Origin of the sequence: Ureibacillus thermophilus (genome assembly GCF_004331915.1) — a bacterium.
Lineage (GTDB): Bacteria > Bacillota > Bacilli > Bacillales_A > Planococcaceae > Ureibacillus > Ureibacillus thermophilus.
On record NZ_CP036528.1, the window covers coordinates 2,276,273 to 2,391,615 of the forward strand.

122 protein-coding genes, 1 tRNA gene, 2 pseudogenes and 4 other annotated features (1 of these 129 cut by a window edge) are annotated in these 115,343 nt (G+C 38.2%); of the genes and pseudogenes, 23 read left to right on the top strand and 102 right to left on the bottom strand.

Annotated elements, in window-relative coordinates:
- Positions 1-494: ATP-binding protein (locus DKZ56_RS11265; protein WP_208650078.1), on the top strand; the 494-nt coding region annotated here is incomplete at its 5' end.
- Between the two features lie 89 nt (positions 495-583).
- On the opposite strand, the gene DKZ56_RS11270 is transcribed toward DKZ56_RS11265, so the two are convergent.
- The 17 genes from DKZ56_RS11270 to DKZ56_RS11350 all read right to left on the bottom strand — a co-directional run bounded on the left by DKZ56_RS11270 (position 584) and on the right by DKZ56_RS11350 (position 15,461).
- On the bottom strand, positions 584-751 hold the full coding sequence (locus DKZ56_RS11270) for a hypothetical protein (RefSeq protein WP_245989433.1): 168 nt from the start codon (positions 749-751) through the stop codon (positions 584-586).
- Positions 752-1,161: 410 nt separating this feature from the next.
- Entirely contained in the window at positions 1,162-1,452 is a 291-nt protein-coding gene (rpmA, locus tag DKZ56_RS11275) for a 50S ribosomal protein L27 (RefSeq protein ID WP_208652241.1), read from the bottom strand.
- Positions 1,453-1,457: 5 nt separating this feature from the next.
- Complete coding sequence (locus DKZ56_RS11280; protein ID WP_208650079.1) at positions 1,458-1,814, bottom strand: ribosomal-processing cysteine protease Prp; 357 nt, start codon at positions 1,812-1,814, stop codon at positions 1,458-1,460.
- A gap of 11 nt (positions 1,815-1,825) precedes the next feature.
- Complete coding sequence (gene rplU / locus DKZ56_RS11285) at positions 1,826-2,134, bottom strand: 50S ribosomal protein L21 (RefSeq protein ID WP_208650080.1); 309 nt, start codon at positions 2,132-2,134, stop codon at positions 1,826-1,828.
- A gap of 11 nt (positions 2,135-2,145) precedes the next feature.
- Positions 2,146-2,222: a sequence feature (ribosomal protein L21 leader region), on the bottom strand.
- A gap of 38 nt (positions 2,223-2,260) precedes the next feature.
- Positions 2,261-2,899 carry a site-2 protease family protein gene (locus DKZ56_RS15585; protein WP_245989439.1) on the bottom strand — a complete coding sequence of 213 codons (639 nt, stop codon included), beginning with the start codon at positions 2,897-2,899 and terminating at the stop codon, positions 2,261-2,263.
- Entirely contained in the window at positions 2,872-3,435 is a 564-nt protein-coding gene (locus tag DKZ56_RS11295) for a M23 family metallopeptidase (RefSeq protein WP_208650081.1), read from the bottom strand. Before DKZ56_RS11295 ends, DKZ56_RS15585 begins: the two co-directional genes overlap by 28 nt.
- 185 nt (positions 3,436-3,620) lie before the next feature.
- Entirely contained in the window at positions 3,621-4,418 is a 798-nt protein-coding gene (minD, locus tag DKZ56_RS11300; protein ID WP_208650082.1) for a septum site-determining protein MinD, read from the bottom strand.
- Position 4,419: 1 nt separating this feature from the next.
- On the bottom strand, positions 4,420-5,085 hold the full coding sequence (locus DKZ56_RS11305) for a septum site-determining protein MinC (protein ID WP_208650083.1): 666 nt from the start codon (positions 5,083-5,085) through the stop codon (positions 4,420-4,422).
- Positions 5,086-5,112: 27 nt separating this feature from the next.
- Positions 5,113-5,640: a rod shape-determining protein MreD gene (mreD, locus tag DKZ56_RS11310; RefSeq protein WP_208650084.1), complete on the bottom strand. Its 528-nt coding sequence runs from the start codon at positions 5,638-5,640 to the stop codon at positions 5,113-5,115.
- Positions 5,640-6,557 (bottom strand): rod shape-determining protein MreC, encoded by a 918-nt coding sequence (gene mreC / locus DKZ56_RS11315; protein ID WP_208650085.1) that lies wholly within the window; start codon positions 6,555-6,557, stop codon positions 5,640-5,642. The genes mreD and mreC overlap by 1 nt, the downstream gene beginning before the upstream one ends.
- A gap of 12 nt (positions 6,558-6,569) precedes the next feature.
- Positions 6,570-7,589 (bottom strand): rod shape-determining protein, encoded by a 1,020-nt coding sequence (locus DKZ56_RS11320; protein WP_208650086.1) that lies wholly within the window; start codon positions 7,587-7,589, stop codon positions 6,570-6,572.
- 353 nt (positions 7,590-7,942) lie between these two features.
- Positions 7,943-8,641 (bottom strand): RadC family protein, encoded by a 699-nt coding sequence (gene radC, locus DKZ56_RS11325; protein WP_281275656.1) that lies wholly within the window; start codon positions 8,639-8,641, stop codon positions 7,943-7,945.
- Between the two features lie 12 nt (positions 8,642-8,653).
- Positions 8,654-9,241, bottom strand: a complete 588-nt coding sequence (locus DKZ56_RS11330) for a Maf family protein (RefSeq protein WP_208650087.1) — start codon at positions 9,239-9,241, stop codon at positions 8,654-8,656.
- Positions 9,242-9,334: 93 nt separating this feature from the next.
- Positions 9,335-9,931, bottom strand: coding sequence for a hypothetical protein (locus DKZ56_RS11335; RefSeq protein WP_208650088.1), 597 nt, complete (start codon positions 9,929-9,931; stop codon positions 9,335-9,337).
- A gap of 164 nt (positions 9,932-10,095) precedes the next feature.
- Complete coding sequence (locus tag DKZ56_RS11340) at positions 10,096-11,358, bottom strand: bifunctional folylpolyglutamate synthase/dihydrofolate synthase (protein WP_208650089.1); 1,263 nt, start codon at positions 11,356-11,358, stop codon at positions 10,096-10,098.
- The gene (locus tag DKZ56_RS11345; RefSeq protein ID WP_208650090.1) at positions 11,342-12,646 is read right to left on the bottom strand and encodes a bifunctional folylpolyglutamate synthase/dihydrofolate synthase; all 1,305 of its coding nucleotides are present in this window, start codon (positions 12,644-12,646) and stop codon (positions 11,342-11,344) included. Before DKZ56_RS11345 ends, DKZ56_RS11340 begins: the two co-directional genes overlap by 17 nt.
- Before the next feature lie 169 nt (positions 12,647-12,815).
- Complete coding sequence (locus tag DKZ56_RS11350) at positions 12,816-15,461, bottom strand: valine--tRNA ligase (RefSeq protein WP_208650091.1); 2,646 nt, start codon at positions 15,459-15,461, stop codon at positions 12,816-12,818.
- A 57-nt stretch (positions 15,462-15,518) separates the two neighbouring features.
- Positions 15,519-15,745: a binding site (T-box leader), on the bottom strand.
- 79 nt (positions 15,746-15,824) lie between these two features.
- Between DKZ56_RS11350 and DKZ56_RS11355 the strand changes: the two genes are divergently transcribed.
- Entirely contained in the window at positions 15,825-16,034 is a 210-nt protein-coding gene (locus tag DKZ56_RS11355) for a hypothetical protein (RefSeq protein WP_208650092.1), read from the top strand.
- Here the strand turns inward: DKZ56_RS11355 and DKZ56_RS11360 are convergent.
- The 18 genes from DKZ56_RS11360 to DKZ56_RS11445 form a co-directional block, all read right to left on the bottom strand.
- Positions 16,027-16,887: a hypothetical protein gene (locus DKZ56_RS11360; protein WP_208650093.1), complete on the bottom strand. Its 861-nt coding sequence runs from the start codon at positions 16,885-16,887 to the stop codon at positions 16,027-16,029. The genes DKZ56_RS11355 and DKZ56_RS11360 overlap by 8 nt on opposite strands.
- A gap of 269 nt (positions 16,888-17,156) precedes the next feature.
- Positions 17,157-18,446, bottom strand: a complete 1,290-nt coding sequence (hemL, locus tag DKZ56_RS11365) for a glutamate-1-semialdehyde 2,1-aminomutase (protein WP_208650094.1) — start codon at positions 18,444-18,446, stop codon at positions 17,157-17,159.
- 1 nt (position 18,447) lies between these two features.
- On the bottom strand, positions 18,448-19,428 hold the full coding sequence (gene hemB, locus DKZ56_RS11370) for a porphobilinogen synthase (RefSeq protein WP_208650095.1): 981 nt from the start codon (positions 19,426-19,428) through the stop codon (positions 18,448-18,450).
- Complete coding sequence (locus DKZ56_RS11375) at positions 19,428-20,180, bottom strand: uroporphyrinogen-III synthase (protein ID WP_208650096.1); 753 nt, start codon at positions 20,178-20,180, stop codon at positions 19,428-19,430. The genes hemB and DKZ56_RS11375 overlap by 1 nt, the downstream gene beginning before the upstream one ends.
- Positions 20,173-21,099 (bottom strand): hydroxymethylbilane synthase, encoded by a 927-nt coding sequence (hemC, locus tag DKZ56_RS11380; RefSeq protein WP_208650097.1) that lies wholly within the window; start codon positions 21,097-21,099, stop codon positions 20,173-20,175. The genes DKZ56_RS11375 and hemC overlap by 8 nt, the downstream gene beginning before the upstream one ends.
- Before the next feature lie 18 nt (positions 21,100-21,117).
- On the bottom strand, positions 21,118-21,939 hold the full coding sequence (ccsA, locus tag DKZ56_RS11385) for a cytochrome c biogenesis protein CcsA (protein ID WP_208650098.1): 822 nt from the start codon (positions 21,937-21,939) through the stop codon (positions 21,118-21,120).
- A 102-nt stretch (positions 21,940-22,041) separates the two neighbouring features.
- On the bottom strand, positions 22,042-23,397 hold the full coding sequence (hemA, locus tag DKZ56_RS11390) for a glutamyl-tRNA reductase (RefSeq protein WP_208650099.1): 1,356 nt from the start codon (positions 23,395-23,397) through the stop codon (positions 22,042-22,044).
- A 556-nt stretch (positions 23,398-23,953) separates the two neighbouring features.
- Positions 23,954-25,414: an S-layer homology domain-containing protein gene (locus DKZ56_RS11395; RefSeq protein ID WP_208650100.1), complete on the bottom strand. Its 1,461-nt coding sequence runs from the start codon at positions 25,412-25,414 to the stop codon at positions 23,954-23,956.
- Between the two features lie 60 nt (positions 25,415-25,474).
- Positions 25,475-26,587 carry a hypothetical protein gene (locus tag DKZ56_RS11400; protein WP_208650101.1) on the bottom strand — a complete coding sequence of 371 codons (1,113 nt, stop codon included), beginning with the start codon at positions 26,585-26,587 and terminating at the stop codon, positions 25,475-25,477.
- Between the two features lie 204 nt (positions 26,588-26,791).
- Positions 26,792-27,373: a ribosome biogenesis GTP-binding protein YihA/YsxC gene (yihA, locus tag DKZ56_RS11405; protein WP_208650102.1), complete on the bottom strand. Its 582-nt coding sequence runs from the start codon at positions 27,371-27,373 to the stop codon at positions 26,792-26,794.
- Positions 27,374-29,692 carry an endopeptidase La gene (lon, locus tag DKZ56_RS11410; protein ID WP_208650103.1) on the bottom strand — a complete coding sequence of 773 codons (2,319 nt, stop codon included), beginning with the start codon at positions 29,690-29,692 and terminating at the stop codon, positions 27,374-27,376.
- A gap of 297 nt (positions 29,693-29,989) precedes the next feature.
- A complete protein-coding gene (gene clpX, locus DKZ56_RS11415; protein ID WP_208650104.1) occupies positions 29,990-31,264 on the bottom strand; it encodes an ATP-dependent protease ATP-binding subunit ClpX in 1,275 nt (424 codons plus the stop codon).
- A 207-nt stretch (positions 31,265-31,471) separates the two neighbouring features.
- On the bottom strand, positions 31,472-32,764 hold the full coding sequence (gene tig, locus DKZ56_RS11420; RefSeq protein ID WP_208650105.1) for a trigger factor: 1,293 nt from the start codon (positions 32,762-32,764) through the stop codon (positions 31,472-31,474).
- 113 nt (positions 32,765-32,877) lie between these two features.
- Positions 32,878-33,870, bottom strand: a complete 993-nt coding sequence (locus tag DKZ56_RS11425; protein ID WP_208650106.1) for a tetratricopeptide repeat protein — start codon at positions 33,868-33,870, stop codon at positions 32,878-32,880.
- Between the two features lie 231 nt (positions 33,871-34,101).
- The gene (locus DKZ56_RS11430) at positions 34,102-34,515 is read right to left on the bottom strand and encodes a DnaA N-terminal domain-containing protein (RefSeq protein ID WP_208650107.1); all 414 of its coding nucleotides are present in this window, start codon (positions 34,513-34,515) and stop codon (positions 34,102-34,104) included.
- A 143-nt stretch (positions 34,516-34,658) separates the two neighbouring features.
- A complete protein-coding gene (locus DKZ56_RS11435; RefSeq protein WP_208650108.1) occupies positions 34,659-35,096 on the bottom strand; it encodes a MaoC/PaaZ C-terminal domain-containing protein in 438 nt (145 codons plus the stop codon).
- Positions 35,097-35,172: 76 nt separating this feature from the next.
- Positions 35,173-35,589: a universal stress protein gene (locus tag DKZ56_RS11440; protein ID WP_208650109.1), complete on the bottom strand. Its 417-nt coding sequence runs from the start codon at positions 35,587-35,589 to the stop codon at positions 35,173-35,175.
- Between the two features lie 157 nt (positions 35,590-35,746).
- Complete coding sequence (locus DKZ56_RS11445; protein WP_208650110.1) at positions 35,747-36,160, bottom strand: hypothetical protein; 414 nt, start codon at positions 36,158-36,160, stop codon at positions 35,747-35,749.
- A gap of 216 nt (positions 36,161-36,376) precedes the next feature.
- On the opposite strand from DKZ56_RS11445, the gene DKZ56_RS11450 reads away from it, so the two are divergent.
- Positions 36,377-36,499 carry a YjcZ family sporulation protein gene (locus tag DKZ56_RS11450; RefSeq protein ID WP_208650111.1) on the top strand — a complete coding sequence of 41 codons (123 nt, stop codon included), beginning with the start codon at positions 36,377-36,379 and terminating at the stop codon, positions 36,497-36,499.
- 151 nt (positions 36,500-36,650) lie between these two features.
- Here the strand turns inward: DKZ56_RS11450 and DKZ56_RS11455 are convergent, their stop codons facing one another.
- On the bottom strand, positions 36,651-36,839 hold the full coding sequence (locus tag DKZ56_RS11455; RefSeq protein ID WP_208650112.1) for a hypothetical protein: 189 nt from the start codon (positions 36,837-36,839) through the stop codon (positions 36,651-36,653).
- A 174-nt stretch (positions 36,840-37,013) separates the two neighbouring features.
- Positions 37,014-38,018 carry an NADPH:quinone oxidoreductase family protein gene (locus tag DKZ56_RS11460; protein WP_208650113.1) on the bottom strand — a complete coding sequence of 335 codons (1,005 nt, stop codon included), beginning with the start codon at positions 38,016-38,018 and terminating at the stop codon, positions 37,014-37,016.
- A 180-nt stretch (positions 38,019-38,198) separates the two neighbouring features.
- On the opposite strand from DKZ56_RS11460, the gene DKZ56_RS11465 reads away from it, so the two are divergent.
- Positions 38,199-38,579, top strand: a complete 381-nt coding sequence (locus DKZ56_RS11465) for a protoporphyrinogen oxidase (protein ID WP_208650114.1) — start codon at positions 38,199-38,201, stop codon at positions 38,577-38,579.
- A gap of 375 nt (positions 38,580-38,954) precedes the next feature.
- Here the strand turns inward: DKZ56_RS11465 and DKZ56_RS11470 are convergent, their stop codons facing one another.
- The 4 genes and pseudogenes from DKZ56_RS11470 to DKZ56_RS11485 form a co-directional block, all read right to left on the bottom strand.
- The gene (locus tag DKZ56_RS11470) at positions 38,955-39,119 is read right to left on the bottom strand and encodes a FeoB-associated Cys-rich membrane protein (protein ID WP_208650115.1); all 165 of its coding nucleotides are present in this window, start codon (positions 39,117-39,119) and stop codon (positions 38,955-38,957) included.
- 15 nt (positions 39,120-39,134) lie between these two features.
- Positions 39,135-41,138 (bottom strand): ferrous iron transport protein B, encoded by a 2,004-nt coding sequence (gene feoB, locus DKZ56_RS11475; RefSeq protein WP_208650116.1) that lies wholly within the window; start codon positions 41,136-41,138, stop codon positions 39,135-39,137.
- Position 41,139: 1 nt separating this feature from the next.
- Positions 41,140-41,367 (bottom strand): FeoA family protein, encoded by a 228-nt coding sequence (locus tag DKZ56_RS11480; protein ID WP_245989447.1) that lies wholly within the window; start codon positions 41,365-41,367, stop codon positions 41,140-41,142.
- 207 nt (positions 41,368-41,574) lie between these two features.
- Positions 41,575-42,338: pseudogene (locus tag DKZ56_RS11485) on the bottom strand (SDR family oxidoreductase).
- A gap of 212 nt (positions 42,339-42,550) precedes the next feature.
- On the opposite strand from DKZ56_RS11485, the gene DKZ56_RS11490 reads away from it, so the two are divergent.
- On the top strand, positions 42,551-42,682 hold the full coding sequence (locus DKZ56_RS11490) for a YjcZ family sporulation protein (protein ID WP_208650118.1): 132 nt from the start codon (positions 42,551-42,553) through the stop codon (positions 42,680-42,682).
- Between the two features lie 230 nt (positions 42,683-42,912).
- Here the strand turns inward: DKZ56_RS11490 and DKZ56_RS11495 are convergent, their stop codons facing one another.
- On the bottom strand, positions 42,913-43,638 hold the full coding sequence (locus tag DKZ56_RS11495) for a YqjF family protein (protein WP_208650119.1): 726 nt from the start codon (positions 43,636-43,638) through the stop codon (positions 42,913-42,915).
- Between the two features lie 134 nt (positions 43,639-43,772).
- Here DKZ56_RS11495 and DKZ56_RS11500 point away from each other — a divergent pair, with 134 nt between their 5' ends.
- Positions 43,773-43,952 (top strand): small acid-soluble spore protein H, encoded by a 180-nt coding sequence (locus DKZ56_RS11500; protein WP_208650120.1) that lies wholly within the window; start codon positions 43,773-43,775, stop codon positions 43,950-43,952.
- A gap of 173 nt (positions 43,953-44,125) precedes the next feature.
- Complete coding sequence (locus tag DKZ56_RS11505) at positions 44,126-45,076, top strand: TRM11 family SAM-dependent methyltransferase (protein ID WP_245989448.1); 951 nt, start codon at positions 44,126-44,128, stop codon at positions 45,074-45,076.
- 341 nt (positions 45,077-45,417) lie between these two features.
- Here the strand turns inward: DKZ56_RS11505 and tnpC are convergent, their stop codons facing one another.
- The 3 genes from tnpC to DKZ56_RS11520 all read right to left on the bottom strand — a co-directional run bounded on the left by tnpC (position 45,418) and on the right by DKZ56_RS11520 (position 49,229).
- On the bottom strand, positions 45,418-46,995 hold the full coding sequence (gene tnpC / locus DKZ56_RS11510) for an IS66 family transposase (RefSeq protein ID WP_208650121.1): 1,578 nt from the start codon (positions 46,993-46,995) through the stop codon (positions 45,418-45,420).
- Between the two features lie 61 nt (positions 46,996-47,056).
- Positions 47,057-47,413 carry an IS66 family insertion sequence element accessory protein TnpB gene (tnpB, locus tag DKZ56_RS11515; RefSeq protein ID WP_145986160.1) on the bottom strand — a complete coding sequence of 119 codons (357 nt, stop codon included), beginning with the start codon at positions 47,411-47,413 and terminating at the stop codon, positions 47,057-47,059.
- 316 nt (positions 47,414-47,729) lie between these two features.
- On the bottom strand, positions 47,730-49,229 hold the full coding sequence (locus DKZ56_RS11520) for a methyl-accepting chemotaxis protein (protein WP_208650122.1): 1,500 nt from the start codon (positions 49,227-49,229) through the stop codon (positions 47,730-47,732).
- A gap of 431 nt (positions 49,230-49,660) precedes the next feature.
- Between DKZ56_RS11520 and DKZ56_RS11525 the strand changes: the two genes are divergently transcribed.
- Entirely contained in the window at positions 49,661-50,197 is a 537-nt protein-coding gene (locus DKZ56_RS11525) for an ECF transporter S component (protein ID WP_208650123.1), read from the top strand.
- 503 nt (positions 50,198-50,700) lie between these two features.
- On the opposite strand, the gene tnpA is transcribed toward DKZ56_RS11525, so the two are convergent.
- Both tnpA and DKZ56_RS11535 read right to left on the bottom strand, forming a co-directional pair.
- Positions 50,701-51,000: an IS66 family insertion sequence element accessory protein TnpA gene (tnpA, locus tag DKZ56_RS11530; RefSeq protein ID WP_208650124.1), complete on the bottom strand. Its 300-nt coding sequence runs from the start codon at positions 50,998-51,000 to the stop codon at positions 50,701-50,703.
- Positions 51,001-51,082: 82 nt separating this feature from the next.
- A pseudogene (locus DKZ56_RS11535) lies at positions 51,083-51,535 on the bottom strand (transposase); the annotation flags it as partial.
- A gap of 71 nt (positions 51,536-51,606) precedes the next feature.
- On the opposite strand from DKZ56_RS11535, the gene DKZ56_RS16000 reads away from it, so the two are divergent.
- Positions 51,607-51,921 carry a M48 family metalloprotease gene (locus DKZ56_RS16000; protein WP_208650125.1) on the top strand — a complete coding sequence of 105 codons (315 nt, stop codon included), beginning with the start codon at positions 51,607-51,609 and terminating at the stop codon, positions 51,919-51,921.
- A 363-nt stretch (positions 51,922-52,284) separates the two neighbouring features.
- On the opposite strand, the gene DKZ56_RS11545 is transcribed toward DKZ56_RS16000, so the two are convergent.
- Entirely contained in the window at positions 52,285-52,473 is a 189-nt protein-coding gene (locus tag DKZ56_RS11545) for a hypothetical protein (RefSeq protein ID WP_080706529.1), read from the bottom strand.
- A gap of 389 nt (positions 52,474-52,862) precedes the next feature.
- Between DKZ56_RS11545 and DKZ56_RS11550 the strand changes: the two genes are divergently transcribed.
- Positions 52,863-53,999 carry a site-specific integrase gene (locus DKZ56_RS11550; protein ID WP_208650126.1) on the top strand — a complete coding sequence of 379 codons (1,137 nt, stop codon included), beginning with the start codon at positions 52,863-52,865 and terminating at the stop codon, positions 53,997-53,999.
- Between the two features lie 312 nt (positions 54,000-54,311).
- Here the strand turns inward: DKZ56_RS11550 and DKZ56_RS11555 are convergent, their stop codons facing one another.
- The 3 genes from DKZ56_RS11555 to DKZ56_RS11565 form a co-directional block, all read right to left on the bottom strand.
- Positions 54,312-55,115 carry an MBL fold metallo-hydrolase gene (locus DKZ56_RS11555; protein ID WP_208650127.1) on the bottom strand — a complete coding sequence of 268 codons (804 nt, stop codon included), beginning with the start codon at positions 55,113-55,115 and terminating at the stop codon, positions 54,312-54,314.
- A 34-nt stretch (positions 55,116-55,149) separates the two neighbouring features.
- Positions 55,150-55,398: a hypothetical protein gene (locus tag DKZ56_RS11560; RefSeq protein WP_208650128.1), complete on the bottom strand. Its 249-nt coding sequence runs from the start codon at positions 55,396-55,398 to the stop codon at positions 55,150-55,152.
- Between the two features lie 138 nt (positions 55,399-55,536).
- A complete protein-coding gene (locus DKZ56_RS11565) occupies positions 55,537-55,983 on the bottom strand; it encodes a GNAT family N-acetyltransferase (protein ID WP_208652245.1) in 447 nt (148 codons plus the stop codon).
- 302 nt (positions 55,984-56,285) lie between these two features.
- On the opposite strand from DKZ56_RS11565, the gene DKZ56_RS11570 reads away from it, so the two are divergent.
- The 3 genes from DKZ56_RS11570 (at position 56,286) to DKZ56_RS11580 (ending at position 58,584) form a co-directional block, all read left to right on the top strand.
- The gene (locus DKZ56_RS11570; protein ID WP_208650129.1) at positions 56,286-57,086 is read left to right on the top strand and encodes an amino acid ABC transporter substrate-binding protein; all 801 of its coding nucleotides are present in this window, start codon (positions 56,286-56,288) and stop codon (positions 57,084-57,086) included.
- Positions 57,087-57,169: 83 nt separating this feature from the next.
- Positions 57,170-57,826: an amino acid ABC transporter permease gene (locus DKZ56_RS11575; RefSeq protein WP_208650130.1), complete on the top strand. Its 657-nt coding sequence runs from the start codon at positions 57,170-57,172 to the stop codon at positions 57,824-57,826.
- A gap of 11 nt (positions 57,827-57,837) precedes the next feature.
- On the top strand, positions 57,838-58,584 hold the full coding sequence (locus DKZ56_RS11580; protein ID WP_281275657.1) for an amino acid ABC transporter ATP-binding protein: 747 nt from the start codon (positions 57,838-57,840) through the stop codon (positions 58,582-58,584).
- Between the two features lie 31 nt (positions 58,585-58,615).
- On the opposite strand, the gene DKZ56_RS11585 is transcribed toward DKZ56_RS11580, so the two are convergent.
- The 4 genes from DKZ56_RS11585 to DKZ56_RS11600 all read right to left on the bottom strand — a co-directional run bounded on the left by DKZ56_RS11585 (position 58,616) and on the right by DKZ56_RS11600 (position 61,875).
- On the bottom strand, positions 58,616-59,056 hold the full coding sequence (locus DKZ56_RS11585) for a hypothetical protein (RefSeq protein WP_208650131.1): 441 nt from the start codon (positions 59,054-59,056) through the stop codon (positions 58,616-58,618).
- A gap of 121 nt (positions 59,057-59,177) precedes the next feature.
- Entirely contained in the window at positions 59,178-59,675 is a 498-nt protein-coding gene (locus tag DKZ56_RS11590; RefSeq protein WP_208650132.1) for a hypothetical protein, read from the bottom strand.
- Between the two features lie 975 nt (positions 59,676-60,650).
- On the bottom strand, positions 60,651-60,788 hold the full coding sequence (locus DKZ56_RS11595; RefSeq protein WP_208650133.1) for a hypothetical protein: 138 nt from the start codon (positions 60,786-60,788) through the stop codon (positions 60,651-60,653).
- Positions 60,789-61,284: 496 nt separating this feature from the next.
- Positions 61,285-61,875, bottom strand: a complete 591-nt coding sequence (locus DKZ56_RS11600) for a PepSY domain-containing protein (protein ID WP_208650134.1) — start codon at positions 61,873-61,875, stop codon at positions 61,285-61,287.
- A gap of 342 nt (positions 61,876-62,217) precedes the next feature.
- On the opposite strand from DKZ56_RS11600, the gene DKZ56_RS11605 reads away from it, so the two are divergent.
- Positions 62,218-62,772 (top strand): DJ-1/PfpI family protein, encoded by a 555-nt coding sequence (locus DKZ56_RS11605; protein WP_208650135.1) that lies wholly within the window; start codon positions 62,218-62,220, stop codon positions 62,770-62,772.
- A 586-nt stretch (positions 62,773-63,358) separates the two neighbouring features.
- Here DKZ56_RS11605 and DKZ56_RS11610 read toward each other — a convergent pair.
- The 12 genes from DKZ56_RS11610 to DKZ56_RS11665 all read right to left on the bottom strand — a co-directional run bounded on the left by DKZ56_RS11610 (position 63,359) and on the right by DKZ56_RS11665 (position 71,716).
- Complete coding sequence (locus DKZ56_RS11610; protein WP_208650136.1) at positions 63,359-63,523, bottom strand: hypothetical protein; 165 nt, start codon at positions 63,521-63,523, stop codon at positions 63,359-63,361.
- Positions 63,524-63,647: 124 nt separating this feature from the next.
- Positions 63,648-63,721: transfer RNA gene (locus DKZ56_RS11615), tRNA-Arg, on the bottom strand.
- A 107-nt stretch (positions 63,722-63,828) separates the two neighbouring features.
- Positions 63,829-64,332, bottom strand: coding sequence for a metallophosphoesterase (locus DKZ56_RS11620; protein ID WP_208650137.1), 504 nt, complete (start codon positions 64,330-64,332; stop codon positions 63,829-63,831).
- Positions 64,333-64,491: 159 nt separating this feature from the next.
- Positions 64,492-64,821: a zinc ribbon domain-containing protein YjdM gene (locus DKZ56_RS11625; protein WP_208650138.1), complete on the bottom strand. Its 330-nt coding sequence runs from the start codon at positions 64,819-64,821 to the stop codon at positions 64,492-64,494.
- A gap of 95 nt (positions 64,822-64,916) precedes the next feature.
- Entirely contained in the window at positions 64,917-65,510 is a 594-nt protein-coding gene (locus DKZ56_RS11630) for an XTP/dITP diphosphatase (RefSeq protein ID WP_208650139.1), read from the bottom strand.
- A gap of 13 nt (positions 65,511-65,523) precedes the next feature.
- Positions 65,524-66,264, bottom strand: a complete 741-nt coding sequence (gene rph / locus DKZ56_RS11635; RefSeq protein ID WP_208650140.1) for a ribonuclease PH — start codon at positions 66,262-66,264, stop codon at positions 65,524-65,526.
- A 242-nt stretch (positions 66,265-66,506) separates the two neighbouring features.
- Positions 66,507-67,304 (bottom strand): glutamate racemase, encoded by a 798-nt coding sequence (racE, locus tag DKZ56_RS11640; protein WP_208650141.1) that lies wholly within the window; start codon positions 67,302-67,304, stop codon positions 66,507-66,509.
- 252 nt (positions 67,305-67,556) lie between these two features.
- Positions 67,557-67,778, bottom strand: coding sequence for a helix-turn-helix domain-containing protein (locus DKZ56_RS11645; protein ID WP_016837203.1), 222 nt, complete (start codon positions 67,776-67,778; stop codon positions 67,557-67,559).
- Between the two features lie 68 nt (positions 67,779-67,846).
- Entirely contained in the window at positions 67,847-68,296 is a 450-nt protein-coding gene (locus tag DKZ56_RS11650; RefSeq protein WP_208650142.1) for an acyl-CoA thioesterase, read from the bottom strand.
- A gap of 224 nt (positions 68,297-68,520) precedes the next feature.
- A complete protein-coding gene (gene sdhB / locus DKZ56_RS11655) occupies positions 68,521-69,303 on the bottom strand; it encodes a succinate dehydrogenase iron-sulfur subunit (protein WP_208650143.1) in 783 nt (260 codons plus the stop codon).
- A 2-nt stretch (positions 69,304-69,305) separates the two neighbouring features.
- Positions 69,306-71,066: a succinate dehydrogenase flavoprotein subunit gene (sdhA, locus tag DKZ56_RS11660; protein WP_208650144.1), complete on the bottom strand. Its 1,761-nt coding sequence runs from the start codon at positions 71,064-71,066 to the stop codon at positions 69,306-69,308.
- 44 nt (positions 71,067-71,110) lie between these two features.
- Positions 71,111-71,716, bottom strand: coding sequence for a succinate dehydrogenase cytochrome b558 subunit (locus DKZ56_RS11665; RefSeq protein ID WP_208650145.1), 606 nt, complete (start codon positions 71,714-71,716; stop codon positions 71,111-71,113).
- 291 nt (positions 71,717-72,007) lie between these two features.
- On the opposite strand from DKZ56_RS11665, the gene DKZ56_RS11670 reads away from it, so the two are divergent.
- Positions 72,008-72,424, top strand: a complete 417-nt coding sequence (locus tag DKZ56_RS11670; RefSeq protein ID WP_208650146.1) for a YslB family protein — start codon at positions 72,008-72,010, stop codon at positions 72,422-72,424.
- 22 nt (positions 72,425-72,446) lie between these two features.
- On the opposite strand, the gene DKZ56_RS11675 is transcribed toward DKZ56_RS11670, so the two are convergent.
- From DKZ56_RS11675 to zapA, 13 genes are all read right to left on the bottom strand, one after another.
- Complete coding sequence (locus tag DKZ56_RS11675) at positions 72,447-73,673, bottom strand: aspartate kinase (protein WP_208650147.1); 1,227 nt, start codon at positions 73,671-73,673, stop codon at positions 72,447-72,449.
- A gap of 288 nt (positions 73,674-73,961) precedes the next feature.
- On the bottom strand, positions 73,962-75,749 hold the full coding sequence (gene uvrC / locus DKZ56_RS11680) for an excinuclease ABC subunit UvrC (RefSeq protein ID WP_208650148.1): 1,788 nt from the start codon (positions 75,747-75,749) through the stop codon (positions 73,962-73,964).
- Positions 75,750-76,174: 425 nt separating this feature from the next.
- Positions 76,175-76,489, bottom strand: a complete 315-nt coding sequence (gene trxA / locus DKZ56_RS11685) for a thioredoxin (protein ID WP_208650149.1) — start codon at positions 76,487-76,489, stop codon at positions 76,175-76,177.
- Between the two features lie 206 nt (positions 76,490-76,695).
- Positions 76,696-77,673 (bottom strand): electron transfer flavoprotein subunit alpha/FixB family protein, encoded by a 978-nt coding sequence (locus tag DKZ56_RS11690; RefSeq protein WP_208650150.1) that lies wholly within the window; start codon positions 77,671-77,673, stop codon positions 76,696-76,698.
- A 74-nt stretch (positions 77,674-77,747) separates the two neighbouring features.
- Positions 77,748-78,521 carry an electron transfer flavoprotein subunit beta/FixA family protein gene (locus tag DKZ56_RS11695; protein ID WP_208650151.1) on the bottom strand — a complete coding sequence of 258 codons (774 nt, stop codon included), beginning with the start codon at positions 78,519-78,521 and terminating at the stop codon, positions 77,748-77,750.
- A 22-nt stretch (positions 78,522-78,543) separates the two neighbouring features.
- Positions 78,544-79,314: an enoyl-CoA hydratase gene (locus tag DKZ56_RS11700; RefSeq protein WP_208650152.1), complete on the bottom strand. Its 771-nt coding sequence runs from the start codon at positions 79,312-79,314 to the stop codon at positions 78,544-78,546.
- 12 nt (positions 79,315-79,326) lie between these two features.
- The gene (locus DKZ56_RS11705) at positions 79,327-79,911 is read right to left on the bottom strand and encodes a fatty acid metabolism transcriptional regulator FadR (RefSeq protein ID WP_208650153.1); all 585 of its coding nucleotides are present in this window, start codon (positions 79,909-79,911) and stop codon (positions 79,327-79,329) included.
- Positions 79,912-80,007: 96 nt separating this feature from the next.
- Complete coding sequence (locus DKZ56_RS11710; RefSeq protein WP_208650154.1) at positions 80,008-81,702, bottom strand: long-chain-fatty-acid--CoA ligase; 1,695 nt, start codon at positions 81,700-81,702, stop codon at positions 80,008-80,010.
- A gap of 382 nt (positions 81,703-82,084) precedes the next feature.
- The gene (locus DKZ56_RS11715) at positions 82,085-82,504 is read right to left on the bottom strand and encodes a DUF350 domain-containing protein (protein WP_208650155.1); all 420 of its coding nucleotides are present in this window, start codon (positions 82,502-82,504) and stop codon (positions 82,085-82,087) included.
- Positions 82,505-82,508: 4 nt separating this feature from the next.
- On the bottom strand, positions 82,509-84,875 hold the full coding sequence (locus tag DKZ56_RS11720) for an endonuclease MutS2 (RefSeq protein ID WP_208650156.1): 2,367 nt from the start codon (positions 84,873-84,875) through the stop codon (positions 82,509-82,511).
- A gap of 28 nt (positions 84,876-84,903) precedes the next feature.
- Complete coding sequence (gene polX, locus DKZ56_RS11725; RefSeq protein WP_208650157.1) at positions 84,904-86,613, bottom strand: DNA polymerase/3'-5' exonuclease PolX; 1,710 nt, start codon at positions 86,611-86,613, stop codon at positions 84,904-84,906.
- An 86-nt stretch (positions 86,614-86,699) separates the two neighbouring features.
- Positions 86,700-87,245 carry a CvpA family protein gene (locus DKZ56_RS11730; protein ID WP_208650158.1) on the bottom strand — a complete coding sequence of 182 codons (546 nt, stop codon included), beginning with the start codon at positions 87,243-87,245 and terminating at the stop codon, positions 86,700-86,702.
- A gap of 5 nt (positions 87,246-87,250) precedes the next feature.
- Entirely contained in the window at positions 87,251-87,511 is a 261-nt protein-coding gene (gene zapA / locus DKZ56_RS11735; RefSeq protein ID WP_208650159.1) for a cell division protein ZapA, read from the bottom strand.
- 201 nt (positions 87,512-87,712) lie between these two features.
- Between zapA and rnhC the strand changes: the two genes are divergently transcribed.
- Positions 87,713-88,651: a ribonuclease HIII gene (gene rnhC, locus DKZ56_RS11740; RefSeq protein WP_208650160.1), complete on the top strand. Its 939-nt coding sequence runs from the start codon at positions 87,713-87,715 to the stop codon at positions 88,649-88,651.
- Between the two features lie 62 nt (positions 88,652-88,713).
- Here rnhC and DKZ56_RS11745 read toward each other — a convergent pair whose 3' ends face one another.
- From DKZ56_RS11745 to DKZ56_RS11755, 3 genes are all read right to left on the bottom strand, one after another.
- On the bottom strand, positions 88,714-90,210 hold the full coding sequence (locus DKZ56_RS11745) for an ATP-binding protein (RefSeq protein ID WP_208650161.1): 1,497 nt from the start codon (positions 90,208-90,210) through the stop codon (positions 88,714-88,716).
- A 434-nt stretch (positions 90,211-90,644) separates the two neighbouring features.
- Positions 90,645-91,253 carry a SafA/ExsA family spore coat assembly protein gene (gene safA / locus DKZ56_RS11750; RefSeq protein WP_208650162.1) on the bottom strand — a complete coding sequence of 203 codons (609 nt, stop codon included), beginning with the start codon at positions 91,251-91,253 and terminating at the stop codon, positions 90,645-90,647.
- A gap of 205 nt (positions 91,254-91,458) precedes the next feature.
- On the bottom strand, positions 91,459-91,677 hold the full coding sequence (locus tag DKZ56_RS11755) for a hypothetical protein (RefSeq protein WP_208650163.1): 219 nt from the start codon (positions 91,675-91,677) through the stop codon (positions 91,459-91,461).
- A gap of 224 nt (positions 91,678-91,901) precedes the next feature.
- On the opposite strand from DKZ56_RS11755, the gene DKZ56_RS11760 reads away from it, so the two are divergent.
- Positions 91,902-92,087, top strand: coding sequence for a hypothetical protein (locus DKZ56_RS11760; protein ID WP_208650164.1), 186 nt, complete (start codon positions 91,902-91,904; stop codon positions 92,085-92,087).
- Positions 92,088-92,259: 172 nt separating this feature from the next.
- Here DKZ56_RS11760 and DKZ56_RS11765 read toward each other — a convergent pair whose 3' ends face one another.
- The gene (locus DKZ56_RS11765; protein WP_208650165.1) at positions 92,260-92,799 is read right to left on the bottom strand and encodes a hydrolase; all 540 of its coding nucleotides are present in this window, start codon (positions 92,797-92,799) and stop codon (positions 92,260-92,262) included.
- Positions 92,800-92,954: 155 nt separating this feature from the next.
- Here DKZ56_RS11765 and DKZ56_RS11770 point away from each other — a divergent pair, with 155 nt between their 5' ends.
- A complete protein-coding gene (locus tag DKZ56_RS11770; protein WP_208650166.1) occupies positions 92,955-93,395 on the top strand; it encodes a hypothetical protein in 441 nt (146 codons plus the stop codon).
- 110 nt (positions 93,396-93,505) lie between these two features.
- Here DKZ56_RS11770 and pheT read toward each other — a convergent pair whose 3' ends face one another.
- The 6 genes from pheT to DKZ56_RS11800 all read right to left on the bottom strand — a co-directional run bounded on the left by pheT (position 93,506) and on the right by DKZ56_RS11800 (position 100,828).
- Positions 93,506-95,911 (bottom strand): phenylalanine--tRNA ligase subunit beta, encoded by a 2,406-nt coding sequence (pheT, locus tag DKZ56_RS11775; protein WP_208650167.1) that lies wholly within the window; start codon positions 95,909-95,911, stop codon positions 93,506-93,508.
- A 12-nt stretch (positions 95,912-95,923) separates the two neighbouring features.
- A complete protein-coding gene (pheS, locus tag DKZ56_RS11780; RefSeq protein WP_208650168.1) occupies positions 95,924-96,961 on the bottom strand; it encodes a phenylalanine--tRNA ligase subunit alpha in 1,038 nt (345 codons plus the stop codon).
- Positions 96,962-97,116: 155 nt separating this feature from the next.
- Positions 97,117-97,349: a binding site (T-box leader), on the bottom strand.
- A gap of 27 nt (positions 97,350-97,376) precedes the next feature.
- Entirely contained in the window at positions 97,377-97,841 is a 465-nt protein-coding gene (locus DKZ56_RS11785) for a lipocalin-like domain-containing protein (protein ID WP_208650169.1), read from the bottom strand.
- A gap of 133 nt (positions 97,842-97,974) precedes the next feature.
- Positions 97,975-98,682 (bottom strand): IS110 family transposase, encoded by a 708-nt coding sequence (locus DKZ56_RS15590; RefSeq protein ID WP_245989452.1) that lies wholly within the window; start codon positions 98,680-98,682, stop codon positions 97,975-97,977.
- A 249-nt stretch (positions 98,683-98,931) separates the two neighbouring features.
- Entirely contained in the window at positions 98,932-99,693 is a 762-nt protein-coding gene (locus tag DKZ56_RS11795; RefSeq protein ID WP_208650170.1) for a TrmH family RNA methyltransferase, read from the bottom strand.
- 16 nt (positions 99,694-99,709) lie between these two features.
- Complete coding sequence (locus DKZ56_RS11800) at positions 99,710-100,828, bottom strand: cysteine desulfurase family protein (protein WP_208650171.1); 1,119 nt, start codon at positions 100,826-100,828, stop codon at positions 99,710-99,712.
- A 152-nt stretch (positions 100,829-100,980) separates the two neighbouring features.
- Between DKZ56_RS11800 and nadC the strand changes: the two genes are divergently transcribed.
- From nadC to sspI, 3 genes are all read left to right on the top strand, one after another.
- Positions 100,981-101,829, top strand: coding sequence for a carboxylating nicotinate-nucleotide diphosphorylase (gene nadC, locus DKZ56_RS11805; RefSeq protein WP_208650172.1), 849 nt, complete (start codon positions 100,981-100,983; stop codon positions 101,827-101,829).
- Entirely contained in the window at positions 101,826-102,923 is a 1,098-nt protein-coding gene (gene nadA, locus DKZ56_RS11810) for a quinolinate synthase NadA (RefSeq protein WP_208650173.1), read from the top strand. The genes nadC and nadA overlap by 4 nt, the downstream gene beginning before the upstream one ends.
- Positions 102,924-102,997: 74 nt before the next feature.
- Complete coding sequence (gene sspI / locus DKZ56_RS11815; RefSeq protein WP_208650174.1) at positions 102,998-103,207, top strand: small acid-soluble spore protein SspI; 210 nt, start codon at positions 102,998-103,000, stop codon at positions 103,205-103,207.
- 25 nt (positions 103,208-103,232) lie between these two features.
- Here sspI and DKZ56_RS11820 read toward each other — a convergent pair whose 3' ends face one another.
- Complete coding sequence (locus DKZ56_RS11820; RefSeq protein ID WP_245989454.1) at positions 103,233-103,640, bottom strand: MarR family winged helix-turn-helix transcriptional regulator; 408 nt, start codon at positions 103,638-103,640, stop codon at positions 103,233-103,235.
- A gap of 178 nt (positions 103,641-103,818) precedes the next feature.
- Here DKZ56_RS11820 and DKZ56_RS11825 point away from each other — a divergent pair, with 178 nt between their 5' ends.
- A complete protein-coding gene (locus DKZ56_RS11825; protein WP_208650176.1) occupies positions 103,819-104,922 on the top strand; it encodes an S-layer homology domain-containing protein in 1,104 nt (367 codons plus the stop codon).
- Between the two features lie 177 nt (positions 104,923-105,099).
- Here DKZ56_RS11825 and argF read toward each other — a convergent pair whose 3' ends face one another.
- The 3 genes from argF to DKZ56_RS11840 form a co-directional block, all read right to left on the bottom strand.
- Complete coding sequence (argF, locus tag DKZ56_RS11830; RefSeq protein WP_208650177.1) at positions 105,100-106,065, bottom strand: ornithine carbamoyltransferase; 966 nt, start codon at positions 106,063-106,065, stop codon at positions 105,100-105,102.
- Positions 106,066-106,330: 265 nt separating this feature from the next.
- Positions 106,331-107,410: a M42 family metallopeptidase gene (locus DKZ56_RS11835; RefSeq protein ID WP_390261448.1), complete on the bottom strand. Its 1,080-nt coding sequence runs from the start codon at positions 107,408-107,410 to the stop codon at positions 106,331-106,333.
- Positions 107,411-107,423: 13 nt separating this feature from the next.
- Complete coding sequence (locus DKZ56_RS11840; RefSeq protein ID WP_208650178.1) at positions 107,424-107,906, bottom strand: dUTP diphosphatase; 483 nt, start codon at positions 107,904-107,906, stop codon at positions 107,424-107,426.
- Positions 107,907-107,999: 93 nt separating this feature from the next.
- Here DKZ56_RS11840 and DKZ56_RS11845 point away from each other — a divergent pair, with 93 nt between their 5' ends.
- A complete protein-coding gene (locus DKZ56_RS11845) occupies positions 108,000-108,398 on the top strand; it encodes a sigma-w pathway protein ysdB (RefSeq protein WP_208650179.1) in 399 nt (132 codons plus the stop codon).
- Positions 108,399-108,451: 53 nt separating this feature from the next.
- Here DKZ56_RS11845 and DKZ56_RS11850 read toward each other — a convergent pair whose 3' ends face one another.
- From DKZ56_RS11850 to nrdR, 8 genes are all read right to left on the bottom strand, one after another.
- On the bottom strand, positions 108,452-108,715 hold the full coding sequence (locus DKZ56_RS11850) for a DUF1294 domain-containing protein (RefSeq protein ID WP_208650180.1): 264 nt from the start codon (positions 108,713-108,715) through the stop codon (positions 108,452-108,454).
- 61 nt (positions 108,716-108,776) lie between these two features.
- Positions 108,777-109,136, bottom strand: a complete 360-nt coding sequence (rplT, locus tag DKZ56_RS11855) for a 50S ribosomal protein L20 (RefSeq protein ID WP_208650181.1) — start codon at positions 109,134-109,136, stop codon at positions 108,777-108,779.
- A gap of 57 nt (positions 109,137-109,193) precedes the next feature.
- On the bottom strand, positions 109,194-109,394 hold the full coding sequence (gene rpmI, locus DKZ56_RS11860) for a 50S ribosomal protein L35 (RefSeq protein WP_208650182.1): 201 nt from the start codon (positions 109,392-109,394) through the stop codon (positions 109,194-109,196).
- Between the two features lie 32 nt (positions 109,395-109,426).
- The gene (gene infC, locus DKZ56_RS11865; protein WP_208650183.1) at positions 109,427-109,930 is read right to left on the bottom strand and encodes a translation initiation factor IF-3; all 504 of its coding nucleotides are present in this window, start codon (positions 109,928-109,930) and stop codon (positions 109,427-109,429) included.
- 96 nt (positions 109,931-110,026) lie between these two features.
- Positions 110,027-110,172: a sequence feature (ribosomal protein L20 leader region), on the bottom strand.
- A 342-nt stretch (positions 110,173-110,514) separates the two neighbouring features.
- The gene (thrS, locus tag DKZ56_RS11870; RefSeq protein WP_208650184.1) at positions 110,515-112,446 is read right to left on the bottom strand and encodes a threonine--tRNA ligase; all 1,932 of its coding nucleotides are present in this window, start codon (positions 112,444-112,446) and stop codon (positions 110,515-110,517) included.
- 352 nt (positions 112,447-112,798) lie between these two features.
- Positions 112,799-113,734, bottom strand: coding sequence for a primosomal protein DnaI (gene dnaI, locus DKZ56_RS11875; protein WP_208652248.1), 936 nt, complete (start codon positions 113,732-113,734; stop codon positions 112,799-112,801).
- Between the two features lie 10 nt (positions 113,735-113,744).
- The gene (locus DKZ56_RS11880; RefSeq protein WP_208650185.1) at positions 113,745-115,103 is read right to left on the bottom strand and encodes a replication initiation and membrane attachment family protein; all 1,359 of its coding nucleotides are present in this window, start codon (positions 115,101-115,103) and stop codon (positions 113,745-113,747) included.
- Positions 115,104-115,116: 13 nt separating this feature from the next.
- A protein-coding gene (nrdR, locus tag DKZ56_RS11885; protein WP_208650186.1) for a transcriptional regulator NrdR crosses the window boundary here: on the bottom strand, positions 115,117-115,343 show its final stretch. The gene runs 241 nt beyond the window's last position; 227 of the gene's 468 nt are visible here — the last part of the coding sequence; its start codon lies beyond the right edge, outside the window; the stop codon is at positions 115,117-115,119.

The following is a 115,343-nucleotide window of genomic DNA, read 5'->3' on the forward strand; positions in this document are numbered from 1 at the left end:
GCATCACAAAAGATTATATTTTAGAAGGTGAGTTTACGAAAAATCAGGAAAACCTTATCTTCTATGGCGGAGTGGGAACCGGTAAAACATTCCTTTCCACTCTCATCGCCCTCAATTTGATGAAAAAACAAGGAAAAAGAGTGAAGTTCTATACGGCCGCCTCCATTGTCAATGCTTTATTGGAGGCCAATGAAAAAGGTGACCTTGGTAAATTTCTCAATCAAATCGAAAAGTTGGATCTCTTGATTCTTGATGAATTGGGCTATATTCCATTGCATAAACAGGGGGCAGAGTTATTATTTCAAGTTATTTCCATGTGTTATGAAACCAAAAGCATCATTGTGACAACCAATTTACCTTTTAGCCAATGGAATAATGTCTTTGGCGATCCCATTTTAACAGAGGCCGTCATTGATCGGCTGATTCATCATTCTCATTTAATCATCTTCAATGGTGAAAGTCACCGATACAAAGACTCAATCTCTCAACGTTAACCATGGAATTTGGCAAGTGTATGTATGCATTTTTAATTGCCATTTCATACATTTTCTACTTGCCAAAAACATTCCAACTATGAAGAAAATTACACTGGAAACAACCAAAACATATCCAGAATTAAAAAAACATTATAAAAAGTCCCTTTATCCGAAGATCCTAGATTTAAAGTTAATATAGCAGCAACAATATATTGAGTTGAAATTAAAATAGCTGAAACGACAAAAAACAATGTTCCTAAAATTTTACGATTCAATATACCAACCCTTTCCTATTTTGTTAATTTTAGTTGACTTTGAAATCCCTTCCGTTAAAGTTAATTGTATACCATTTATTCCAAAAGGAGGATATTATATGAATTTGAAATCTATTTTTTCAACTGTTTTATTGGCTTTTACAGTATTTTTCATCACGTCGTTTAGTGCCTCAGCTTATGACAATAGAACCTGGTTATTCTGGATATTGGAGATTTGATCCAAAAATGAGAAAATCAATAGGTACTTTAAGAAACCTTCTCCACGGACAATTTATGTCAGAAACTTCTGTTACCACAATGTATCCTACCCACCTTAATGGTCAATTAGACGGATGGTTGGTTGCAGTAAAAACTAAATTATAAAAAACAAAAAGGAGTAGCATTCGCTACTCCTCTCAGATTCGTTTAAATTATGCTTCTTTAGCAACAGGGTATACACTTACTTTTTTCTTGTCGCGTCCCATACGTTCGAAACGTACGATGCCGTCAACTTTTGCGTAAAGTGTATCGTCACCACCGCGGCCTACGTTTAAACCTGGGTAAATTTTTGTACCGCGTTGACGGTAAAGAATTGAACCACCAGTTACGAATTGACCATCCGCACGTTTAGCACCAAGGCGTTTTGCTTCAGAGTCACGACCGTTTTTAGTAGAACCTACCCCTTTTTTGGAAGCGAAGAATTGAAGGTCTAATGATAACAAGTATTTCACTGTGTTCCACCTCCTACTTGCTTATACTTGATTTGAATATATTGGCCGTAGTTTTGAACCATCGAATATACTTGTGCAGTCATCACTTGCACAATCAACTGTAATTTCTCATCGATTTGAGAATCTATATCCGTAGGCAAGTCTACTTTTAAGTAGCCTCCGCCCTCTGCTGCCTGTTCGATTTTCGGTTCAATATTTAATAATGCATATATGGCATTGACCGTACCAATGGCGATGGTCGATGCCCCTGCACATACTAAATCTCTTCCCGATTCATCGTATTCAGCATGTCCAGAAAACTCAAAGGCCGATACACGTCGATTTTCATCATGATGAATCGTTACTGTGATCATTCAGCCACCTCTTATGCGTTGATGGACTCGATCACTAATTTTGTATAAGGTTGACGGTGACCTTGTTTACGGCGATAGTTTTTCTTAGCTTTGTATTTGAAAACAGTGATTTTTTTGCCGCGGCCTTCTTTCACTACTTTCGCAGTTACAGTTGCGCCTTCAACAGTTGGAGTACCAACTTTCACTGTTTCGCCGCCAACGAAAAGAACTTTATCGAAAGTTACAGTTTCGTTAGGCTCAACACCTAATTTTTCAACGTAAATTTCTTGTCCAGCTTCAACTTTATACTGTTTGCCACCAGTTTCGATAATAGCGTACATCTTTGCACCTCCTCTAGTCTAAGACTCGCCTGTGGAAAGGTGATCCATGTGATGCTTAAAGACCCTCCCAGAGCGGTTGTAGCACAGGTGCTACATAACATATGAAATGTTATCATACTGGAAGGGTTAAGTCAATCGATTCAATACATATTTTTCAAAAGCAATCCGGTATTTTCGATAGCGCCATTCTTGCACTACTTTCATCCATAAAAAGATGCTTAACACAAATAAAAATAATGTTTGGGGAAGCATTACAAAGGTAATGATGGCTGACAAGGAAATGAGTATGAGTGAAATGGCAAGAAACAACTCGTACATTTTGACCTTTTTTGAAAAGATTAAAATAAGCGAAAACACAATTCTTCCACCGTCCAAAGGCCAAACCGGAATTAAATTAATGAGCAAAAGAATCATTTGAATTTTGATCAACTGCTTGGCCAATATAGGGTCTAAAAAAGAGGCCATCAACATGAAGCAAAAAGTAGCTACGGGACCGCCAAGGCTGATTAGGAGTTGTTTGTGAGGAGATAAAGCATATCCACCCTCCAGTTCAATTTCTCCCCCATACGGCATAATGACGCAGCGCTTCACCTTCACTCCTAACAGCCATGCAACGAGCATATGCCCTAGTTCATGAACTAATAATGAAGATAAAATGAGGGCATAATAACTGACATTACCGTACAAGATTAAACCAAATAACAGAGGCAAAAATAATGGATGAATGGTCATACGCATCATGGCAGCATATGCTCTTTCATCCATGATAATGTCTCTTCTAAATTTAGAATGTTCCCATCCTTTTCAACTTGAATGTATAAATCTCCCGGTTCTTTCTTGCCAATCGTGCTCCCTCTTTCAATAGATGTATACGGAAGCAACGAGAAAGAATCCACATTTCCATATGTCACGGTTGTATCGTCTTCATAATAAACTGAAATCGTTTTCCCCGTATCTTTCGAATATCCCGTGTACACAACGAGACCATGGTCCACTGCTATAATCGGCACGGCTTCATCATAGGTAAACAAATACCCTTTGTAATAAGGTTTAACTTGTACAAAGGTAAGGAGTTCTTGGTTAATAGGCTCTGAAGAAACCGCAATCTTATCCTTTGACTCTCTGCCGAAAATTTCTCTCAGCACATGGCGCATAAATTTTAAGTCTTCAGAGCTATATACGATTTTCTTCACATCCACCGAAATTTTTCCACTTTCTTGAAGATGGCCAGCTGTCAGAACGCTAATGCAAAGAAAAAAGGCTGTAATCCATTTCCATTTTTTCACCATACCCTCATCCATTCCCATTTTTCCTTATTATATGAACGAGATGAAAATACGATTCTATTTGCAGAAAATGAGAATGGACGGAAAACAAAAAAAGACTGCCCAAAGGTTGCGCCGCTTTGTTGATTTCGAATGCAACTCCATCGTCTTGGTCATCAACAAAGTGTCGAATCTTTACACAGCCTTTTCATATGAAACGATTATTTTGAGAAAATTGAAATTAACCGTTTAAATACTCCTTTATGTTCTTCTTCCAGGGTCATTAAAGGCACTGATTCGCCCAAAATTCTTCTAGCAATATTGCGATAACCTAACGAAGCTTTATTATTTGGATCCATGACAATTGGTTCTCCTTTATTGGAAGAAGCAATTACGTCCTCATTATCGACAATGATTCCTAATAAATCAATGGAAAGATGAGTCGTAATTTCATTAATATCCATGCAATCGCCTTGATTGATTAAATCTTTTCGCACTCGGTTAATAATCAGTTTAGGTGGATCCATTTCTTCTTGTTCCAGCAAGCCAATAATACGGTCCGCATCCCGTACAGCTGAAATTTCAGGAGTTGTAACGACAATGGCGCTATCTGCACCGGCTACAGCGTTGCGATATCCTTGTTCAATTCCAGCAGGACAATCGATTAAAACGTATTCAAATTCTCTTTTTAATTCTTCAATTAATGTTTTCATTTGTTCAGGTGTCACTGCATTTTTATCAGTTGTTTGCGCAGCAGGCAATAAAAATAACTTCTCATCAACCCGTTTGTCTTTCACTAACGCTTGATGAATTTTACAGCGCCCTTCAACTACATCCACTAAATCATAAATAATTCGATTGTCTAGACCCAGTACGAGATCTAAATTTCGAAGACCGATATCTGTATCCACTAAGCACACTTTTTTTCCTTGAAGTGCCAGAGCTGTCCCTAGGTTCGCTGTTGTTGTTGTTTTACCGACTCCGCCTTTACCTGAAGTTATTACAATAGCTTCCCCCACATTAGCTACCTCCTTTAGTGTTTAATAATGCCCGAATTTTTCGCACTTCCTGTAATCGGTCATATGAAATAATTCCTTCTTTATTTATATATGCAAACAACTGCTCTGCATGTTTTCTGACAATTGGTTTTTCATTCGACATCACTTCAATGACATCTGCTATGTAAACATGGGTCGGTTCGAACCAAGAAGCGGCAATAATTGCTTCCCGATTTCCTCCAACCCCTGCGTGGGCCATTCCTTTTAGTTTTCCTAATACAAAAATATTTCCGCCTGCTTCAATCTTCCCATTTGGATTCACATCGCCGATAACAATTATATCGCCTGGAGCCTGAATAATCTGCCCTGAACGTACAATGCCCACATATGTATCGCATTGCAATTCTTGTTTTTTTGCATCGTTTTCATCCACTGAAATGACATTGCACATGATTTTTGATACGACCATTTTACCAGGGGTTTCAATGATGTTGATAATTTCTTGCTTTTGCTGTTCGAGAAGGTAGCGATAACCTAAATCGAGGGAGACATTGACTTTCCCATCAATCCCACCTTCTGATACTTTCCGCTCAAGTTCTTCCACCAGGTCTCTGTAGGCGCACTGATCATCAAGCCGAAGCACTAATCCTTCTTTTGTCCCCTTCATATGGACAAGCTGTTTTTTCATAAGAGTGACACCTCTCGCTTGATCAAATTAAGACAATTCACGAATCTTTTGCAACACTCTGGCGTCAATTAAATATTTAAATGCCCAACCTAGCATGATTAAGTAGAGCAAATTCGCTAAAATGGAAGGAACTAATCGATTCATGAAAAATTCTATAAAAGGTAAATTTGTAAAATCAATGAAACGGAAGAAGTAGTATAAAACCACTTCCATTAATGCAACAAGCAAAACTGATAAAATCGTAGTAATGCTTAAATGCTGGTGGATGTATTTTACAGACCAACCAGCAATGTAGCATACAAGAGGGTACAACACCGTATATAAACCAATGATATCAATGTAAAACACATCATACAAGAGTCCAAAAATTAAACCGTAAGCAACGGCGCGTTTAGGATTATAATAAATGGATAGAAAAATTAAATAAAGGATAAGAAAACGGGGCACTAAATAAAAGAACTCCCCGTTCCATTCAATTGGTGAGAACAATGCAAATTCGGGCTCCAAAAAAAATAATAAAATTGCTAAAAAGGGTATCATTAATCGAATCCACATTATTCCTCTTCACCCTCACCCGGAATGCCCGTATTATTGGTTAAATCAGCATTTGTTCCATCACCATCAGAACCGTCGATTACCGTTGCACTGCGTTTTGCAATAATCACTTTCTCCAACATTGAAAAATCAGCTGCCGGTTTAATATATGCCATTTTTGTCAAACCAAAATCTTCAGTAGTTACTTCCGTAATTTCACCAATCAGGATGCCTTTCGGGAAGATGCCACCCAGACCGGAAGTTACCACTTTATCGCCTTTATTAATTTCTAAACTGGAATCAATTCGTTTTAATATCAATTCATTACGCTTTTCGTCATAACCTTCAATTAAACCATGTGCGACATTTTTTTTACTTTGAACGACTGCAGAAACGCGGAAATTTGGATTATTCGTATATAATAATTCCACTTCTGAAGTAAAAGGTGTTACTAAGCTAATTTTACCTATCAACCCTTGCGTTGTGATTACAGCCATGTTTTTCTTTACCCCATGGGAAGAACCTTTATTGATGATGATTTTCTCTTCCCATTGGTCGGGATTTCTTGCAATTACCGTTGCCCGAAGCGGTTCATAATCTCTTAAACTCTCTTCATGATCCAAAAGGTCGCGCAATTGTTCGTTTTCGGATTTTAAATTATTTACTTCTACCTGAAGAGCAGCAAAATCCTCCAATCTTGTTTTCAACCGCTGATTTTCTTCATACGTGTTCAGCAAAGATTGGACATTTTCAAAAATATTTGTTATGTAATTGGCTGGCTTAGCCACGATGCTTTGTGCCAAGCCAACCGAATCTTTAATGAATTGTTCGGGGAGAGTTGCATTTTGACGATCGCGTAATGAAAAACTGATCAATGCCACAAGTACAATTGTACCAACTAAAAGTACAATAATTTTTTTATTTGAAAAATGTGGCATTGCTATCCCCCCTTATTTTTTTATCTGCTGAGACCGGATTAAATCGATATGTTCTAAAGCTTTTCCAGTGCCGATTGCTACACAATCTAACGGATTTTCCGCAATAAATACAGGCATTTTTGTTTCATCACTAATTACTTTATCAAGATTTTTCAATAGCGCACCGCCGCCTGTAAGAACAATTCCTCGCTCCATTACGTCTGCAGAAAGTTCAGGCGGAGTTTTTTCAAGGGTTTTCTTCACGCCATCAATAATGGCCGCAATGGATTCTTTTAGAGATTCCGAGATTTCACTCGAAGAAATTTCAATCGTTTTAGGCAAGCCTGTCACTAAATCTCTTCCTCGAATTTCCATCTTTTCATCGACATCATCCACTCGAGCAGTACCGATTTGCATTTTAATCTGTTCTGCTGTTCGTTCCCCAATTGTTAAGTTATATTGTTTTCGAATATAACTGATGATTGCTTGGTCCATTGCGTCCCCAGCAATGCGGACAGACTCGCTTGTCACAATGCCGCCTAAAGAAATAACGGCAACTTCAGTAGTTCCCCCTCCAATGTCAACGACCATGGAACCTGTTGGATCCCAAACCGGAAGATCTGCACCAATGGCAGCTGCAAATGGCTCTTCAATCGTAAACGCTTCTTTTGCCCCAGCTTGGCGAGCTGCATCAATTACCGCCCGCTCCTCAACAGACGTGATGCCAAAAGGTACACAAATCATGACATTTGGCTTTTTCCAATTGGATCCTGAATTTTTTAAAGCTTGTTTTAAATAATATTGAATCATTGCCGTCGTAATATCAAAATCTGCAATTACTCCATCTTTCATCGGCCGTATTGCGACAATGGAGCCTGGTGTACGTCCGATCATATTTTTCGCATCATTACCAACTGCAACGATGTCACCAGTTTTTGTATTTTTTGCTACTACGGATGGTTCACGTAATACAATTCCTTTGCCTTTCACAAATACCAATGTATTGGCTGTACCAAGATCAATACCTACATCTTTATTTCCTAATCCAAACAAATTTTGTACTCCCTTTCTATTTACAGCTTTGTTTCTCTAAGACTGTCCAAAATCATAAATTTTATTATAGCGGATTGTGTCGAAAAATTATAGTATCAAGGGGCGTTTTTCCCATGAATTTCATGCAACCCATACATTTTTCGCATTAATCATTGTATTGCGAAATTGCGCTTGACACAACGAAAAATATATTGTTATTTTTTACAAACTCATTACAAATCCACTTATAATAAGACGATTTTTACGAATGAAAGTTCTTTGAAACATCAACATGATGTAAAAAAAGCCGAAAATCCGAAAAATAAAGGACTTTCGACTTTTTTGGAATGAAGTTTTCACAATTGAAACAAGCATTAAATATATCCTTGCTCTTTTAAACTAAAGTATTGATGATCGCCAATTATAAGATGATCAATCAATTCAATCCCGATGATATACCCAGCTTCTTGCAGCCTTTTTGTCACTTCAATATCCTCTGGACTTGGCGCCGCATTCCCGCTTGGATGGTTATGGGCGCAAATAATGGAAGCAGCTGAACGCTTAATCGCTTCTTTAAAAATTTCACGAGGATGTACGATAGACGAATTCAAGCTTCCAATAAAAATCGTTTGCTTATGAATGACCTGATTTTTCGTATTTAAATATAATGCTACAAAATGTTCCTGCTGCAATGAACTCATTTCAGGCATTAAAAAGGATGCCGCATCTTTCGGAGAACGGACGGCAAAGCGGGAATCTATTTGCTTTTGGGAAAGCCTCCTTCCCAGTTCAATCGCTGCCAAAAGCTGAACTGCCTTTGCTTGTCCAATCCCTTTAATGGACATGATTTCTTCTAATGTGGCGTATTTTAATTCATGCAATTTTTCAAAATACGTGAGGACCCGATTGGCAAGGGAGAGGACCGATTCCTGCTTCGTTCCGGTTCTGAGCAGAATCGCAATGAGCTCTACGTTTGATAAACTTTGTGGCCCTTGTTTAATAAGCCTTTCCCTTGGACGATCATCGATATGGATATCACGAATCATCAATTCAGAAAAAGTGCCGATGGACATCCAATAACCTCCCTAAAATTCGATAATTTTCAATTCCACCAGTTTTTCAAACAGCGATGCAATCGGCAGACCAACAACGGTATTGTAGTCTCCCTCGATTCGGTCGATAAATAAAGCCCCGCCCGTTTGGATTCCGTAGCCACCAGCTTTATCAAAAGGGTCTTTCGTTTCCACATATTTTTCAATTAATGGTTTAGGGAGGTATTTAAAATAAACATCTGTCACTTCCACAAAAGATTCCACTTGGCGATCTTTAGTCATAATTGCTACAGCAGTCATCACTTGATGGCGATTGGATGAAAGTTTCTCTAAATGAGCAATCGCCTCTTCCTTTGTTTTCGGTTTGTGGAGAAGCTCATTATTGAATACTACAATAGTATCTGCACCAATAACCGTTTTTCCGGGGCAAAGGGAGGCTACATCTTTAGTTTTTAATAATGCCACTTTTTGAACGTAGTCTTTAAAATCCGTTGCCTGTACAGAAGTTTCTTCCACACTGCTTGTGATGACTTCGAATGGGACGCCCAACTTTGAAAATAATTCTTTTCTTCTTGGTGAGGCTGAAGCTAAAACGAGTTGATGTGTTGTTCTAAATTTCATTTCCATTCCTCCTATACATAATATAGCCGAGGAATGGCATTTTGAAAAATTTATCGAAGGAATAAAATTTTACAAATCGCCCGTTTTTATCGTTTAAAATTCGATTTTCAAACACTCATTTTCCGTAAAATAATGGGCTAATAAATGCATGCGAATAACTGATAAATCGCTTGAAATGCTTGATAATGCAATGTTGATGGTCTCCCAATCCGGAGGCAAATTTTCCTGTTTTTCACCCTTTTCAAAATGAAAATTTGAAGGATCTTCACTTTTCAACAAGGAAGGGATTTTTTTTAATGCCGGATCTGAACAGCCTGCTGCAATTAACTTAAAAGGTTTGACAAAGGATGGAGGATCTTCTGATGGAACGATTCCTTCTTTTGTAGTCGCCACGTTTGACCAAACATAATAACTTCCATCTATTTCAACAACGGCGCTCGTATTTAAACGGGAATTGCCATATACAAACTCCGTAGCCTTTTCAAAGGTGGAAAAAACCCCATACTGATTTGCATAAAACTGCACATAGTCATTCTCTTTTTCTTCTTGCTTTACTTCTGAACTTACAGGAATCAGTTTTTCCGATTTGGCCTCTTCTTTATATGTTGGACTCATAGCATTCAACATAAGAATAAATACGAGAACTCCGACAAATCCCGTCATAGAACCTAATAGAGCTGCCCGTATCATTTCCCTTCGCCCTATGATATGCGGAAATTTCATCAAATCACCCTTTTCTATTGCAATCCACATCATTTTCTTGCCGAACAAAGTCCTTATTATTTCATATGTTTATGTTCCTTTGAAAATGAATATTCAATAAAAAAGGGTATAAAATTTGCCGTCCGACTCTCTTAAAAATCTACTTCTTTCAGCAATTCATTCCGGATTTCTGAAAGCAAATATAAAGACCCTGTCACAATGGTAATGCCATCAAAATAGATGTTTGATTGGATAAATGGAATACAATCTTTTAATATTTCTTTTTTCTTTGCCCTTGAAAGTTGTTGTAAAAATTGAGCATTGGCTGCACGGGGATTTTCAAAATCGACGAAATAAAATTCATCGCTGACCGATTCGAACAGCCTTAGCACCTTTTCAATGTCTTTATCCTTCACCATACCTACAACAAACCGAATAGCTTTGCCTGGAAACTGCTGCTTGATTGTTTCAACTAGTTTTTCAGCACTTGCAGGATTATGGGCTCCATCAAAATAAACGTTCGGAAACACCTGTTCAAAACGGCCGGGCAAACTTGTTTTTTCAATCCCTTGCCGAATCGCTTCCATTTGGACATCGATTTGCAAGTTTTTCGCTGCTTCCAGAAAAGCAGTAATGGCCAATGCCATATTAATTTTTTGATGGTCTCCTGCCATTTTTCTTGATAATCCTTCAATTGTGCATGGCACGCGTGAATTGAAATAGATTTCCTCCGATTCATCCTGTTGAACATAAAAATCTTCTCCATAAATGAATAACGGGGATTTTTCCGAGCGGACCTTCTCTTTCACTACAGATAAAGCCTCCTCTGGCAAAATCCCAACCATTGCCGGCTTGCCAGATTTAATAATCCCTGCTTTATGAAAGGCAATTTCCTCCAACGTATTCCCTAAAATTTGTGTATGTTCTAGGGCAATGCTTGTAATGACCGAAACAAGCGGTGTTACGACATTCGTACTGTCTTCAAGACCTCCTAATCCCGTTTCAAGAAGCACTAAATCGACTTTTTCGTTGTCAAAATGTAGAAAAGCCGCGCAAGTTAACAGCTCAAAATCGGTGAGTAGACCGCTTATCCCTGCATACATCATTTCTTTGAAAAGCTCGTCCATTTCCTTTTCCGTAATCGGTATTCCATTCACTTGAATTTGGTCATGGACATCCACGATGCAGGGAGAAGTAAATTTCCCTACTGAAAGCCCATGGCAAAGGGCAATTTGTTCAAGAAAAGCAACAGTTGAACCCTTTCCATTAGTCCCCGCAACATGGACAACTTGAAGTTTTTTGTGCGGTTCCTGCAGCAAGGCCAACGCTCTTTTCATTCCTTCCAAACCAGGTTTAATAGAAGGGTCGCTCTCCACATTCCATTTTTCTTTATATCGTTCAAAGTTCCGTATCATACGTTTCTTCCTTCTCTTTTAAAAATTTCCGCACTTCTGCAATAAAAAAGATGGAACCGGTAATGACAAGCAATTCATCAGATTGAATTTTTGCGATTTCCCGCTTCACCAACTCTTTCCAATCATCATGGGCTTCTTTATAAGGATGTGAGGAATACTTTGCCAATTCCTCTGCTTTTGCTGCTCTTGGAATGGGAAGTTCCGTAAAATAAATGGCTTTAGCAACCTCATCCAACATAGATATGCTTTCTTTATAGTCTTTATCATTCATTACAGAGTAGATAAACTTATATTTTTTGTGCGGGTATTGTTTCATTAATGTGTGGATTAGAGCTTTTGTACCTTCTGGATTATGGGAACCGTCTAAAACGATTTGTTGTCCAATCCGTTCAAAACGCCCTGGCCAAAAAGCATTTTCTAATGCCCTTTGAATGTTTTTGTCCGTAAAGCGGTCAAACCCGATGCTTCGTAAAATGGTAGCTGCAGTTAAAGCACAGCTCGCATTGGCAATTTGATGGGTTCCCAACATCTTTAACGAAATATTTAACTCTACTTTCCCTAGATGGTATGTAAAACGCTGTTTTCCTTCTTCTGTTTGAATATCTGAAACAAAGAAATCTTCGCCATAGATGAAAAGAGGCGCATTTTGTTCTTCTGCCTCTGTACGTATAATTTCAAGCGCTTCTTCATTCGTTGCAGCAGTGACAACCGGAATATTTCTTTTGATAATTCCTGCCTTCTGATAGGCAATGTCCTTATACGTGTTCCCTAATATGTGGGTATGGTCAAGGGAAACCGTTGTAATGATAGAAATGAGCGGCGTGATGACATTCGTGCAATCAAAACGCCCCCCTATGCCTGCTTCTATGATGGCGATATCTACCTCTTCTTCTTCAAAATACATAAACGCAATGAGCGTCATGATTTCAAAAAAGTTCGGATATTTCCCGTCGAGCTGATCAATGAGGTGAAATAAACGATTTGCAAGGGATAAAAACCGTTCGTCCGGAATTTCCAATCCATTAATGGTAATACGTTCATTTACTCTTTCCAAATGGGGAGATGTAAAAGCTCCTACTTGATATCCAGCTTTTTCGAGCATTTCTTTTAAATAAGTAACCGTTGACCCTTTTCCGTTTGAGCCGGCAATATGGATAAATGGCACCTTTTCATGGGGATTTCCAAGCAAAGGCAACCATTTGTTCATTGCGTCAAAAGGTTCCCCTTTATGTTTTTCTGCCCGTAAACCATACATAAAATTTGTGCATTCTTCGATGGTTGTAAACAAAATATTCCCCTCCTAACTTCCACCTTATTTTACTTCAAATGCAATGGTGTGGCATTAAAAAGTGCATAGGATGATGAAGCAACTTCCTCATTTATGGTTTGTCCAAAGAAAGCAAAATGATAAAAAATTCGCCAAACCGATGTTTCCATCGATTCGGCGAATTGCCTTCTTACATTTGTTTCAGCTCATCTAAGCGTTTTTTCACTGCGTCGTATTTTTCTTGGTAATCTAAAAGTTTTTCCCGCTCTTTTGCAACAAGGGCTTCCGGCGCTTTTTTCACGAAATTCTCGTTGGAAAGCTTGCCGGATACAAGTTTTACTTCTTTTGCCCATTTATCCAACTCTTTTTCAAGGCGGACAATTTCTTCTTCCAAGTTAATGAGTCCTGCAAGCGGCAAGAATAGTTCGGCACCTGTTACAACCGCTGTCATCGATTTTTCAGGAGCTTCGAATTCTACTCCGATGACTAATTGCTCCGGATTGCAGAAACGTTCAATATACGCTTTATTTTCTTCCAAAATGTTTACAGTTTCTGCATCTTTTGCCTTAATGTATAGCGGCACTTTTTTGCTGATAGGCGTATTCACTTCGGCACGGATATTGCGTACGGAACGTATAATGTCCATAAGAAGTTTCATTTGGCTCGATTCTTCTTTGAAATTGAATTCTGGTCTCACCTTTGGCCATTCGGCAACCGTGATGGATTCTCCTTGATGTGGGAGGTGCTGCCAAATTTCTTCAGTGATAAACGGCATCATCGGATGAAGCAAGCGCATTGTATTGTCAAGCACATATGCTAATACAGAACGAGTTGTAAGTTTCGCTGCTTCATCGTCACCGTATAACGGAAGCTTCGCCATTTCAATATACCATGAACAGAAGTCATCCCAAATGAAGTTATATAATTCTCGGCCCACTTCACCAAATTCATAGCGTTCAGCTAAATCAGTTACTTTCTCAATTGTTTCATTTAAGCGAGTTAAAATCCATTTATCGCTGACATTTAAATCGCCTGTTAAATCAATTTCTTCGTATTTTAACCCGTTCATATTCATGAGGGCAAAACGGGATGCATTCCAAATTTTATTGGCAAAGTTCCAGACAGCTTCCACTTTCTCATTTGTATAACGAAGGTCTTGGCCAGGTGAAGAACCTGTTGCTAAGAAGTAGCGCAAGGAGTCTGCACCGTACTGGTCAATGACATCCATTGGGTCAACGCCGTTGCCAAGGGACTTACTCATTTTGCGTCCTTCGCCATCGCGCACCAAACCGTGAATTAGTACATCTTTAAATGGACGTTTGCCGGTGAATTCAATTCCTTGGAAAATCATGCGGGCTACCCAGAAGAAGATGATGTCATAACCTGTTACTAACGTATCTGTTGGGTAATAGCGTTGATACAATTCGTTGTTTGTATCCGGCCAGCCCATTGTAGAGAATGGCCATAAGGCGCTGGAGAACCAAGTATCCAATACATCCGGATCTTGCTTCCAATTTTCCGCATCTTTTGGCGGTTCTTTGCCAACATAAATTTCGCCAGTTTCATTATGATACCATGCAGGAATTTGATGGCCCCACCAAAGCTGACGGGAGATGCACCAGTCGCGAATATTTTCTAACCAATGCAAATACGTATTTTCAAATCTTGGCGGAACAAAATTCACTTTATTGTCTTCTTCTTGCTGCAATTTCAACGCAGCTTCTGCTAATGGTTTCATTTTAACAAACCATTGTTTAGATAAATAAGGTTCCACGATGGCTCCTGTACGCTCAGAGTGGCCAACAGAATGCACATGCTCTTCAATTTTGATTAAGTAGCCTTGTGCTTTTAAATCTTCCACAATTTGTTTGCGGCATTCGAAGCGATCCATTCCTTGATATTTTCCGGCATTTTCATTCATTGTGCCATCTTCATTCATCACTAGAATGCGCTCTAAATTGTGGCGGTTGCCCACTTCAAAGTCGTTCGGGTCATGGGCAGGCGTAATTTTTACAACCCCTGTACCAAATTCCATATCCACATATTCATCGGCTACAATTGGAATTTCACGATTAACAAGCGGTAAAATGACTGTTTTTCCAATATATTGCTTGTAGCGTTCATCCTCTGGGTGAACCGCTACCGCAGTATCTCCAAGCATTGTTTCAGGGCGTGTTGTCGCCACTTCCAAGAAGCCGGAACCGTCCGCAAGCGGATATTTCATATGATAGAAGGCGCCAGGAATTTCTTTATAGATTACTTCAATATCGGATAAAGCCGTTTTTGCTTCCGGGTCCCAGTTAATGATGCGTTCGCCGCGATAGATTAAGCCTTTTTCGTAAAGGCGCACGAACACTTCTTTTACTGCATCGGATAATCCTTCATCCAATGTAAAGCGCTCTTTTGTATAGTCGAGGGAAAGGCCTAATTTTGCCCATTGTTCGCGAATATGGCTTGCATATTCTTCTTTCCATTCCCATGTTTTTTCAAGGAATTTTTCTCGTCCTAAGTCATAGCGGCTAATTCCTTGTTCGCGAAGTTTTGCTTCCACTTTTGCTTGAGTCGCAATTCCCGCATGGTCCATTCCCGGTAGCCAGAAAGCGTCATATCCCTGCATGCGCTTCATGCGGATAATGATATCTTGCAATGTCGTATCCCAAGCATGGCCAAGATGCAGCTTCCCTGTTACATTTGGAGGTGGAATCACAATCGTATAAGGCTTTTTCCCGCTGTTTGGTTGTGCTTCAAAAAATTTTCCTTCCAGCCACCATTTGTAACGACCTTGTTCAACAGACTTCGGATCGTACTTTGTAGGCATTGTCACGTTTTCTGTCATAACTGTTCCTCCTTTAGTTGAATCATATTTTGGCAAAAATAAAAACTCCTTAATCCTAAAAAGGACGAAGGAGTTCTCGCGGTACCACCTTTTTTCCATTTAGACAATCAAACGTCTAAACAGCTCTCATTTCGATAACGGTGTTGAACCGGCTTTTACTACTGGAATTTCATAAAAGCTGCTCCATGGCTACCTTCAAATGGGTGCATGCGGAAACTTCTCAGCTGCCGTTTCCTCTCTGTAGCATGCGTCCACATTTTACTCTTCCAATTCATCGCATCCACGCATATTCAACTGCTTAAATCATTTTATAAAATTTATAAGCAGTTTTCAAGTTCAAAGGAAATGAAAGGAGCGATTTCCATGTCATTTTTAAAAAAAAGAAGAAGAAGCTATAATCCTTGGCTTTTACCTCCTTGGCTCCGAAAAGTGCGCTTTTATGCAAAGCATATTTGCATTCCGATCACTGTATTCCAAGCAATTCACTTAGTTTTTGTTCCCACGACGGGCGATGTGCTGCTGCTTTTCATTTTCTTACTCATTTCATGGATGTTATGGACGAATATTATTTAAATTTCAAAAGGCTATAAGATTCTGAAAGCTCGTTGTAAAAATCATCCGTATCGGATGGAATTTTAAATCGTTCATCGATTGACAGTTTGTTGGATGATTCCAACACTTGTTTCTCTTCTTCTTTCCGGATTTTTTTAGCCTCTTTAACTAAATTCGATTGTTGAATGGGCTCTACTGGCTTTATTGGACTTTCTTCTAATGTATCTTCCGCAGGTTGATAAAAAGGTTCATAATTTGTTAAAGATTCCTCTTCAACATCAACAGTTGTTTCAAGCAAGCTTTGAATACTTTCCTTCTTGTTATGCTGTTCTTCTTGCACTAACGGATGTTCAAGAGTCGCTGGCGGCTGGTCAATTTTAACCTTTTCCAATACTTCTCCCGTATTGGCAGCTACAACCGCTACCCGCTCTGCCGCTTTTTCTTTAGACTCCACTTGGAACAAAGCACCGGCTGTCGGCTCTTCAAAAGTGCATTGGACTTCCCATTTAAACGTACAGCTTGAGCCATCGTATACAAAGTAGGAGATATCATCAACAGAAAGATCCAGTTTACAATTTGATGCAACTTTTTCCTTTGGCAAGTCCACTTCTAAAGGCATTGAATATTCAAAATATCCTTCATCGCCTTTTAAATCAATATATTCAATCAACGTTCCTTCACTAAAACTTGGCTTAACGGCCGGATTAAATCTCACGGTTGCCTTAATATGATAAATGCCCGTCAAACGAATGGAATCTTCTGTTACCTCTTGCTCCCAGCGCGGGATGACTTGGACCGATACGACTTCTTCGACAATCCCATATTCTTTTGAAAAAATAAATTGCGTCATCATTTCCCAATCAATTTTTGCCATGTGTTCCCCTCCCGTACTACTCTATGCACGAGAAAAGGAAGTATGATAAAAGGAATTTCAAAATTTCTATAAAAAAGGGGGCGTCTGAAAAGTCATTTCAAGACGCTCCCTTTGCGGCTGTCGCTAGAGTTTTGCCGCAGATATATTGCGACGAAGAGGCGCGTTTAATGTGACCAGCATAGGAGCAAAGATTTTTCAAAAGAATTTTACTAATAGAAGTGGGGCTGTCCGGAAAGCTTTACACTTTCTGGACAGCCCCACTCTTTAAATTATCTAGCTAATTTGGCAAATACTTTGTGCATCGCATCAATTGTTTTTTCGATATGTTCTTCTGTATGAGCAGTTGAAATAAATAAACCTTCAAATTGGGAAGGAGGTAAGTAAATGCCTTCTTCCAGCATGAGTCGATGATACTCTGCAAATAATTTCAAATCAGAAGTTTGAGCCGTTTTAAAATCAACAACATTTTCATTCGTTAAGAATAGTCCAATCATGCTACCTGCACGGTTCACTGTGTGCGGGATATTGTATTTCGTTGCTGCATCACGGATTCCCGTTTCCAGCATATCCCCTAACTTTTTAAAATACTCATAAGTCTCAGGAGTTAAGCGGGATAATGTCTCAATACCAGCAGTCATTGCAAGAGGATTTCCTGAAAGTGTCCCCGCTTGATACACCGGTCCACTAGGCGCTACTTTCTCCATGATTTCCCGCTTACCAGCAAAAGCGCCTACTGGAAGACCGCCGCCAACCACTTTCCCTAAAGTCGTTAAATCCGGCTCAACGCCGTAATAACCTTGCGCACAGTGATAATCTACGCGGAATCCAGTCATCACTTCATCAAAGATTAGAACAGTACCATATTGTTTTGTAATTTCACGCAATCCTTCTAAAAATCCTGGTTTAGGTGGAACAACCCCCATGTTTCCTGCAACTGGCTCTACAATTACAGCAGCAATTTGTTCACCAATTTTTTCGAATGTTGCTTTAACTGCATCTAAATCATTATAAGGGCAAGTTACCGTGTTTTTCGCTACATCCGCAGGAACCCCAGGGCTATCTGGCAAGCCAAGAGTTGCGACACCAGAACCGGCTTTAATTAGTAAAGAATCGCCATGTCCATGATAAGAACCTTCAAATTTCATAATGATATCACGGCCAGTATATCCGCGGGCAAGGCGAAGGGCAGCCATTGTCGCTTCCGTGCCAGAGGAAACGAAGCGGACCATCTCAACAGAGGGAATTCGTTCAATGACGATTTTAGCTAATTGATTTTCGAGCACTGTTGGAGCGCCAAAAGAAGTACCTTTTGCTGCTTGTTCTTGAATTGCTTTCACTACTTCAGGATGAGAATGGCCTAAAATCAATGGACCCCAGCTAAGCACATAATCAATATATTCATTACCATCAATATCTCGAATAATGGCGCCTTTTCCAGATTCAATAAAGACCGGATTACCATTGACTGATTTAAAAGCGCGGACAGGGCTATTTACCCCGCCAGGCATCAAATTCACTGCTTCTTGAAAGGCTTTAATTGATTTTTCATATGAACGCATATTACTTCTCCTCCAACCAACGAGCTACGTCTTTTGCATGATAAGTAATGATTAAATCGGCTCCTGCACGTTTCATTCCAACTAATGTTTCCAATACAACGGATTTTTCGTCAATCCAGCCATTCAGTGCCGCTGCTTTTACCATTGAATATTCTCCGGAAACGTTATAAGCCACCACTGGAACTGGATAACGATTCTTAACATCGCGAATAATATCCATATAGGCAAGGGCAGGTTTCACAATTAAGAAATCTGCTCCTTCTTCAATGTCAGATTCCGCTTCACGGAAAGCTTCTAAACGATTAGCAGGATCCATTTGATACGTTTTGCGGTCGCCGAATTTTGGCGCTCCTTCTGCCGCTTCACGGAACGGACCGTAATAGCTGGAAGCATATTTCACCGCATAAGACATAATTGGCACATCTTGGAATCCGGCTTCATCTAAAGCTTTTCGAATCGCAATCACAAATCCATCCATCATATTGGAAGGAGCAATAATGTCCGCCCCGGCTTTTGCTTGGGAAACGGCAGTGCTTGCCAATATATCAAGGGAAGGGTCGTTTAAAATTTTATCCCCTTCCACTAAACCGCAATGGCCATGATCTGTAAATTCACAAAGGCAAGTATCGGCAATGACCATCAATTCAGGATAACGTTCTTTAATTTGTCGTGTTGCTTTTTGTACAATGCCATGGTCGTGGAATGCACCTGAACCTTGCGCATCTTTTTCAGCAGGAATGCCAAATAAAATAACTGCTGGAATGCCAAGGGATACAACTTCATCAATTTCCTCATCCAATTGGTCTAAAGAAAGCTGATAAACACCTGGCATGGATTTTACTGGATTTTTAATGTTTTCCCCTTCAATAACAAAAATCGGATAAATTAAGTCTTCCTTATGCAAATGATTTTCTCTTACCATTGATCGAATAGTTGCGTTTGCACGAAGTCTACGATGTCTTCTAAATTCTAATTGTGACATTACATTTCCTCTCCTTTTGCGATTGCATCTATGACAGATTGCATTGTATATGTTGCTGGAAAATATGTAACATGGGCACCATATTTTTCAACTGCACCTTTTGTGATATGACCGATGCAAGCAATTTTTGCTCTTTCCCACCCGACTTTAGGAGCTACATATTTATGAAAGCAATCCACAGCAGATGGGCTTGCAAAGATGATAATAGGCTGCTTGCTGCTTTCAATCGTTTCTATTAATTGTTTAACAGATTCTTTATTTTCAATCGTTTGATATACTGTCCATTCATCAATTGGAAAAGGAAGCCCCTTTTTCAACGTATCCTTCGCTAATTGTCCCCGAATAAATAAGCATTTCGGGGAGGAACCGCTGACAGAAGGGAATTCTTTGATGAAAGTATCCGCGCTGTAAACAGAAGGCATGAAATGAACGTTGAATCCGTATCGTTTTAATAGTTCGGCGGTCTTTTCACCTACAGCTGCAATTTTACAAGAAATTTGCGTTGAATTAAATTGAATCCGCTTTATTTTTTTCCAAAAAAACTCAACGCCGTTTTGGCTCGTAAAAATGAGCCAATCGTAATTTTGGCAGGCAGCAAGACGCTCTTCATCATCACTATTGTCCGCTTCCTTCGTTTGGATAAGGGGACATAGGACCGCTTCCCCTCCCAGCTCTTCAATCCGTTCAACAATCGATTGGGTTTTTTTGGTGCCAGTTAATAAAATGGTTTTCCCTTCCAACGGTTTACGCATTTTCCGCTTTCACCTTTTCAATTAATTCATAGGCACCTTGTTCTGTTAAGATTTGAGCAAGCTTCTTGCCAACTTCTGCAGGATTTTGGCCTTTCACTGTTTCTTTATAACAAATGGAACCATCTGGAGAAGCAACTAAACCAGTCATCTTCACTTCTTCCCCATCCACCGTCGCATAACCGGCAATCGGAACTTGGCAGCCTCCATCCATCGCCGCTAAAAAGGCGCGCTCAGCAATAACCGCTTTCTTTGTATTTTCATCCGTTAATTTTGCAAGCTCTGCTAACAGTTCTTCATCATCTTTCCGGCATTCAATGCCTAATGCACCTTGGGCAACGGCAGGCAAGCAAATGTCTACATCTAAATATTCTGTCACCACATCCTTTGCCCAGCCCATGCGATTCAATCCAGCAGCGGCAAGAATAATGGCATCGAAACCTTCCGTCTCCAATTTTTTCAAACGAGTATCAATGTTTCCCCGAATCCATTTAATTTCAAGATCAGGGCGCACTTGTAAAAGTTGTGCGCTGCGCCGTAAAGAACTTGTCCCAACAACAGCACCTTCAGGCAAATCTTTAAATTTCACATGATTTTTTGAAATAAGTGCATCGCGAGGGTCTTCCCTTAATGGAATGCAGCCGATTGTAAGGCCATCTGGTAAAACGGCAGGCATATCTTTCATCGAGTGGACTGCAAAATCGATTTCTTTTTCAAGCAATGCTTTTTCGATTTCTTTTACAAACAGCCCTTTTCCTCCAACTTTTGATAATTGCACATCTAATATTTTATCACCTTTTGTCACAATTTCTTTGACCTCAAACTCAAAGGGCAAACAAGCTTTTTTGCATTGGTTAATAAACCAGTTTGTTTGTGTAAGAGCTAATTTACTTTTTCGAGAACCTACTACAATTTTTCTCATGATGAACCAACCTTTCTTCTAATACCATAAGTGGAAATGTGAAAACTTGCTTCCTAAAAAGAAGTTAATTAAAACGATAAAATATGCATAAATTTGAATCCATGCAAAAGAAGTGCCAGTCATTTTTCCGCTCCGTTTTATAATCAGTACAGCCATATAGATGATGAGTATAATGAAAGATGCAATAATTTTGATATCAAAAAGCGAAACGGAATCGACCTTCATAAATGCGTATTCCAACCCAAGAAGCAAACTGATGAGCATGATCGGTATGCCAATAATAATGGAATAATTCATCCATTGGGTCATTTGCGTCAATGAAGGCAATCGTGACCATACTTTTGTATATTTTTTCTTTTTTAATAAATGATAGAGAATTAAATATAAAATGGAGAAAACAAATGAAACAGAAAATGCTGCATAAGCGAAAATCGCAAAACTTATATGTATAAACAGCATTTCAGATTCTAAAGTTTTTAATACAGGATTTAAATTATTTGGCGCAAATAATCGTATGGTCATAAAGATAAATCCAAGTATATTGATGAAAAAGACCGGCAAATCGACCCTCGCAATGCAATGCAAAAAAATCGACAACGTTACAAGCAGCCATGCGTAAAAATAAATTCCTTCCGAGAGGGATAAAATCGGGAAACGTTTCGTTTCAATAATATTTAAAACGATGAAGGATGTTTGCATCACCCACACAATCGAAATCAACCAAAAAGCCGAACGACGAATAAAAGCTTTTTTATAAAAATAATCAATAAAATATAGCATAATGCTAATTGCATAAAGAATAACCATCATTTGATAAAGGTTTGACATCACTTCAGTCATACGAAACCCTACTCCATCTAATACGTCATTTCTAGTAAAAACTAAAGCGTTTCCGTACCAATAGTTTACCACATCGATACGAAAACGCCTTAAATTTCTTTCTTAAAAAGATAATTTTGGTTGATTTTCTAATTCTTGAACCATTTGTTTCTCAGCTGCTTTTAATTGTTGATTTTTCATTTCTTCTTGAACAAGTTCTTCAATTCCAAAAATTTGTTGATACAATCGAAGGTTTTGGTTTGCTTTTGGCGAGTTGGCAATTTCCTTCACTTGAAGAATCGGTTCTTTTAACAATTGATTAATGATGGATTTCGTATGTTTATTTAAAATTTTACGTTCCCGTTCAGTTAAATTTGGCATTTTATTTTCGATGCTTTTCATTGTTTCTTGCTGAATCATCTCCGCTTTTTTGCGCAAAGCCGCAATAATCGGCACTACTCCAAGGGTTGCAAACCAGTCTTTAAATTCAGCGATTTCCTGTACAATCATTCTTTCAATTTGTTGGGCGGCCTGTTTTCGTTCCGCTAAATTCGCTTCAACGATACCTTGCAAATCGTCAATATCATACAAAAACACATTTGGCAAATCGCCAACTTTCGGATCAATATCCCTTGGTACAGCAATGTCTACTAAAAACAATGGCTTTCCTTTACGCAAATGATCAACAAACTGCATCAATTCATAATCGATGACATATTGCGGGGAACCTGTTGAACTGATTAAAATATCCGTTTCTAAAAGGGTGCATTGTAATTCTTTAATGGATTTCGCTTGTCCATTGAAACGTTCTGCAAGGGATATGGCTTTCTCAAAGGTACGATTCAATACCGTTACTTTTCCGACACCGTTTCCATACAGATTTTCCATTGCTAACTCGCCCATTTTCCCTGCGCCCAAAATTGCAACGTGCTTGTTTTTCAAAGAACCAAAAATTTTCTTTGCCAACTCCACAGCAGCATAAGATACTGAAACAGCATTTTCGTTAATCGTCGTTTCATTATGCGCTTTTTTTGCAAAAGTAATCGCTTGTTTAAACAAGCGGTTAAAAATTGTACCCGTCGCACCAATTTCTTGTGCCTCTAAAAAGCTTTTCTTCACTTGTCCAAGAATTTGCGTTTCCCCAAGAATCATGGAATCAATTCCAGCCGCTACGCGAAAAAGATGTTTTAAAGAATCATCGCTTTCATGGATATATAAATAGTTCTCAAAATCCTCAATTGGAATGTGGAACCAATTAGATAAAAAACGTTTTATATAATAACGTCCTGTATGCAGTTGATCGACCACTGCATAGATTTCCGTTCTATTGCAAGTTGATACGATTACATCTTCCAATATGCTTTTTTCATTTTTTAACGCAGCCATCGCTTGCGGTAATTCACTTTCAATGAACGACAGTTTTTCACGAATTTCGACTGGCGCAGTTCTATAATTCAAGCCGACAACAAGTGTGTGCATGAACTTTACACCTCTCACGAACTATTTCATAACTTTTATTCTATCACAAAGAAAGCGCTATCTAAACGCAATTTATGAAAAAGTTATGAAATATATCTTTTTCTTTAAAATAATTCTAAAATGAGAATAACAAAAAAAGATACTAATTTCAATCATAATCCACTTCAGCGTTAGTATTCATCAAATTTCGACAATTTACACTTTTCATCCATTAATCAAAAAATTTTAGGGGTAGTTGAAAGAATTTTGATAAAAAATTGATATAACGAAAAATTGATTGGAGTGACGGGGCAAATTTCTGTCGCACACGCTTAGTCGCAAAGCAAAGCTTTCCTGCAACGAGTCCTCTAGAGACCACAAGGAGCGAAGGGATGACTCAGAGGCGGCTCGAGCCGGACCCTGCGGAAAGCGTCCCCGGAACGGAAATCAATTTTTAATAACATATCAAAAAAACATCATTTTCTTTTTGGAGAAAATGATGTTTTTTTAGGTTTGTGCCAGCCTCCCTTAATATTGTTAAGGTCAACTTTTTGAATTTCCTTTAATTAATTGACATTCACTCAAAGAAAAGAATATCTTCCCGATAATTTTGCTGCAAATCTTTTTCTAAATACTCAAGGAAGCGAATTATGACTGCAGAAGCTTGAGCACGAGTTAAAGGTTCATTTGGACGGAAGTTTCCATATTCATCCCCATTCATTAATCCAAGTTCCGATGCTATATATACACCATCACGTGCATAGTCAGAGATGGCTGCGTTGTCTCTAAAATTTGTTCGATATCCAGGATCTGGAGCTTTCGATTCCAAACCTAATGCCCGAACAAAAATCGTTGCTGCTTGCTCGCGTAAAATATAGCCATTTGGTTCAAAAATCCGCTTTCCTGTTTTATAATCCAATGTGCCTTTAATAACTCCTTTTTCAACTGCAGAAACAATATATTCATAATCTTTTATGTTTGTATTTAAATCCGGGAAAATTTTCTGCTTATTTTTGTTTTTATTATTTTTTTGATCTTCTACGCGCAAATCAATTGCTTTTCCAATAGCAATTGTAAAATCAAGCCGTGTCATCGGTGTATTTGGAGAGAAAAAGTTTGAATTATCATTGAAAACGCCTAAAGAATATAGCTTTTCAATTGAATCTTTTGCCCAATGATTTGATAAATCTCGGAATTTCGGTACAATTAATCTTTCGATAGCAGGTGTTTTCGAAGCATTTAAAGTGAATGACCCTGAGCCATACCCTTTTAAATTATAGTGAAACTTCGAAACTGCGCTCTCTTCTGTTTTTACATAATAGCCACCATAAAAGCTTGATAATGAAGCTGGATTCTTTTCATACTCTAATTTACGAGTTTTCGAAGAAGATACAGTATTTTTTATTGTTCCCACTGAACCATCAGCAAATCGAATAGTTTGTTCGGTCATTTGAGTTTCTGTAGATCCCCAAAAGTTTTCATACCCAACAAGTTTGCTTTGTACTTCCACTAAAATATTAAAGGTAATTCCATTATCTTTATATTCATATTTTTTTGTTCCAGTAATAATTTCATCAAAATAATTTGATGCCGGTAAATTATCCGTCACTCTTCCTTTTGTAATATGATAGCCATTTTTGACGATGCTATAAGTGATTCCATTAATGGTAATTTTTTCATCAAAACTGGACAATTTTCCGTTAGCAGTGCTCTGCCCAATGGCATCATAGTTTTCAACATCTAAATCATACTTAACCGTACGAGTGAGTTTGTCTCCTTTGTTTGGTCCAGTAAGCGTCATTTTATAAGTTTCTGTAATCTTACCTTTTGACTCTTTTCTAGTTACAGTAACACTGCTTGCATCCCCGGTAAAGCGAACCGGCTTACCTGTAATAAATACATATTCTTCGTAAGTATAATCGTCTTTTACTCCTCCAGTCATATCCATAATTTCGGCTTTTGATGGCTTGGGATCACTGACGAAAATGAAAATAATTGCTGCGATTGCTATGACGACATTAAAAAGTTTTATTTTCATAGATTTATAAGCTACCTCTCTTTCATTTTCAGAACACTTGGAAGAAGGAATCTATTAGTTTTAATTTAGGTTAATCAGCTGCGCATAATAGTCTCCAGTTATCAATTCATCAACGATGACCAAATTTATAGCATAATTTGGTATTAATGACGTTCGATCAATCAATTGACCGTTTGATATGATGATTGTGCCTTCATGTAAATAAACCCTCCCATTTATTTTTAAATTAATAAATCGATAGGAAGGATTAACGGCAGTAATTTGTTCACGAAATGTCCAACCGGCATTGGAAATCACAACCATTCGTTCCGCCATTTCTTCACCATTTTTTTCTGTAGTGATAAAATAAACCATACTATTTTTATAAGATTTTAAATCGCTTGCTGAAACTTTTTCTTTTCCAACGAAAATTGGATTTTCCGATTCAAAAGTAAATGTTTTTAACTCGTAGAATCTTGAAGTATTCTTAAACACTCCTGTTCTATTGTCATACATTTCTAAATTGTTTAGAACAATCGAATTTGAATATGGGTTAACAGATTGTATTTTGCCGCGATAGATATTTTTAATCTTTACACCATCCACAGCTATATCCAATTCAGAAACGACAGATGAAGTGGCACTTGAAAACTTCAAAATTACTCGATCTCCCTCATTTAATGCATCTAAACTCGCAATAGATTCTCCTTTTCTTATTTTTGTATTTTTATTGATGTAAAAAGTTTTAGATTCTGTATCATTATCCAATTTTACGCGAATAAATGTGCCTTTCGAGCTTATTTCCGTAACAACTCCCGTTTTTTCTTTACTATTTTTAGGAATGGCTCCTTGATTACTGTTTACCGTTCCCTTTAAATCCGTTACTTTTCTTAATGAAACCGTGGCTTCAACGGTCATTCCTTTTTTAAAACCTTCAATTGTCGTAAGCGTATTGTTAATAAAATAATTTGTATGCTGGTCAATATTTAATGTAACTTTTGTTCCATTGTTACTTTTAATCACAATTTGTGTTGGGATACTTTCAGAATTACTTTTACCATTTTGGTTTTCTGAACTATAAACCACATCTTCAAGAATACCTTTGTAGATGGTTGCTGCATTTACTTTACCTACAGAGATCAGATTCATGAAGAACAATAAAACAATCATTATGTATATCCATTTCTTACACAATGCTAAAATCCTCCTCTAATGTCCCATTTCATTCTCTATTCCATAGCAAGAAAAAACTCCTAAATATTTTATCGGTATAAAAGCAGGTAAATTAAGGACTTACTGCCATTTATACAAAAATCTACATAAAATCAGTTTAGATAAAAAAAGCAATTTGGAAATGTATGATTTCCAAATTGCCCTTTTTCGTAGGTATGTATGGAATCACATGAACTTTTCAATTTCAGCCCATGTTTCTTCCACTCCTAATCCTGTTTCAGCCGAGAAAAGAATGAGAGGTTCATCTTTTTCCATTTTTAATGTTTCTCGTACAATTTTTTTATGTTTATCCCATCTGCCTCTTGGAATTTTATCTGCTTTTGTTGCAATGACAATGGAAGGGATATTGTAATACTTTAAAAAATTATACATCATTTTATCATCGTCTGTCGGTGCATGCCGCAAATCAATAATTAAAAGGACTGCTTTTAATCCAGCGCGGCCGGTCATATACCGTTCAATCATTTTCCCCCAAGCTTCCCGCTCTTTCTTTGATACTTTGGCATAGCCATAGCCTGGAACGTCCACAAAAAACAGCACTTCATTAATTTTATAAAAATTGAGCGTTTGTGTTTTTCCAGGCTTTGATGACGTACGAGCCAAGGATTTCCGATTGACCATCTTATTGATGAAAGAAGATTTACCGACATTGGAACGGCCGGCTAAGGCGAATTCAGGAAGACCTGCATCAGGATATTGCTCCGGCTTTACAGCACTGATTACGAATTCCGCTTGATTTACCTTCATCTAAAATCCTCCAACAAGGGCGATTTTCAACACTTCTTCCGCAGTTTTTACCGGCTTGAATGTTAGCTGTTCGCGGACTGTTTCAGGAATATCATCAATATCCCTCTCATTATCTTGAGGAATGATAATCGTTGTAAGACCTGCACGATGCGCACCCAAAGATTTTTCCTTCAGGCCGCCAATTGGCAATACTCGCCCTCTAAGTGTGATTTCGCCCGTCATGCCTACTTCTTTTTTGATTGGCTTATTGGAAATGGCAGATACAAGTGCTGTCGCAATGGTAATACCCGCTGATGGTCCATCTTTAGGTACCGCTCCTTCTGGGACGTGAATATGAATATCGTGCTGCTCAAAATAGTCTGCATCTAGGTTAAGCCGTTCCGATAAAGATCGGACGTAAGACAGGGCTGTTTGAGCAGATTCTTTCATTACATCCCCAAGCTTTCCTGTTAGAAGCAGTTTTCCTTTTCCAGGAGTTAATGATACTTCAATTTGAAGGGTATCTCCGCCAACAGTCGTATATGCTAAGCCGGTTGCTACCCCTATTTGGTCTTCCAATTCCGCTTGACCATAGCGATATTTATGTTTGCCTAACATTTCAATTAATGTTTTTGAATTAACCGTCACCCGTTTACGTTCGCCGGAAACAATAACTTTCGCCACTTTTCGGCATACCGCAGCGATTTGGCGTTGAAGTCCCCGAACCCCAGCTTCCCGCGTATAATAGCGGATTAAATCTACAATTGCTTCTTCTTTAAAAACAATTTGTGATTTTTTCAAGCCGTTTTCTTCCAACTGTTTCGGAATGAGATGATTTTTTGCGATTTGCAATTTTTCCATTTCTGTATAACCGGAGATAGAAATGACTTCCATACGGTCTAATAGCGGACCTGGAATCGTGCTTAAATCGTTCGCAGTCGCAATAAACATCACTTGCGATAAGTCATACGGCTCTTCGATGTAATGGTCGCTGAATGTATGATTTTGTTCAGGGTCCAATACTTCCAGCATAGCTGCAGAAGGATCTCCTCTGAAATCATTGGACATTTTATCGATTTCATCCAATAAAAATACCGGGTTGATCGTGCCAGCCTTTTTCATGCCTTGAATAATGCGCCCTGGCATAGCTCCTACATAAGTGCGTCTGTGTCCGCGAATTTCCGACTCGTCTCGAACACCGCCAAGAGAAATCCGGACAAATTTGCGGTTCAAACTTTCTGCAATGGATCTTGCAAGGGACGTTTTTCCGACGCCTGGAGGACCAACTAAACAAAGGATTGGACCTCGAAGGGAATTTTTTAATTGCCGTACAGACAAATATTCCAAAATGCGCTCTTTGACTTTTTCCAAACCATCATGATCGCGGTCTAAAATTTCTTCCGCTACTCTAATATCAAGTCTATCTTCTGTTTTCTCTTTCCAAGGAATCGTAACAAGCCATTCAATATAATTGCGAATCACGCCGCTTTCAGCACTTGCAGCTGGCAATTTTTCATAGCGGTCAAGCTCTTTCAATGCCACTTTTTGAGTGGATTCAGGCATGCCAGCCTCTTCAATTCGTTTTTTAAGGTCTGCAATTTCTCCGCTTTTTCCTTCACGGTCTCCAAGTTCCGCTTGAATCGCTTTCATTTGTTCACGCAAATAATATTCCTTTTGCGTGCGCTCCATTGCTTGCTTTACTTTTGTAGAGATTTTCTTTTCTAAATTCAATACTTCCTGTTCATCATGCAAGCGAATCATTAAATGATCCAATCGTTTTTTAATATTGAACATGCTGAGGACTTCTTGCTTTTCCGCTATTTTAAAAGGCAAATGGGAAGCGATGATATCGGCCAGTCTTCCAGGCTCCTCGATATCCATAACTGCTTGAATCGTTTCAGCAGTAATTTTATTGGAAGCCTTCGCATATTTTTCAAAATAATTCATCACGGTGCGCATTAACGCTTCCGTTTCAACGTCTTTTTCTTTTGAATCTTCGTGCAATTCAATATCTACGGTTGTAAAATCATCATTTTCCTGGTATTTGATAATTTTGCCTCGGCAAATTCCTTCCACGAGAATTCGCAATGTACCATTCGGCAGTTTCAACATTTGTTTGACAGAGACATATGTCCCAATCATGTATAAATCTTCTTTCTCCGGCATTTCTACACGCATATCCTTTTGAGCCGTCAAGAAGATTTTGTTGTCATTCACCATCGCATGTTCTAAAGCAGCAACGGAACGTTTTCTTCCTACATCAATATGTAAAACCATTGAAGGGAAAACGAGTAGTCCGCGCAAAGGGAGCAACGGAACATTTTTCTTTATTTCAGCCATGCGGGTTCCTCACCTCCATTATGATACTAACGAATGCACCCGCTTCTGCAAGTTTTAGTATGTGAAAAAATAAGAAGTTTTCACTTGGATTTACATAGCAATTTTAAAATTTTTTCTTTCATGGAGCATTAATTAACAATAGTTTATTCAAAAAATAAGTTAAAGAATTATCAAAAATATTTTTTAAAAAATGTCATTCGAATTTTCGTGATAAAGAGCTGACTCACGAGAAATGCATGGTGCACATTCGCAGTCAGCTCTTTATGAAATAAAACTTTTGAATTGCTTGTTTCTAACTTATGCAGAAGTTTTTTTATTGTCCTTTAAATCTTTCAATTCAGTGCCATCGTTCAAAATTAATTTCGGCTGTGCTTTTTCTGTAATGGTTTCTTTTGTGACGATGCATTTCACAATATCATCGCGGGATGGCAATTCATACATCATGTCAAGCATAATATTTTCAATAATTGAGCGAAGTCCACGGGCACCTGTTTTGCGTTCAATAGCTTCTTTCGCAATTGCTTGAAGCGCTTCTTCCTCAAATTCCAACTCTACATTATCCAATTCCAGCATTTTTTGATACTGTTTCACTAAAGCATTTTTCGGCTCTGTTAAAATTCGCACCAATGCTTCTTCATTTAATTGTTCAAGTGTGGCAATCACAGGCAAACGGCCAATAAATTCTGGAATTAGACCAAATTTTAATAAATCTTCTGGAATTAATTGTGAAATCAAGGAATCGCTTTCCACATTTTTATTTTTCGCATCTGAACCAAAGCCAATGACTTTCTGGCCTAAGCGGCGTTTAATAATATTTTCAATTCCATCGAAAGCCCCGCCGACGATAAATAAAATATTGGTTGTATCAATTTGCAAAAACTCTTGATGCGGATGTTTTCGTCCTCCTTGAGGCGGAACGCTTGCCACTGTACCTTCAAGAATTTTTAAGAGAGCTTGTTGAACACCTTCGCCGGACACGTCACGTGTAATGGAAGGATTTTCAGATTTGCGGGCAATTTTGTCAATTTCATCTATATAAATAATTCCTTTTTCCGCTCTTTCAATATCATAATCAGCCGCTTGAATTAATTTTAACAAAATATTTTCTACGTCTTCTCCTACATACCCTGCTTCTGTTAATGAAGTTGCATCAGCAATGGCAAATGGAACATTCAAAATTCTTGCAAGGGTCTGAGCAAGCAACGTTTTCCCGCTTCCTGTAGGTCCAATAAGAATAATATTGGACTTTGACAACTCCACATCATCTATTTTACTATTTGAATTGATTCGTTTGTAATGGTTATATACAGCTACTGCAAGCGCTTTTTTTGCGCGTTCTTGTCCAATCACATACTCATCTAAAATGCTTAAAATTTCTTTCGGTTTTGGCACATCTTGAAAATCGATTTCCTCTTCTGTGCCTAATTCCTCAACTACAATTTCGGAACAAAGCTCAATACATTCGTCACAAATATAAACACCAGGGCCAGCTACTAATTTTCGTACCTGTTCCTGAGGCTTTCCACAAAAAGAACACTTTAAATTGCCTTTTTCATCATTAAATTTAAACAATTTGTTTCACCCCTATTCAAGCAACAATCTTACAAGATATTGAGCACTTTAGCAAACAAGAAGTATTAAATGCCCACTTTTTTATCTGTAAGTATGTAAAAAAAATTATGGTTGGTACAAAACAAGGCACGGTAGTATACGCCGTACCTTGTTTTGGAAAAATATTTAATTAATTCCACTACGCTAAATTGTAAAGGAAAGCAAAAATTATTCAGTAATTTTTGCATGTTCAACTAAAAACTCAACTGTTTTTTGTGTGCGGATATCGTTTTCTAAAATTTCTGTTGTACCGCCTAAAGCAGTAATAATTTTTTCTTTATCCATTTTGAATTGGTCAGCCATTTTTTCAAGCTCTTTGTCGATATCTTCTTGTGTCACTTCGATGTTTTCTGCTTTAGCGATTGCTTCTAGTGTTAATGAAATGCGCACGCGAGTTTCAGCATCTTCTCTGAATTGTTCATGCAAGTCTTCCTCTGTTTGACCAGAGAATTGATAATAAAGGTCTAAAGACATTCCTTGCATTTGTAGGCGTTGAGCAAATTCATCAATCATACGGTGAATTTCGTTGTGGATCATTGCTTCTGGAATTTCCATTTCAGCATTCTCAGCTGCTTTTTCCACTAATTCATCGCGAAGTGTGCTTTCTGCTTCATTTTTCTTTTGTTCAGCTAATCTTTCTTTTATTTTGTTGCGCAATTCTTCAACTGATTCAACTTCTGGATCTGCTTCTTTTGCAAATTCATCGTTTAATTCTGGCAATACTTTTGTTTTTACTTCTTTTACAGTTACTTTGAAAGTTGCATCTTTGCCAGCAAGTTCTTCCGCATGATATTCTTCAGGGAATGTTACTTGGATGTCTTTAGATTCGCCAGCTTTTAAGCCAACTAATTGTTCTTCAAAGCCAGGGATGAATTGGCCAGAACCGATTTCTAAAGGATAGTCTTCCCCTTTTCCGCCTTCAAATGCTTCATCGCCAATGAAACCTTCGAAGTCGATTACAGCAATATCGCCTTCAACGATTGGTTCATCTTCTTTAATTTCATATTCTGCTTTGCGGTTTATTAAGTTTTGGATTTGTTCTTCCACTTCTTCATCTGTAACTTCAGTGCTTAATTTTTTCACTTCTAAACCTTTATATTCACCTAGTTTTGGTTCAGGTTTAACCGTTACAGTTGCAGTAAATGTAAAATCTTTATCTTTTTCGAAACCATCAAGTTCGCCGATTTCTGGATAATCAACTGGGAAAATACCAGTTTCATCAACAGCTTTTGAATATTCTTCTGGAACTAAAATTTCTAAAGCGTCTTGGTATAGAGCTTCTACGCCAAATCGCTTTTCAAAGATTTTGCGTGGCACTTTTCCTTTACGGAATCCAGGTACATTAATTTGTTTTACGATTTTTTGGAATGCTTGATCAAGCGCTTGGTTCACTTTTTCAGCAGGAACTTCAATTGTTAATACTCCAGTGTTTGCATCTTTTTTTTCCCATTTTGCAGACATATAGTAATACCTCCAAAAATAAATTACATAATTTTCATCATAAACAAAAGTTTACACGATTTTGACAACCATTTTAGTATATCATAAGTAGCCTGAGTTTCAACATTTTCATATTACTGCAGTTCGGACAACTTTTCTAATTCTTGTATGAAGCGATAAATTTCTTCATCGGCTCCACCGTTTTTGCCAAACATTTGATATACAAAATCAATATAATTTTGTGCCACTTTCTGCGGTTCAAAATCCAACCACTCAAAAGGATACGTTACAATTGAATGTTTTGCAATTAAATATTCTACCATTTCCAAAATGGAAGGATCTTGTTGCAATTTTTCATTCACTATATTTGAAATCATTTTATATTGTGGCAACTCTGTTGGCAACCCAATTTTCGAAGGATTTACCACAATCATCCTGTTAAATTTTTTCATTTCCAATTCTATGTCGATTTTTTGCTCATTCATCAAAATGAGAATGAGGCTTTTTACAAAAGGATGAGTGTGGCTATGTTCAGCTATTTTTTTCAGTTGCTTAAGAATGGGGCGGATATTTAAATAAGACATCTCGTTGATTTTTTTCACTTGCTGTGATGCATCGAATCCCAAAAAAACATCCAATTCATATTGCTCTAATTCGAATTGACTAACTACTGTATTCTCCTCTTGCTTTTCCATTCCCTCACTAATAGTAGCATTTAATTCTCTCAGCCTCTTAAATTGTTCCAACCTTTCTTGAGGAATCGCACCTTCTTCGAGCAAGGAAGAAATAATTTTTTCAACTTTTTTATATTCTTTTAATTGCAGACAAATACTTAAATAAAGTTCCATGATTTCAAAATACATGGATGGACCAAGGCTAAGAAGTCTCTCGCACACTTCCTTTGCTTTTTCATAAGATTTTGATTCATATAATGAGTAGGCGTAAATGCTCAATAATTGTTCATCATCATCTTCATATTGCAACGCTTCCTCAAAATATTGATTCGCCTTTTCAAATTGATTATTTCTCAAATATTTCAACGCCTCAGAATAGAGCCGTTCCACCGTTCCAGGAAATACAATAACATTTTGGAAAGTGGTGTAGGAAGAAGATTTCTTATGTTTCACTTTTTTCACTCCATGATGTATTAGAAAATGTTTGAATGTTCCCTATTTTTAAAAAATGCTTTTTATTCAATAATTAATAATTCCCTTCTATATATCATTTCAACCTAAAAACAACATAACTCCTATTATATTAAAAGATTTCAATATTTTTTAACGGTTTTTCCTTCCATTAAACAAAAATTTCATAAACCTTCACAACATAATAAAAACGGGATGAAACGCTAAAAAGTTTCATCCCTTCATTATTTTATGAAAAGTTACCTCATGATGTGCCCTTGTCTCTAAAAAAACGACTTTCTTCTCCAACTCTTTAACCTTTTTTTGCAATCGATTTATCATCATATTTTGCTGGAGAATAAACGTTTTTATTTCTTCATAAGTAGTTTTTGAGTGAATAAGAGGCAACTCATTTGATTCTTTATTCACAATTTGAATTTCGGCTTTTTTTCCGGTCATTTCTTCCACCGTCAAAGCAATGATTTTTTTATACCGATGATTTAAACATTCTTTTGTAAATTGGCTGTCTGTAAAAACATAAAGCACTTCTCCGCTCCATTCACCTTCCGTTTTTGCAAAGTACAGATCATAACTTGCCTTAGGAATTTTCCAACGAATCCGCTCCAATACTTTCGGCCAAAATTCCATGATGTCCATCCCTTTCTTCGCCAAAAATCGCTCTAACCACATTGTGGCAGAATTTCTTGAAATTTAATCAGCCCGCCCGCCAACATTTTGTAGAATATTTATTTCAAATTGCTATAAAAAATAAAAAGGAACGCCAAAGAAATTTAGCGCTCCTTTTTATTCAATAAAAATTTGTATTCAGCAGCAACAACGGTTTCCCCAGTCTGTTTCTTAATTTCTTGATGGAAAGCGATTACACCTTTACCGTTGCCTTTATCTATTAAATCGGTTACTTTTAGTTCCAAAAAGATTGTATCCCCGATAAAGGTCGGTTTGATAAATCGCAATTTTTCGATTCCATAGAAAGCAGCGATAACGTTAGGGCTCATTTCGAGAAGGCCTGTACCGATGGACAATACGAGCAAACCATGGGCAATCCGTTGTTTGAAGATTGTTTGTTTCGCATATTCCGAATCCATATGCAACGGAAAGAAGTCTCCGCTGACACCCGCAAAATTCACAATATCGCTTTCCGTAATGGTCCGCCCTGAAGACGTCCATGATTCTCCAATTTCATATTCTTCAAAAGGTTTAGTTAACATTCCTTCTCTCCTTTAAATTTCCCAGTGAAAAGCAGCTACTCCATTTTATGCATACACTCTTTTCAATATGAGCCCATTAACGGACAATAAACACATCATATTTTGAATTTCGAACGATGCGCTCCGCTACAGAACCAACCACCAATTTTTCTAGTCTATTCAAACCTGTTGCACCGCAGACGATTAAATCAGTTTCAAGGTTCGTTAAAACGGACTTGGCCGCTCCTTCTTTTACTAGTATTTCTACATTTGCAACTCCAGCTTTTTCAGCTTCTTCTTTCATTTTTGCTAACTCATCTTCCGCTTTCTCTCTCAATTCAGCAGCATATTTTAAATCATAAGCGGCAATAGAACCAAACGTTTTTGTATCTACCACATGGACAATCGATAATGCGGCTTGATTCATCTTTGCCAGCTCCACCGCTTTTTGAAAAGCCTTTTTTGATCCTTCAGAAAAATCAATCGCAACAGCAATTTTTTTATACATTCCCATTTTTTCCACTCCTTTATCTTTTTCTCTATTTTATCAAAAATTTTACAAAATTTATATAGAAAATTCATAAATTTTCTCGTTCGGTACTTTTTAAGCTAATCCATGTTCAAATGAGCTTTGCCGATTTTTTCAGCTAATCCGATGTTATTGATTTTTTTTATCGCTCATACAATTCCGTAACTTCCTCTAAATTAATCGGATTTAAAGAAATACTTTGTTTTCCCTTTTTGCATAAGACAAGTGGTTGGCCGTTAAACAGTTTGGCATCAATAATTTCACTGGTATTTCGGATGACAAAAGAATCGGATATCGGAGGGTAAATTTCTACTTGATGTTCAGCTAAAAAGCCCAAAATTTTCCGAATGGACCAATCCTCTTTCATAAACATCACGGAAACCAGTTTATATTGCTCTCCCGCTTCAATCAGCTGTGCAAAACAATCATCCATCTGAACACATTCCGTACGATGAAAAGTAAATTTATTTTCATAATCATCTACAATCATATATTCAAAACTATCTGGATATTCACGAAGTTCATCGATGAATTTTTGATATTTATATTGCTGCAAATAAACTACCTTTCTTCCTTCACTCCTTTCACCTTCTTGAACCGACCGGGAAGTAAGCGCTTACAAAATAAAAATCAATCGATTGAATTTTATTTAATCATGAGGTTATCAATAAAACCGATGATACTTAACCAATTTCACACTCATTCCGCATTTGTACCATATATCAACAAAAATCCACCATACATTAAATATGAAAAAAGGGGGTGAAAGGATATGTCTTCTAACTACGGCTCTGTTGGAGGTTATTACGGCAATAAGTGCGACTTTGTTTTACTTGTAGTTCTCTTTATTCTTCTCATCATTGTGGGAACAAACTACAAAGGTTACGGCTATTAATACCCCTTGCTGCTTTCACTTTCCGCCATGAATTCCACTTACTGACTTTATTACGACCTAAAGCAACGTCTTTAGGTCGTTTTTTTTTGCAGATATGTATAACTTCAGAAAAAACCCATTTTGAACAAAATCGGTTCAAAATGGACTATTACTAATTTAATATTCTGCTTGGCAAATTATGATACATATCAAAAATTTCTTCGGCTGTTTCCTTAATCATCCCCTCATCGCCTTGATCCATGGCATTATCTAATTTCGCATAAATCAATAATAAAATACTTTTTGCTTCCATTTCATCCATATATTGAATCTTCTGTTTTACATATTGAATCCGATTCAATTTAGCCACCCCTCTTTTCACTACATTGCAATTATACTGCAAGAATAAAATAATTTGCCAATCTTATACGATTTTCACAGAAAACTTGCTACTTACGAGAATATCATAAGTTTTCCAGATAGCATAATAAAAAAGACTGCCCGAAAATGTTCATTTCGAGCAGTTTTAAGCGATTTAAGAGATTACATCTACTAATATTCTACCTTTTGCTTGTCCCTTTAATAAAATCGGAAACGCATCTGGAAGCTCTTCAAGGGTTACCTCCTTATAAATAAAATCTTCCAACCGGTCCGGCTTATAATCAGATGCTAGTCGATTCCAAACTTCTTTTCTCGTTTCATAATCGCAATAAGCAGAATCAATGCCAAGCAAATCAACACCGCGAAGGATAAACGGGTAAACGGTTGTCGGAAGGCTTGTTCCACCAGTCAATCCGCTTACCGCCACTTGTCCTCCAAGCTTAATTTGGCTCAAAATGGATGCAAGGGATTCTCCTCCTACCGGGTCCACTGCAGCAATCCATCTTTGTTTTGCCAATGATTTCGGTCTGCCAGCACTGACTACTTCTTCCCTTGAAATCACCGACTTTGCACCAAGACTTTTCAAAAATTCATGTTCTGATTCTTTTCCAGTGCTTGCTTCTACATCATAGCCAAGCTTTGATAAAATCGCGACAGCAAAGCTTCCTACGCCGCCCGTTGCACCCGTTACAAGCACTTTTCCTTGTTCAGGTTTTAACCCATTTTGTTCAAGACGATAAATGGACAAAGCCGCAGTAAATCCTGCCGTTCCAATAATCATGGATTCTTTTAAAGAAAGCCCTTTTGGAAGCGGCACAATCCACTCAGCGGGGATGCGAGCATATTCGCTGTATCCTCCAAAATGGGAAACGCCAATTTCATAGCTTGTTGCGATGACTTCATCGCCTTCCTGAAAACGCGGATCTTCCGAACGAACGACAACTCCTGCCAAATCAATGCCCGGCACAAAAGGATAATTTCTTACAATGTTGCCATTTGGGATTGTGGCAAGACTATCTTTATAATTTACACCGGAATAATGAACCCGAATTAACACTTCCCCTTTTGGCAAATCATCAAAGGACAATTGCCGAAGTTCAACGGCCACATCTTCCCCATGTTTATCAACGACTAACGCTTTAAATTGTGACATCTCCATTTCCCCTTTCTAAAATCCATTTTACATGAATCTATTCCAATATTCACTATATTATGATAGATTTCCTTTTTTATAAGTTTTACTGATAGCATCTTAAAATTCTTTTCCTCTCAAGTTTGATAAGAAATTTTCCCTCAAAGTAGGTTATACTTAAGAAAAAATAAAGGAGGTTACTTTTATATGGTTTTAAGCAAGGTATATCTTGAACGTTGCGATAAAGAAACAGAGGAAACGATCGCCGTGGAATCACCAGATTTTTTAAATACACCGATTGCTTATTTTAAAACCCATTTAAACGAATTTCTTTATGTGGAATCGCCAACTTTTGAGGAAATCAAAGTGGATGCCCTTTCCATCGAAGTGGATGATGTGTTTCGTACATATATGGCTTTATTTGGCTTAAGAGTTCAAAAGAAACATAGCAATGCTATTAAAAATTATTTAGAGGAACATCTACATACAGATTCCATCAAAAACTACAGCGCCCTCTTTTCAGCAGATGAAGGCTTGTGGGAAATCAATCTCCCTTTGGACTTTATAGAAGGCTTTCAGAAGAAATGACGATTGAACAAGCCATCGAACTATCCTATAGTTTTATCCAACATTTACTTCAACAGCTAAACGAAAAATAAAAAGGAGGCTGGGACATAAACAAAAAATTAAAGGGGTAGTTGAAAGGGTTTTGATAAATATTTGATATAACTAAAAATTGATTGAAGTGACGGGGCGACTCCTGCGGGAACAGCCCGTGTCTCGAGACACCGCAGGAGCGAAGCAATGAGCTCCGAGGAGGCTCGAGCCGGGCCCGCGGAAAGCGTCCCCGGAACGGAAATCAATTTTAATAACATATCAAAAAAACATCATTTTCTCCTTGGAGAAAATGATGTTTTTTTAGATTTGTCCCAACCTCTTTTTAATTGAGAAAAAGACGCATTCTCAATTCAAACGATTATTTTTTAATGATGAGTTGCAATTACTATGACAATGATCTGCGATTTCACAACTTGCGCAAACGCCTTTTTTGCTTTTCTTAATGGATGAATATAACGCCCAAAAAGCATAGCCAAAAATGATGACTCCAAGAATTATACTAATGACCATCCTGCGTCGTCCTTTCTATTGGCCTATTCCCAACAATCTTCCACCTTGATAAAGGATGAAAGAAATTGTATAGGCAATGACTAGTCCATACAGTATCGAGAAGAACATCCATTTTCTCGTGCCTGTTTCTTTTTGAATCGTTGCAGCCGTCGCCAGACAAGGTACATAAAGCAAAATAAATACCATAAAGCTATATGCGGATAATGGCGTGAATACCCCTGCAAGCAAATGCTGCAAACTTTCCCCATCCGGTACAAAATAAATAACATTCATGGATGACACAACAATTTCTTTTGCAAGGAAACCGGTTATAAGACTTGCTGCCGCTTGCCATGTTCCAAAACCTAATGGGGCAAGAATTGGTGCAATCCACTTGCTGATTAGTGCTAAGAAACTGTCATCTGCTTGTACATTTGTTCCTGCTGGCCCCACATATGTAAGAAGCCAAATCACAACCGTTCCACCTAAAATAAAGGTTCCGGCTTTTTTAACAAATCCTTTTCCTTTATCCCAAGTGCTCCGCATTAATGTACGAAATTGAGGAACCCGATAAGGAGGAAGTTCAACCACAAAAATGGATTCTTCCGTCCGAATAAAGAAAGAAAAAATCTTCGCTAATAAAATGGCCACAACAATGCCAAGAACATATAAAGATAAAACAATCAACGCTTTATGCTGTTCAAAAAAGACGCTGACAAACAAGCTATATACGGTTAGCCGCGCTGAACAGGACATGAGTGGAGTTAATAAAATCGTAAGCAATCTCTCTTTCGGCTGTTCGATGGTTCTGGCGCCCATCACCCCAGGTACATTGCATCCAAAGCCGATAATCAATGGAATAAAGGCTTTCCCGTTTAGACCAACCAATTCCAAAATGCGGTCCATGATAACGGCAATCCGGGACATATAGCCGGAATCTTCCAGAAATGAAATAAAGAAAAATAAAATAAAAATTTGCGGTATGAAAACAAGTACTCCGCCGACTCCCCCAATAATTCCTTCAATGATTAAGCTTTGAATAAAAGGCGAAACATTCAGCGCAACTAAAACTCCTTCAATCCAAGAAGAAAAAGGACCGGATAAAAAAGCATCCAATAGGTCGGATAAAGGTGAACCAAGCCAATCAAAAGTCAATTTAAAAATGATAAACATTAAACTTAGAAAAATAATGACGCCAAATACCCTGTTGGTCACAATGGAATCAATCAATTCCGTAAAACTTTTTTTATTCCTTTTTTCTTCTGTTACGCATTCCGCTAAAACGGATTGAATTAATTGCTGCCGCTTTTTAAACAGCCATTCGCTTATGTTTTTTACTTGATAAGTTTGTTTTATTTTTTCTTCGCAATCTTCAATGAGATAACCAATGACGGATAAATCCATCATCTCGCTTAGTTTATTTTTTACAACAAAATTTCCATCAATTAATTGCAGCGCCAGCCAGCGACGACTAATTTTGCTGTAGCTTGGCAAAAGGCGGATAATATCTTCAATCAATTTTTCAATTTCAGGTCCATAATTGATGGGGATGGATGAAGTCGGCAAATTTTGTCCATCCAAGTGTTCTAATAAATCATCACAGCCGTTGCCAGTTCGAGCAATAATCGGTATCACTGGGACTCCCAGCTTTTTAGAAAGTTTCTCAGCATCAATATGTAGCCCTCTTGCTTCAGCTACATCCATCATGTTTAATCCGATAATGATGGGTGCGCCGAATTCAAGCAGCTGCAAAGTCAACTGTAAATTTCTCAATAACTGTGAAGCATCTACTATATTAATAATCCCGTGAAAAGACCCATTCATTAAATATTCAGTTGCGACGGCTTCATCTTTTGAAAGAGGGTTAATGGTATAAATGCCAGGCAAATCAATTAATTGCCCCTTCTTATTCGATAAATCGCCTACCTTTTTTTCAACCGTCACACCGCTCCAGTTGCCCACATAGGCATAAGAATCGGTTAATATATTGAAGAGGGAGGTTTTTCCTGTATTCGGATTTCCAAAAAGGGCAATTTCCATGTTACACTTCCTCCACTTCAATATAATCCACATCTTTTTTTCGCAAACTAATATATTGTCCACAAACTTCTAAAATATAGGGTCCACCAAAGGGCATTTTTCGAATATACGAAATTTCAACCCCTTCGATGACTCCTAAATCTAATAATCTTTTTTGTACCACTTTGTTTAAATGGGATAAATCGCTTATTCGATACGCTTCCCCTAGATGACCCTCGGATAACTTCAAAATGTTTTCTCCTTCCAAAAACGAAACAATCATATTATTATAAATTCACATATTTTAATGTAAAGTCAATAACAAAAAATAACAAAAGAAGATTTTTTGAATTTTTTCGAGGAGAATCATTAATTTTTTGTATCCGTACTTAAAACAAAAAAGATAGCAAGGAATCTTTCATGCTCCTTACTATCTCTTTCAACTTGTTTGATTTCATTAGAATGCAGAAGTCCATCCTGCATCCGCCACAACTACCGTACCATTGACAAAACTTGCTTCATCGGAGGCTAAGAAGAGGGCTACTTGGGCAATTTCTTCAGGTTGGCCTACACGAGGTATTAATTTATGAGTTAATCCTGAGCGTTCCATCCCGAATTGGCTCTTGTTCGTCATGCTTTTGCTGATAGTTGTTTCTACCGCACCTGGTGCAATACCGTTGACGCGAATGCCTTTTTGCGCATACATAAAACCAGTGTTTTTCGTTAATCCTACAAGGGCATGTTTTGATGTGACATAAGCCGCGCCGGCATGAGCGCCATTCAATCCTCCTGTTGAGATTGTATTAATAATCACACCTTGTTTATTATTGTCTACCCAATAGTTGATAGCTTTGCGCATTGCACGCATAACACCTTTTAAGTTGATATCAAAAACGCGATCCCATTTTTCGTCTGTAATTTCTCCAACAGGTTCAAAGCCGTCCATAATTCCCGCATGTTAGCAAGAATATCAAGGGTGCCGTATTCATTAATGGCTGTTTGAATCATGTTTTCTACATCTTCTAATTTTGATACATCCGCTTTTATTGCAAGGCTTGTGCCGCCGTTTTGAACAATTTCTTCTGAAACCGCTTTCGCACCTTCCAAATGATAATCCGCTATAATGACTTTTGCGCTTTCTTTTGCATATAACTCTGCAATCGTTTTCCCCATCCCTGAAGCTGCACCTGTTACAATCGCCACTTTATCTTGCAATTTCATCATAATCCCTTCAGTTCTTTCATCCTATACCTCTATTTTACTTTTCAAAAAATTGTAATTCAAGGAACATCAATAGAAATTTATGTAAAAATGTTGAAGGAATTTTCTCTTAAATCTATTTACTGTTTCTAAGAAAAACTCTAACAATCAATACAAATGCACAGCCGCTTTTTTCTTTCAATCATACATTATGGTTGAAAGGGGGTGAAAGGATGGGTTACAAATATTGCAACTACGGTTATTCTGGAGGAGGATTCTGCAACAGTTTTGCTTTGCTTGTTGTATTATTTATTTTGTTAATTATCATCGGCTCTAGCTTCGGCAATAAAGGATACTATTGTTAAAAAAGAGTTGGCATCCCACCACCTGACTCCCTAAACGGCACTTTATGGAACGAGAGAAGGAGGCGTCTGAAAAGTCATTTCAAGACGCCCCCTTTGCGGCTTTATAGAGTTTTTGCCGCAGATAAATTGCGACGTCGCGTTTTGTAACCACCGCAGGGAAAGTTTTTAAGAGAATATTACTATAAGAAGTAAGGCTGTTTCCGAAAGTGTTCGACTTTCTGGACAGCCCCTTATTTCGCAGTAACAATAGGCCACAAGCGAACATTGGCATCTTTTGAATATTGGATCAATGGATGGGTTGATTCAGATTGGATATGAAAAGTGGATAAAATACCATTTTCAATTCCCACCAATTCCACCTTATGAATGAACCACGGCTCATGGATAATGTCGCAGCGAATAACTTTCCCTTTTGTGTTTGTTGTATAAAAACAATAGCGTTCCAGCAGCCATTCTTCCAATGTTTCCTTCTTAATAGGAGAAGAAGCAGGTAGAACACGGTATTGGCAAGTGAAAGGCAAAGGGGTGGTTTTACTTTCAAACTGAATCATCTTTTCTGTTTTTTCAAAGGACAAATCCATCGAAATATATGGCAAATGAAATAAATATTTTGCCATCATCGCAGTAAGTTTTTGAGGAAGAGCTAATTTCAAAAAATAAATACCCGGTTTTTCGCCCATTTTTACATACGTTCGTACATTGATTCCAGGAATTCCTCTGCCTAATGGTATGAACGGAAGTCCTCGAACACCTATGGATTTTATGACATATGGAACAATTGTAATCCATGCTTGCCCTTCATAAGTATCCAACTGTATTTTCGGCGGAAGTAAGATTTCAATCTTTTCTTTTTTTACTGGATAATGAAGAAAAAGAATGTCGCTCCAAATTTGTTTCATCATCCATGGCAGTCGATCCGGCAATACCCTTTTATTTGAATCGTAAATCTCCCCCATAATGCTCCTCAATCACTTTCTTTTCTTCATATTCTTTCCAAATGTTGAACAAATTATGAGCCTTTGACGAAAGTATTGTAAAGGTCTATCTGGGCCATAATGATAATAACTTCATTACATTGGAGGGGTGGCAGATGAATATACAACGAGCAAAGGAAATTGCAACATCTGGAGCCATTGCAAACGTTTTATATAATGGCCAACGAATTTATATTCAAAATGTGGACGAACAGAAAGGAACCGCTCGTATCTATCCTTTAGATGACCCGGAAAATGAAAAAGAAGTGCCAGTGGAACAACTATTGGAAAATTAATGTTTCTTGTTTCAAGTAAGAAGTGCGCAAAATGGTTGCGCACTTTTCCTTATATAAACAAAAATCCGCCGCTTGACTTTTCCCTTTTTTCAAATAATGTGTTATATTTAGAAAACATGTAGACGGTCAAAAAGACTGTCTATTTTTATGTTTAATGAAGAAATAAAAGGAAGATGAAAGTGAACCAACCATCAAAATTTATTTATACGTATATACACCATCCTGATGAATATGAATTGCGCCGAATGGAGATGCGCGCATTATTTGGATATGATACGGAAGATAACTACATCATCAGTGAACGATGCATAGACCCAAGCCGCAGTCCATTTATGGAAGACCGATTAGAAGTTTTTTATGAGGCAAATAGCATAGAAGAACTCGAGCAACTCGTTAAAGAGTTAACCATTCATGGAAATACTTACAAAGTGGTTTGCTTGAATAAAATGGATATTGGAAAAACAAAGAAAATCCATCACCCAGAACGGCGGAAAATCGAAAGACAAATTGGACTTTCCATTAATGGAGAACCGGATTTGAACAATCCTTCAATCATTTTTGGATTGCTTAACATCAATGGCCGGTGGTATTTTGGAAAAGCAACGAAAGCCCAATCCATTTGGCGAAAACATTTGCATAAGCCAAGCAGTTATTCGACAGCTCTCAGCACCCGTGTTGCCAGAGCCATTGTGAACATCGCCATTCCCGAACCAACAGGCATTCGAGCTATTGATCCTTGCTGTGGCATTGGTACCGTATTAATTGAGGCATTATCTATGAATGTCGATATTGTAGGCAGAGATATCAGCCCCTTTGTTTGTATGGGCGCAAGAAAAAACATTGCTTACTTTGGCTACGAAACGACCGTCACAAAAGGTTCCATTGCGGATGTAGCGGAACATTATGATGTGGCCATTGTGGATTTGCCTTATAACATTTATTCCCATCTTTCATTGGAGGAAGAATATAATATCATCCGACATGCTCGCCGCATTGCAGACCGGGTTTTATTCGTCGCCATTAAACCGATTGAAGACTTAGTGCAAAAAGCTGGATTTGAAATAAAAGACCACGCTGTAGCAAAAAAATCAAATTTTATCCGACATATTTTATTATGTGAATAAACTTTGTAAAAAGGGACTGGGAAAAATCTAAAAAGAGACTGGGACAAAACCCCCTCTAAAATGGAAACAGCTCATGAAATTTTGGAATGAAAATTCATGAGCTGTTCTTCATTTTTTCAATAAAAAATAAGGACCTCTTCTGTTAAAATTAAGTTACCACCAAAACTAACAGAAAGAAGAGTCCTTATGTTTAAATATTATAACATGAATCAATTAGTTTTACCTCTAGATTTAGAAATAAAATTACAAGAAAATGATATTGCCTTCCATATTCACCATTTAGTTGAAAGTATGTAAGCGTAAAATAATCCCCACCTTTTAATGATAGGGATTAAATACTATTATTGTGATAAGTTATTAAAAACCCGACAATTCAAAGGAATTGTTTTGGACCAAGGAAGTAGTTGATCAAGCTCATCCATATTGCTTATATCCATATTGGGAAGCCTTTCAAATAAGTAGCGAAGATAATAAAATGGATTTAATTTATTCTCTTTTGCTGTCTCCACAATACTGTAAATGATTGAGCTGGCCTTAGCTCCTTTCGGAGTATTGCTAAAAATCCAGTTCTTCCTTCCGATCACAAATGGTTTAATAGATCGTTCACTTCGATTATTATCGATTTCTAAACGTCCATCCTTTAAAAATGCCACGAGTTTTTCCCATTGGTTGAGGCAGTATGTAATGGCTTGACCTAATAGACTCTTTGGTAAAACATTGCTTTTCTCTGTTTTTAGCCATGCTGAAAAAGCCTCCAACAATGGTTGGCTGTGTTTAAGTCGTTTTTTATATCGTTCTTCTGGTGTACATTCTTTCAAATCACGCTCGATGGCAAATAGCTGATTACAGAAATTGAGTCCTTCCCGAGCTGTGACTGCTGAATGACGTTTGGATTCAGGAAGTACGTTTAAAGCCTCATCGAACTTTCTGCGGGCATGAGCCCAACATCCAACTAATGTTACGCCGGATACCTTATGGTATCCGGCGTATCCATCGACATGCAGGTATCCTTTAAACCCTTTTAGGAATTCTTTGGCATGTTCTCCTGCTCTAGTTTCCTGATAGTCATAAAGGACAAGTGGTGGATCCTCTCTTCCAGTCCGATAAAGCCACATGTAAGATTTCGATGTACTTGACCTTCCAGGTTCATGTAAAACCTGAACAGTTGTTTCATCCGCATGTAGAATGTCTTTAGAGAGGAGATGCTCTTTCATTCGTTGATAAATTGGCGCAAGCCATTTTTCGGCACCATAAAGTATCCAATTGGCCATGGTTTGCCTGGATAAGATCACACCTAATCGTTTGAACGGTTGTTCTTGGCGATATAGAGGTAGCCCTTCTACATATTTTTGATTCATCATATATGCCATGCTTGACGGCGAAGCTAAACTTTTTGGATACACAGATTTTTGGGCAGGTGCTGTAACGATTGGTGTCTCTATTTCATTACGCTCACAATGACGGCATCCATAGACATATCGAACGTGTTGTAAAACTTTGACTTGAGCCGGAATAATCACTAATTCTTGTCGTACTTCTGTGCTCATTTCGTGTGTTTTTTCACCGCAACACGAACAGACCTGCTCTTCTTCGGGGAAACGATATTCAATCGTTTCCATAGGCAGGTTTTCAAACGTAGCTTGACGTTGACCACGTTTCTTTTTACGACGATATGTAATTGTTTCAACAGTTGGCTCTTCGGCTTTTACATTAGACTCTACCTCTGCTTCATTGAATAAAGGTAGTTCTAATTGATTAGGATTTGTTTTTTCGTTTGAAGAGCCAAATTTTCGTTTTTGACTAAGACGATACTGTTCTTCATACCATCGTAATTTCGCTGTCAATCCAACAATTTGCTGTTGAAGTTTTTCAATTAATTCAAATGGGTTTTGGTTAGGATTCTTTAAATTTTTCATCATGTAGTAATAATTCGACGGTTTTAGCTATTTTCCTCCAAGGTTTTTGTTAAAAGTAAAAAATTCATATAACTGTTCTAGCCTTTACTTCTGGGTGTGCTTTCTTTTGCTCCATTGGAAGACCATCCAATAACCAGCGTAATTGCCGATAACTAATTTGTATCGTTCCAGTGTCATTTTCATTTGGCCATTGAAATTTTCCTTTTTCCAATCGACGATAATAAAGCCAAAAACCATTATAGTCCCAGTGAAGAATTTTTAATTTATCTCGCTTTCGATTACAGAACACAAAATAACTTGATGAAAAGGGATCTAAATCAAATCCCTCTTTCACCAAAGCAGCTAATCCATCAATGGATTTTCTCAAATCAGTACTTCCTTTTGCCAAGTAAACTCGTTCAGCTCTTGTACCAACTAACATGTTGATTTCAACGTCCTAACCACTTCTGAAAGAAAGGCCGGATCGAAACCAGGTTTTACTTCAATTGAAATCCCACTAATTTCAATCCGTAATGAATTTTCAACTGTTTGTGAATGATCTTCTAGGGTAACGGATGCCCATTTTGTAGACTTTCCTTGATTACCACGGACACCCTTGCTCTTGGCTAACCTCTACTTCTGTCTTCGGGGTTCGGGACTTACACCCTATAGTTCATGTACATGCCGGGCGCACAAAAAAGAACGACTTCCAATCTCGGAAATCGTTCATTTTCATATAGCCAACTCCATGACTTTTCCTATTTAGTCATGGCAATCAGCTCATCGTTTAATTGACGAAGTTTGGCTGTCGCATCCACAATGGCTTCTAATAATTTATTTTCTTCGTAAATGGAGTTGACAATTTCTTCTGTTTCGGCGCTGTTTTGTTCGGACATTTCGGATAACTTATTTACTTCCCTCAATAGTTTTTCAAATTGACTGTTTACCTTTTCAATGGCAAACACGCTTTCTTTCATATTTGTATTGGAAATATCACTCGACTGTTTAACTTGATAAAAGACATCCACGATTTCTCGCAATAGATTTTGACCTTCAATGGTTACAGTTTGACCATGCAGTGATTGCTCTTGGGCTGCAGATGATTTGGCGAATAAATCCGATGTTACTTCTGTAATTTTTGAGGCCGCTTGCGCACTTTCCTCCGCCAACTTCCGAACCTCTTCTGCTACCACTGCAAAGCCTTTTCCATGTTCTCCTGCTCGGGCTGCTTCAATGGCTGCATTCAATGCCAACAAGTTTGTTTGATCAGCAATGTTTTTAATGCTATTTAATAATTCATTCACCGTTTGCAAACTATGCTGCAACTCATCCATGGTATGTACGGTCATATTCATTGAATTGCTTAATACATTCATATGTTTCGATACTTCTTCCACATTTTGTGCATTTTTGGAGAGCTGTTCATTCACAGTTTGAGAAAGCTGCATCGCCTCTTGAGATAAATGAACGGCTTGTGATAGTTCAGATTGGGAATTCTGCATAACCTCATTCATTTGGAAAATGGAATCTGTCTCGTGTTGAATTGATACGGCAATTTGTTGGGCAGAGTTCAAAATCGTCTCACTTACTGCTTTTAAAGAATCAGAAGTATTTTTTACGTCATGAGTTTGTGTACCTAACGATTGCGCACTTTGTTCAATTTTTAGAATGATTTCTTTCGATTCTTGAAGTAATCTTGTAGCTTCTTCTGCACGTTTCTGCGATTCAGCAATTAATTGGCCACCCCATGTATTTAATTGATTCAACATAAATAGAATTAACGTGTAAGTAAAGAATAGGACAATAAAATAAGAGAACGAGTAGTCCTCACCTAAGATGTTTTGTGGAGCTATGATATACAGCGAGATAATGTAAAAATGGACGAACATCCCATAGATCATTAATATTTTTCTATCAAAATAAACGGCTGCCATAATAATCGTTGTAAACAATAAATAATGTTTATTGATTGCAAATCCATCGATGATGAATAAGCTATAAATAACTGTCCCTGGCAATGCCGAAAATAATACCGCCTTCAATACATAAGGAAGTTTGAGAAAATAATTTAATAGAACACACCCAACTACCACAAGGCCCGACGCAATATAGATGAACGATTCGTCTAATCCTTTAATAATGGTATATGAAATACTGATTAATATCACAATTAAACAGGTAATCATAAAGTTTAATTTATGGACCTTTTGAACGTCAAAAATTGTATTTCTGTTTTCCTGAAGTTGTTTTTCTTCCATATATGTATCACCATCTTAATTGTTGTTTTATAATCCACTAACTATGTATGAGTTATGGACTAGTAATTATTACAAAACAACGCATTAAAAATTGATTAGATTCCATTGTGGATGAGTTACAGTTTCTGACAATAAACCACAACAAAAGAATTAATACTCCTTATTCATTTATTATATCTGATTCTAATGGAAAAATGTTCTGTATTTTTCAAGTTATACAAAAATTAAAACGAAAGTATCCTCGTTTAGGGAGGATGTTGGAGGAATTTTGTACTATAACTGCTTGTCTCTTTGGAATAGTTTCATCCCCATTATCTATTAACAATGTGACTCATCACCTGACTATATAAATTTTTGCATTTCTGAATGTTTCAGCATTGTCACTTTAGTGATAATTTTTAGAATATAAAAAAATATAAGGAGGGCACTCAATGCAGCAAAACCCATCAAGGAAAATCACAACTATCCGTTTGACAACTTGTGCTATGTTTATGGCCATGATTGTAGCCCTTAGCTCTTTTGGAGTCCCTGTTCCTGGAGGACATCTGTATTTCGTTGATATTGCGATTGTTCTGGCAGCCATTTTACTAAACCCTGTTGAAGCTTTCATTGTGGCAGGTTTTGGTTCATTTTTAGGGGATTTTCTTTTTTATCCGCCTCCAATGTTTGTTTCCCTTGTTACTCACGGGCTACAAGCTTTGGTAATCTCAATCTTTTCCCATAAGGTGATGAAAAGCAAGCCAATTCTTGCTTCAGGATTAGGGGTAGCCATTGGTGTCATCATCATGGTTACAGGCTATACCCTTGGAAAAATCTATGTATACGCTACTTTAGAATACGCCATTCTGAAACTTCCATATGAAATCGCTCAAGGAGCAATCGGTGCTATATTAGGGATGATTTTATGCTGGAAATGCGGAATTCATAAACTGTATGACAAAATGATTCTTAGTAGAAATTCATTATAAGCAGTCACGGCGATGGATATTTTATGTCAGAATAAAAGAAGGGATTTTGCTCTACAGTTAAGGCAAAATCCCTTTTTTATGCTTTCCACACTCTGATTGACTTCCAATCCTTTTTGTTAAGTCATTGTAAAAATGATAAAATAAAAAGATGCACTCTTTAGTTCTACTTTAATGAATTTTTAGAAATCAGTTTTTCTTATTTTTTCAATTGTCTTAACCATATATTCATATTCTTCAATTTACTGTATAATTCACAAATGTTCATAAAAAGGTGTTCAGTAAAACCGAAGCCAATAGTTAAAAGCAAATTAAATTTTTCCTTTATATAAAGCTTTTCTCCTTAGTTAATAACTACTTTTGCAAGTTACCATCAAGTTAAAATACAAAATATCATTGTATTTCTAATAACTTTTTCAACTGCTTTTGCAAGTTAAAAGCAAATTAAATTTTTCCTTTATATAAAGCTTTTCTCCTTAGTTAATAACTACTTTTGCAAGTTATCATCAAGTTAAAATACAAAATATCATTGTATTTCTAATAACTTTTTCAACAATTGAAATCCCACTAATTTCAATCCGTAATGAATTTTCAACTGTTTGTGAATGATCTTCTAGGGTAACGGATGCCCATTTTGTAGACTTTCCTTGATTTTTTATTGGATTTTCAATTTTTCTTAACCAGTATTTAAACTGGTGAATACTCCATTGATTTTCCTTGCACCAGTTTACTTGAGTTTGACCGCTTTTACGATAGTCAGCGATTCGTTGTTCCCAAACCTTTCGTAATTCAGGATTCTTAGGCATAAAAAAACCTCCTTCAATTTCATCTTGAGGAGATTATCTCATGAAATTAGCACATCAAGAAGGTGTGCAAGATTTGACGCTTACCTTTAAACCAGTGATATCGGGTGGACACTCCCCACTTTGCCTGTGAATCGTAAAGACTGCTTCGAAGGGCCGTACTGTCGATCAGCACAATTTTGGGATACCGTACTTCTAGATCTTTAAGCACCTGTGCATGAAAAACAGGAAATCCTTGTTCCCGGAACCACTTCGCCGCGCGGGAAAACGTAGACAGATGAGGGACTTCACCAAGCCCACAAGCCCGTTGAAAACAGCGAAAACGCTGTAGGACGCGTACTAATTTTCGCAAGGAATCAATAGCAAAATAGGTTTTCAAAAAGAAACATTTCAACAACGATTTTTTCGACACTGGCGGCCTTCCTGTCACATACGGTGTTTCTGGTAACGACAGAGAGTCAATATATCGAAATAAGGATGCTAAAAGTGGATCGATTTCATAAGACCATGCATGTTCGCTGTTCAAATTGGAAATCATGATAGTGTCCACCCCTTGGAGAGTTGTTTTTTGGTCACTGTATATGATTTCCAAGGTGGTGGATTTTTTATGTGCATTTATGCATTCGTTATGCGTTTTGCAACACGTTCTTATTAACTATATCGCCTTACTTAATTTCACTAACATCTTTATTTACAACTTTAATAATTTCATTAATCCTTTATGTTTCTTCGTTTACTCTACACTTTGTTTTTTCACAGCGGCGCGAATTATCTGCTGATCGATTCGCAAGTTCATTTGTCGGAAAAGAATGTGCAAAGGAAACTCTTAGTATTCTGCAAGAACAGAAACTTGTCCCTGAAAAAAGTTATAGCTTGTTTGAAACTCACCCTAGTATTAAGAAGAGGATAGAAAATATTAGTTAGCACGTACCCTTTATAAAACATTTTGGCTAATCGCATTATGTAGTAAAAAGTATGTCTCAAAAAAGCTATTGAAATAACAAGTGCGCAGTAGACACACGCTGTGCAGTAAAAATGTTGTTATTAGTAAAATAGCGTCAGACTGTAGACAAAGTCGATTTTTTCGACTTTGTCTACTATTTTTGTTTTGGATCAAATACCTAGAAATTAAGCTGTAATTTTAAAAATCCTTTAATATCAGTGTTTGTTGAGGTATTCCAGATTAAGAAATTCTTTTGAAAATATAAAAAGAGCATCAGACTAAACTAATTTTCTGCTCGAAAATTAGTTTGTCGACACTCTGTAGCGTTGCTCAATAAAGCAACGCTAATTACTAACATTTCTAATTAACTTAACAGCATTTGCTACGATTCCTATAAGTCCAGTAATTGCGAAAATATATGCAACGAATAAAGGAATAACTGATAAATCCTTAGTTAAGATTCTATATGTACCCAGTGCAAAGATTAACAAACTACTCAAAAGTACTAAAAATAAACGTACTTTATTATCCAAGTCTATCAACTCCTAAAAATTGTTCTATACAAATGTTAACATACTTAGGTCTGTTATTTAACATACTTTATGTATATTCAAAGAAAACAAAATATTTGATGAACAGTACGAAAAAATAGTGTAACAAAACACTAGAAGATACTAAACCTAAATTGTATTCCACCAGATGATCCGAATACCCCTTTTTTAATAAGTTAAATCCACACTTGTAATATTAGTTATACGGATGTATAGATATATCCCGTTACAAGACCGGAATGTATGCTTTTTCATATTAGTGGATACCCACCTTTTATAGTTTAACGCTTCCCTAAAAAGTATTATTTTGATAGTATTTACTTAGCCACATACTGCACACTATTCCAGTTTCAAACTAGGAATGGGGTGTAATGATGGACTTTGACAAGCTAATCAAGGAAAAGAAAAAAGGATTTTATTTTCGAATCGATATTGAAAAAGACCCGTTCACCGGTAAGAGAAAGCAAGCAAGTTTCGGACCGTTTCGTACAAAGACTGAAGCGAAGAAAGAACTTCTTAAAATTAAAGCCCAAGTCGATGATGGAAGTTATTTTAAAGAAAGTACAGAAGATTTTTCAATGTTCATGGAGCGGTGGTTTAACACCTCTTACAAAAGAACAGTAGAAATAACTACCGCCAAAAGCAGAGAATATGTAATCAGAAATCATATTATGAAGTATTTCCAACATAAAAAAATTAATGAAATTACAACATTTGATATTGACAGTTTTTATGTAGACAAGTTAGACAACGGGTATTCAGGTGCATATATCCGACAAATGCATAATTTGCTCAATCAAGCATTTGAGCAAGCGGTAAAATGGTCATTGGTTAAAGTGAACCCTGTAAAGAATGCTAAACCACCCAAAGTGAAAAGTGAAGAAAAAATAACATGGACAGTAGATGAGGTAAATCGATTTCTGAATCTGATTAAAAATAGCTCTATGGAGATTCCTTACCTTCTTGCGATTTTCACAGGAATGCGACGTGGAGAAGTTTTAGGACTAAAATGGGATGACGTGGATTTTGAGAATAAGAAAATCCGCATCAAGCGCAGCTTATGCTTTGTCTCAGGTAAAGGATTAATTTTTAAAGAGCCTAAAACAAAAAAATCGAAAAGACAAATTTCAATTTCTCAACATGTTGTAAATGTATTAAAGAAACATAAACAAGAACAAGAGTTTCAAAAGGAGAAATTGGGTGTTCAATACCAAGATAACAATTTAATTGTCTGCACTGACGACGGAAAACCTCTCGATCCACGAAACTTGTTACGACAATTTTATCGCTTGATCGAAGCAGCAAATGTACCGCGTATAAGCTTCCATGATTTGCGGCATACACATGCAACCATCTTAATGCAGCAAGGCGAAAATCCAAAAGTGGTTAGCGAGCGGTTGGGACATTCTCGCGTCGGTATAACTTTAGATTTATACTCACACGTCAGCGATGATTTACAAGAGCAAGCGGCAGAGAAATTTGAAAATGCCCTGTTAAAACAGAGTTAAAATCCTTTAGTTGACTAAAGGTGCAAGTTTTGTGCAAGTTTTTAAATCACGGAGATTGCAATACAATTGCTAATAAAACGAAAAAGCTTGAAACCCTCGATACGCAAGGATTTCAAGCCTCTCACCTTAGTGATTCCGACTGGGCTCGAACCAGCGACCTCCACCCTGTCAAATGGGTTTCAAAAAGAAATAGAAAAAGGTTCTGTGGTTGAAAGGAATTTGGTAAATTCACAACTGAAAAGGTGCATTTTAAAAATAAAAAGAATCCAAGAATCACCGTTTTTCCAGTTTTCTTGGATTCTTATTTTACGATCAATTGGATAAAATCGATGTGATAATATGTTTCGAATGCCATTCACCACCTGAAACCGTGGCTAATTGATATTTCCTAGGAAACAATAGTTGATGAATTTCATCTGCTGAAAAACCCTCTTTTGATAAACGCTTTACTTTATCCGTCAATTCAAGCAAATAATCCAATTTAAGCCGAAATGCCTTTTTTCCATCTTTTATATATCCCGCATGGCAGCAAAACATCTCACCAAAATCCAACTGCAATACTTTTTCGATTGATTGAATGATTTGCGGGATGCTTTCATCGCGCAAAATCAATTTCGTTTTTGGCGTTACAAATAAGTCGCCGGAATAGAGCTGCCCTGTTGATTCATTTAAAAAGGACACGTGGTCTTGGGCATGGCCCGGTGTTTCAATGACGCGCCATTTATACTTCCGGGACTCAAAGGTTTCTTCGTGCGGAATAGCTTCATAAGGTGGCCGAATTCCCCAGAAAAACTTTCGGTATAACTTATAATCCGCTTTTCGTTTGCTTTTTTCAATAGACATTGCATTTAGATAGATTGGCAGACCTTTTTCGTTCAAATATTTCGCACATCCGTCATGATCCTCATGGGCATGGGTGATGACGACCCGGTCAATGGACAAGCGATTAAAAAAATTCAAAAACTCCTTTTTCATCGAATGGGCGCCGCAGTCAATAAGTACGCCATCTTGATAAAAGGAATAAACATTTAAATGGACTTTAGAAAATACATTTTTCCCTTCAAAAAGAATTACATCCCCTTGCTTTGTTTCATAAAAACTTTGCTTTAATAACATTCCGACACCCCCAATTTGCGAAAAAATTTCCCCATCACTCAATTTCTTGAATAAATCGCACTTCATCATACCCGCATTCCGAACACGTCATCAAATGAGGACAAATTTGATCTGTTGCCGTATTCGGGTATCCATCGCCCATCTTTACGGTTTCCTCATCATTGTAGTGGCAATATGGATCTAAATAATCGGATACTTTCCCGGAATCATCCAATTTTTTATTGCAATGCGGACAAAAGACTTCTATTTCAACCAAAGAATTGCAAAGCGGACATTGTGCCATGATTCTTCACCTCAGAAACATTATTCACCATTATAGAAAAAAGCATTCCTTCAAGGGTAAGAATGCAATGGCACAATGAATCTTAAGCCCAAAAAATAGTATACCGAATGGTTAAAATATATTTTACTGAATGATTCATCATTCAGTCAATGAATCCAAATTTTTCACCATTCCATTATGAGGAATTCCTTCTTCATAAAATACTTCTGATTGAACCTGATATCCCAGCTGCTCATAAAAAGTATTGGCATGGGTTTGGGAATGCAATTTTACTTTGGAAACCCCTTTTTCTTTTGCAATTTTTTCTAACTCTTGAACAATGACTTTGCCAATGCCCAACTGGCGATAAGGTTTTAATACACATATCCGCTCTAATTTGCCAACCCCATCAATAAATCGTATTCTTCCTGTTCCAACTGGTTGTTGATTAGAAAGAATTAAAAGATGCTTGCATGGGGCATCCAGAGAATCATATTCATCAATCTCGTTCTCCTCAGGCACTCCCTGCTCTTTTACAAACACTTCTTTCCGAATAGCAAAAGCTTTTTGTAATTCCTCTTCCGTAGTGATACGAACAGCTTCTATCATCTTTTCATCCCTTTCTACCATTTTATGCGTGAATTATTAAACTTTTTATTATTGTACTTTTTTCTCCAAGTTTTTGAAAACTTCTTTGTAAAAAAATCTAATTTAACTTAGCTTTTTGTTAGTTTATCAAATTTTTTGTCTAGACAATGTCCAAGATGACGGTTACTATAGAAGACGGAGAGTTCGGAAAAACTAAAGTTGAGTATTATAAAAAACACGAAAGATTTCGTGTTGCATTTTTTGCTAATACACTTTAGTTTACTAAATTATTAGATTACTAATATTGAGGAGAGTATGATATGAAGCGCAAATTTACTCTATTATTCTTACTAGCAATGGTTGTCATGGTTCTAGCTGCATGCGGTTCATCCTCTGATGATGAATCAAGCAAATCAAAAGATGAAGGAAAAGAAAAAGAAAAATTAATCATTGGTATTGATGACCATTTTGCACCAATGGGATTCCGCGATGAAAATAACGAAATCGTAGGCTTTGATATTGACATGGCCCGCGCCGCTGCTGAAAAAATGGGCGTGGAAGTAGAATTCCAGCCAATTGATTGGTCTACAAAAGAAAGCGAATTATCCAGTGGACGGATCGATTTAATTTGGAACGGTTACACAATTACGGAAGAGCGTAAAGAAAAAGTATTATTCACAAAACCATACTTAGAAAACGCCCAAGTGCTTGTAACACTAGCAGATTCTCCTATTACAAAAATCGATGAACTTGCTGGCAAACAAGTAGGAGTTCAAGCATTATCCTCTGCTTTAGATGCATTAAATAAACATCCAATCAGCAAAGAGGTAAAATTAAGCGAATATAAAGATAATGTGCTTGCATTGCAAGATTTGAAAAATGGCCGTGTGGATGCAGTCGTAATTGACAAAGTTGTAATCGAATATTACATGACACAAGAAACAGATACATTTAAAATCTTGGAGGAAGAACTTGCTCCAGAACAATATGGTGTAGGTGTGAAAAAAGGAAACGAAGCATTGCTTGAAAAATTGCAAGCGGCTTTAGATGAAATGAATGAAGACGGCACTGCCGCTGAAATTTCTGAGAAATGGTTCGGTGAAGATAGAGTTTTAAAATAATTTTATGATAAAATAAGTCGTCCATTATTTTCGATAAGAGTTTCCATGTGATATGGAACTCTTATTTTTTGGGAGGAAACATCATGCTTGATTATTGGAATCGGATTATTTGGCCGATGCTTGAAGGAGCTCAAATGACCGTTTTGCTCTTCTTCATCGCCATACTCATTTCAATTCCATTAGGATTTTTGCTGACTCTAGCTGTGCGAAGCCGCTTTAAGCTGCTCGCCTGGCTAGCCCAACTGTATATCACCGTTATGCGCGGCACCCCTCTCCTCTTGCAGCTTTTATTAATCTGCTTTGGATTGCCGATGATTCCAGGGATAGGAGAATATTTAGTATTTGATCGCTTCGTCGCTGCCTGCATTGGATTTGTCTTAAACTATGCTGCCTATTTTGCTGAAATTTTCCGCGGCGGCCTTCTTTCGATCGATAAAGGACAATATGAAGCGGCAAAAGTGCTCGGTTTAACCAAATGGCAAACAACAACGCGCGTCATTTTACCCCAAATGTTTCGCGTTGCACTGCCTGCTGTAGCCAATGAATCCATTACTCTCATTAAAGATACAGCTTTGCTCTACGCAGTGGCGGTGCCTGAACTATTGCACTTTGCCCAAACAGCCGTTAACCGTGAATTCACTATTGCCCCTTACTTTATTGCAGGGCTAATCTACTTGGCAATGACACTCATATTGACCGTGTTCTTTAAATGGTTAGAGCGTCGATACAAATACGAATAGAGGTGAAAAAATTGGCGCTGATTGAAGTAGAAAATTTAAAGAAATCCTTCGGGAAACAAGAAATATTAAAATCCATTACATTTTCAGTCGATCGAAAAGAAGTGGTGGCAATCATTGGACCATCCGGCTCAGGAAAAAGTACGTTGCTTAGAAGTTTAATTTATTTAGAGGAAATTGATGACGGAAGTATTTGTATCGACGGAGCATATTTAGCCAAAAACGGCCATTATCCTAAACAAGACGATATCCGTAATATTACTGGTAAAATGGGAATGGTGTTTCAACATTTTAATTTATTCCCGCATTTAACTGTGAAGGAAAATTTAGTGCTAGCACCAAAACTTCGGAAAACCGAGTCGATGGTCGACATTGAAAAAAGATGCATGGATTTACTCGGGAAAGTTGGTCTATCCGATAAAGCAAATGCCTATCCAAGCAATCTTTCAGGGGGACAAAAACAGCGGGTGGCGATTGCCCGTGCCCTTATGTTAAATCCGCAAATCCTCCTTTTTGATGAACCAACTTCTGCCCTTGACCCAGAATTAACGGGAGAAGTATTAAAGGTGATGAAAGATTTAGCGGAAGAACATATGACGATGATTGTTGTTACCCATGAAATGGGCTTTGCTAGAGAAGTGGCAAACCGCGTTATTTTTATGGATGGCGGAGAAATTATCGAGGAAAATGAACCGACACAATTCTTCCTTCATCCTCAACATGAGCGGACGAAAGCATTTTTAAATAAAAACTGGAAATAACAAGGTCGTCTTTCTTCAGACGACCTTGTTTTTATTCAATCTCCACAGTATCGTTAAACAAAATTCCGAAATAGCGATACTTTATATGTACATTATGAATCCCTTCATCATAGCTTACAATAAGACGATAACCCGTTCCCTTTTCTTCAGGATTTGTTCCTTTTGAAATGGAAATATTTTCAATACCTTCTAAATTTTCTGCTTCTCCCCTACCCTCCGTCAAAGCAGCTAAATCTTTCTGTTGGTTGCTTACTTGGATTTTCACATCTTTTGGATTTGCATTATTATTAATTCTCACACTCGTCACTTTTAAATCTTTCAATCCTTTATTTCCTATTTCAATCACTACCGAACGATTGTCTTCACTTTTTTCAATCGTTCCGGTTACCAATGGAGGAGCTGCTTTTAAATAAATAAAAAATCCTCCTATAAAAAGCACCAATAACAACACAACTGACAGTAACTTTTTCAATGCAATCATCCCTTTGAAATCATCATTCTATGCGGCATACCACTTTCAGTTTATCCTACCTTCTAATCAAATTGTTGAATGGAAAGTTAAAACTCTGTGAAATCTAAATGCCAAAATCATGTCAATCTATAAATAAGACCGTTTCCCCAATATTAAATTCGTCCCGCATCTCCTTGCCATCTTCTTCCCATGTCACAGTAAATACCCCATCATTTAACAAATCAACCAGTTCATCTTCAGACACTTCCCCCATATAAAGAACAATATCTTGCTTCACGATATATTCATTGTGGTCGATATCATCATATTCTGTATCTTCCCCCACCCAGTACACATCGGAAGTCAATAACTCTTTAAATGATTTCGGCATTTCTGTTCGTATATTCTCAGCATTCGAATATTTAAATTTAAATGTAAAAAGCAAATTGCGGAAATTTTGTTGTTCCGGATGTTCTACATATTCCAATGCTCCGAGAGATTGGTAAGTTTCATCATCAATCGGCTTTATTTCGGTACGAATTTCCATAGACGGATGAACCATTAAATATATAAACCCTGCGCAAAAAAAGATAAGAAAAAGCAGCAAAGTGACAATTAATCCAATGACCTTTCTTTTCACTTGCCAACCCCCTTTCATACACTTGCTCACGAACCGCAAAGGTGGTAAATATTTATAATATTCTCGATACATTTGTTTTTTCCTCTATACTGTTCATCATTAGTATTCCAAGGGTTCAACGATTTACTCGCTGTTTGTAAAAAATTGATTGGAGTGACAGGGCGAGTTCCTGTCGCGCACGCTTAGTCATAAAGCAAAGCTTTCCTGCGACGAGCCCTCTCGAGACCACGAGGAGCGAAGGAATGAATCAGAGGAGGGCCTGCGGAAAGCGTCCCCGGAACGGAAATCAATTTTTAATAACATATCAAAAAAACATCATTTTCTCTTTGGAGAAAATGATGTTTTTTTAGATTTGTCCCAACCTCTTTTTTACTTATATTACTTTACATAGGTAAAGAATACTTCTTTCAGCAATCCATCATTACGAAGTATTAATGTATGAATTTGAGGACAATTATGTAAGACAAAATGGCGAATACGAATTTTTTCAAAACTAAATCGATAAATTGAAAACATTGTCGTTATAGAAATCGTTAATACTATCGTAATGGGGCTGCTTAAGAAATATTCTTTACGCTATTAATTAAATTATCCACTATATTTTAAATTTTTAAAATACGGAAAGCAAAAATGAAGATTTTTGCGTCATAATCATTTCATACTTTGGGCTTACTAAGCGAATTTTGCAATATTAGAATTTTTTATAATAAATAGTAAAATAGTTTCGTTTTTTTAGAAGTTTATGACAATTCAGTTTCTGGCACATCGGCTTCTTTATATTTGCGTCCATATTATTAATATTCGATTTTATTCTAACGAAATCCTTCATTATTCTGGTATAAAAAAAATTGATTATATTCATTCAATCAGCAAATTATGGATTACTCTAAATTTCTTTGCAAAAAGGAATAATAGAAAGTCCACCCCCAATCAGGAATTTTTTCATTCCAATTGGGGGTTCATTGAAACTGCTAATTACGATTTGTCATTTGTTTTCCGGTTTCGAATGTTGGCTACATGATGGTCAAATTCTCTCGCCAACTCTTCCGCTCTTTTTCTTCGATTTAATTTTTGGCTTCCTTTGTTAAAGTTCATTTTATGTTTCCTTTTCATCCTTTTCACCTCCGTTGTCTTAGTTTGTACAACTTTGGTGAAAAAGCTTATACCACTATTATAGAAAATCAGCATTTAATGGATAATAAAAACGGAGGAAATGAGCTTCACCCTTTACAAACGTGCATTTCATTCAACTTGCCAGAGGCTGGGACATAAACAAAAAATGAAAGGGGCAGTTGAAAGAGTTTTGATAAACAATTGATATAACGAAAAATTGATTGAAGTGACGGGGCAAATTTCTGTCGCGCACGCTTAGTCACAAAGCGGAGCAAGCTCAAGGAAGTAAATTCAAAGCTTTCCTGCGACGAGCCCTCTCGAGACCACGAGGAGCGAAGCAATGACTCAGAGGAGGGCCTGCGGAAAGCGTCCCCGGAACGGAAATCAATTTTAATAACATATCAAAAAAACATCATTTTCTCCTTGGAGAAAATGATGTTTTTTTAGATTTGTCCCAGCCTCATTAATATAATAATTTTGATAGGTTCCTACCTAATTAGTCATTCATTTCCACTTTTAAAATTTCACCTGTTGTTGCATCCACTTTGATTTCGATTTCATCGGCATTCTTTTTGTATTCAATTGAATATTGCGACTTTCCATTTTCCACTTCAAGAGACCAGCCTGTTGGAGTAAAGCCGTTCACTTCATCTTTAGCAGAAGCTTTTTCGATGGCTTCATTCGGCTCAATGATATTTGAAAAATCCAATGCTTCCTCGCGATCCCGGTTGGCTTCGACTTCATTTACCTTCATTTCTTTAGTCTCCGCATCAATTACCGCTTCATATTCATTTGCTGAATCAAAGCCGTCAATTTTATAATGAAGACCACCAAAACCGGAATCTAAATCAATGGATTCAATATTTGCATCTGGATAAGCTTCTAAAAATGTATCAACTGCTTCTTTCATTGATACCGTTGGATTCGTAATATCTACATTTGCATTTACTGCCGATTCATTTGTCGTGTTAACTTCCGTCTTTGTACTAACTTGATTGTTTGCATCATTATTATCCTTTGATTCATCGTTTAAGCACGCAGTCAACAACATGAGAGCAGCACTTGTAATGATGATTTTTTTGAACATATGTGCAACCTCCTTCAGCATAAAGTATTCGTAGTTTTTCGAAAATCATACAATGATTTCTAAATCTTCTAAATGAATATCAGACTATTTTCACTACTCATTATTTCTTCAAAAACTCATTGAACCCTATAAATATTTTGCCGAATTTCAAAATGGCTTCTTCTTAAAAAACGAATATTTTTCATTGGGTGAAAAACAATTGAGCCATAAACGACATATTAAATTCTATTTTAAATTACAAGAAATTATATCGAAATGGACTATCTCTACTCAAGAAAAAAGAGGATTATTTGGTTTTTTAGGGAATTAAATATATATCACATTCTTGAGGAGGGATTTTTAATGGGGAAAAAAGTTTTAATTCTTGCCGGTGATGCAGTAGAAGCGCTTGAGGTGTATTATCCATATTATCGTTGTTTAGAAGCTGGGTATGATGTAACAATTGCTGCACCATCTGCTAAAAAATTGCAAACAGTGGTGCATGATTTTGTCGATGGTGTCGACACGTATATTGAACGCCCAGCATATGGCTTACAGGCGCATGAAGCTTTCGAAAATATTAAACCTGAAGAATATGATGGCCTCATTATCCCAGGCGGCCGCGCGCCAGAGTACATCCGATTAAATGAATATGTTCCATCAATTGTTAAACACTTTTTTGAAGCAGGAAAACCCATTGCGGCCGTTTGCCATGCTGCACAAATTTTTGCCACAATTCCAGATGTTATTAAAGGCCGCGAGTTAACAGCATATATCGCCTGCAAACCAGAAGTGAAAGCAGCTGGCGGCACATATATCGATCAAAACCTTCACGTAGATCAAAACCTTGTCAGCGGACATGCTTGGCCAGATTTGCCAGGACTTATGAGGGAATTCATCGCTTTATTAGAAAAATAATAGTCGTCAAATCAAAATTCAGAAGAGGCTGGGACATCAACCAAAAATTATTGGGGTAGCTGAAAGAGTTTTGATAAACAATTGAACGAACGAAAAATGGATTGGAGTGACGGTGCGAGTTCCTGTCACGCACCCTTAGTCGCAAAGCAAAGCTTTCCTGCGACGAGCCCTCTCGATACCACGAGGAGCGAAGGAATGAATCAGAGGAGGCTCGAGCCGGGCCCGCAGAAAGCGTCCCCGGAACGGAAATCAATTTTTAATAACATATCAAAAAAACATCATTTTCTCTTTGGAGAAAGTGATGTTTTTTTAGATTTGTCCCACCAGCCTCATGTAGATACAATCTCAAAAGAAACGGAAGAATAATTAGCAGTCGTTGCTTAACTGACTGAAACCGCTGAAGATCGGTCTGCATCTGTAAAAGAATTACGCGAGTTAGTATATCATTTTTAAATATACACTTAATAAACTAGTTTATTAGAAGTGTATTGGATAGTGAAAACGTGTTCAATCCAAATGAGCGCAATCTGTTGATTTTATTTTATCGTTTACACCCGTATCTCGAATAAAGTAATTGACAATCAATTCATAATCGTAAATGACATCCACCTGCTTTAAGTTGACGAATGACAGTTTTTAACGCTGTTTCGATTTTGATTCCATCTCGTTTTTCTTCTTTCACCTTTTGATTGAGTTTAGGTATTAACGGATTATCAATTTTAACATCAAATATTCCTTTTCTTTTTGTCATGATAAATAAAAAAGCACCCCCAACCATAAATCATTTCACATGAATCAGTCAAATGACCGATTCCTGTAAAATGTACTCATGATTGAGAGTGCTTGATACGATTGGGATTAACCCACTTTTTTAGCGTCCCAGGAGGGATTCGAACCCCCGACCGACGGCTTAGAAGGCCGTTGCTCTATCCAGCTGAGCTACTGAGACATTTTGTTTTCCCAAAGGACAATATTTATTATATTAGCGTAGTGTAAAAATGTCAATGGATTTTTTTAATTTTTTTCGATGATTTTTCACACTACATTCTTCTAAAACTATTCCAAACGAAACTCTTTTTGAGCAATTTCTTCTCCATTGTCTGTATAAGCAGTGAATTTCCATAAATTGTCCTTAAACTCAATCACTGCGTAGCTTTTTTTATCTAATCCCCGAGGCTTTAATAAGCTGCCAGGGTTTACAAACATGGTGTTCTCGACAAGTTCTGCGCCTAGCACGTGAGAATGGCCGAAAAAGACTGCATCCGCTTCCACTTCTTTGGCTCGATAAAATAAATTCATCGTTGTCGATTTTACATTATACAAATGGCCATGGGTTACATAAATCTTTTTCCCTTCCACTTCAAAAAGTTCTTCTTCTGGAAATCGTTTATCTCGATCGCAATTCCCACGAACTCGTTTTACTCCTTCGAAATATGGATGCTTATAATCCAATTCACTATCTCCACAGTGTATCACAACATCCACTTCTGGATGGCGATTTTTTACCGTTTGAATGATTTCTGCATCTCCATGGGTATCACTCATAACTAATAACTTCATTGGCTTCACCCTTTTCTTTAAAAAAACATATTCCTAAATAAAATATTAATAAATATTTCAAAAAATGTAAAAGGTCATTTAATAATTTTGGACGCCTTAATGAGTTAGTAAATCCTGTTTTACCAAAAAAATAAAAAGAGGCTGCTTAAGCCCCTCTTCTTACGCTTTTTTCACAAATTCCGATTTCAACTTCATCCCGCCGAAACCGTCAATTTTACATTCAATATTATGATCCCCTTCCACTAATCGAATGTTTTTCACCTTTGTACCAATTTTTAAAGTGGAAGAGCTTCCTTTTACTTTCAAATCTTTGATAATTGTGATTGTATCGCCATCCTGCAGTATATTGCCGAATGCATCCTTTACAACCAATCCATTTTCTTCAGCCTGTTCATCATCAGTCCATTCATAGGCGCATACTGGACAAATGAATAAATTGCCGTCTTCATACGTATATTCGGAATTGCATTTTGGACAGTTTGGTATCATTTCATTTCCTCCATTTTTACAAGCATTCCTTAATAATATAATTAATACTTATGGAAATTTCAAATTTTTATAGAAATTTCCAAACTGTCCTTTTCTCACTTCAATACATTTGGCAATTCTTTTGTTAGCTTTCGAATGGCATTTCCACGGTGGGAAATGGCTCTTTTTTCTTCCGGTGTCAGTTCCGCCATTGTTTTGCCAAGCTCTGGTACATAAAAAATGGGATCGTATCCAAAACCATTTGTACCCCGTTTTTCATTTAAAATTTTCCCTTCGCAAGTGCCTAGGAAAGTTTGGGATTCAATATTTGGGCCGCTAATCGCGATGGCGCAAACAAAGCGGGCCGTGCGCTTTTGATCGGGCACACCTTTCAATTTTTCGAGCACCTTTTGAATATTTGCTTCATCATCATGATCTCCCGCATAACGGGCAGAATAGACCCCAGGTTCGCCTCCAAGGGCGTCGACTTCAAGGCCGCTATCATCAGCTATCACCAATTTTCCAAGGGCTTTTGAGAGCGTTTCTGCTTTAATTACAGCGTTTTCTTCAAAGGTCCTTCCCGTTTCTTCTATCTCCACATCGTTTGCAATATCTAGCATCGTTACAACTTCATAGCCCAATGGTTTGAAAATGGCTTTAAAATCTTTTGCTTTTCCTTTATTTTTTGTTGCAATGACGACTTGTTTCATGTTTCAGTCCCCTTTAGTTTTGAATGAGCTTTGCATCTTCGCCAAGCACTGATTTTTGGATTTCGATTAATTCCAGAATTCCTTTTTCCCCTAAATCAAGCAATGTATTTAATTCATCTCGGGAAAAGGTTGCTTCTTCTCCAGTGCCTTGAATTTCCACAAATCGGCCGTTTCCTGTCATCACTAGGTTCATATCCACCATTGCTTCAAAATCTTCCGCAAAGTTTAAATCCAACACAGGCCCAATCGTTTCAATGAAACCTACACTTGTTGCCGCTAGAAAATCGGTTACCGGAAATTTTTCAAAAGGTGATTCTTTATGGAGTTTTGCAAGAGCTTGCGTTAAAGCGACGAAAGCACCTGTAATAGAAGCAGTACGTGTACCGCCATCTGCCTGAATGACATCACAATCAATCCAAATTGTTTTTTCACCTAATGCTTCCAAATCCACAACCGCTCTTAAAGCTCGTCCAATCAAACGCTGAATTTCCATCGTCCGGCCGCTGATTTTGCCGCGGGATGCTTCGCGGACTGTTCGTTCTTGCGTCGCCCTTGGCAGCATGGAGTATTCCGCCGTAATCCATCCTTTGCCTTGGCCGCGAAGGAAGCTTGGCACCTTATCTTCCAATGTTGCGGTGCAAATCACTTTCGTATTTCCTACTTGTATTAACACAGAACCTTCTGGATGCATTAAATAATTTGTTTCGATTGTTACAGGTCTTAATTGATTTACTTCTCTTCCATCTACTCTCATGTACTTTCCTCCTAAAAATAATCGCCCATATATTAGCATACTTTTCCTTTAGAAAAAAGTCATTGCACATTTTTAATAATTTGTAGGCATACACTCTTTTATAGCTTGTAGCATTTTTCTACAAGTAAAAAAGCTCGAAAAGTACCTTTCGAGCTTTCTGTATTTCTCATGCAATTCGGTACCACCCAATGAACAAGCGCCATCATGTACCGAATTGCATGAGATTTTTAAGATGTAAACATTTATTTTAAATGGATTTTCCTTATATCCAAATGTTCCATTTCTAGCCAGTTTTCAGCAATTGAACGGAATATCGGCACTGAGCCGGTCACATAAAAAATGTGATGCGGTTTATTTTTTTCTGTTCGAAGTAAATTTTCATACATTAATCGTTCTTTTACCTCTTTTGCTGTTTCTTCGGCTGATGATAAAACTGTTATATTTGGTCCTACTACTTTTTCGATATGATGTTGAATCATTGGATAGTGAGTACAACCTAAAATGACTGTATCAAAACTTTTATTTTGAAGCGGCTTAAGACCATTTGCTACAAGCTCATAGGCAAATTGCCCTTCATATTCACCGCTTTCTACAAGCGGCACGAATGTCGGACAGGCAAGAGGAATGATTTTTGCCTTTGTGTTTAGCGAAAGAAGGGCACGTTCATATGCACCGCTTTTGATGGTTCCTTCTGTTGCAAGTACAACAATTTCATTGCGTCTTGTTTTTTTTACTGCTGCTCGGGCTCCTGCATTGATGACGCCCACAACCGGGATTGAAAGTTCTTTCCTTAATGCATCTAATGCAACAGCTGTTGCCGTATTACAAGCGATGACTAGCATTTTTATATGTTTTTTTTCTAAGGCTTTTGCTAGCTGCAAGGTAAAGGTAAGCACCTCATCCTTTTTTCGTGGGCCATAGGGGCACCTTGCTGTATCACCAATATAATAAATTACTTCATTCGGTAAAGCTTTCATAATTTGCTTTGCAACTGTTAAGCCGCCAACTCCTGAATCTAAAACGCCTATTGGGGCATTCACTTATTACCGCCTCTATCCTATTTCATTTGTTATAATATTTTATCTATTCTATTTTGACTTATTTCATTACTAAGCTCAACGATTCTTTATTATATACAAAGAAATAGGCAGAGACAATTTTTTCAACTGAATGCCGCCATCATCAATGCTAATTTGCCGGAATCCTATTGTTGTTAAACATTGAGTATTTTCATGTTTAGCGTTGTATGAAAACCAATTAATGAATAAAAATTCTACATCAACAGAATATTCTCAATGCAATGATAATTCATCCAGCCTTAGTAGTTCAATCAGTGCCTGTGATCTGCTGGAAACTCCCAGCTTTTGAATGGTGTTCGAGATATGATTTCTCACCGTTTTTTCACTGATGCCCAATTTTTGGGAAATTTCTTTCGTCGAATAATCTAAAATTAATAATTGAAATATTTCCCGCTCCCTTTTCGTTAGTAGCGAACGATGCTGCGGGCTACTCATAAGGCAACACCCTCCTATCTCCTCTCTATGTAAGGTATGTTAGGAGGGGGAATGCGGTGAGGGCATTTTCACGATTTCCCGAATAATATTGTTTTTTGTTCTTCCGTCCATGAAGCAGGTCTTCCAGTTTCTTTATTGATTTGCACTAAAGCCCCTCTGCCTGTCAAAACAATTTCATCTTTTTCATTTTTGACCATATAATGGATATCTATGGATGAATTTCCAACGCGAGCTGTCTTTACATAAATTCGCAATTTTTCGCCGTAATACACTTGCTTTAAATAATCGCATTGCAAATCCGCTGCGACTGGAATATATTTTTCATCAGGCGATCCCCAATTGCTTTTTACATTTAGCCATTTAAAATATTCAATGCGTGCATGTTCAAAGTAAGAAAAAGGCACCACATTATTCAAATGGCCATACATATCAACATCACCAAAGCGAACAATTTCTTCTGTGTAAAATTTAAATTCTTTCTCCCATTGCTTTAAATCTTCAATATAAGTTTCTTTCATTTTTCCATCCCCTTATTTTATTGATATAACAATTATAATTATACAATAGTTATTTCTTCACTTAAATGCATGAAAATGTCGAACTTTGTTGAAGGAAATGAAAAGACGAAAGAATGGTTCTTTATAGAAACACTTACTATACTATGCAAAAGTGAACATTTGGTTATAATGTTTCAATAAAAAACAGCCTAATCGAAAAATCGATTAGGCTGCCTTTCTTTATGTTAGTCTACCATATGGTCTGAACCGAAGAATTTACGGAACATATGAACAGTTGTTGCTCTGTTTAAAGAAGCAATAGATGTTGTCAAAGGAATTCCTTTTGGACAAGCTGCAACACAGTTTTGAGAGTTACCGCAGTTTGCAAGTCCACCTTCGCCCATAATGGCATCTAAACGTTCGTCTTTATTCATTGCACCTGTTGGGTGAGTGTTGAATAAACGTACTTGAGAAAGTGGTGCTGGTCCGATGAAGTTAGATTTCTCTGATACGTTAGGACAAGCTTCGAAGCACACACCGCAAGTCATACATTTTGACAATTCGTATGCCCATTGACGTTTGCGTTCAGGCATGCGTGGACCTTCACCTAAATCATAGCTTCCGTCGATTGGAATCCATGCTTTAACTTTTTTCAACGCATTGAACATGCGGCTGCGGTCAACTTGTAAGTCGCGCACAACTGGGAAAGTTTTCATTGGTTCTAGGCGAATTGGTTGTTCAAGTTGATCGACCAACGCAGAACAAGATTGACGTGGACGACCATTAATCACCATCGAACATGCACCACAAACTTCTTCGAGGCAGTTCATATCCCAAGTAACTGGTGTTGTAGCTTTTCCATCCGCAGTTACTGGATGTTGACGAATGTACATTAATGCCGAAATCACGTTCATACCCGGGCGATATGGTACTTCAAACTCTTCCCAGCGGCTTGCACCATTTGGATTATCTTGACGTAAAATTTTAAATCTTACTTTTTTTCCACTTTCCACTTGTTGTGTACTCATGATTAATTATCCCCTTTCGAAGAGTAGTCACGTTTACGAGGTGGAATTAATGATACGTCCACTTCTTGATAAGTAATAATTGGCTCTCCAGTAGATGGATCAAATTTCGCCATTGTTGTTTTTAAGAAGTTTTCATCGTCACGTTCTGGGAACTCTGGTTTATAGTGCGCTCCGCGTGATTCGTTACGCAATAATGCTCCTTTTGTAATTACACGTGCAAGATAAAGCATATTTTTCAACTGACGAGTAAAGTGTGCACCTTGGTTGCTCCATTTTTGAGTGTCGTGGATGTTGATATTTTCCCAACGCTCAAGCATGTCGCCAAGTGTGTCAAGAGTTTTTTGTAATCGATCGTTGTAACGCACAACTGTTACGTTGTCTGTCATCATTTCACCTAGTTCTTTATGAAGCAAGTATGCGTTTTCATTACCTTTGTCCATTTTTAGGATGTTATCCCATTTTTGTTGTTCTTGTTTTACATATTGATCATATAAAGATTGTGGTAAATCCTCTGCATGTCTTCTTAAGCCTTCCATGTATTTAACTGCGTTAGGTCCAGCAACCATACCGCCGTAAATCGCAGAAAGCAATGAGTTAGCACCTAAACGGTTTGCACCGTGTTGTGAATAGTCACATTCACCAGCAGCGAATAGACCAGGAATTTCAGTCATTTGATCGTAGTCTACCCATAATCCACCCATTGAGTAGTGAACTGCTGGGAAGATTTTCATTGGCACTTTACGTGGATCATCACCAACGAATTTTTCATAAATTTCGATGATACCACCAAGTTTAACGTCAAGTTCATGTGGATCTTTATGAGATAAATCTAGATATACGATGTTTTCACCGTTGATACCTAATTTTTGGTTTACGCACACATCGAAAATTTCGCGTGTCGCGATATCACGAGGTACCAAGTTACCGTATTTAGGATATTTTTCTTCTAGGAAATACCAAGGTTTACCATCTTTATAAGTCCAAATACGTCCACCTTCACCGCGAGCAGATTCACTCATTAAGCGGTTTTTGTCATCGCCAGGGATGGCAGTTGGGTGAATTTGGATGAACTCACCGTTCGCATAAGAAGCACCTTGTTGATATACGATTGATGCTGCAGAACCAGTGTTGATAACAGAGTTTGTTGATTTACCGAAAATGATACCAGGACCACCTGTTGCCATTACAACGGCATCAGAGCGGAATGCTTTGATTTCAGAAGTTTTTAAATCTTGCGCTACGATACCACGGCAAATTCCTTCATCGTCAAGAACAACGCCAAGGAATTCCCAGTGTTCGTATTTTGTTACTAAACCTTCTACTTCATAGCGACGAACTTGTTCATCTAGAGCATATAGCAATTGTTGCCCAGTTGTCGCACCTGCGAATGCAGTACGGTGATGCAATGTACCACCGAAACGACGGAAGTCAAGTAAACCTTCTGGAGTACGGTTGAACATAACTCCCATACGGTCGAACATGTGAATGATGCCAGGTGCTGCTTCACACATCGCTTTAACTGGTGGCTGGTTTGCTAAGAAGTCCCCACCGTAGATTGTATCGTCAAAGTGGATCCATGGAGAATCCCCTTCACCTTTTGTATTTACTGCACCATTAATTCCACCTTGCGCACATACTGAGTGTGAACGCTTAACAGGAACTAATGAGAATAATTCTACTTCAGTACCCATTTCGGCTGCTTTCATCGTTGCCATTAGCCCAGCTAAGCCGCCACCAACAACGATTAATTTCTTTTTAGCCATGATTCTTTTCACTCCTCTTTCTGATTGGATGTTCTATTTATTGATTAAGCGAATGCTAGAATTGCAGATATACCAATGATGCTGATGATTACAAAGAAAATCATTGAAAGCCAAGTGAACACTTTTTGTGAGTGTGGAGATTGTGTAATACCCCAGCTTACACAGAATGCCCATAAACCATTAGATAAGTGCAATGTAGCTGCAAGGATACCCACAATGTAGAATCCTAACATCCAAGGATTTGCAACGATTTCTTCCATCATATTGAAGTTTACTTCTGCACCTAAAGCTTTTTGGATGCGTGTTTGGAAAATGTGCCAAGCAATGAAGATTACTAGGAACACGCCAGTAATTCGTTGCAATAAGAACATCCAGTTACGGAATGTACTGAAGCGCTTGTTGTTTGGTGTTGCTGTAAAGGCAATGTAGATTCCATATAAACCATGGAATAAGATTGGAATGTAGATCACAATCCATTCAATTACGATTAGCAAAGGAATTTTGTCCATTCCTGCTACAAAATTGTTGTAAGCTTCTTCTCCTCTTGTTGCTGTAAAGTTTGCTAATAAGTGGAAAATTAAGAAGAGCCCTACAGGTATAACACCAAGTAATGAATGTAGTCGGCGCCAGTAAAATTCATTTTTTGCCAAGACTGATACCCCCTTAATAATGATAAAAATTGAGTAGTCAATAAGTCGTCACAAATTGTAAACGCTTTATGCATTGACTGTGGAACTCATAATGGTACAATATTATGACAAATTCATTGTACCCCCATGAACTAATACCGTCAAGGTTCGTTGTAAAGAATTATTGAAGTAAATATTTTTTAAAATTTTCTATAAAATTAACTTTTTTTCTTTCAATTAACATTTTTCTCTAATTTTTTATATTTCTACATGCTCATGAAAATGAAATTTTTAGAAAGAGGTTTTTTGTTTATGTCAACCACACAAGTTTCATTTCCTCTATTTGGCTACGAACTAATCAGAGATTATTTATTGCCTTCTATTTTAGGCAAGCATGAAAAAGATATCCTTTATTGGGCAGGAAAAGATTTGGCGCGCAAATTTCCATGCACCGACATTCCATTAATCATATCGTTTTTCCAAGATGCAGGTTGGGGTGATCTCACCCTTGAAAAAGAAACGAAAGATGGATTCATTTTTCATTTAACGAATGATCCACAACTATTAAAAATTAAAGAGCGGAATTTCCGATTAGAAGCTGGCTTCATAGCCGAACAAATTCAAAGCATCAACGGCTTTTTAGCTGAATGCTATGAAGAAAAAAAAGAACATCAAGAACAAGTTGTATTTACCGTAAAAATGGATTTAAAAGAAAAGGTGAAGGCTTAAGGGGCAAAATCGCCCCTTTTTTTCATATCAATTCTTCTAGAAGACCGAATTCATCGTGCAATGCATTGGCGGCATGAATCATATCATCTTGAGGTACGACAACGGAAACTTTAATTTCGGAAGTGGATACCATTTTCACAGGGATGTTTTCTTGATATAAACGGGCAAACATTCTTGCAGCTACCCCAGGATTGGATACCATTCCAGAGCCGACAATGGACACTTTTGCCAAGCCGACTTCAAAGTCCGCAAATTGGAAACCGAGTTCTTTTTTGTGATCTTCTAGCACTTTCACCGCATTGGCCAAATCTTCTTTTGCAATGGAAAATGAGATGGTTGGTTTTACTTCACTCATCACGGACTGTACAATAATATCGACATTCACATGATGCTTTGCGAGCGTATTGAATAAGTTCGCGAGGGAAGATTTTTCAAGCGATTCATAGCCGACTGTAAAACGGATAATATCAGTTTCATATGCAACGCCTCGAACAATTAAATTTTTCTCCATTTCAATCTCTCCCTTAATGAATGTGCCTCGAACATTTCTTGTACTCGATCGAACGATGATAGGAATTTCGAATTTTTTTGCTAATTCCACCGCTCTCGGATGAACAATATTTGAACCTAAATAAGACAACTCAAGCATTTCGTCATAGGTGATCTCTTTCAATTTACGGGCTCGCTTAATCTCAGTCGGATTCCCTGTATAAACTCCGTCAAGCTCCGTATAAATTTCCACCCGGTCTGCTCCAATACTTTTTGCAATCGCCACCGCTGTCGTATCTACTCCGCCTTCTCCAAGCAAAGTGATGTTATTTTCTTCATCAATCCCTTGTCCACCGGCTACAACGACAATTTCCCCTTTTTTAAACCTTTCAATAATGACATCTCCATTCACATCTTCAATGCGCGCATTCCCGCCCGTTTTGCGAGTGCTTTTAATTCCTAATTGCCAACCTGTCAGAGAAAGAGCTTTAAATCCTCTCTTCTGAATGGCAATGACCAGCAGGCTGCTCGCAATTTGCGCATTGGTTGAATGGATTGCATCCAATTCTCTTTCAGTTGGTCTATCGGATAAGGTATAAGCAATTTTATTTAAACTTCCATTGATTAATTCCGTTGATGGAACGACCGCTACGACATTGCGCCCAAATTTCTTTTCTTCAATCAACCTTTTTGCCGTTTCGCCAATTTGTTCAGGCGTAGATAAATTTTTTTCACTCAATTTCACTACCACATTGATCATCGCTACACTCCCCTTAATTCACAAAACAAATGAAGTTTCGTAGTTTATGACGAAAGAAAAAAGCAACTCTTCACAGGGTGGTGAAAAGCTGCCTCATTCTCCATTTTTTTGAGATAGCCCCCGAAATCATAAAGATTTTAATTGACTAATATTTTCAAAATGCATTGGAACCAACTCGGCAAGCTTTCCGTTCCCTAGCCTATTGAAAGTTCACTCAACAGCCGGGTACTTAGAATCTCGCACCACTTTCAGAAGATTTTCACTTTTTAAATTTACAATATCATACAGTTATTCCTTTGACAATGAGTCTTCATGGAAATAATGATAGATGGTTTCCGCCACCGCTTTCGGCATTTTGGCTTCCATTAATTCCTCCACCGTTGCCTCTTTGATTTTTTTGATGGAGCCAAAATGTTTTAATAACTGTTTCTTCCGCTTAGGGCCAACTCCTTCAATTTCATCAAGGGCCGATCGGAGGGAATGAGTTTGATGTTGTTGGCGCAAAAAGGTGATTGCAAAGCGGTGCACTTCATCTTGAATGCGCTGAAGAAGATAAAAAGCATCACTCGTTTTTTTCAATGGAACAGGAGCAGGTGGTTCGCCATATAAAAGCTCTGAAGTGCGGTGTCTTTCATCTTTTGCAAGCCCGGCTATCGGGATTGACAGCCCCAGTTCGTCTTCTAGCACTTCTCTTGCTACCTCTATTTGCCCTTTTCCACCGTCCACGATAATTAAGTCTGGGAGAGGCAAATTCTCCTTTAAAACGCGGATGTAGCGTCTTCGGATGACTTCCTGCATAGCGCCGTAATCATCGTGTTTTGCCGCCTCTTTCAATTTAAATTTGCGGTATTCCTTTTTGGCCGGCTTTCCATCAATAAATACAACCATAGCGCTGACCGGATCTGCTCCGTGCATATGGCTGTTGTCGAAGGCTTCAATGCGGTAAGGTGTGGAGATGCCCATAGCCTCGCCTAGTTGTTGGCAAGCACCAATGGTACGCTCTTCCTGTCGCTCAATTAATTGAAATTTCTCTTGAATGGCAAGCATGGCATTTTTCCTTGCCAGTTCAACCAATTCCTTCTTTTGTCCCCGCTTTGGCACGAGCACTTTTATATTTAAAAGTTTTTCTAAAATAGTTTTATCGACGTTATCTGGAATTAAAATTTCTTTTGGCTTAATATGTCCCGAATCATAAAATCTGCCGACAAATGTTAAAAATTCTTCTTCCGGATCACGGTAAATCGGGAAAATGGACACATCTCTTTCGATTAATTTTCCTTGCCGGACGAAAAAGACTTGAACGCACAACCATCCTTTTTCCACAGCATAGCCAAAGACGTCTCGATTCGTAAAATCTCCTGAAACGATTTTCTGCTTTTCCATCACCGTTTCGATATTTTGAATTTGATCGCGATATTCCTTCGCCCTCTCAAATTCAAGTTTTTCCGCGGCGTCCAACATCTTTTTCTCCAATTCTTTTTTCACTTCTTCATGTCCGCCATTTAAAAATTTCACGATTTCATTAGTCATGTCTTCATAGATTTTCGGGTCTATTTCTTTGACACATGGAGCCAAACATTGGCCTAAGTGATAATATAAACACACGCGGTCAGGCAGACGGTTGCATTTTCTTAATGGGTAAATTCGGTTTAACAGTTTCTTAGTTTCATTCGCTGCGGAAACATTTGGGTATGGTCCAAAATATTTGGCTTTATCTTTTTTTACTTTTCTTGTCGTCAAAATGCGGGGATATTTTTCGTTTGTAATTTTTATATAAGGATAACTTTTATCATCCTTCAGCATCACATTGTATTTCGGGTCATATTGTTTAATTAAATTCAATTCTAAAATTAACGCTTCCAAATCGCTGGAAGTAACAATATATTCAAAATCCTCAATTTCACTTACTAGAAGCTGCGTTTTGCCGTCATGGGAACCGGTAAAATAAGAGCGCACTCTATTTTTCAATACTTTTGCTTTCCCTACATAAATGACTGTTCCTTGCCTGTCTTTCATTAAATAGCATCCCGGCAATTCCGGCAAAAGAGCTAATTTATTTTGAATTGTTTGATTCATAAAATATCACCTTGCAATATATCAGCCTACTTATTATAAGTATATTATATGAATAGATGCTAATAAAAAGCGAGGAGTTTTCTCCCTCAGCATTTATTTCAAAGCAAAAAAAGGACTGGGACATAAATAAAAAATTATAGGGGCAGCTGAAAGTGTTTTGATAAAAAATTGATATTACTAAAAATTGATTGGAGTGACGGGGCAAATTTCTGTCGCGCACGCTTAGTCGCAATGCAAAGCTTTCCTGCGACGAGCCCTCTCGAGACCACGAGGAGTGAAGGAATGATTCAGAGGAGGCTCGATTCGGGTCCGCGGAAAGCGTTCCCCGGAACGGAAATCAATTTTTTATAACATATCAAAAAAACATCATTTTCTCTTTGGAGAAAATGATGTTTTTTTAGAGTTGTCCCAACCTCATCCAAAAATTATTTATTGTTGTTAATGAATTCAACTAAAGATTCTTTTGGTTGGAACCCAACCGTTTTTGCTACTAATTGACCGTCTTTAAATAATAATAAAGATGGAATGGACATAATTTGATATTCTGCAGCAGTTGCTGGGTTATTATCAACATCCACTTTCACAATTTTTACTTCTGAACCCATTTCTGCATCAAGTTCTTCTAATACTGGAGCAATCATTTTACAAGGTCCGCACCAAGCTGCCCAGAAGTCTACCAATACTAATCCTGATGAGATTTCTTGTGCAAAATTTTGATCAGTAGCATGTACAATTGCCATATAAATTCCTCCTTAATGTAACATCTTTTAGTAGTATAGCATGTCAAAAATTCAAAGTGTAGTAAAGAGTTTCAAGTTCTTGTAACGGTTGAGCAAAATTCAATTATTTTAAACCGTTCTTATTCATGGAATATATGATACACCATAAAACAACCACATCTCAAATAATTGAGATGTGGCATCATGCAAGTGTTTATTTTCCTAGATTATGAATTTACTTTTAACGCTTTTACTTCTTCAATTAATAGTGGAACTACTTCAAATAAGTCGCCGACAATTCCATAATCCGCAACTTTGAAGATGTTTGCTTCTGGATCTTTGTTAATGGCAACAATCACTTTGGAGTTGGACATACCTGCCAAGTGCTGGATTGCTCCAGAAATACCGCACGCAATATATAAATCAGGAGTTACCACTTTACCTGTTTGTCCGATTTGCATTGCATAATCGCAGTATCCTGCGTCACAAGCACCGCGGGAAGCACCTACAGCACCGCCTAATAAGTCGGCAAGCTCTTTCAACGGTTTGAATCCTTCAGCAGATTTCACACCGCGTCCGCCTGAAACGATGACTTTTGCTTCCGTCAAGTCAACGCCTGTTGTTGCGTTGCGGATTACTTCTTTCACGATTGTGCGCAAGTTTGTAATTTCCACAGAAAGAGAATCCACATTTCCTGTTCGGCTTGCATCTTTTTCAAGAGGTGCAATGTTGTTTGGACGAACAGTAATAAACACAAGACCTTCTTTAATTTTTACTTTTTCAAATGCTTTACCTGAATAGATTGGACGGATAAATAGCACATCATCGCCAGAGCCTTCAATTTCTGTCACATCAGAAACCAATGCTGCCTGCAAGCGGGAAGCCACTTTTGGCGCCAAGTCTTTTCCTAAAGCTGTGTGCCCGATGACAATTCCTTCAGGTTTTTCTTGTTCAATAATGGCAAGCAATCCTTGGCTGAAACCGTCAGATGTATAAGTTTTTAAGTGTGGATGTTCCACAACTACTGCACGATCTGCACCATAAGCGATTAATTCATTAGCAAGGTCTGCCACTCCATGGCCTAATAGGGCAGCTACCACTTCTCCACCGTCTGAGATTTGTTTTGCTGCTGCAATTGCTTCAAAGGAAACGTTGCGTAATGCACCGTCGCGAACTTCACCTAATACTAATATTTTCTTTGACATTGTACTCCCTCCATCACTGTACGAATCAAATTGTTCTATAACGCTACATTTCTACTATTTAATGAATAGACGAATTAAATGACTTTTGCTTCAGTATGCAGCAAGTTCACTAATTCTTTTACTTGATCTTTTAGCTCGCCTTGCAAGATGCGGCCAGCGGATTTTGCAGACGGTAAGTATACTTCCACAGTTTCAATTTTTGTTTCCACATCGTCTTCATCAATATCTAAATCGTCCAATTCCAATTCTTCCAGCGGTTTTTTCTTCGCTTTCATAATTCCAGGCAAAGAAGGATATCTTGGTTCATTTAATCCTTGTTGCGCTGTTACAAGCAGCGGCAAGCTTGTTTCAATAATTTCAGAATCTCCTTCTACATCGCGAACGATTTTTACGTTGTTTCCATCGATTTCAAGTTTTGTAATAGTTGTTACATAGTTAATGCCTAAAAGGTCGGCAACACGAGGTCCAGTTTGTCCAGAACCGCCGTCAATAGCCACATTTCCGGCTAAAATTAAATCCGGATCTTTATCTTTTAAATATTCTGCTAGAATATAAGCCGCACCAGCATGGTCCAACTCTTCCACATCATCTTCTGTATTGATTAAAACCGCTTCGTCTGCTCCCATGGCAAGGGCTGTACGAAGTTGTTTTTCAGCCTCATCATTGCCGATTGTAATCACTGTTACTTTTCCGCCATGTTGATCTCTAACTTGAATGGCTTCTTCAATGGCATATTCATCATATGGGTTAATAATGAATTCAGCGCCATCTTCTTGGATTTTTCCATCTTGAATCACGATTTTTTCTTCTGTATCAAAAGTTCGTTTCATTAGTACGAAAATGTTCATGTAAATAACCTCCTACAAATCATTATTTTCCGCTAAATGTCGGTTGTCGTTTTTCAATAAATGCTTGAATACCTTCTTTTGCATCTTCAGATTGGAAAACAATGCCGAATTGTTCTGCTTCAGCTTTAAGTCCATCCTCAAAAGATGCTTTACTATATTGCAATGCATGAATAGCTGATTTTAATGAAACCGGGCTCTTTTTGGCAATTTTTTTCGCCAATTCCAATGCTTGTCCCAATAATTCTTCTTGTGGCACAGCTTTGTTTGCAAGCCCCCACTCTACAGCTTCAATGCCTGTAATCGGCTCGCCTGTAAAAATCATTTCAGCAGCTTTTGCAGTTCCAACATAGCGAGGAAGTCTTTGCGTTCCTCCAAATCCGGGAATAATGCCAAGGTTCAATTCTGGAAGACCTAATTTTGCGTCTTCTGCTACATAGCGAATATGGCAGCTCATGGCAAGCTCCAACCCTCCGCCTAAAGCCGCACCGTGAATGGCTGCAATCACAGGTTTTGGAAAGGCTTCGATACGGTTAAACACGGTTTGTCCGTTTTCAGCAAGCGCAGCTGCCTGATCTGGAGAAGAGAGGCTTGTAAATTCTTTAATATCTGCTCCAGCGGAAAAGAAACGTCCTTCCCCGTGAAGTAAAACGACGCGAACATCGTCATTTTGCTCAATTTCATTCAATAATTCGTCCAATTCGCGGATGAGCTGCTGTGCAAGTGCATTGGCTGGTGGACGATGAATAGTTACAATGGCAACACCGTCTTCTGCTTTCCAACTTAGAAATTCCATGAAGACACTCCTTTATTTATTTTTTATCCCATTTAACAATAATTGCTTTACTTTAGGGATGTTATCTAAGAGGTTGTATCTAAAATCATTCATCACCCAAGTTGTAATCGTCTCATCAATTGTTCCAAAAACCATTTGCCGCGCTATTCTCACATCCATCGTTGGATTGAATTCGCCATTCATCATGCCTTCTATCAATATATTATCGAGAAGTTTCAAATATTCTTTTAAAATGGCATTTATTTTCAACCGAATTTCTTTATTGGATTGACGCAATTCTAATTGGGTAACCGTTGCAAGATAATGGTCGTTAGCAAGCACGTTAAAATGGTTATCAATCATTTTTGAGAGCTTATCTGTAGCACTGGACTCGGTTTTGATGATCTCTTTTAAATTTTCAATAAAGACGTTCATCTTCTCTTTAAACAATGAAATTAAAATATCCTCTTTATTTTTAAAATATAAGTAAATAGTCCCGTCTGCTACACCAGCTTGCTTTGCGATTTTCGAGATTTGCGTTTGATGGTAGCCATTTTCTGCAATGGCAATAACAGCAGCATCTATAATCTGCATATATTTTGGCTTATCTCGACTCATAGATGTTCACCACCAAAAAAATATGAAAATATGAATGATTATTCATTCATATTTTCATATTATAATTTTATGAACTTTCTGTCAATAAAAAATGCATTATTTCACTTGTAGCTCTTTTGTTTTTTGCTTTTCTTCTTCGACAAGTGTTCTTCTTAGGATTTTTCCAACGGCTGTTTTTGGCAATGAATCTCTAAATTCATAAATGCGCGGCACTTTATAAGCAGCTAAATTTTTCCGGCAATGTTTATCTAATTCTTCTTCTGTCACGGTTTTTCCTTCTTTTAATACGATGTATGCTTTCACCGTTTCTCCTCTGTATGGATGTGGAACACCTACAACAACGCATTCTTGAACCGCTTCATGTTCATATAATACTTCTTCTACTTCGCGAGGATAAATATTGTATCCTCCAGCGATAATAATATCTTTTTTGCGGTCCACAACATAGAAGAATCCCTCTTCATCCATATAGCCCAAGTCGCCGGTTAAAAGCCAGCCATCAACAAATACCTTTGCTGTTTCTTCCGGACGTTTCCAATATCCTTTCATCACTTGCGGTCCGCGAATCGCAATTTCCCCGATTTCCCCCGGAGGCAAAATTTTATTCTCTTCCGCATTCAAAATGACAGCTTCCGTATCCGGCCAAGGAACTCCAATGGAGCCTATTACCCGTTTATCCCAAATAAAGTTTGCATGGGTTACCGGCGAAGTTTCAGTTAAACCATATCCTTCTACTAGTTTACCGCCTGTCACTTCTTCAAATTTTTCTTGCACTTCTACAGGCAGAGGCGCTGAACCACTGATACATGCATTGATGGAAGATAAATCATATTTTTTCAAATCCGGATGGTTCAAAATGCCGATATACATCGTCGGTGCCCCTGGGAACAGTGTTGGCTTCTGTTTTTGAATGGTTTTTAGTACTTGCTCTACATCAAATTTTGGAAGCAACACCATCTTATTAGATTTCATGATTGTTAAGATTAACACCGTTGTCATGCCATATACATGGAAGAACGGCAATAGCCCAAGCACAACTTCTTTTCCTTCTTGGCACTTATACAGCCATGCATCACACATCATGGCGTTGGAAATTAAATTTTTATGCGTCAACATTACGCCTTTTGGAGTTCCGGTTGTTCCACCCGTATATTGCAGTAGGGCTAAATCTTCTTCAAAGTTGAATGAAATTCCATCAATCGGTTTTGGTTCTTCCAGACGCATAATTTCCGTAAACAAGTGGGTATTTCCTCGATGTTCCACTTTTACGCTAAAACCATATTGTTTCTTTTGAATATATGGATAGACAATGCTTTTTGGAAATGGAAGGTAATCTTTAATCCCAGTAATGATAACGTTTTCAATTTTAGTATTGTGTATTATTTTCATAATTCTTGGATACAATATATCCAATGCTAAAATCACTTTTGCTTCAGAATCCTCCATTTGATATTCCAATTCCCTTTCCGTATAAAGCGGATTCGTTTGAACGACAATTCCCCCTGCATATAAAACACCGTAATAAGCAATAACTGCCTGAGGACAGTTAGGCAACATGATGGCTACCCGATCGCCCTTTTCCACCCCTAGAGAACGCAAATAGTTTGCAAATTTTAATGCTGATTCATACAGCTCTTGATAATCCAGTTCCCTTCCCATAAAATGGATGGCAACCTTTTTTGGACTCTTTTTATAAGCCCTCGTCAAAAAGGTTTGTACGGGAAATTCCTCATATTCCAATGTATGCGGTATTTCAGCAGGATAATGTTTAAGCCACACTCTATCAGACATCGACACATCCCCCTTGTGAAAAGTGAAAATTTTCTTACAATTGTTATCATTTATTATAATGGAAAAAAAAAGCTCTTTCAAACTATTTTTTTAAAAATATAAATTTTTTCTCCATTATTCTTATTTTTTCTTTTTCATTCAATAGTTTTTAAGTTTATTTCCGGGTTGATTGTTGTCAAATAATAGACTTATTTTCTATTTTAATATAATAACTTTGTGATTAAAAACAGCAAAAAAATAGTAGAAACGCATAATTACGCTTCTACTAGAATTAAAAATTTAATAATATTCACTACAATGCAATTAAATAATATATTCCTATTATGAAAAATATAACGGCAACAACAATAAGTATTTTTGCTAAATTTTCCATAGGAACCTCCTATATGATGCTGGCACCGATGACGAAGGAAAGCCCCAGCGAAATGGTGAATGAAATCAATCCGACCGACCGGTTATCTGCTTCTAATTCCTTATCGACATTAAATTGGGGAGTAAAAAATTCAAACAAAAAGTAAGCAATGACTAACAAAACAAACCCGTATAATCCCCAACCAATCATTTCTAAAAAAGTGTTATGCCTTTCAATGGAATAGCGGAATATATTGCAAATGCCTAGTATTTTTCCTCCAGTGGCAAGCGCGACAGCAACATTTCCCTTCTTTATTTCATCCCAGTTTTTATATTTTGTTACAACTTCAAATAGAGCCATCGCAACAACTAAACATAATACGACAACGCTAAAATACCCCGCCGTTTCGATTAAAGGATGCCGCCAAAAATAAATTCCCACATTCACCATCCCCTTATTTTAATTCAACAATGGTAACGCCTAAGCCACCTTCACCAGCTTCTCCATATCGGAATGAACGCACTCTTTTATGTTTTTTCAAATATTCATGGACGCCTTGGCGCAAAGCACCAGTTCCTTTTCCATGAATAATGGATACGCGGCTGTAATTGGCAAGAAGGGCATCATCCAAATATTTTTCCGTTTTCAAAAGGGCATCTTCCAGCCGTTCTCCGCGCAAATCTAATTCTAATTTAACATGATTGTTCCGATTTTTCACTGTCGTCAAGGTTACCATTTGTTTTTCTTTTTCCGGCTTCACGTATTCCAAATCCGATTCATCCAATTTCATTTTTAACATACCAATTTGTACAACCCACTCATGGTCGGACGCTTTTTCAATGAGCGTTCCCTTTTGGCCGAAGCTTAATACTTTCACTTCATCGCCAGGCTGCAAGTTTTGCGACCGTTCGCGGATTTTTGCCTGCTTTTTCAGAATCGGATTTTCTTCTGGAAGCACGCCCTCGAGCCGCTTTTTCGCTTCGATGAGCTCATGTTCTTTCACAGCTTGACTTGCATTTTGCTGCATTTCCCGCAGTTCTTTGATGACTTGCTCCGCTTCATTCTTGGCTTCCTCGATCATCTTCCGCGCTTCTTCTTTCGCTTTTTTCTCAAGGCTTTCTTTCTTTTCATTCCATTCCTTCAGCTTTTCTTCCAGCTCGGCATGCAGACGCTCAGCTTCTTCCAAGATTTCATGGGCTTCTTCTGCTTCTTGTTCTGCCCGTCTTCTGCTTTCTTCCAATGAAGCAATCATGGACTCCACTTCTCTGCGGTCAGTGCCAGTAAATGATTTGGCTTGCTTGATGATGGATTCTTTTAGCCCGAGGCGTTTTGAAATTTCAAAAGCATTGGAACGCCCAGGAACGCCAATTAATAGGCGGTAAGTCGGGCTGAGGGTCTCCACATCAAATTCAACGCTGGCATTAATGACACCTTTCCGATTATAGGCATATGCCTTCAACTCTGGATAGTGGGTTGTGGCCATAACGCGAGCCCCGCGCCCCACCACCTCATCCAAGATGGAAATCGCCAGAGCTGCCCCTTCTTGCGGATCGGTGCCTGCACCCAATTCATCAAATAAAATTAACGAATGTTCATCAAAGTGATTTAAAATTTCCACAATGTTCACCATATGGGCTGAAAAAGTGGAAAGGGATTGTTCAATGGATTGTTCATCGCCAATATCGGCAAATACTTGGCGGAATACGGCTAGCTCTGAGCCATCGACAGCTGGTATAGGCAATCCCGCCTGCGCCATTAACGTACATAATCCAACAGTTTTTAATGTCACCGTTTTTCCCCCGGTGTTCGGACCTGTAATGACGATAGCAGTATAGTCTCTGCCAAATTCAATAGTATTGGGCACTGCTTTTTCCATTGGTATCAAAGGATGTCTTGCCTGGATAAGGCGCAAATATCCTTCATTGTTTACTTTAGGTTTTGTGCATTTATGGTGAGCTCCGTATTTTGCCTTTGCCATAATGGCATCAATGTCGCCTAAAATGTTGACCAGTTCAAATAATTCATTAGCAACTTCTTGCACTTTTCCAGAGAGGGCAATCAAAATCTTTTCAATTTCCGCTTTTTCCCGCACCTTTAGTCGCTGAATTTCATTATTGATTTGCACGACGGATTCCGGCTCGATGAAGAGCGTTTGGCCGGATGAGGATTGGTCATGAACGATGCCGCCATAATAGCTTCGATATTCTTGTTTCACTGGTATAACAAAGCGGTCATTTCGGATTGTAATAATGGCATCCGAAAGCATTTTACTAGCATTAGGGCCTTTTACTAAGCTGTCCAGTTTTTGGCGCACTCTTGCTTCTTGAGAGCGCAGTTGCTGTCTGATCGATCTTAATTCTACGCTGGCAGAATCCAACACGACTCCATTTTCATCGATGCAGTCATCAATTTCATGCTGCAATGCAGTTAAAATCGGCATTTGATTTTTTCGTTCAATAAAATGAGCAATATCAATTTCTCCATCATTTTCAATATCATCTATAAAATTTCTTAATATGCGGCTTGCCCGCACAGTGCTTGAGATTTCCATCAATTCCATCGCACTGAGCATTCCGCCGATTTGGGCCCGCTTAATATGGGGGCGGATATCAAAGATGCCCCCCAACGGCACATGGCCTTTCACCCGCAAAATGGCAAGCCCTTCATCCATTTCTTCCAGAAGCTTCTCCACTTTTTCAAGTTCAGTTTCAGGGATGAGCTTTTCAATTCGCTCTTTCCCCAACGAGGATGTGCAAAATTCTGCGACTTGCGCCCGAACCTTATCAAATTCAAGGGTTTTTAATGCTCGTTCAGCAATCACTCTGAACACTCCTGTCTGTCATCTAGATTTACTTATTTTTTCGGATAAATTCTTCAAACTGCTCAACGCTCCATGTATTGACTATCAGCTCTTTTTTCAACCAGGCTTTTTGGGCATATTTTATTCCAATTTCCATATAAGCAAGCTGGTCAATGGCATGGGCATCCGTATTAATGGCAATTGGCACTTCAAGTTCCATCGCCAGTTTCAAATGTTCTACACATAAATCCAACCGATAAGGACTTGCATTTAATTCCAATATTTTTCCATATTCTTTCGCCCAATAAATCAACTGTTTTACATCCGGTTGATAACCTTCCCGTTCAGCAATAATTCTGCCCGTGGGATGCGCAATCATATGCACATAGGGGTGTTGAATTGCCGCAAATAAACGCTCCATAATTTTTTCTTGCGGCTGAGAAAAACTTGTATGAATCGATGCGATGACAAAATCCAATTCTTTTAACACATCATCATCGTAGTCAAGGGAACCATCCGGCAATATGTCCATTTCTGTGCCGGCGAATAATGTAAAGTTAAGATGGGCTTGATTGAAGGCTTTAATTTCTTCCCATTGTTTTTTCAGCCTTTCCGGAGTTAATCCATTCGCTACTTTTAAATATTGGGAGTGGTCTGTAATAACGCCAAACCGGTATCCTCTTTGAATAAGCGCCTCCCCCATCTCATGCACCGTATGAGCGCCGTCAGAATAAGTGGTGTGCATATGCAAATCTGCTTTAATATCGTTTAATGTAACGAGATTCTTTAGTTCATCCAGCCGTTCCAATTCCTGACCCGATTCCCGAACGGATGGAGGAATAAATGGAAGGCCGAAGTGGGCAAAAAACTCTTCTTCAGATTGGAACGCCACAATTTGTCCATCTGGCTGTTCTACTCCATATTCGCTGATTTTCTTTCCTTGTTCTTTAGCTAGTTGACGCATGCGCACATTATGGTCTTTTGAACCGGTAAAATGATGTAGGGTTGTTACATATTCAACATTTTTCACCATACGAAAATCGACGCTCACCAGTTCGTCCAAATCAAGGACAACGGAAACTTTTGTATCGCCGCTGCCAACAATTTCCTTGATTTTTAATTGGCTTAATAGTTGTTCCCTAACTTTTTCTGGACATTCTGTAGCAATCACAAAATCTAAATCTTTGCTTGTTTCATTCACCCGACGGAAACTTCCTGCTACAGAAAACCGTTCGACTTCTTTTATGGAAGAAAGAAGCTGTTCAAGCTCTTTTACAACATTTTCAAGATACCAAATCGGAAGTCTTTCCTTCCGCACGCCAAATTGTTCAAGTTCTTTCAGGATTTTTTCTTCCGTTTTTGCTCCGAACCCCGGCAAATTGCGGACTTTTTTGGATTCACAGGCTTCTTTTAAAGATTCCGCACTATCTACACCCAGTTCCTGATACAATTTCGCAAGTTTCTTTCCTCCAAGACCCGGTATTTTTAAAAGGGGGATCAACCCTTTTGGTACTTGTTGTTCCAGCTCTTTTAAAACTTGGGATTCACCCGTTTGAATAAGCTCGACGATGACTGCCCCAGTTCCTTTCCCAATTCCTTTTATTTTGGTAAAGTCATCGATTTCGTCAAGGCTTCTTTCATCGGTCTCCAAAGCATTGGCCGCTTTACGGAAGGCAGAAACTTTAAAGGGATTTTCCCCTTGCAGTTCAAGATACAATGCAATTTTTTCCAAAGTGCGTATAATCGTTTTTTTATTCAACGGCGACCCACCTTTTTTCTATAGTAAACTGCAAAAAAGTATCTCCATTCAAAGATGGAAGATACTTTTGGAAATCTGATGAATGTTTATTGATTTTCTAAATAAATATACCATAGTTTTTGGAATAATTGGGTAACGATCGGCGTATGCTCCAGCATAAGATTGGCGATGATGGAACTTCCCATGTATTTTTGAACCGCTTCAATTGGCAGCAATGCAAACACATATAATAAAATGAACAGAATGAAATAAAATTCCACAAAACAAAGCAATGCTCCAAGCAAGCGGTTAAAGGATTTCAATACAGGCAAAAACGCCAAAAAATCAAAGGCGGAAGCAATAATTTTCATCGCCAGTTTTACGACGAAAAAAATCACCGCAAAGGCAATGATGCGATAAAAAGTTTTATCAATATCCAATGCATCAAGCACCAATGTTAAGGAAGAATTAGGGTCAAGCCCTGGATATGGAATCCATAACACGAATTTTTCCGCCAGCGGTTTATAATAAACATAAGCAACCATTAATGCAACAAAAAAACCTACAAGGTTAACCGCTTGCATGATAAAACCGCGCTTTATTCCAACGAGTAGACTCATCGCAAATATAATGAGTAATATGATGTCTAACATGCAGTTCAACCCTTCAATTTTTTCAATTCTTCTTCTAATCTTTCAACTTCTTCTTTGAGCTTCAACAATTCATGAACCGTATTCACCGCGGTTAATACGGCTAGTTGAGTAGTATTAAGAGATGGGTTATGGGATTTTATTTCATTCATTTTATCATCTACAATGGAAGCAACTAATCGCAAATGGCCGATGGATTCGGAACCAACTAATTTATATGTTGAGCCGTATATTTTTACTTCAATTTTATTTTTTTCTTGTTCAGCCAAGTCGACACCCCCTAACGGCTGACAACAACCCATGAAAACTTCCGTACAGTCAATTTATGTATAAAAAGAATATTTCGGAATCAATAAATAAATCATAACATCTTTATTCCATGTCATACAACCTGCAGTTGTTAAGGTTTTTCATATTCCCTTGCATTTGATAAAATCATTATAAATTTTCATTTGGGAAAGGATACAAATATGACCAATATTGTCCTGCATTTATCAAAAGAACAGTGCAAAGAAGTCGAAGCTTATTATTCAAATTATCGGGTTGAACGGAATGCACCGGGTGTTGTGTTTGCTGCAAAACTTTCTGATGCAGCCATTACTATATACAACTCCGGAAAAGTAATGTTTCAAGGTGCGGGGGCAGAACGGGAAGCCAAGCGTTTTGGAGTAATCTCGGAGAATGGGGCTAAAGTTTTTCAAAAGGTTAAAGGCGATTCGCTGCCGGAAAACTTTTCAAGCCTCTCCGTAATCGGCTCCGATGAAACGGGAACCGGCGATTATTTCGGCCCCATTACCGTTGCAAGCGTTTATGTACCAAAAGAAAAAATCGAACTTGTAAAAGAATTAGGCGTGAAAGATTCAAAGCAGCTTACGGATGAAAAAATTCGGGAAATTGCCCCAAACCTGATTGCCTCCTGCATCCACAGCTTATTAATATTGCGCAACGACAAGTATAATGAATTTCAAAGCCGCGGCTACAGCCAAGGGAAATTAAAGGCGCTTTTGCATAACCAGGCAATTAAGCATGTGCTTCAAAAAATTTCCCCGGAAAAGCCGGATTATATTTTGATTGACCAATTTGCCGAGCGGGAAACGTACTATCGTTATCTACAAAATGAAAAAGAAATTGTCAGTGAAAATATTTTATTCTCTACAAAAGGGGAACAGCTACATGTTGCTGTGGCAGCTGCTTCCATCATCGCCCGTTATGCCTTTTTAGCGGAAATGGATAAATTGTCCAGATTCATTGGATTTCCTCTTCAAAAAGGAGCAGGTTCTTTGGTGGACGAAATGGCAGCGAAAATTTTGCTTCAGCACGGCGAAAACACCCTGCGCTCAATTTCAAAATGGCATTTTTCCAACACGCAAAAAGCACAAATGATTTATGAAAAATTAAGAAAAAGATAAAGGGCTTCCTCCATGAGGACAAGCCCATTTTTCTTCCATTCAATCATTATGTATCACTGCATCTAGTTCTTTAATATTTTTAAAATATGCTCCATCACTTCTAAATTATTTACAACGACGACATGCAATTTTTTTCTTGCTCTGCTGATATTTTGATAAAGCATTTTGGTTGGTTGATAATAAGGCTTCTTGAAATTCGTTTTTGACGCAAGTTTATTGTTTGGCTTATAGTAAAACGTCTCATCAATGACTGCCGCTACATTATCAAATTCCTGCCCGATGACATCGGCTGTTGTTATAGCCAACGGATTCTTTGGATAGGGCTCCAGATACCTTGATGGGGTGAAATCAATCACCTTCCAACCAGCCCGCTGCAAAAAGTGCAGATAGCTTTTCGTCGCCTCAACAGAAGAAAAATATTGAATGCTCACATTGGAATATTGCTGCATCGGAGTATTCGATGACAAATCAAATAATTTTTTGATAAACGAATGAATTTCTTTATTATAGCGGATCACTTCCGTCAATTCATATTTTACCGGGTTCAATGTCGTTTCAATAATTTTCGGTATTTTATTTTTCATTTCTAAAACCGTCAATACTTGGCTTGGATCATAGGAAAAAATGCATGTTGTTTTTAATTTTTCAAGAAGGCGGATAAATTCGTTCAACTTGTTCAAATAGAGCCGCTGCGCCTCATCAAAAATAATTAAGTCATATTTAGATAGATTTTTTTCATCCTGAATAACCTCATAAAATTTGCTAATCGGAACAATTGGCCACCGATATTCATCTATTAGTTTGATATGGCCGCCATTCAACCTTCCGCAGTTAAAAATAATGACTTTTTTCGATTGGCGTATATACTCTTTGGCAATATCATAGGTAAGCAACGATTTCCCTGTACCCGGCCCGCCTTGGATGGCAAAGACTTTGGATTGCTCGGTTGGCTTTGCGGTAATGATTTCCCTTTTGTAAGTACTTTGTTGGGCGTTTAAGAAATATTTATCTTCCATAAAGGCTTCCGTTGCATTAAATGGGGATACTAAGTAATTGGATGGATCAAATAAATCATCCAAATTGTCGATGACATGGATTTGCTGCTGCAGCAGTTTTTCGACTAAGTATTGCATTTCAACTTCAACCACTTGATCCTGATCATTTAATTGATACAGAGTGTTTGTAGATGAAATGTAGGTAAAATTATAAACGCCCACATCTAAAAATTTTAAATAATGGCGGTTTTGCACTAATTGTCTCGTTACCTTCTCGATATGCCCTTCCCTTTTCAATTCAATATTGACGACATAATTTTTCCCGATTCGTAATAAATCAAATTCCTTTCCGATTTGCTTAATCATATAACCTACATAATATCCATTGTATATTTCAATGGCTTTTTTCTCTTTTCTCAGCTCTTCCACAAAGGCACGCAAATCATATAACTCACTTGTCCGCAGTCTCGGATTGATGCCGAACTGTTCTAAATACTTGATGAAATTTTCCTCATCTAAATCTTCCTTTGCATTCAGCAGCGAAAATAAATTAATCGGCCTCACTGTAATAATCCCCTTTTAAATATTCCCTCTAATATGTAAAAACTACTTTAAACTGAATTATAGTCATATCCCATTTTTTTGCAAAGTCTATTCTAAATAGAAAAAGAGGTTGGGACAAATCTAAAAAAACATCATTTTCTCCAAAGAGAAAATGATGTTTTTTTGATATGTTATTAAAATTGATTTCCGTTCCGGGGACGCTTTCTGCGGGCCCTCCTCTGAGTCATTCCTTCGCTCCTCGTGGTCTCGAGAGGGATTGTTGCAGGAAAGCTTTGAATTTACTTCCTTGAGCTTTCTCCGCTTTGCGACTAAGCGTGCGCGACAGCAACTCGCCCCGTCACTTCAATCAATTTTTCGTTAGTTCAATTTTTTATCAAAACTCTTTCAACTGCCCCTTTCATTTTTTGTTTATGTCCCAGCCTCTCGGAAAATAATTATTTTTGAATAAACATTTGTGTCCAATAATGACCATCTTTTACATAGCCCACACCGATATGCGTATAGTTTTTGTTTAAGATGTTTGCGCGGTGTCCTGGTGAATTCATCCACGCTTTTACTACTTGTTCAGGTGTACTTTGGCCCATCGCAATATTTTCACCGGCGGATTTATATTGGATACCGTAGTTTTTCATCATTGTAAAAGGTGAACCGTATATCGGGCTTGTATGGTCAAAATATCTATTATCATGCATATCTTGAGATTTATGTTTTGCCACTCTCGCTAGTTCCCAATCAGATTTTAATGCAGGCAATCCTGCTTTTGCCCGTTCTGCATTGACTAGTTTTACAACTTCTTCTTCATAAGCTTGCCCTACTTTTTCTGGCACATTGATTTTTTGTCCCGGATAAATTAAATTTGGATTTTCTAATTGCGGATTGGCATTAATCAGCTCTTGCACACCTGTTTGTGTTTTAACTGCAATTTTCCAAAGTGTATCTCCAGAAACAACTGTATATGTTCCAGCAGCCAAAGCCGTTGCTGGCAATAATAACCCAATGGATAAGATAAGAGCTCCTGCGCTTTTTTGTAATTTCTTTTTCATCTTCATTCATCCTTCCTTTTTTTGTGTGCAAATTCATCATAAAAAGAATTCGCGATGAATTCATCACAAAATATTTGGAAGGATTTTTACAGTCTCATTACATTGAAATATTAATTCTCAAAGACCTTGTTATTACTAGTTTTTACTCTTTGAATCTCGTAAAAAAATTGAAATATATTTGAAATAGGAATAAATTACTAGGTTTCTATATTCTTTTTGTATTTATATGATAATCTATAAAAGCGTCCACCCAGAAGGACTGTTCTGTTTTCCGCTTTTGAAGAAAAGAATAATCTTCAAAATCCATCTCATCTTGGAAACGTTTTGATTTCGTTAAATTCTTTAAATAGTAGTACGTTGTAATATGAGCCGATTTTGGTAAATTTTCAATTAATTCGATTAATTGCCCTTTATTGATTGACAATGTTCCTTCCTCCTAAATCTCACATTTTCTTCCTACCAAAATTAATATATTGCTATACTCCATAAGATATTCGTATATGAGTTTGAAATTACAATTAGATATTTTTATATATATTCATTAGTTATATTAATAAGCATACTACATGCAGCAATCTCCCTTGTTCATTTTTGAATGCATAACTTTGCAAAAATGATTCATATTAACATTGAAGGGAGAGACAAGCAATGGAACATCGAACGGATTTAGAGAACCATGCAAGGCATTTTGAAATGATTCGTGGAAAACAATCTGTTGGAAGCAAAGGAAAGAATATGGAAGAGTTTGGATTGGAAGAGGAATTTCATATTCCAAAAAAGAAGGAACATCCTTCCATTCGTGAAAGACATGATTCATTTTCAGAAAAGGAATAATGGCGCGTGAAACAACCTCCTGTTTAATGAATATAGCTTTGTAAAAGAGCGATGAAACATTTACTCGCTCTTTTCTTTTTTTAAATATTACTGAAAGACGCTCCTCCCTTGCAGTGCCTTTGAATAAAAAGCTGCCTAGAAACTCTATTTTCTAGACAGCTTGTTGAAACTTCTATTTTACAATGTTGCTGATAGCTTTAAATTCATCGCCTTTTGCGATTTGCTGCATTTCAAATAATGCCATTTCAACGCTTGTGAGTTTTGCGCCGATTTGCTTCATTTTCTCTAGACCAATTTCAGAATTTAAAGCCGTGCGGGACGATACGCAGTCAGCCAGCACTTCCACTTCATAGCCGTTTTGCAACAAGTGGGCAGTTGTTTGATATACGCATATGTGCGTTTCAATTCCGGCAATTAATACTTTTTTGCGTCCAGTCGCTTGCAGGGCTTTAACAAATTCCTCCGTATCATAAGCGCTGAAGGTAATTTTTTCAATAGGCTTTTCATCCGGTAGATGCTGAGCAATTTCTTCCACTGTCGGGCCTAACCCTTTTGGATATTGCTCCAGCCATAATATCGGCAACCCTAAAACTTTTGCCCCTTGCACCATTTTGGCGATATTTCCAATGACAAATTCGCTATTGTCCACAATGCGGGCAAGCTTCCCCTGAATATCAATCAACACAAGCACAGCATTTTCTTTTGTTAACAACTTCCTCATCCCCTTTTCTATTTCTTCACATTCTTTATTCTACAAAATGTTGAAAATTCCTTGAAAGTGAATTTTTTTCTTAAGGGCTTTTTTCTTTTCAAGATGCGCTATAATTAATAGTTGTATCCAATAATGCAAAAGAATGGATGATGTGTGTGATTCGATTAAGTTGGCTGATCAGCTTGGCCATTACCTTTTTCGGCTTTTTAATTGTCAACCAGCTCTTTGAAACGGAAGTTAGTGGAACAACAGGAAATTTAGGATTCATCTGCATGATATTTTTGTTTCCATTTATTCTCTTAAGTTTATTTACAACGTTCCGCTATTTTTTAACCGTTGTTCGCATAGGAAAAAATCGAGGGAAATGGCTTGTTATTTATGGAGGCCTTTTGCTTACTGCATTTTTTTTATACCTGTTTATGGATATGAAAAATTCGATTGGCGCCTCCCTTTTTGAAATCAGCGAAGAAACTGGACAACTTTATTTCGATGTTTATACCTTTGGACTGATTCATTCAATCAGTGGAGTGCTTGGTGCTTTATATGGCTCTTTCAATCCAAAAACTCAAGAAATAGATGAACGCCCTTCTAAATAATTCTATAAATTACCTCTATCCTTTTCCTCATGGAGCCGGAAAAAGGGTGCATAAAAAAAGGCTGGAATCAGCTCCAGCCTTTGCATGTGTACTTGTGACAATTTGTAATGTTATCGGATTGCCGCGCCGGCTTCTTCTAATGCTTTCCATACTTTTTCATGAGCGCTTGCCACTTCTTCATCCGTTAAAGTTCGTTCAGGGTTGAAGTATGTCAATGTGAAGGCAACAGATTTTTTGCCTGCTTCGATGTTCTCTCCTTCATATACATCGAATACTTTCACCGATTTTAACAACTTCGTACCCGCTTTGCGAATGATGTTTTCAAGTTCTCCGGCAGAAACAGCTCGATCTACTTCCACGGCAATGTCCCGCGTTACCATTGGGAAGCGTGGTACCGGCTCGTATTCAACTCCTTTTGCTTCAGCATGCAATAATGCATGTAAATTCAACTCTACTACATATGTTTCTTTTAAATCCCATGCTTTTCGTTCTGCTGGGTGAAGTCCACCAATGATACCAACTCGTTCACCATCAAGCAAAATGTTTGCTGTTTGTCCAGGATGAAGTCCATCCATCGTTGCTTTTTCATAGGTAATGCGTTCTGTTAAACCTAATTTTTCGATTAATCCTTCCACAATGCCTTTTGCCACAAAGAAATCCACATTGCGTTTATCTCCGAGCCACGCATCATCCACCCATTTTCCAGTGATGACAAAGGCTGCATGCTCCTCTTCAAATGGCAATCCTTCCTCTGTTTTGCCAAGGAATACAGAGCCGATTTCATATAAACATGCGGAATCCGCTTGGCGTGCCATGTTATAGCTTGCTGCTTGCAATAAATGCGGAATCAAGCTTTGGCGAAGTGTTGTGCGGTCTTCGCTCATTGGCATTAATAATTTCGTTGTTTCCTCTTTTTTCAACGCAAATTTTTGAGACCATTCTTCGGAAGTTAATGAATACGTAATGGCTTGATAGAGTCCTGCCCCTTCCAAGAAGTTGCGGACAATGCGGCGTTTTTGTTGATAAGGTGTCAAACCACCGACCTGTGTTTTTCCTTCAGGCAATGTGATTGGGATTTCATCGTAGCCGTAAAGTCTTGCAATTTCTTCGATCATATCTTCTGCTATTTTGATATCTTGTCTGCGAGTCGGCACATCGATTACTAATAAACCGCGTTTTGCCTCCACATCAAATTTCAAACGTTGAAGGATGGAAATCATTTCTTCCAACGAAATTTTCATGCCTAATTTTGCATTAATATCATCCGGTGAAATGACAATGCGTGCTGGTGTTTTATCAAGTTCATCGACAAGCACCGTTCCTTCCAGCACTTCTCCGCCAGCAAGTTCAGCAAGGAGCTGCACTGCCCGCTCTTGGGCCTCTAACACTCGATTTGGATCGACGCCTTTTTCAAAACGTACAGAGGAGTCGGAACGCAACCCTAAATCTTTTGATGTGCGGCGAACAGATAATCCGTCAAAATAAGCAGCTTCCAATACAACCGTTGTCGTTTTTTCCGTTACTTCTGAGTTGGCTCCGCCCATCACGCCTGCAACGGCAACCGGTTCTTTTCCATTTGTAATGACCAAATGGTGGCTTTGAAGTGTTCGTTCCTGATCGTCCAAAGTGACAATTTTTTCATCTTCATTTGCCAAACGGACGACGATTTCGCCTGTACCTAATGCATCGTAGTCAAAAGCGTGAAGGGGTTGGCCATATTCGAGCAATACGTAGTTTGTAATATCGACAACGTTATTGTGAGGACGAACGCCCGCTGCCATTAGATAGTGCTGCAACCATAATGGCGATTCTGCCACTTTCACATTTTTAATGACTTTTGCTGCATATAATGGATTTTCTTTTGGCGCTTCTACGCGAACTTTGATGTAATCTTCTGCTCTTTCTTTAGAAGCTTCATATTGAATTTCCGGCAATTTTACGTCTTTTGATAAAATAGCGCCCACTTCATAGGCAACCCCCAGCATGGAGAGGGCATCGGAGCGGTTTGGCGTCAAATCAAGCTCCAACACTGTATCCCGAAGTCCAAGAATTTCCAGCGCATCGGAACCAGGCACTGCATCATCAGGCAATACATAAATGCCATCCGCATACGCTTTTGGCACAACGCGACTTTCAATGCCTAACTCTTGCAATGAGCAAATCATTCCGTTTGATTCTTGGCCGCGCATTTTCGCTTTTTTAATTTTGATGCCATCTGGAAGTTTGGCACCAGGCAACGCCACGATTACCTTTTGGCCTGCAGCCACGTTTGGCGCGCCGCAAATGATTTGTCTAACATCCGTACCGACATCCACTTGGCAAACGCTTAATTTATCGGCATCCGGATGTTTTTCTTTTGATAAAACATGACCAACGACGATATTTGTCATGCCTTGAGAACGATCGATGACGGAATCCACTTCAATACCAGCGCGAGTGATTTTTTCCGCTAATTCTTCTGCTGATAATCCTTGTATATCTACATATTCTTGCAACCATTTCAATGAAACTAACATGATGTACCCTCCTTATCCTTCTGCCCGATGGAATTGTGATAAGAATCGAATGTCATCGATATAGAAATTGCGAATATCTTCTACTCCATACTTCAACATCGCAATGCGCTCTACACCAATTCCAAAAGCAAAACCAGAGAATTTTTTCGGATCATATCCGCCCATTTCAAGCACATTTGGATGAACCATGCCGGCTCCTAAAATTTCAATCCATCCTGTATGTTTACATACATTGCATCCTTTTCCTCCACAGCGGAAGCAGGAGATGTCCATTTCTACAGATGGCTCTGTGAATGGGAAGAAACTTGGACGCAAACGAATTTCGCGATCTTCGCCAAACATTTTTTTCGCCAATTTATCAAGCGTGCCTTTTAAGTCGCTCATGCGAATGTTTTCTCCAACTACAAGCCCTTCAATTTGCATGAATTGATGGGAGTGAGTCGCATCGTCTGTATCGCGGCGATACACTTTCCCAGGGCAAATGATGCGGAACGGTTTACCTTTTTTGGCAAGCATTGTTCTCGCCTGAACAGGAGATGTATGAGTGCGAAGAAGCGTTTCTTCCGTAATATAGAACGTATCTTGCATATCGCGGGCAGGATGTCCTTTTGGCAAGTTCAACGCTTCAAAGTTGAAATAATCCGTTTCCACTTCAGGACCTTCCGCCACTTCATAACCCATGGAAATAAATAAATCTTCCAATTCTTCCACAACGCGTGTTAAAGGATGTCTGTTTCCAACCCGCACTTTGCGTCCAGGAAGAGTTACATCCACCGATTCTTTTTCCAACTGCTCTCGGATTTGCTGTTCTTCTAAAAATTTTGCCCGCTCTTCCAACTCTTGAGTAACCTTTTCCCGCACCGTATTGGCAAGAGCCCCGATTTTCGGACGCTCTTCAGGCGAAAGTTTTCCCATTCCTTTCAACACTTCTGTGATGGATCCTTTTTTCCCTAAGTATTTCACACGAATATCATTCAGTTCTTTCAAATTCGTACAAGCCGCAATTTTTTCAACGGCTTCTTGCTCTATTTGCTTGAGTTGCTGTTCCATCATGTAACCTCCCTAAATACTTTATCATCTGTATGTTGACCATTTTTGCACCAATATTGACAGATTTTGTGAATTTTTTATCTTTTGGTGAACAAATGGATGAATTTTGTGAATCTATTCATCCTTTGATCAAAATAAAAAAACCTCGCCCCAAATCAAGGGACGAGGAACATTCGCGGTACCACCCTAGTTATTGCAAATATGCAATCACTTCATTGACATAACGGCATTGGCCGGCAATCCTTTACAGAGAATAATCTCTGGTCCCGGACGCTGCTTGCGGGGTGAACTTCAATATTCTACTGCATACATAAGCTTTCAGTCGCGGCTTATGCTCCCTGTCATGCAGCCGATGAATATTTACTCTTCCCGCTCCAAACGCATTTAACCATATTCAATTATAAATGGAAAAATCTTAGTTTATTCTACGATAAATCGCCAATTGTTTCAAGTGGTCCAAATCTTCCACCCTTCTAAAAACAAATTTCTGATCCGGTTTTTTCCCATTATGTAGCGTCATCATTTCTCCGTCAAAGGAAGGAATTCGGTGCAATTCAGTTCCGATTAAGGTTGGATTTAGGCTCACATCAATATAATGAATGATTCGATTTTCTTCTTCTTTCACTTCGAATTTTCCTACGTAGGCAAGATATCCCCTTGCAGCTTTAGCCATTTCTTCCGTTGTTCCTTGAAGCAAATCACCAGATGCATATGGAGGACGCCCTTTGCGCATTAATTGGGCAGACACATATCCATCAGGATGATACATAAGATAACCAGTCGGATCCTCCCCTAAAGGATAAATCACCTGCCCATTGGAATCCCTGTCTTCAAATGAAATTAACTGCCAAACTCCTATAAGCTGTTCGATTAATTTCATAAAAAACCTCCTCATAAAAATTATAAAAATGGGAAATTTTAATTTCCCTCGTAAACCATTCGAAATAAGGACAATGCTTATTGTAAAAAGTGATTTAGGAAAAGCTGCTTGAAGTAAATCCAGCTGTTACAGTTTAAAAATTGGAATGATGTATTTTTACATAAAAAGGAGTAAATCGTTGTGTGAATACTGCGGAGTGTAAAAACATAAAGAAAGAAAAATTATATTTACATAATTTTGAAGAAGGAGAAAATGAAAAGGATTTTGTTTTAAGTTTTTTAATGATATAATTTTCAGAATAGTTTGTATATTCAAGTTCATTATATAATGAAACCCCTTTCATGACAACTCCCCATGAAAAAAAGGGCTTGTCTAAAAAGTCCATAAAAACAGAGCGAATGGAGAAAACAATGAGTTTTTCCATTCGCTCTGTTTCCTTATTTTTGAAATTGGTTTGGGAATTTTCCTCTTCTTGATAAGTTTGTTCACGTTCAACTCTAAAGTGAGTTTTCGCAAGTTCATGAGCGTCGCTTTTATCTGTTTTTTGTCTCCTCATTGAAGCCATTTGAATATTCGCTTCGAGTGGGTTAACTCGATAATACATATAACCTTGATCACCTAAGAATCGTTCTAGTGGTTTTGAATATACGCCTGTTGCTTCAAAGACAATATCAGGGGCCTGTCCATCTTTTTGTGTTAAAGTTATAAGGGTTTCGTTTAATTTCTCGAAAGAGTAACGGTTATGGGTTATTTCACCCTCATATTCGCATTGACGATAACGGTCGTAAATGACCATTGTACTTTTCCCCATACTGACATCAAATGCCACTACGTGTTTCATATTTTCTGCCTCTCCTTTTTAGCCAAACATAGAAGTTCTTCACATTGCCTTATCGATTCCACTTTCTTATACACGGTCTCTATGGACCCAACATACTAAACTGATTCAAATAAGGGTGTGAAGTTGGTCTGTTTTTAATACGGACTCTATTTGGTCCCAGGAGCTGTTCGACCTTCCTTCACTTCTACTATAAAAAAATAGTAGCACAAACCTTGGCCTAGGTCTGTACTACTAATGTTAGTATGTTTTTTATTCCATCAACTTATACAATAAAATTCCGGTTGCAACTGCCACATTCAGAGATTCTGCTTGCCCGTAAATTGGGATTATTACGTTTTGATCGGTTTTCTCCAACAATTCCGGTTGGACGCCGCTGCCTTCATTTCCTACAATTAAAGCAAATTTTTCATGCTTATCGAGATTGCGGTAATCAACCGCATTCTCAAGGGCCGTACCGTAAATTGGAATCTGTCTTTCCTTCAATGCTTCAATCCAATCCAACAAATTTCCTCGAAGGACTGGAAGATGGAAATGGGAGCCTTGGGCGGAACGCAATGTTTTTGGATTGTATAAATCTGCACAGCCTTTTCCTAAAATAACCGCATCGATTCCAGCTGCGTCTGCTGTGCGTACCATTGTGCCGATATTACCTGGATCTTGGACGCTATCGATGAGAAGCAATTTTGTCCATTTGAATTTTTCTGCTTCAGAAATATCACTCTGTTTGCAATGGGCAAAAATACCTTGGGACGTTTCGGTTTCGGCGATTTCCTTTGCCACCGCTTCCGTCACTTCCACAAGCTGAACATCATCCAATGACCATCTAAGGGGAAGGTCCACATCTTCCCGTTTGATAATCTGAATGATTTGTTCTTTATTTTTCAATGCTTCTTCCACTAAATGAAAACCTTCCACAATATATTCGCCAGTCTTATCCCGTTCTTTTTTTGTGGAAACGAGTTTTTTCCAATGTTTGACTAATGCATTTTGCTTTGATTCAATCCGCTTCATAAGTTAAAGACCGCCTTTATTTCATTGTTTTGATTTCTCGATTTAATTCGAACAATGCTGTGCTAAGCTTTTGAATATCCTCTTCCTTCGTATGGATGCCAAAGGAGATGCGGAAAAATGTGCGCGCTTCTTGTAAACTGCGCCCCATGGCAAGCATCGCCTTAGTGCCGGATTTGCTGTGAATATCGCAGGCACTTCCTGTGGAAATGCAAATCCCTTTTTCATTTAATCTCAGCATCACATACTGCCCTTCTGCACCCTTCATGCATAAGCCGCAAATGCTTGGGAGCTGATGGGCTTCATCTGATTCAATAAAATAGCAGCAAGTTTCTTGAATCGCTTCTTTTAATTGAATCCGAAGTTTCCAATATTGATTGAGATCATATTTAAAATGTTCCACACTTTTGGCAAAGGCATAAATGGCCGGCGTATCGACCGTGCCGCCTCTCAATCCCCTTTCGTGGGTTATCCCTGGATATAGGGGCAATATCCTTCTTCGCGGATTTAAATATACCGCACCGCAGCCTTTTGGTCCACCAATTTTATGGGCAGACACAGTGATGGCATCAACGTATGAGGAAAACTCCGAGATATCCAATTTGCAAAAGGATTGTACACAATCTACATGATAGGGAATGTTGTATGTTTGTGCAACTTTTGCAATCTCAAGCACCGGTTGGATGATTCCAATTTCAGAATTGACATGCTGAATGGAAATAAGTGCAGTATCCGGTCGAATCGATTTTTTCAGCAAGTCTAAATCGATTATCCCTTTTTCAGCAAGCGGCAGCCTTGTTATTTCATATCCTTCTCTTTCCAGCGTATTCATGGCCGCATGAATGCTCGTATGCTCCGCCATTGAAGTAATGATATGTTTTCCTTTTCCAGCACGGGCAAGGGACAAAATCGCCAAAATATTTCCTTCCGTACCTCCACCCGTAAAAATAACACCATCCCGAGGAACGCCCATTTTTTCCGCAATTACATCCCTTGAATTTTCCAAAAGAAACGCAGCTTGTCCTCCTGCGTCGTGCAAGCTTGACGCATTGCCGAACACTTCCTTGCTAGCAATGCAATAGGCATCAATACTTTCATCCAGCATGGGCGTTGTGGCCGCATAGTCTAAATAAATCATAAAAATTCCCCGTTTCTACAAATGATAACTATTAGCTGTATGATAGAAAAGCTTGTTTTATCCTTTATTTTATGTAAATATAGATGTCAAGACAACTGCAAATAATTTAAATACTTTTCATAAGAGCATATGACTATGCGAGGGATAAAAATATGAACCACATTCAATTAAAGGAAATGTTGAAACAGTTTTTCAATGAAGATATTGGAGATGGCGACCTTTCCAGCGAAACGATTTTCTCGAGCAAGGAGAAAGGCTCATTCACTTTCTATGCAAAAGAAGAAGGCATTTTTTGTGGAGCGGACATCATCGAAACGGGATTTCACTTGCTTGACCCAACCTTGCAAATCACCTTGTTGAAAGAGGACGGCGATGAACTTCGGAAGGGGGACCAAATCGCCGTCATTGAAGGCTCAATGCGCAGCCTCTTAAGCGGCGAACGGGTGATTCTAAATTTAATTCAACGGATGAGCGGCATTGCAACAAACGCAAGAAAAGCGGTCGAGTTAACAAAAGGAACAAAGGCAAAAATTTGCGACACCCGAAAAACGATGCCAGGCCTAAGAATGCTTGATAAATACGCTGTAAGGACGGGAGGCGCCTATAACCATCGGAGCGGTTTATATGACTGCATCATGCTAAAGGACAATCATATTGCCCTTGCCGGAAGCATTACAAAAGCGGTGAAGTTGGCAAGGTCTAAAATCAGCCATACGGTGAAAATCGAAGTGGAAATTGAAACGAAAGAGCAATTGTTGGAAGCGATAGAAGCGGGGGCAGACATCATCATGTTTGACAACCGCACGCCGGAAGAAATTAAAGCATGGCTCCCTCTTGTGCCAGAACACATCGCAACGGAAGCATCCGGCGGGATTACGTTAGACAACTTGCAAAGCTATGCAAAATCCGGCGTGGAATGGATTTCCCTCGGCTTTCTTACCCATTCAGTAAAAGCATTAGATATCAGCGCATTAGTAAAAAGAAAGGATGTTGAACAATGATTTGCACTCTGCCGACATTCGGGATGCTGCCTGAAGAATACCGGCATCTTTCCCGGGAAGAAATGGAACAACGGGTTTATGAAATAAAAAAACAATTGGGAAAAGAGTTATTTATACCCGCTCACCATTATCAAAAAGATGAAATCATTCAATTTGCCGATGCCATCGGTGACTCCTTGCAGCTCGCCCAAGCAGCGGCAAAAAATAAAGAAGCAAAACATATCGTTTTTTGCGGCGTACACTTTATGGCTGAAACGGCTGATATGTTGACCACGGAAGAACAAATCGTTTATTTGCCGGATTTGCGGGCAGGCTGTTCCATGGCGGATATGGCCAATATTTATCAAACAGAGGAAGCATGGGAAAAGCTGACATCCATTTTCGGAGATACCATCCTCCCTTTAACCTACGTCAACTCAACTGCAGCGATTAAGGCTTTTACCGGCCGAAATGGCGGCGCTTGCGTCACATCATCCAATGCGAAAAAAATGGTGGAATGGGCTTTTACCCAAAAAGAACGGATTTTCTTCTTGCCCGATCAGCATTTAGGCAGAAATTGCGCCTATGAATTAGGCATTCCACTGGAGCAAATGGCCGTGTGGGACCCGATTTCCGGAGATTTAAGCTATGAAGGAGATTTACAAAACATCAAAGTCATTTTATGGGATGGCTATTGTTCCGTCCACCAAGGTTTTACCGTGGAAAATGTTCAGGAAGTCCGAAAAAAATATCCGGATATGACTGTCATTGTTCATCCGGAATGCGCGTTTGAAGTAGTTCAAGCAGCAGACCTATCCGGTTCTACAAAATTCATCGTCGATACAATTCAAAAAGCTCCGGCCGGCTCCAGCTGGGCTATTGGAACGGAAATGAACTTAGTAAAACGCATAATCGCAGAACACAAAGATAAGTACATTATCTGCTTAAATGACAATATGTGCCCGTGCTTGACGATGAACCGAATCGATTTGCCGCATCTTCTTTGGGCGCTTGACATAATTATTAAAGGCGAACAGGGAAATGTCATCAAAGTAGATGAAAGCACAACAAAAGAAGCTTTGTTGGCGTTAGATCGCATGCTTCAGTTGGCATAATTGCAAGAATGAATGAAAAGAAACGCATAATTTCTTCGAGTGGAAACAAACTACTACTCGAGGAGGCGAATGGGATGAACTTTCAAATTCGAGAAGCCATTACATCCAATGTAAAAGGAGATAGTCCTGAAGAATTCCGTGAAACGATTCAAGATGCCATTGCCCGCGGTGATGAACATCTTCTTCCTGGACTTGGCGTCTTCTTGGAGAAGTGGTGGCAAAATTCCAGCACAGAAGAACAATCCAAATTTACTGAAACCTTGTCTAAAGTATTTCAAAACTAAAGGGCTGGAAAAACTCCAAGCCCTTTTATATTCCCCATTCCATTTTTAATATTTCTTTTAGCCTTTTTACATTCATTTCCCCAATTTCTTCTGCAATCATCTTCTCCAATTCCTTCTTTAATGCAAGATGCTTCTCATAACATCTCTCTCCTAAAGGGGTCAGTTCAATAGATTTATCCCTTAAATTAGCTTTTTTCGTTTCCACTAATTCTTTTTCTTCTAGTTGTTTAATAAATTTATGGGTTGCCTGGCGCGTAAAAGGAAGCCGCTTTGCTACATGGGAAATAAGAGGCTTATTTTTATAAACCCTTTCCAAAATGGAAAATTCTGAATTTGTAATGGGCATATCGCTAATTGCCTGCCATTTTTCGCTTTTTGTTTTGGATAATAATGAAGATTTTTCTTGAAGCAAATCGACTAATAAATCCCCCATCATCTCACCCCTCTGTTTAGCTTAAGGTATTATCTTACAGATAAAGAAATTTCTATATCTTCTATCATACCGGAATGTGACCTTTTCGTCATTTACCGAAAAAACAATAAAGTTTATACTACTAGATGAAAATAGCAAATATTTCATAAGATCAGCTGATTTTAAGGAGGGAAAGACAATGGAAGGTAAATTTAGGTGGAAAAGAATGCTCTTCTATAGTTTTTTTATTGGCTTTATTATTTTTTTCATAAACGTAAAAATTGGATTTGCTGCCACTTTCCGTGACGTTCCTGACAGCCATCCATCGGCACTGGAAATCAATTTTTTAGTGGAAACAGGGATTATTAAAGGATATCCGGATCAAACTTTCAAACCTTCCAACAACGTGACCAATTCCCAAGTCGCTTTAATGATTGCTAGATCATTGAAGCTGGATTTAAACAATCGTCCAAATCCAGGATTTAAAGATTTATCGAAAGTCGATGCAGATACTTATAAAGCCATAGTGGCGGTTGTTGATGAAGGGATATTCCCGAAAGGCGAAAACTTTCGCCCAGGCGAGCCCATCACTCGAGGCGAAATGGCGCAAGTTTTAGTCAATGCCTTCCATCTAAAAGGTTCAAGCAAGCAGCAATTTAAAGATGTTCCAAAAAACAGCAAATATTATCAAGCCATTAACACGTTAGCCGCAAACAACATCACAACGGGCTATGAAGATGGCACCTTTAAGCCAAATCAACCCCTCACCCGCGCTCACTTTTCCACTTTCCTGTCGCGCGTTCTTGAGCCGGATTTCATTCCAGTTTCGAGCGGTTATGGCTACAATAAAGACTACCAATACATATATGAATTGTATGAAGATTATACGTCTCGAGACTACTTTACCTATTTGTCATCAGATACTTCAGGGGATTGGTGGTTTGTTTCCGATGAAAACAATCAGGGAATCAAGTATGTCAATCATGTAGATCAAAAAGGGTTCACCTTTAAAGGATACTTAGAGAATGGAGAAGTCGTTACGGATTTTTATATTCCCTATCCAGTAAAACTTGGCGCGAGCTGGTCTTATGCTTATAAAAACGGTTTTCGGCCGGTTACTTACATTGTGACAAGCATGACTGAAAGGATGACAACCCCTGCCGGAACATTTTCATCATTAATGGAAATTGTCAGTTCCGATGGGTTCCAATATTATTATTCAAAAGAATATGGGCATATTTGCACAAAAGATTTAAAAACCAATAGCATTGTATATCAATTAATTCAGTTGAAGAAAAGATAAATAAGGCTTGAAAAAAGGCAATCCAGCGCCTCCCGGATTGCCTTGAATTTTTTATATTCTTACGATGCTTCATTCCACTCCCTGAACTCCGCATCGAATATAAACAATTTTCATTTTCCCATTCCCCTGCCGTTTCCACTATCAGGGCAGAGGGCAATAGCTTTTCTTACGCATGAATTAAGCAAGTAATGATAGAAGCACCGCTTTTTGCGCATGCAGTCTGTTTTCTGCCTGTTCAAAAACGTAAGAATTAGGTCCATCGATAACAGATGTTGCCACTTCTTCTTCACGATGGGCTGGCAAGCAGTGCATAAACATGAAATCAGGTTTTGCATGAGCCACCAATTCATCGTTAATTTGATAGCCTTGGAAGTCTTTTAAGCGTTGAGCAGCTTCCTCTTCTTGACCCATGCTAGTCCATACGTCTGTATACACCACATCCGCATCTTTCACTGCTTCCACAGGATCATTTGTGATGGTGATAGTGCTTCCATTTTTCTCTGCAATCGCTTGAGCTTTTTTCATGATTTCTGCATTTGGCTCATAGCCTTTCGGAGTGGCAACAACAATATTCATTCCAACATGGGCACTAGCTACCACCAATGAATGGGCAACGTTATTACCATCGCCAACATAAGCAGTTTTCAAACCTCTTAATGTGCCTTTATTTTCAACGATTGTTTCAAGATCAGCTAAAGCTTGGCAAGGATGGTATAAATCTGTTAAACCATTAATGACTGGAATAGTTGCATACTCTGCTAATTCCTCTACCATTTTATGTGAATTGGCGCGGATCATAACCCCATCTAAATATCCAGATAAAACAAGACCTGTATCTGAAATTGGTTCTCCACGTCCAAGCTGCATATCTCTTGCATGAAGGAAAATCGCTTTTCCACCTAATTGATGCATTCCTACTTCAAAGGAAATGCGTGTACGTGTGGAGTTTTTCTCGAAAATCATTCCAAGCACTTTTCCATCTAGAAGCTTTGGACATTTACCGTTTTTTGTTACTTTTTTCATTTTTGTTGCAAGGGTAAGCAACTCTTGCACTTCTTCACTTGTATAATCAAGCAGCGTTAATAAATCTTTGCCCTTTAAACTGGAAACGGGCTTTAGCTGCACTTCCTCCAATAATTTCATTTATCAATTTCCGCTCCTTCATTCATTTGATGCTTTCATTATACATTTGTATATTTATAGAATCAAGTGTATTTTTATTATTTTTTAACTTTTTTACCGAAAAAATATTATTCAAATTGAATGAATAAAAATGCATGTATATTTAAGATAAAAAGATTAGTTTTTTATAAATATTCGGAGAAATTGCTTAATTTTCCTTGGAAATGCGCTGAATGATGCATAAAAATGATTTTGGGTATAAAAAAAAGAGAGGTGCTAAGCCCTCTCATTCATATTTGATTTTATTCACTGCATCCCAATCTAGTCGTTTCACCACTTCTACGATCAATTTGACCGCATTTTCAAAATCATCGCGATGCAAGATGGATGCATGGGAATGAATATAACGGGTTGGAATTGTAATGGATAGTGCTGGAACACCGTTTCCTGTTAGATGCATGGAACCGGCATCTGTTCCGCCTCCTGGCATCGCGTCAAATTGATATGGGATGTTGTTTTCTTCTGCCACATCGATGACGAAATCACGAAGTCCTTTATGGGAAACCATTGAAGCATCGTAAATGATGATTTGCGGACCTGCTCCAAGTTTTGACATCGCTTCTTTCGGAGTGATGCCTGGTGTATCTCCTGCAACGCCTACATCCACCGCAAAACCGATGTCCGGTTGAATTTTATAAGTAGATGTTTTCGCACCTCTTAATCCAACTTCTTCTTGCACACAGCCAACGCCATAGACGATGTTTGGATGCTTCTCGTTTTTCAACCGTTTCAACACTTCGATGGCAATAGCGCAGCCAATACGGTTGTCCCAAGCTTTTGCAAGAAGCATTTTTTCATTTTTCATCACATTGAATTCAAAATATGGCGTAATCATATCACCTGGCCGGATTCCCCAGCTTTCCGCTTCTTCTTTGGAAGTGGCGCCTACATCAATGAACATATCTTTGATATCAACGATTTTCTTGCGTTGTTCCTGCGGCAAAATGTGAGGCGGTTTTGAACCGATGACACCGATGATTTCTTCTCCGGAACGAGTTGTAATCGTCACCCGCTGTGAAAGCATTACATGAGCCCACCAACCGCCAACTGTTTGGAATTTGATAAAACCTTTATCGTCAATTTGTGTCACCATAAAGCCCACTTCATCCAAGTGACCTGCAATCATAATTTTTGGTCCGTTTTCATCGCCGCGCTTTTCCGCAATTAAACTGCCTAAATTATCATATTCAATTTTGTCCGCGAATGGCTCGATATATCTTTTCATAACCTCTCTAGGCGCTTTTTCGTTTCCTGCGATGCCATTGGCGTCTGTCAATTCTTTCAGCATTTTCAACGTTTCACCCATCCTGTTTTCCTCCTTAATATCCATTGCGCTGCCGCTCGTAGTTTTTTTCATTTTTTGCAATATATGCCTCTATTATATCTTCCAATGTAAAACCTAAGTTGTAGGCGAGCACACCATAATATTCCCATATTTTTAGATAATGCTCCTCAGTCGGATGATGAATAAAAGACAAAATGGCCTCTTGCGTTTTTAAAAACCAAGTCGTCAAGTTTTCTTCTCGCTTTATTTCAGGCCACTCATTTAAACTATAGCCCTTTTCGTTTCCTAATGAAAGTAGAAAGTGGATTGAATCCACAAATTCTTCCAACAACACTTCCCGTTTGGAAGGACCTTTTGTACTCCAATATTTAAAACAGCGAGTTTCGTTGGCTAACTCGGCCAGTTCAATCGTTAATGCCAATCCTTTTTCTAAAAATACATCTCTGTTGATGTGCTGATTTTGTTGAATAAAAGAGTCTAGTTGTGCTTGCATTTGAAATAGTTCTTGAAATTCCATGAATTGTACCCCTCATTTTCTTAAAAAAATGAAACTAATTTTCTATCTTAATCGTATAGGATATGATACCTATTATACAAGGGGGAAGTTTTTATGGCTCTTCTTTTGCGTCTGATTCTCTTTATCGTCATCATTTATATATTTTATAAAGTCTTCCGTTACTTAACAGACCCAAAAAGAAAGCTGGATGAAGCCTATGAAAAGGGGCAGTATTATTTTTATGATGATGTAAAAAATGTGCGAAAAAACTTTTTTATTTCTTACAAAGGAGCATTATTTGAGGGAGAAAAATATTTAGGCACAACCGATGACGCCTTTGAAGTGGTATCCATTTTCGTCTGGGTTCATGATCCCGCAACATTGCACGGCTTTACAAAGGCTGATTTTAAATTTTTGGAAAAGGAAATCTTAATGAATTATCCGAAAGCAAAAATCAATTGGAAAAACCCTATTGAAAAATTGATGAAGGAAGAGGGGGAATCAGAAGTTTAATGAATGGAAAGCGGCCTTTTTCTAAAGCCGCTTTTAATTTTTGGAAACATTATTCATCTATTCAAATAGATCAAAAAGAAAATCTGAATCATTGCAAGCATTGGAAATCCGAAAATGAATGGAGCATGCCTTGTTTTGTGCCGGAATAAAATCATTGCAACGACACCTCCACAAGCGCCGCCAATGATGGCGAATGTAAATAATGTTTTTTCTGAAATCCGCCACTTTTTCTTTTTCGCCCTCGATTTATCAATCCCCATCAAGGCAAAGCAAACCGCAGATGCGATGAATACATATCCAACAAGTATTTCATTCATTTCTTTTCTCCTTAATAAAAAAGACTGATAGGAAATCCTACCAGCCTTTAGTTGTTTAAGATTATTTTGCGATTGCTTTTTTAGCTTCTTCAGCAAGTTGAGCGAATGCTTGTGCATCGTTCACCGCTAAATCAGCTAACATTTTGCGGTTTACTTCGATACCAGCTTGTTTTAAACCGTGCATTAAGCGGCTGTAAGAAAGGCCGTTTTGACGAGCTGCCGCGTTGATACGTGTAATCCATAATTTACGGAAATCACGTTTTTTCTGACGGCGGTCACGGTATGCATATAAACCGGATTTCATTACCGCTTGGTTTGCTGTTCTATATAAAGTATGTTTTGAACCGAAATAACCTTTTGCTAATTTTAATACTTTTTTACGACGTCTGCGCGTTACTGTTCCACCTTTTACGCGTGGCATAGAAATTACCTCCTGCTATTCATTCGAAAATTTTATAATCCGTTCAAATTGGTTTCATTATTTTTTGTATGCAAGTAAAGTTTTAATGCGTTTGTAGTCGCCTGAAGTCATTACTTTCGCTTTGCGAAGTTGGCGTTTTTGTTTTGTTGTTTTGTTTGCAGCTAAGTGGCTACCGTAAGCACGGTCAAATTTGAATTTACCTGTACCTGTTCTTTTGAAACGCTTAGCAGCGCCACGGTGAGTTTTCATTTTTGGCATAGTATTTCCTCCTAAACCTTATTTCGTTTTCATTATTTTTCATTTTTCGGCGCCAGCACTAAAAACATGCTGCGGCCTTCTAATTTCGGCTTTTGCTCTACCGTTGCATATTCAGCACATTCTTCTGCAAAACGATCAAGTACTCGTTGTCCAATATCTGTATGCGTAATCGCACGTCCTTTGAAACGCAACGTACATTTTACTTTATCGCCCTTTTGAAGGAACTTAATTGCGTTCCGAAGTTTCGTTTGGAAATCATGTTCGTCAATTGTTGGGCTCAAACGAACCTCTTTCATATGAATGACTTTTTGATTTTTGCGAATTTCGCGTTCTTTCTTTTGCTGCTCAAATTTATACTTTCCGTAGTCCATAATTCGAGCAACAGGTGGTTTAGCTTGCGGTGCAACAAGGACAAGATCCAAGTTTACTCGAGCAGCCATTTCCAACGCTTCATTACGGGATACGATTCCAATTTGTTCACCGTTTTGATCAATTACACGAAGTTCACGTGCACGTATCCCTTCGTTAACGTACATGTCTTTGCTAATAAAAATCCACCTCCAAGGTTATGTCACGAATACACGGATGCACGGATGTAAATCCCAGGTTGAATTTTGCTGTTGTTCTGTTATGTCCATAAAAAAAGACGGACATTTCAGAAGATGTCCGCCCGCCATAAAATACGCAAAAAGAGCGTATTCACTTTTCATGTTTATTAAACCTGTCAACTGCTTGATGCGTCGATCAGGTGAGAAGCGGGCAGCCTCTGCTTTCAACCACATTCAGTATTCCTAACCTTGCTTATCGTAACATCCATTTAGGAAGATGTCAAGTTTTTTATTTACAGACATCATTTTTATATTTGAAAAACATCCAATAAACTTTCAGAAGGGGCTGTCCAGAAAGTCGAACACTTTCGGAAACAGCCTTACTTCTTATAGCAATATTCTCTTAAAAACTTTCCCTGCGGTGGTCACAAAACGCGCCTCCTCGCCGCAATTGATCTGCGGCAAAAACTCTAGCAACAGCCGCAATTTATCTGCGGCGAAAGCATGTGCGACAGCCGCAAAGGAAGCGTCTTGAAATGACTTTTCTGACGCCCCCTTCTCTTCAATTTAAATTACACTCTCGCATCTTTTCTAATGTCTTCAAGGAATTGCTCGAATGGCACTGTTTCGGAATCTTTGGAACCGTAGCGGCGGACATTGACCGCATTCGCTTCCATTTCTTTGTCGCCCAATACAAGCATGTAAGGGATTTTCTTCATTTGGGCTTCGCGGATTTTATATCCAAGTTTTTCTTCACGTACATCGAGTTCTACGCGGATTCCAGCTTTGCGAAGGTCTTCTTCCACTTGTTTTGCATAATCGAAATGCACTTCGTTGGATACAGGAATTACGACTGCTTGAACAGGCGCAAGCCATGTTGGGAATGCCCCTTTATATTCTTCAATCAAGAAAGCCACAAAGCGTTCCATTGTGGATACAACGCCGCGGTGGATTACAACAGGGCGGTGTTTTTCTCCATCTTCGCCGATGTACGTTAAATCAAAGCGTTCTGGAAGCAAGAAGTCAAGTTGTACTGTTGATAGCGTTTCTTCTTTGCCAATGGCTGTTTTTACTTGCACGTCAAGTTTTGGACCATAGAAAGCCGCTTCGCCTTCTGCTTCGAAATATTCTAGGCCTAGCTCATCCATTGCTTCTTTTAGCATGCTTTGTGCACGTTCCCACATTTCATCGTCATCATAATATTTTTCTGTGTCTTCAGGGTCCCGGTAAGATAAACGGAAGCGATAATCCGTAATATTGAAATCTTTATACACTTCAAGAATCAAGTTTAATACCCGTTTAAACTCATCTTTAATTTGATCTGGACGAACGAAAATATGGGCATCGTTCAATGTCATGCCGCGTACACGTTGCAAGCCGGATAAACCGCCTGATGCTTCATAGCGGTGCATCATGCCAAGTTCCGCAATCCGAATTGGCAACTCGCGGTATGAGTGCATGCCACTTTTATAAATCATCATATGATGCGGACAGTTCATCGGACGAAGCACCAATGTTTCATTATCCATTTCCATTGGCGGGAACATATCTTCAGAATAGTGCTCCCAGTGGCCGGAAGTTTCATATAAACGTTTTGAACCTAGCACTGGTGTGTAAACGTGTTTATATCCTAAGCTGATTTCTTTATCTACAATATAACGCTCGATGATGCGGCGGATAGTGGCGCCGTTTGGAAGCCAAAGCGGCAAGCCTTGTCCCACTGTTGGAGATAAAGTGAATAATTCCAACTCTTTTCCAAGTTTGCGATGGTCGCGTTCTCTTGCTTCCTCAAGCATTTTTAAATGGTTTTGCAAATCTTCTTTTGTGAAGAAAGCTGTACCGTAAATGCGTTGAAGCATTTTATTGTTTGAATCTCCGCGCCAGTAAGCTCCTGCTAATGAAAGCAATTTAAATTCTTTTAATTTACCAGTGGAAGGAACGTGTACACCACGGCAAAGGTCAAAAAATTCACCTTGGTAATAAATGGACACTTGTTCCCCTTCAGGAATGGCATCAAGAAGTTCCAATTTATATTCATCGCCAATTTCTTCGTAAATGCGGCGAGCTTCTTCGCGAGTGACATTTTTACGAATGATTTCAAGATTTTCGGAAATGATTTTTTTCATTTCCTTTTCGATTTTTGGAAGGTCTTCAGCTGTAATTGGTGTTGGCGAATCAATATCGTAGTAGAACCCGCCTTCAATCACCGGCCCGATTCCAAGTTTGGCCCCAGGGAATAAACGTTTTACAGCTTGAGCTGTTAAGTGAGCTGTTGAATGGCGCAAAATATCAAGGGCATCTTCGTGATCCGGTGTCACAATTTCAATGTTACCATCTTCTTCAATTGGTGTTTTTAAGTCCAACAATTTGCCATTGATTTTTCCTGCCAACGCTTTTTTGCGCAATCCCGGGCTGATGGATGCTGCGACATCTTCTGTTGTTGTGCCTTTAGGATACTCCTTTACAGCGCCATCTGGGAAAGTTAATTGAATCACTTCAGCCATATTCATTCTCCTTTTCTGTAGTATATTTCGCTCAAAATCTGTTGGAACAATACAAATAAAAAACGCCATCCCAATAAAGGGACGACGCGATCGCTCGTGGTTCCACCCTTCTTCCTTCCGAAATGAAAATTTCAGACGAAGCTCTAGGTCGGTGTAACGTACCGACATCCGTCAGCGGATTTTCCCCGCTAAAGCTCCGAGGTAGTAAAGATTTGCGTCGTACTAGGAAACTTCCAGCCTTGGTTTCCCTCTCTATCAGCCGTTTCACAAACTTCATGTCCTCTTCACTGCTAATTAAATATTTATCACAAAGAAAAGTATACGATGAGATTTGGAGAAATGCAACTGTCGATTAATTTCTTCGGTTTTTGCCAGTCATTTGAATCGGAATCGTCACCGCTTTGATGCGCTCCATGATTCTCCGCGCTTTCACAACTTCCACATCGCCTCGGGAGTTTTGCGCTAAATGATGTTCTAGGCCATCATAGTCAAAATTAGAAGTAATGAAAGTCGGGAGCTGTTCGCTCATCCGATAATGCAAAATAGGGCCTAAAATTTCGTCCCTCGCCCAGCTTGACAATGATTCCGCCCCGATATCATCAAGCATTAGCACAGGCGCTTGCTTCACAAAATCAATTTTGTCTTGAAGGGTTTGTTCTTGAATGGAATTTTTTAATTCCCTCAAAAATTCCGGAACAAAAACAAGGACAGAAGGAACTTTTAAGCTGGCCAGTTCGTTGGCGATGGCTCCTAATACAAAGGATTTCCCAACACCGAATTCGCCATGCAAATAAAATCCTTTTTTCGGCAATTCTCCTGTCTTTTTGTAATGGGCGATAAAATCTGCCGCCAAATGGGCAATTTTAACCCGGGATTTATCATCAATAAATAAATCTTTTAATGTGGCCGATAGTACATCTTTCGGCATGTGCATGCTTGAAATCATCGATTCGATTTCCCTGCGCTCGTCTTCAATAATTTTCTGCCGGCAGCGTTCATATTCTACATCAATCGTATTTTGGGAAATATATAATTTTGGAATAAAGCCCTTTAAATAATTGGTGCATTGTTCTGTAGAACCGCAATTGCAGCATTCTCTCGATTGGCTGATATATTCATACAATTTTGCCAAACTGCGCTCCACCATTTCTTTATTGACCACATCATCATGCTCCGCCAAAAATTTTTGAACGTCTGGATGCTCTAAAATTTCGTTTCGGAGGGCGCTGTAACGTTCTTGAAAAGATGGAATTTGGAACTTTTCTAAAGATTTTTTGATCGATTCGATGGTTGGTCACCTACCCGTCAACAACTCCAAGTTTTTGCAATATTCTTTTGCGCTCTTCTTCAAAGTCGATATTCGCCTGTTGTTCTTCCTCTTTGTTGGTTTCTTTTTGTTTATAGAACCATTCCGGCACTTTTTCTTCTCTTACGTTTTTGTAGGATTTTTTGTAGCTGGATGAAGACTTTTTCGCTTCGCTTTCAAGCTTCCACTTCAAATATTGATCCCTTTCTGTGCGAGCCAGCTCCATCGCTTCTTTCGCCGTCCGAATATTTTTGCGCATCCAATGGTCCGCAATCCGTTCAACGTATTTACGGGGCAATTTCATGTCTGTAGTAAGCATAACATATTCCAGCAGTACATTGACAACTCCGACTGGCATCCCATGCTTCATGATTAAATCTTCCGCAATTTCAACGGAAGACGGCATCGGCTCTTTTCCATCATTAATGTCTCTCAGCACCTGAATTGGAGGGGTTGTTTCAAGATATTGAATCAACTCCTGCTCTTTCGTCAACAGCTGCTTTTGTTCTTGTGGAGGTTTTGTTTCAAAAGTTTTTTCGAATTTTGGCACTTCCTTGGAAACTGCTAATTTATAATAATCCCTCGCCGCCTTTTTCAATCCTTCTAAAGAAATATTCATATCATCATCGATGGCTAAAATGACAATTTTTTGCATATCCAACGGGGATAGCTGATAGAGGAAAGCGAGCTTGGCAATCCATTCTTTCACTTCTACAGTAAACACGCTTGAAGGAATTAATTGTTCCGACAGTCCTGCCAGCAACAAATCGAAATCAAATTGTTCATAATAAAATGGGTAATGGCTTTGTTGGGATTTCATTTCGGCTTCTCTGAATTCCTGGGGAACATTCGTATCGATTGGCTTAAACACATCTGTGAATGTTCTTGACACATCTTTATAGGCTGTTTTATCAATTTGTTTGATAAAGCGTTTGCGAAGTTTACGATATGCCTGTTCACCAATTCTACTAAACAAGAACATCGATAATAGCGGGTCGCGGAAAAATAATTCCGGATCGAGGGGGCGTATAAGCTCATAAATAAAAAAGCGGTTTTCCCCATCATCTTTTCGATAGGTTTTTAATAGTCCGATCGCTTCCAAAGCAATGCGAGCTTGAAACACCTTGCCAATCGGCATATCCAGCACATTCATCAAATAATAATGATTCAACCCTTCCCGGTATGGATCTTCCCCTTCTGCCCACAAGGTCAAATATAGACTAATTGGCTCAGGACCCGTTAATGGTTGATAAAAAAGGGTCAACAGCTGTCTTTCCTTGGAAGAAAGAGAGGGAGGGAGTATGATGTCAAAATGATCCTTTGGTTGCAGCTCTTTATATAAATGAATCATTTTTTCCCCTCCATCATTGTTTTTTGGACTGGCGATTCAGCAATTCCGTCAATTCTTCCATAAATACGTTGATATCTTTAAATTGCCGGTAAACCGAAGCAAAGCGAACGTAGGCCACTTCATCGACTTTTGCAAGCTCGTCCATCACCATTTCGCCAACATCCACAGAACTCACTTCTGAATTTCCAATTCTTCTCAATTGTTTCTCAATATCATAAACGATTTGTTCAAGTTGTTCTA

Excerpts from the sequence above, each read along its gene's own strand:
- DKZ56_RS11620 (WP_208650137.1), bottom strand. The coding sequence starts at position 64,332 with ATGAAGTTATTAGTTATGAGTGATACCCATGGAGATGCAGAAATCATT.
- rpmI (WP_208650182.1), bottom strand. The coding sequence starts at position 109,394 with ATGCCAAAAATGAAAACTCACCGTGGCGCTGCTAAGCGTTTCAAAAGA.
- DKZ56_RS11570 (WP_208650129.1), top strand. The coding sequence starts at position 56,286 with ATGAAGCGCAAATTTACTCTATTATTCTTACTAGCAATGGTTGTCATG.
- DKZ56_RS11555 (WP_208650127.1), bottom strand. The coding sequence starts at position 55,115 with ATGTTATTAAAGCAAAGTTTTTATGAAACAAAGCAAGGGGATGTAATT.
- DKZ56_RS11675 (WP_208650147.1), bottom strand. The coding sequence starts at position 73,673 with ATGATCAATGTGGTAGTGAAATTGAGTGAAAAAAATTTATCTACGCCT.
- DKZ56_RS11575 (WP_208650130.1), top strand. The coding sequence starts at position 57,170 with ATGCTTGATTATTGGAATCGGATTATTTGGCCGATGCTTGAAGGAGCT.
- DKZ56_RS11835 (WP_390261448.1), bottom strand. The coding sequence starts at position 107,410 with ATGGGTGAAACGTTGAAAATGCTGAAAGAATTGACAGACGCCAATGGC.
- mreD (WP_208650084.1), bottom strand. The coding sequence starts at position 5,640 with ATGTGGATTCGATTAATGATACCCTTTTTAGCAATTTTATTATTTTTT.
- ccsA (WP_208650098.1), bottom strand. The coding sequence starts at position 21,939 with ATGACTGAAGTGATGTCAAACCTTTATCAAATGATGGTTATTCTTTAT.
- DKZ56_RS11650 (WP_208650142.1), bottom strand. The coding sequence starts at position 68,296 with ATGAAAGAAACTTATATTGAAGATTTAAAGCAATGGGAGAAAGAATTT.
- DKZ56_RS11470 (WP_208650115.1), bottom strand. The coding sequence starts at position 39,119 with ATGGTCATTAGTATAATTCTTGGAGTCATCATTTTTGGCTATGCTTTT.
- DKZ56_RS11595 (WP_208650133.1), bottom strand. The coding sequence starts at position 60,788 with ATGAAAAGGAAACATAAAATGAACTTTAACAAAGGAAGCCAAAAATTA.
- DKZ56_RS15585 (WP_245989439.1), bottom strand. The coding sequence starts at position 2,899 with ATGGATGAAAGAGCATATGCTGCCATGATGCGTATGACCATTCATCCA.
- hemA (WP_208650099.1), bottom strand. The coding sequence starts at position 23,397 with ATGCACACACTTGTTGTCGGCTTGAATTATAGAACTGCGCCAGTCGAA.
- DKZ56_RS11785 (WP_208650169.1), bottom strand. The coding sequence starts at position 97,841 with ATGAAATTAATCGAACAGCTTATAGGAGTTTGGCAGTTAATTTCATTT.
- DKZ56_RS11295 (WP_208650081.1), bottom strand. The coding sequence starts at position 3,435 with ATGGATGAGGGTATGGTGAAAAAATGGAAATGGATTACAGCCTTTTTT.
- DKZ56_RS11395 (WP_208650100.1), bottom strand. The coding sequence starts at position 25,414 with ATGAAAATAAAACTTTTTAATGTCGTCATAGCAATCGCAGCAATTATT.
- argF (WP_208650177.1), bottom strand. The coding sequence starts at position 106,065 with ATGAAATTATTGGAGGAAGTGCAGCTAAAGCCCGTTTCCAGTTTAAAG.
- DKZ56_RS11825 (WP_208650176.1), top strand. The coding sequence starts at position 103,819 with ATGGAAGGTAAATTTAGGTGGAAAAGAATGCTCTTCTATAGTTTTTTT.
- DKZ56_RS11440 (WP_208650109.1), bottom strand. The coding sequence starts at position 35,589 with ATGGGAATGTATAAAAAAATTGCTGTTGCGATTGATTTTTCTGAAGGA.
- DKZ56_RS11760 (WP_208650164.1), top strand. The coding sequence starts at position 91,902 with ATGGAACATCGAACGGATTTAGAGAACCATGCAAGGCATTTTGAAATG.
- rnhC (WP_208650160.1), top strand. The coding sequence starts at position 87,713 with ATGACCAATATTGTCCTGCATTTATCAAAAGAACAGTGCAAAGAAGTC.
- DKZ56_RS11280 (WP_208650079.1), bottom strand. The coding sequence starts at position 1,814 with ATGATCACAGTAACGATTCATCATGATGAAAATCGACGTGTATCGGCC.
- nadC (WP_208650172.1), top strand. The coding sequence starts at position 100,981 with ATGAACCACATTCAATTAAAGGAAATGTTGAAACAGTTTTTCAATGAA.
- DKZ56_RS11355 (WP_208650092.1), top strand. The coding sequence starts at position 15,825 with ATGTCATTTTTAAAAAAAAGAAGAAGAAGCTATAATCCTTGGCTTTTA.
- infC (WP_208650183.1), bottom strand. The coding sequence starts at position 109,930 with ATGTACGTTAACGAAGGGATACGTGCACGTGAACTTCGTGTAATTGAT.
- DKZ56_RS11610 (WP_208650136.1), bottom strand. The coding sequence starts at position 63,523 with ATGACAAAAAGAAAAGGAATATTTGATGTTAAAATTGATAATCCGTTA.
- trxA (WP_208650149.1), bottom strand. The coding sequence starts at position 76,489 with ATGGCAATTGTACATGCTACTGATCAAAATTTTGCACAAGAAATCTCA.
- DKZ56_RS11705 (WP_208650153.1), bottom strand. The coding sequence starts at position 79,911 with ATGAGTCGAGATAAGCCAAAATATATGCAGATTATAGATGCTGCTGTT.
- rplT (WP_208650181.1), bottom strand. The coding sequence starts at position 109,136 with ATGCCACGCGTAAAAGGTGGAACAGTAACGCGCAGACGTCGTAAAAAA.
- DKZ56_RS11430 (WP_208650107.1), bottom strand. The coding sequence starts at position 34,515 with ATGGAATTTTGGCCGAAAGTATTGGAGCGGATTCGTTGGAAAATTCCT.
- DKZ56_RS11450 (WP_208650111.1), top strand. The coding sequence starts at position 36,377 with ATGTCTTCTAACTACGGCTCTGTTGGAGGTTATTACGGCAATAAGTGC.
- sdhB (WP_208650143.1), bottom strand. The coding sequence starts at position 69,303 with ATGAGTACACAACAAGTGGAAAGTGGAAAAAAAGTAAGATTTAAAATT.
- mreC (WP_208650085.1), bottom strand. The coding sequence starts at position 6,557 with ATGCCACATTTTTCAAATAAAAAAATTATTGTACTTTTAGTTGGTACA.
- DKZ56_RS11435 (WP_208650108.1), bottom strand. The coding sequence starts at position 35,096 with ATGTTAACTAAACCTTTTGAAGAATATGAAATTGGAGAATCATGGACG.
- nadA (WP_208650173.1), top strand. The coding sequence starts at position 101,826 with ATGATTTGCACTCTGCCGACATTCGGGATGCTGCCTGAAGAATACCGG.
- sdhA (WP_208650144.1), bottom strand. The coding sequence starts at position 71,066 with ATGGCTAAAAAGAAATTAATCGTTGTTGGTGGCGGCTTAGCTGGGCTA.
- safA (WP_208650162.1), bottom strand. The coding sequence starts at position 91,253 with ATGAAAAAGAAATTACAAAAAAGCGCAGGAGCTCTTATCTTATCCATT.
- DKZ56_RS11795 (WP_208650170.1), bottom strand. The coding sequence starts at position 99,693 with ATGAAGCGGATTGAATCAAAGCAAAATGCATTAGTCAAACATTGGAAA.
- DKZ56_RS11600 (WP_208650134.1), bottom strand. The coding sequence starts at position 61,875 with ATGTTCAAAAAAATCATCATTACAAGTGCTGCTCTCATGTTGTTGACT.
- DKZ56_RS11710 (WP_208650154.1), bottom strand. The coding sequence starts at position 81,702 with ATGTCTGATAGAGTGTGGCTTAAACATTATCCTGCTGAAATACCGCAT.
- rph (WP_208650140.1), bottom strand. The coding sequence starts at position 66,264 with ATGAGAGTAGATGGAAGAGAAGTAAATCAATTAAGACCTGTAACAATC.
- hemC (WP_208650097.1), bottom strand. The coding sequence starts at position 21,099 with ATGAGAAAAATTGTAGTAGGTTCTCGAAAAAGTAAATTAGCTCTTACA.
- tnpC (WP_208650121.1), bottom strand. The coding sequence starts at position 46,995 with ATGATGAAAAATTTAAAGAATCCTAACCAAAACCCATTTGAATTAATT.
- DKZ56_RS11820 (WP_245989454.1), bottom strand. The coding sequence starts at position 103,640 with ATGGGGGATTTATTAGTCGATTTGCTTCAAGAAAAATCTTCATTATTA.
- uvrC (WP_208650148.1), bottom strand. The coding sequence starts at position 75,749 with ATGAATCAAACAATTCAAAATAAATTAGCTCTTTTGCCGGAATTGCCG.
- DKZ56_RS11360 (WP_208650093.1), bottom strand. The coding sequence starts at position 16,887 with ATGGCAAAAATTGATTGGGAAATGATGACGCAATTTATTTTTTCAAAA.
- DKZ56_RS11375 (WP_208650096.1), bottom strand. The coding sequence starts at position 20,180 with ATGCGTAAACCGTTGGAAGGGAAAACCATTTTATTAACTGGCACCAAA.
- DKZ56_RS11505 (WP_245989448.1), top strand. The coding sequence starts at position 44,126 with ATGAAAGTGAACCAACCATCAAAATTTATTTATACGTATATACACCAT.
- DKZ56_RS11840 (WP_208650178.1), bottom strand. The coding sequence starts at position 107,906 with ATGGAATTTCAAGAACTATTTCAAATGCAAGCACAACTAGACTCTTTT.
- DKZ56_RS11525 (WP_208650123.1), top strand. The coding sequence starts at position 49,661 with ATGCAGCAAAACCCATCAAGGAAAATCACAACTATCCGTTTGACAACT.
- DKZ56_RS11800 (WP_208650171.1), bottom strand. The coding sequence starts at position 100,828 with ATGATTTATTTAGACTATGCGGCCACAACGCCCATGCTGGATGAAAGT.
- thrS (WP_208650184.1), bottom strand. The coding sequence starts at position 112,446 with ATGGCTGAAGTGATTCAATTAACTTTCCCAGATGGCGCTGTAAAGGAG.
- DKZ56_RS11335 (WP_208650088.1), bottom strand. The coding sequence starts at position 9,931 with ATGATACGGGCAGCTCTATTAGGTTCTATGACGGGATTTGTCGGAGTT.
- DKZ56_RS11490 (WP_208650118.1), top strand. The coding sequence starts at position 42,551 with ATGGGTTACAAATATTGCAACTACGGTTATTCTGGAGGAGGATTCTGC.
- hemL (WP_208650094.1), bottom strand. The coding sequence starts at position 18,446 with ATGCGTTCATATGAAAAATCAATTAAAGCCTTTCAAGAAGCAGTGAAT.
- tnpA (WP_208650124.1), bottom strand. The coding sequence starts at position 51,000 with ATGCCTAAGAATCCTGAATTACGAAAGGTTTGGGAACAACGAATCGCT.
- DKZ56_RS11305 (WP_208650083.1), bottom strand. The coding sequence starts at position 5,085 with ATGAAAAAACAGCTTGTCCATATGAAGGGGACAAAAGAAGGATTAGTG.
- DKZ56_RS11690 (WP_208650150.1), bottom strand. The coding sequence starts at position 77,673 with ATGTCAAAGAAAATATTAGTATTAGGTGAAGTTCGCGACGGTGCATTA.
- tig (WP_208650105.1), bottom strand. The coding sequence starts at position 32,764 with ATGTCTGCAAAATGGGAAAAAAAAGATGCAAACACTGGAGTATTAACA.
- feoB (WP_208650116.1), bottom strand. The coding sequence starts at position 41,138 with ATGGAAATTGCCCTTTTTGGAAATCCGAATACAGGAAAAACCTCCCTC.
- sspI (WP_208650174.1), top strand. The coding sequence starts at position 102,998 with ATGAACTTTCAAATTCGAGAAGCCATTACATCCAATGTAAAAGGAGAT.
- DKZ56_RS11520 (WP_208650122.1), bottom strand. The coding sequence starts at position 49,229 with ATGGAAGAAAAACAACTTCAGGAAAACAGAAATACAATTTTTGACGTT.
- DKZ56_RS11605 (WP_208650135.1), top strand. The coding sequence starts at position 62,218 with ATGGGGAAAAAAGTTTTAATTCTTGCCGGTGATGCAGTAGAAGCGCTT.
- lon (WP_208650103.1), bottom strand. The coding sequence starts at position 29,692 with ATGGCTGAAATAAAGAAAAATGTTCCGTTGCTCCCTTTGCGCGGACTA.
- pheS (WP_208650168.1), bottom strand. The coding sequence starts at position 96,961 with ATGGAACAGCAACTCAAGCAAATAGAGCAAGAAGCCGTTGAAAAAATT.
- yihA (WP_208650102.1), bottom strand. The coding sequence starts at position 27,373 with ATGAAGGTAAATCAAGCGGAATTCGTAATCAGTGCTGTAAAGCCGGAG.
- rplU (WP_208650080.1), bottom strand. The coding sequence starts at position 2,134 with ATGTACGCTATTATCGAAACTGGTGGCAAACAGTATAAAGTTGAAGCT.
- DKZ56_RS11730 (WP_208650158.1), bottom strand. The coding sequence starts at position 87,245 with ATGTTAGACATCATATTACTCATTATATTTGCGATGAGTCTACTCGTT.
- DKZ56_RS15590 (WP_245989452.1), bottom strand. The coding sequence starts at position 98,682 with ATGAAACACGTAGTGGCATTTGATGTCAGTATGGGGAAAAGTACAATG.
- DKZ56_RS11330 (WP_208650087.1), bottom strand. The coding sequence starts at position 9,241 with ATGAAATTTAGAACAACACATCAACTCGTTTTAGCTTCAGCCTCACCA.
- radC (WP_281275656.1), bottom strand. The coding sequence starts at position 8,641 with ATGTCCATCGGCACTTTTTCTGAATTGATGATTCGTGATATCCATATC.
- DKZ56_RS11845 (WP_208650179.1), top strand. The coding sequence starts at position 108,000 with ATGGCTCTTCTTTTGCGTCTGATTCTCTTTATCGTCATCATTTATATA.
- DKZ56_RS11645 (WP_016837203.1), bottom strand. The coding sequence starts at position 67,778 with ATGAGTAGCCCGCAGCATCGTTCGCTACTAACGAAAAGGGAGCGGGAA.
- DKZ56_RS11715 (WP_208650155.1), bottom strand. The coding sequence starts at position 82,504 with ATGGTGAATGTGGGAATTTATTTTTGGCGGCATCCTTTAATCGAAACG.
- DKZ56_RS11625 (WP_208650138.1), bottom strand. The coding sequence starts at position 64,821 with ATGATACCAAACTGTCCAAAATGCAATTCCGAATATACGTATGAAGAC.
- DKZ56_RS11500 (WP_208650120.1), top strand. The coding sequence starts at position 43,773 with ATGAATATACAACGAGCAAAGGAAATTGCAACATCTGGAGCCATTGCA.
- DKZ56_RS11350 (WP_208650091.1), bottom strand. The coding sequence starts at position 15,461 with ATGACAGAAAACGTGACAATGCCTACAAAGTACGATCCGAAGTCTGTT.
- DKZ56_RS11460 (WP_208650113.1), bottom strand. The coding sequence starts at position 38,018 with ATGGAGATGTCACAATTTAAAGCGTTAGTCGTTGATAAACATGGGGAA.
- DKZ56_RS11630 (WP_208650139.1), bottom strand. The coding sequence starts at position 65,510 with ATGAAACAAGTCGTCATTGCAACAAAAAATAAAGGAAAAGCAAAAGAT.
- DKZ56_RS11550 (WP_208650126.1), top strand. The coding sequence starts at position 52,863 with ATGATGGACTTTGACAAGCTAATCAAGGAAAAGAAAAAAGGATTTTAT.
- DKZ56_RS11700 (WP_208650152.1), bottom strand. The coding sequence starts at position 79,314 with ATGGAATTTCTAAGTTGGAAAGCAGAAGACGGTGTTGCCATTGTAACT.
- DKZ56_RS11495 (WP_208650119.1), bottom strand. The coding sequence starts at position 43,638 with ATGGGGGAGATTTACGATTCAAATAAAAGGGTATTGCCGGATCGACTG.
- DKZ56_RS11850 (WP_208650180.1), bottom strand. The coding sequence starts at position 108,715 with ATGAATGAAATACTTGTTGGATATGTATTCATCGCATCTGCGGTTTGC.
- DKZ56_RS11340 (WP_208650089.1), bottom strand. The coding sequence starts at position 11,358 with ATGATACGGAACTTTGAACGATATAAAGAAAAATGGAATGTGGAGAGC.
- pheT (WP_208650167.1), bottom strand. The coding sequence starts at position 95,911 with ATGTTAGTTTCATTGAAATGGTTGCAAGAATATGTAGATATACAAGGA.
- DKZ56_RS11695 (WP_208650151.1), bottom strand. The coding sequence starts at position 78,521 with ATGAACATTTTCGTACTAATGAAACGAACTTTTGATACAGAAGAAAAA.
- hemB (WP_208650095.1), bottom strand. The coding sequence starts at position 19,428 with ATGTCACAATTAGAATTTAGAAGACATCGTAGACTTCGTGCAAACGCA.
- tnpB (WP_145986160.1), bottom strand. The coding sequence starts at position 47,413 with ATGTTAGTTGGTACAAGAGCTGAACGAGTTTACTTGGCAAAAGGAAGT.
- DKZ56_RS11880 (WP_208650185.1), bottom strand. The coding sequence starts at position 115,103 with ATGATTCATTTATATAAAGAGCTGCAACCAAAGGATCATTTTGACATC.
- DKZ56_RS11560 (WP_208650128.1), bottom strand. The coding sequence starts at position 55,398 with ATGGCACAATGTCCGCTTTGCAATTCTTTGGTTGAAATAGAAGTCTTT.
- DKZ56_RS11670 (WP_208650146.1), top strand. The coding sequence starts at position 72,008 with ATGTCAACCACACAAGTTTCATTTCCTCTATTTGGCTACGAACTAATC.
- DKZ56_RS11465 (WP_208650114.1), top strand. The coding sequence starts at position 38,199 with ATGGTTTTAAGCAAGGTATATCTTGAACGTTGCGATAAAGAAACAGAG.